This window comes from Budvicia aquatica DSM 5075 = ATCC 35567 (assembly GCF_000427805.1).
GTDB classification, from domain to species: Bacteria; Pseudomonadota; Gammaproteobacteria; order Enterobacterales; family Enterobacteriaceae; genus Budvicia; species Budvicia aquatica.
The window spans coordinates 230,687-346,029 of record NZ_ATYS01000001.1 but is presented as its reverse complement, the minus strand read 5'-3'; the positions used below and the strand labels follow the sequence as shown (position 1 = coordinate 346,029).

The window sequence follows — 115,343 nt, the reverse complement described above, 5'->3', positions numbered from 1 at the left end:
TTCTACCAGCCATGCGCAAATTGACGCCAGCGTCAGCACAAATGTCGTTGCAAATCCCATTCCTATTGCAGTTTCAAGCTTTTTGGATACGCCCATAAACGGGCATAGGCCTAAAAACTTAACTAATACGAAGTTGTTAACAAAAACGGTGCCGACAAAAAGTAGCAAATAATCGCTCATCTTGATGCCTAAAAGAAAAGAAGCCGCCATATTATCAATAATTGGCGGCTGAACCACAACACTACAAGTGTAAGGTTATTGCGTTTTATCGCTGTTTTACCTACATAGAGGTAGTGAAATCACTGAAAAAATCGATTAACTCAGGCCAACGATCTCACCTTGATCATCAATATCAATGTTTCTGTAGGCTGGCAAAGTGCCCAGACCTGGCATTGTCATGATGTTTCCTGCATAAGCGCGAATAAAACCCGCCCCGGCAGAAACCTTAAAAGACGAAATAGTGACGTCAAAATTCTCAGGGACATTTTTCAGCGTCGGATCGGCACTAATCGATAGCGGTGTTTTAGCAATGCATAACGGCAAATGCCCGAACCCAAGCTTTTCCAGCTGCGTTAGCTGAGAAACGGCTTCCGGTGTGAATAGGGTGTTATTGGCACCATAAGTGTTAACGATAGCCTTTATTTTATCAGTCAGTGACATTTCATCAGGATATAACAAAGTTACCTGATGTTGTTTTTGACAGGCCTGCGTCACTACTTTAGCCAATTTAGCGGTACCTTCACCTCCGGCAGCAAAGGCATCGCTAATCTCTACACCGTCTGCGCCACAGGATAGGGCGAAGCTACGCAGATAATCCAGCTCTTCATCTGAATCTGTCGGGAAGCGATTAATCGCAATTACAACCGGTAAACCGTAGCGTTTAGCATTGTTAATATGCCAGCCCAAATTTTTACAGCCGTGAGCAAGTAACTCAACGTTGCTGTTAGCAATTTCGGCCGGTAAAGGCTGACCGGGTTTAATATCAAACTTGCCGCTATTTGCCTTAAGGCTACGCAGGGTTGCCACCAACACTACGCAAGAGGGCGCAATGCCTGACTGGCGATATTTGATGTTGAAGAATTTCTCCATACCCATATCTGAACCAAATCCGGCTTCGGTGACAACATAGTCAGCCTGTTGAAGCGCTATTCGGTCGGCAATAACCGACGAGTTTCCATGAGCTATATTAGCGAAAGGGCCTGCATGAATCAGTACCGGCGTGTTTTCGCTGGTTTGCATTAACGTTGGCTGAATAGCATCTTTCATTAATACCGTCATGGCACCCGCGACTTCTAACTGCTCTGTGGTAATTGGCTTGCCGTGAATATCATGGGCTAAAATAATCTGGCCAATACGCTGGCGCATATCCTTCAGGCTTTCCGATAGGGCCAGTATAGCCATTAATTCAGAAGCCGCCGTGATGTCATAGCCATCTGAACGCTCGACACCATTGACACCACCATTGACACCAACGGTGATATGACGCAGCGCACGATCGTTATGGTCAACTACGCGCTTCCATAAGATCTGGTTTACATCGATATTTAAACGAGGTAGCCCGGTTTGTTCGGTGAATTGCCGATCTAAACGCTGTTCGTGATATAGCCGCGCATCCAGAGCGGCGGCGGCTAAGTTATGGGCTGCCGTAATAGCATGAATATCACCGGTCAGGTGGAGATTGAGTTTCTCCATGGGTAACACTTGCGCTTTACCACCACCGGCTGCTCCGCCTTTTACGCCAAACACCGGCCCGAGGCTTGGTTGACGAATACAGGCAATACACGACTCACCAATAAAGTTTAACGCCTGACTCAGCCCGATAGTCGTTACCGTTTTTCCTTCGCCCAGCGGCGTCGGGGTAATACTGGAAACCAGAATCAATTTACCCTTTGGGGCCTGAGGCTTTATGAGTGATAGGTCGATTTTAGCGATGCTGGGACCGTAAGGAATGAGAAATTCTTGTGCTATGCCGTAACGTTGTGCAACTTCATTAATCGGTTTTAAATGAATAGAGGCCATCTCTTTACACGATCCTATGGATTAATATCAACATACGCGCTGGGCGTGGTGTAAGCAGGGGCAAATTATGTCATAAACTGATATGAAAAAGGGGGGTGACAATCACTTTATTTCGTCTTTATTAAGATAAATCAACCACTCAATATATGGGCCGGGTGTTTTTACTGAGTGTAATATGTCCCGTGCCGGTAATGAAATGGTCAAGAACCGCTGAACACCGTTACCCTACGGTTAATTTTAGCGGCTATCGAGCCGCGATTTTCAGCACTGAGTTGAGGTAAACATGGTGCTGTTGAGTTGTTTAAACAATGGGCCTCATTTGTCGTAAAATGAGCAAAATAAAGCACTTTTTGATTACCTAAATATGAAATATTCAAATTGATAAGAACTTGCTTATTTATTTAATGTCGTAGAATATGCGCGATGTTGCATCAGTTGGCTTGAATAAATTAGCCATTAGTCTATCTATTTCTCCGATTGATCAATGATATATGAAATTTGTTAATGCTGTAATTGCAGCTAGAGAATCACTACGCGAATGTCAAAATTTCAACCACCTAAGTTTAGTTACTCATTCTTTTTGCCTAAATATTGGCTTACATGGTTTGGGTTAGGCTCACTCTATTTATTGGTTCAGTTACCTTATCCGGTGATTTATTTTATCGGAACCAGGCTGGGCCGATTATCAATGCATTTTTTAAAGCGCCGTTTGCACATTGCCCGACGAAATTTAGAGCTTTGCTTTCCTGATATGCCTGAACAGGAGCGAGAAGCGTTGATCGTGAAAAATTTTGAATCCGTCGGGATGGGGTTATTTGAAACCGGAATGGCGTGGTTCTGGTCAGACAAACGGATTAAAAAATGGTGTAAGGTCGACGATCTGGAAATAATGTCGCGCATCAGGGCTGACGGGCGAGGCGTATTACTGGTTGGAATCCATTTTCTCACCTTAGAATTGGGTGGGCGTATTTATGGTATGTATAACCCCGGCGTTGGTGTGTATCGGGCCCACAATAATAAGCTGATGGATTGGGTTCAGGTTTGGGGGCGAAGTCGTTCAAATAAATACTTTATCGATCGCCACGATATGAAAGGGATGATCCGTGAGTTACGTAAAGGTGAAATCCTTTGGTATGCGCCGGATCATGACTACGGCCCGCGTAACAGCGTATTTGCGCCATTCTTTGCCGTTCCAGAGGCGGCAACAACCATCGGCACCAGCATCTTAATGCGTATGGCCGATCCGGTTATTTTCCCCTTTACGCCGAAGCGTAATCTAGACGGTAGCGGGTATACGGTACTGACGACCGAACCACCAACCGGATTTCCGACTGATGATCCTATCAAGGCGGCTATTTTTATGAATAAAGTGGTTGAGGCAGAAATCCTCAAAGCGCCGGAACTTTATATGTGGCTTCACCGTCGCTTTAAAACCCGGCCGAATGGTGAGAGATCTCTTTATTAATCAAATTATAAGCAGTTGAGTGGTACAACGTATTTTGTTTACCCAAAAGAGTGATAAAACACTTGCGTTATATGTCCCATTATGAGTAAATGTGAACCGGCCTGTGCTACAGACCTATTTATGTACGACATTAGAGTAAAGCAGTTCCTTCTTAAAAGCCGTTATCTTTTGATTTCGCTTATTAGACGAACATCTTCTTAGTGCCTCCATAAGTAATGACTCTGAAAATCTGGCCATAATGCCTATACCCTATGATGTATGGCAGGTTAACTAATTTAAAGGTAAGTAAAGATGTCCAAGAAAACTGGCAAAGTTAAATGGTTCAATGAAAGCAAAGGTTTTGGTTTTATTGAGCAAGATGATGGTGGCAAAGACGTATTCGTACATTTCTCTGCTATCGCTAGCGAAGGTTTCAAAACCTTAGCCGAAGGCCAAAAGGTAGAATATACCATCCAAGACAGCCCACGCGGTCCAGCAGCTGCAAACGTTGTTGCTATCTAATTTAGCATTAACGTTTATAGAGACCAGCAAAATGTAATCTTAGATTATATCTTGCCCTCTAGTGACAAGGACCCGCATCGCTGATGCGGGTTTTTTTGTGGTGCTGAAAGACAAACTTGCTATACCTGACAGATAAACAACACTTGGCACATTGCGTGCTGATGTCCTTAAAACTCATAGTAAAAAAAGGATAAATTTAATAATTAAATTACGAGGTAATCAACATGACCCTAAGAATGGGACAAGTAAAATGGTTTGATCAAGGCCAAGGCTTTGGTTGGATTTCACCAATTGATGGCAGCTCCGATGTATTCGTTAATCGCAGTTCCATTGCAACATCAACTAAATCATTGACCGAAGGGCAGAACGTAGAATTTTCTACATTTAAAAGCTCACGTGGTCTATCTGCAACAGACGTAATTGCATTTTAGTTTTTTATATCAACAACCAGTGGAGGAAAGGAAGTAGTTAAGGTTTCTGCATAAAATCACGTGTTATATTCACAACTAACACGCCTCACAATTAATTGCTGCTTTAATGTTATACTTTCCTTCATCAAAACTTCTTAGCTGACTTATCGATACGCTGTCGTATCGAATGCGCTCATCAGGGTTCTCTCATGCAATATCAATGTCCACTTTGTCATCAGTCTTTACAACTGGACAATCAGACATGGCGGTGCGCTAACAATCATCAGTTTGATCGGGCAAAAGAAGGTTATGTAAATCTGATGCCGGTTCAGCACAAAAAATCTAAAAATCCCGGCGATAACCAAATGATGATGCAAGCCCGGCGTCAATTTCTCGATGCCGGTTACTACCAGCCGCTGCGTGACGCCATTGCTGTCTTATTCGATAAACAGTTGTCTGAACATCAAACTGGCCTGTCAGTGTTGGATATTGGCTGTGGTGAGGGCTATTACACCGGATTTCTGGCCGAGTCATTATATGCCAGACATAAGCTCAGTGTTTATGGGTTAGATATTGCCAAAGGGGCGGTTCGTTCGGCGGCAAAACGTTACCCGGCAGCCCACTTTTGTGTGGCTTCCAGCTACCGATTGCCATTTGATGACCAATCTATTCACGCCGTATTGCGCATCTACGCCCCCTGTGAGGCTTCAGAACTTAAACGAGTCATTAGTGCTGATGGGATTATTATTACCGTCACACCGGCTCCGGCGCATTTATTTCAGTTAAAAGAGCTTATCTACCAAACGCCTCAGCTTCATGCAGAAATTGCTGAAAATATTGATGGATTTTCACTGATTGAAGAGCAGCGACTGAGCTATCCGATGGTTTTATCCGGCCAACAGGCGGTAAATTTGTTACAGATGACCCCCTTTGCCTGGAAGGCTAACGAAAAGCTGATCGCTGAATTATCTGAGGTAGAAGCATTTCATTGTAATACCGACTTTTTTATTCGGATATACAAGAAAATACACTAATGCCTTGTTATACAGAAACGCCGGGATATTCCCGGCGTTTTGCTGTCAGTAATTTACAGAGTATTAGTGGACTTGTTCACTGATGCTATTGACCATTGCTCTCATATCACTGCCGGTCGGAGTTTGATGTAACCGTAGTCCGAAGAGCGGAATTATTGAGAAGATATGATCGAAAATATCTGACTGAATACCTTCATACTCAACCCAGACCACGGTATTGGTAAATGCGTAGATCTCTAACGGGATGCCATCAGAACCAGATTCCATTTGTCTGACCATCATCGTCATCTTCTTATGAATGCCCGGATGAACCTTTAAATATTCACAAATATAAGCCCGTAATGTGCCTAAATTAGTTAAACGCCGCCCATTGAGTAATACGGATAAATCAACGTGATGCTGTCGGTTATACTTGTCGAGCTCTTCAACTTTACTGTCAATATAGGGTTTTAATAACTGGCTGCTGTGCAGTTGCCGTTGCTGCTGTTCAGAGAGAAAATTTACGCTGGTAGCATCAATCTTAATACTGCGCTTAATACGCCGGCCTCCCGACTCTGACATTGAACGCCAGTTTTTAAATGAATCAGAAATTAACGCATAAGTAGGAATGGTGGTGACCGTATTGTCCCAGTTTCTGACTTTTACCGTGGTGAGCCCGATATCTAAAACTGCACCATCAGCGCCATATTTAGGCATTTCTAACCAGTCGCCAATCATAAGCATATTATTGGCTGAAAGTTGAATACCGGCAACAAGCCCGAGAATGGGATCTTTAAATACCAGCATAAGTACGGCAGTCATTGCGCCTAATCCACTCAGGAGCAACGTCGGTGATTTACCTATCAGGATTGAAATAATCAGAATGCCAATAAATACAGAGGCAATAAGCTTAATGCTTTGGAAAATGCCCCGCAGCGGTAAATGGCTGGCGACATTCGTTAACTGAGACAGGCTTAATAGCGTATCTAAGAAAGAGAATAGGGAAAGCAGACCATAGACCAGAATCCAGACATTGGCACCGGTAAGAATAATGTCTAACACTTCGGGTTCAAAAGGTAGCCAAAGTGATGAAATGATATAGACAAGCACCCCTTGGAAGGTAAAAGATAAGCGATCAAACAGGCTATGTTCAATTAAAATCCGGCGCCAAATTTTATGCTTGGCCGGATCGCCTTTTTTTAGATTGCCAAGAATAATGTGATGAAGAAATAGATGAATAAATACTGAAAGCAGAATAATTGCTACCAGAATGATGGATAAGATAATCAATGGGGTGGCATCAATACCTAATTGGCGTAGCAGTTGCTGTAAATATTCCCGCATCGGCGTTTTCTCCAGATAAATAACTAAAATCAGCCGGTGAATTCGAACTGTTTGGCTGAAGCAAGGTAGTTAACCTAATGATTTATTTCAGAGTGTCAATGTGAAATTGGAATTAAATGTTAAGAACAGGGCATTGTTCTTCTTAATGAAGGGATAATTTGATAAAACAGACGATAATAAACTCCCTTGCCAAGGGGCAAGGGAGTTTGGTAACCATCAATCGCAGTGAATGAACTTAATGGCTAATCCACCGCGGGATGTTTCCCGGTATTTAGAGTTCATATCTTTACCGGTTTCAAACATGGTCTCAATGACTTTATCTAGCGATACACGAGGCTCGCTAGTGCGGCGAAGTGCCATACGTGAGGAGTTAATCGCTTTTACAGAAGCAATGGCGTTACGTTCAATACAGGGAACCTGAACCTGTCCGGCCACCGGATCGCAAGTCAGGCCGAGATTATGTTCCATACCGATTTCTGCCGCGTCACACACCTGCTGGGGGCTGCCGCCAAGCAGTTCAGTTAAACCGGCTGCGGCCATTGAACAGGCAACGCCGACTTCGCCCTGACAACCCACTTCAGCACCTGAAATAGACGCGTTCATTTTATATAACGTTCCGATCACGCCGGAGGTCATAAAGTAACGGATATAAGATTCAGGGCTGACCGGCTGAATAAAGTGGTCGTAATAGGCCAGCACCGCAGGAATGATGCCGCAGGCTCCGTTGGTTGGAGCCGTTACTACACGACCACCGGCCGCATTTTCTTCATTGACCGCCAACGCAAACATGTTAACCCAATCGATAATATTCATCGGGTCGTTGGATAGCTTATCGGAAGACACCAACATGCGGCGAAGTGGCGCGGCGCGGCGCGGGACTTGTAGCGGGCCGGGTAAGATCCCTTCGGTATTCATACCTCGATCGATACAGTCACGCATAGTTTGCCAGACGGCCGCAAAATAGCTTTCGATCTCTTTTTTGCTGTGCATCGCCAGTTCGTTCTGCATCACCAGACCGGATAAAGAAAGGCCGTTATTTTTACAATGTTCCAACAAATCAGCAGCGGATTTATAAGGGAAAGGCACGGTAATTTCGTTAACGGATTCTTTACCAAAATTCTCTTCATCAACGATGAAACCACCGCCGATCGAGTAGTAGGTTTTGGTATAGACAATGTTATCGCCGGCAAATGCGGTAATCTTCATACCATTTTCATGTAGCGGAAGATTGTCGTTATGGAAGACCATACCACTGTCATGAGGAAAATCGACCTCATGGGTACCGTTTGCCAAAGGCAGACGCTGTTTCTCTTCAACGCTACGAATAAATCCGGGGATTGAGTCAATATCAACGGTTGCAGGCAGATTGCCGGCCAGACCCATAATGATCGCGATATCGGTGTGGTGGCCTTTGCCCGTTAAAGACAGAGAACCATACACGTCTACGGCAACCCGTGTTACAGATGGCAGTAACTCTTTATGACTGAGATCATCGACAAACTCTTTACCCGCTTTCATTGGGCCGACGGTATGTGAACTTGATGGGCCTATGCCAATCTTGAACATGTCGAAAACGCTAATCACATAAAACTCCTCAGTATGCTTGAACTTGCTTCATTTATTGACGGTAGCGCCGTTTTGTTGTGCACAACCGTCAAAAATAGGGTTCATAAATTGAAGTCATCCGCTATACGCTATAACCGTCCATAGAGAACTGACTTAATATTGCTTGCTAAGATGATTTACTCTTGAATAAAAGTTCATTTCTTAATCAGTCAATTGAACCATCCTAATTCCATTGACTGAAACTTCATCTTGCAACATAAGCTAATTATAGTCTTTTTCTATCTCATTCAGCTAACAATATAGTGTATTAGCGCGGTTATAATGCGAATAAAGATCGCTTTCTTGATACTCAAGGGGCGGGCAGCGTGAAAAGTGTGAAGATTATCACCCTAAGGGCTTAGGGTTTGTCCGGATATAGCATGCCGTTAACCTGAGTGGTTAACCGGTATAAAATAGACGCGGTTAAGCCCCAGATCAGATGACCGGCATAGAACATAAAATAAATACGACGCGGATACCCATGACGAATCATTTCCATACTATGGTAGTTTTTACTATTCAGGGCATAGCTTAATGGTATTTCAAACAGCGTATCGACCTCATCCAGATTTGCCTGAAATGTTAACTCGCAGGGTAATAAGCCAATCACAGGCGTTACCTGAAAGCCGCTAATGCTGTCCAGCGCAGGTAATTGACCAATAATAGAGACCGCAGCAGGGTTTATATTTACCTCTTCCTTGGCTTCTCTTAGCGCAGTTTCTGCCAGAGAGCTATCGACAATATCAGCGGCACCGCCCGGAAAGGCTATCTGCCCGGGATGCTTTCGTAAGTGCGATGAACGGCGGGTTAACAGCAGGGTTGGTTCTTGATGGCAAATAATAGGAATTAAAACCGCGGCTTTGCGGCTTTGCTTTAATACCGGAGCGCAGGGTGGCAACTGTAGCTGAAAACGTTGGATAAACTGATTGATTGAATCGCTCATGGTAAACCGTTAAAAGAAGTTGTAGTCAGTGAACCGTCGATAAAGTGTCACCGATGAGTTAATACACCAGCATGGCTATTAGGTTATACTATGAAAGAGAAATAAAGGATCTATTATTAGCGTTAAGTCGCACAGGACGCGCTAGATTGTTGCAACCCTATTGTTAACAGCAGGTTTATATGACTATCGGCACACCAGCACTTCGCCACGAAGAACAGCAAGAAGCTGTAGAACGCATCCATAAACTGATGTCTGAAGGGATGAGCAGCGGGGAAGCTATTGCTCTAGTGGCACAAGAAATTCGGGCTAATCATACCGGAGAACGTGTTGTCGTGAAGTTTGATGACGACAATGAAGAATAGCCGGCTATTGTTCTAATCATACGATTATCAATAAAGGGAACCAAATTTATCCAGATAGGTAAGATACAATCGGGTATCAAATTCTAGCTGATGATAGTTTGGTTCCATATGGCAACATAGATTGTAGAATGTCTTATTGTGATTTTTCTCTTTTAAATGTGCCAACTCATGTACAACAATCATGCGTAATAATGGTTCAGCCGACAGTTTGAATACGTTTGCTATTCTAATTTCTGCTTTGGCCTTTAATTTGCCACCCTGAATTCTTGAGATGGCGGTATGCATTCCTAATGCATGTTTTATGACATGAATCTTATTATCGTAGCAGACTTTACTGACCTGCTGAGCATTCTTCATATATTCGTTTTTTAATTCACTGGTGAATTGATATAACATTTTGTCGGTTGTATAACCGTGAGGTGTTGGATAGCGAGATAATAATATTGATCCTAGCTTTTGTTGCTTGATGAGCTCTGAGACCTGTTGGCGTAGGTTTTCCGGATAACCGGTAAGATAGTTTAGTGAGTCCACGGTGATAACTTAACCTGAAAGAGAATTACTTATAATGAAGCCTTAGGTTATTTTACCATCTAATAAGAAGTATTGCATTTCCCATCAGTTTGATAAGGATAATTAATGGAATTGTCGTCTCATTTAGGGGTGGTAATAATATAAAACGGTGAAGAATTAGAATATTTATTCTGCTAAACCGTTTCTATTAAAAATAAAAAATTTAAATATGTGCACCCGATCTAACTTTTTATTTCCTTAAAGAAAACACCTTGCCATAACTTATCGAATATGCGGTAATGATTTTGGCCTGTTAAACACAGCTACTTTAAGTCAGTCATTTTGAATAACATAGTTCCACGGTTAGGCGTTTTCGTTTGATAACATCTTCTCGGATCTTTTCTTAGTGCCTACATAAGTAATAACTGAAGTACAACCGGCCTTTCGTGCCTTATGGCAGGTTAAACATCCAATAGGAATTCTTGTAATGTCTAAGAAAACTGGTCACGTTAAGTGGTTCAACGAAAGTAAAGGTTTTGGTTTCATCACTCCAACCGACGGCAGCAAAGATGTATTCGTACATTTCTCTGCAATCGCAAGTAATGGTTTCAAAACTTTGGCTGAAGGCCAACATGTTGAATTCTCAATTCAAGATAGCCCACGTGGCCCATCTGCAGCGGAAGTTGTTGCTCTGTAATTGATAACAAATTACATGTAACTTATTTTTGTTGTCAAAAACCCGCCTTAGCGGGTTTTTTTTACGCTTGAATATCGATAAATCCATACTCAGCAGGTAATAAAAGGGCACTAAGGCTGACTTATTCGACGCCCGGCCTCTATTTTTTCGTTTGCCACTTTCTTGGTGACTTTAATTACTTGTTCTTTGGTTGCGGTAATAACACTAAAAATGAGCCAATTAGCTGTTTTATCAATCTGTAAACCTAAGGTCTGATTATTTATTTTCTTTCTTTGTTAATTCTTTTACCGCTTTTTTGAGCACTTTCTTTATTCTTGTCACGTCTTTAACCGGGAGTTCGATGCTGTCTGATTGTATCGGCTTAGCCGTCAGCGGAGGCAGGTTAAAGCTCTCTTCCAGACGCTTGATAATTTCTGCATTCATTGAGTGATCATTTTTTTCTGCCTGAGCTTTCAGTTTGGCTTTAATCTCAGCAGGGATTCTTACGCTTAGAGAAGTAATAGTCATAGATAAATTTCCTGTATGCCAATATCAATAATGAAACCCAATTGTTGTTATAACCTCTTTAGCCACTGGGATAAAGAATAATAAATTGTGTGCAGAGGTAATATAGGCGTGAAAAGTGCGTTCAGAACCTGACGGAAACAGAACGCACTATTGATTATAGACTAAGAAAGAGACGGGGCCGGGCGGGCAATAATACTGCGAGTTTCCATACGAACCTCGGCAATAGTGACATCGAGAACGTCACCCTGGCGATAAGCCACTTCACCATTAATTAAAATGCTGCCGGTATCTGCGCTGCAGACTAACTCATCACGAACGGGGTGAATAAATGGCGCAGGAATAAAAGCAATTGCGCCGTTATCCAGCAGCTTAATACGCATTCCGCCACGAGAGACATCCATAATTTCAGCGTGATAGCGAGTATCGGTCCCGGCGTTATGTTCTAAAAAGCGAGCATATAGCCAATCACCGACATCACGTTCAGCCATGCGGTTAAAACGACGGCGATCGGCCAGCGGCTGTAGAATGGCATCGTCAGGGGCTGATGATGGCTGGCCGTGAATCAGGGCTTTTAACAGCCGATGGTTAACCATATCACCGTACTTACGGATAGGTGATGTCCAGGTCGCATAAGCTTTCAAACCCAAACCAAAATGAGGTGCCGGCTTAGCGCTGACTTCTGCATAGGTCTGATGTTTGCGAACTCGGCTGTCTAAATAAGAGGTTGGCTGTGCATCAAGGAAGCGGCGCAGTTCACAAAAGCCTTCCAGCGTCAGAAGTTTTTCGGCATCGAATTCAGCATGGTTACTTTGCAATACGGCAATAGCTTGTTCAACCAGCGTCGGGTCAAAACCGGCATGAACGTTAAATATTCCATAACCTAAGCGTTCAGTTAACACCGTAGCTGCACAAATATTAGCGGTAATCATCGATTCTTCTACAATTCGATTGGCTATCCGGCGATGCTCGGTCACGATATCCAGAACTTCGCCTTTCTCACCTAAAACAAAACGATAATCCGGGCGGTCTTTAAACACCAGCGCGTGTTGGGTTCGCCATTCAATCCGACGCAGCGCAACCTGATGCAATAGCTTAATCTGTTGGGCGATAGCCTCATTTTCCGGCTGCCAGCTTTGGCTATTGCCTTCCAGCCAATCAGAGAGTTTTTCATAGTCCAGCTTGGCTTTAGACATGACCCAAGCGCTAAAAAATTCAATGTCTGCAGCTAATGAACCATCTGGCGCGATAATTACCTGACAAACCAGTGCAGGACGGCGCTCATTAGGACGTAAAGAGCAGAGGTTATCTGACAGTTCACGTGGCAACATTGGAATGTTAAAGCCCGGCAAGTAATTGGTAAATGCGCGCTTTAACGCGATTTGGTCAAGCTCACTATCGGCAGTGACGTAGGCGGTAGGATCGGCGATAGCAATAGTCAGTTTCAGCCCATCATTGTCCTGTTGTTCAACATACAGGGCATCATCCATATCTTCGGTAGATTCACTATCAATAGTGACAAAGTTTAGCGAAGTCAGATCCAGACGGGTTATTCCCTCATCTTGAATCTCAGTCGGTACCCATTCAGGGGCTTCTCGCTCCAGTTGGTGACGTGACAACGTCACCCACCAGGGGGCTAAATGGTCATCGCCATAAGTGATAAATTGGGTGATTTTTGCATGAAATCCTTTATCACCGTTGAGCGGATGGCCGTTCATTTCGGCCACCACCCAGTCACCCTGAGCAAATTGATGAGTTAGTGATGCATCAGGTTTGCAGGGATAGGCGTCTTTAAGTAAAGGATGGTCGGGCGTAATAAATAAACGTTCGCCTTTCTTCTGTATTCGCCCGATAAAGCGGGTAAGAAAGGGCTCAATCAGCGTTTCAGGCTCAACTAATTCGCGATCTTTCTCGGTGTGAACGCTGGCGGTAATTTTGTCACCGTGCATCACTTTTTTCATGCCCGGAGGCGGAATAAAGTAACTTTTTTGACTATCGACCTCTAAGAAACCAAAGCCTTTTTCAGTTCCTTTAACTACGCCCTCAACTCGGGGAGTTGTAGCATGGAGTTGCTGTTTTAGCTGAGCGAGCAGCGGATTGTCTTGAAACATAAATTCCGGAGAGTCATGAATGAGTGAGTGGTTTTGTGAGGGAATGTTTTACACAAAACCGCCTGCGGGGGCAAGCCTGTCGTGCATTTTGGTATAAGAAATATCGCAGTAGTGGTTAACAAAAATACAATAGAGACAGAATATTAAGCTCTGGCTCACATACTGACGTTTTATGCGTGACATTAATCGGCTGATATTCCTAATATATCCCCTAAATAATTCGAGTTGCATCGCGCTGGCAAGAGAGCGCAGCCAACAAAGATGCAGCTTGAAGTATGACGGGTAGACTAATTCTGTTTTTATCACTCATATCAGGTGCCAAACTATGCTCAATGTAAATGAATACTTTGCAGGAAAAGTAAAATCGATTGGTTTTGAAAACGGAAGTATTGGCCGTTCAAGCGTGGGTGTGATGGAGGCGGGAGAGTACAACTTTAGTACTGCACAACCGGAAGAAATGAAGGTCATCAGTGGGGCACTGAAAGTATTATTACCAGGCTCAACCGAGTGGACGGTGTTTGGTGTTGGGGAGACGTTCCAGATACCGGGAAAAAGTGAGTTTAGCGTACAGGTTTGTGAGTGCACGGCTTATTTGTGCCGCTATTTATAATCTAAAGTATCACTGCTCGAAATAACATGAGTTAAAAATTTAGGCTTACGCAGATTAACTGTCGTAAGCCTAATGTCATTCAGACTTAATCCAAACTTAGTCTTTCAGTTCTAGCTCGTTCATTGCCGCGATGCTGAATCCGCCATCAACGTGTACGATTTCACCGCTGATACCTGCAGAAAGATCTGAACACAGGAAGGCTGCTGAGTTACCAACATCTTCGATAGTCACGGTACGGCGAATAGGGGTAACGGCTTCGCAGTGAGCAAGCATCTTTTTAAAGTCTTTGATGCCGGAAGCCGCGAGCGTACGGATTGGGCCAGCAGAGATTGCATTCACACGGACGCCTTCAGGGCCCATCGCATTCGCCATATAACGAACGTTAGCTTCTAAAGAGGCTTTTGCCAGACCCATAACGTTATAGTTAGGGATAGCACGCTCTGCACCTAAATAAGATAGGGTTAACAGCGCTGAGTTAGGGTTTAACATGCTACGGCAAGCTTTTGCCATCGCAACAAAGCTATAAGAGCTGATGTCATGAGCAATGTTAAAGCCTTCACGGGTAACGGCATTCACATAGTCGCCATCTAACTGGTCGCCCGGGGCAAAACCAATTGAATGAACAAATCCGTCAAACTTAGGCCATACTTTTGCTAACTCAGTAAACAGGTCTGTAATGCTTGCGTCTTCGGCAACATCACAAGGAAGTACGATTGTTGAACCTAATTCTGCAGCGAAACCTTCTACGCGAGATTTCAGTCTTTCATTCTGATACGTTAAAGCCAGCTCGGCTCCTTCGCGTTTCATCGCCTGAGCGATGCCGAAGGCAATAGAACGATTGCTGGCTACGCCAGTAACCAGAATACGCTTACCGGTTAGAAAACCCATAGCTATAATCCTTGTAGTAAATAGAGCGACCGTCGGAATAATTCCGGAATAGCCGCTGTTAAAAAAACGGAGCGATTCTATCATGCATCAGCAAAATATGGTGAACCTTGTCGTGCTGCTCCGATCAGTGAGTATCCGTAAGTGATAAACAGCACATTCACTTACGTTTTATTGGCCTGATAGTGCGCCATTAAATATCGGTAATATCTTTTCGCCAGTGATCGGCAGTAAGTGCCTCGGTAAAGTGGCTGGCAATCATTCTACGGGTAATATCATGTAGCGGAGAGGCTATCACCTCAGCGGTATTACCACGCTCAACCACTTCGCCATTATGCATAACTAACATTTGATCGCTGATGTGCTTAATCATCCCTAAATGCTGGCTTACATAGATGTAAGAGATGCCGTGTTTTTCTTGTAATTCCATCATTAAGTTCACCAGCTGTGAACGCATGGACATATCCAGCGAGGCTAAGGCCTCATCAGCAACAATTATTTTCGGCTGCAATATTAATGCTCGCGCCAGCGCTACCCGCTGCTTCTGGCCTGAAGCCAGCATCTGAGGATAATAATAGGCATGGTCGGGCAATAATCCAACCTGACGTAGCGTCAGATTTATCTGTTTTTCCCTTTCAGACGCTTCCAAATCGGTATTGAGCTTTAATGGAATATCCAACAGTTGCCCGATACGTTGACGAGGGTTAAACGAAGTATTCGGATCCTGAAATATCATCCGAATATGCTGACTACGATATCCGTAATCGCCGAACTCCAGCTTATGGTCATCAATGGTGATATCGCCGGAGGTTGGCTTAATCATACCGGAGATCATTTTCGCCAGCGTAGACTTACCTGAGCCATTTTCACCAATAATGGCTAACGTCTGGCGTTCACGCAGCATAAAGCTAACCGGTTTTACCGCTTCTAACTCATGAGGGCGAAACAACCCCGTCCGGTAGCGGAAGGTTTTAGATAAGTTACGCACTTCAAGCAGGGTTGTGCCCATCAGGATGGATCCTCCATATTAAGAGGAAAGTGGCAGGCAAACTTATGGCCTTTAATGTCCCGCAGGCGCGGCGTTTCAATACATTTCTTTTGCGCATAGGGGCAGCGCGGGCCTAAACGACAGCCAATAGGTAAATGTTCTAAAGAGGGAATAACACCTGACAGCGTATTCAGCCTGCTTTTGTGTGGCAGCGTCAGTCCGAAGTCGGGCATGGCACGGATCAGCGCCTGTGTATAGGGGTGGTTGGGAGCATTAAGCAAGTCATCACATTCGGCGCTTTCTACCGTCTGCCCGCAATACATCACATTAATTCGGTTAGCCCAACGGCTCATCATCTGAAGGTCATGACTGATCAGCAAGATAGTGGTGTTATTATTTTGATTCATTCTGGCCAACAGGCGAAATATCTGGGCCTGAGTGGTAGGTTCCATCGCATTAGTAGGTTCATCAGCAATTAATAAACGGGGTTGATTGGCCAGCGCAATGGCGATCATGACTTTTTGACATTCCCCTTCGGTAATCTCGTAGGGGTAACTGCCCATAATGTCTTTATGATCTTTAATACCGACCCGGTGTAGCAGCTCAATGGCTCGGTGTTTACGCCAATTAAAACGTTGCCACCATCGGCCTTTATAGGTCCATGCCGGAATAGCCTGAACGATCTGACGACCTATCTTTTCTGACGGATCCAGACAAGACTGCGGCTCCTGAAATATCATCGAAACGTTATGACCAACCAATTTACGCCGCTGGCGGGGAGTCAGCTTTAGCACATCAATGTCATTGAAGCGAAAACGGTCAGCGGTAATCCGCCAGTTATCTTTGCTGATGCCACAAATGGCTTTCGCAATCAGACTTTTACCTGAGCCCGATTCACCAACCAGCCCGCGAATTTCACCTTCATTTAATGTCAAACTGACCCGGTCAACGGCTTTCACCGGCCCGTCAGAGGTCATAAATTCAATGGTCAGATTACGAATATCGAGTAGCGGCATTTATTCATCACCTGTAGATATGGCCCGGTAAAGCCCGTCGCCAAGAAGGTTAACCACCAAAACGCTAATCAGAATGGCGCCGCCCGGCAGCATAACGCTCCAAGGTGCAACATAAACCAACTCGAGCGAGTCTCCCATCATTGCTCCCCATTCCGGCGAGGGTAGCTGAGCGCCAAGATTGAGGAAGCCAAGCGCAGCAATATCCATAATAGCCATCGATAATGAGCGGGTAAATTCACTGACCAGAACAGGGGCAATATTGGGCAATAAACCGCCCCACAGAATATATCCGGTTGTTGCTCCATCCAGACGGGCGGCAATGACGTACTCTTTCTCAAGTTCATCGTGGACTGTCCGATAGATGGTATGAACCATTCGCGGTAACAGAGCCAACCAAACGGCTAACATGGCGTGTTCTAAGCGCGGCCCCATAAACGCCACTACAATAATCGCTATCAGTAATGACGGGATTGCCAGCAGCGTATCCAGTATATGGTTAAGTATGGCTGAGCGTAATCCGCGAGTCACTCCGGCAATTACACCAAGAATGGTGCCACACAGCGCGGCAGCCAGCGTGACTAATAACGCTGCACCAAACGTAGGAGCGGCACCATTGAGTACCCGGCTTAGAATATCGCGGCCTAAGTCATCGGTACCAAGAAAGAATGAAACATCACCATGGCGTGACCAGGATGGTGGTAAGAGCTGATAGCCCATAAACTGTTGATCGAGCTGATAGGGCGCAATGGTACTACCAAGAAAGGCCAGAGCGATCAGTGCCAGAAAGCCATAAAGCCCGACCATGGCCAAGATATCTCTATGGATACGCAGCCAGATATAGCTTAATGCGCTGGGCATTTTCTTCTCGCGGTATACGTTATCGGAAAGCATACCATTCCTTATTTTTTAATGGATTAGTCATCGCGCTGAAGATATCAACCACCAGATTAACCACAATAGCCAGACTACCCATAACCATAATACCGGCTGAAATAACGGCAAAATCCTGCTGACGAATGGCGACGATTAACCAACGCCCTAATCCGGGCCAGTTAAAGACTGATTCGGTAATCATGGCTAGCGCCAGCATGGTTGAGAATTGCAGGCTAAGTTTAGGCAGCATTACCGGTAAGGCATTATGTAATATATGGCGGCGAATGATCGTTATGCGCGACAGACCTCGGGTTGCCGCCGCTTTAATATAGTTTTGCCCGATAATTTGAATCACACTTTGGCGCATTAAACGAATTACTTCGGTCATTGGCGCAACGGCTAGAGTAATTACCGGTAATATCAGGTGAAGCAATACGCTGGTAATGATCTCATCCCGATAGGGGGATTCAGAGAGCCATGCGTCTACCAGCGCAAATCCGGTTACCGGATTAATCTGATAAAGTAAGTCATATCGTCCTGAAACCGGCAATAAACCTAGGTTCAGAGAAAAGAACATCATCAATAATAGTGCCAGCCAGAAGATAGGAATTGAAAAACCAAACAGGGCCACGGAAGTAATAAGATGATCTGGCCACTTATGTTTATTTACCCCGGCAATGAGTCCCAAAGGCACACCTAAGCCTAAGGCGATGATAAATGCAAAGATGCACAACTCAATGGTGGCCGGAAATACGATTCTTAACTGCGAACCAATAGACTGACCGTTAATAACCGAGGTACCGAATTCGCCCTCTAGCAGGCTTCTTAAGTAAAAAGAGTAAGCATCAAACAGATGAGCGCCGCCTAGCGGTGCATTGGGCGTGTAATAAGAAACGCTAAAGCTGACCAGCGTTAAAATTCCGAGCGTTGCCAGCGCCAGCAACAAACGACGCAGAAGATAGATAATCATTTAGGCTCTGCCTCTGGATTTTCACGATAAACGCCGGCGAAAGAGACGTTGCCCAACGGACTCAGGACAAGACCTTTAATATCATGGCGGTATGCCTGAATACGTAAGGATGAAGCCAAAGGCAGCACCGGAAGCTCCCGTTCAAGGATCTTTTGTGCCTGTTGATAGGTTTCCATTCGGGCTGACAGGTCTTGAGACATCACACCTTGAGAGAGCAACCGATCAAATTCATCATTACACCAGCGGGCATAGTTAGTTTGGGAGTTAATTGCCGCACAGCTGAGTAACGGACGCAGGAAACTATCCGGATCGTTACTGTCAGTTGTCCAGCCGGCCAAGGTCAAGTCATGGTCCTCATCACTGAGCCTGGCCTCCTGAAAACGCCCTTCAACGGGAACAATAGTGACTTTAATACCAATTCTTGCCAGATCGGCCTGTATGAGCTCTGCCATTTTGAGCGGGCTTGGATTATAGGCCTGCGATGCAGTGGGCACCCAAAGATGTAAGCGTAAGTCTTTAATACCGGCTTCTTGTAACAGCAGGCGGGCCTTATCGATATTATATTCCGTAATCTGGGAGTCATTATCATAGGCCCAGGAGGTTCTCGGCAATATCGAGGCAGCGGTCTCCGCGGTACCATAGTAGATCGATTGCATCAATCGAGGATTGTTGATCGATAGGGCGATTGCCTGACGCACACGAAGATCGTTAAGCGGTGGCTTTCCGGTATTAAACGCAAGATAGGCTACGTTCATACCGGTACGCAGAGAAATTCTTAACCGAGGATCGTCACGCAAGATCGAAAGCTGGCTGGCGGCCGGATAAGCCAGTACATCACACTCACCGGTTAACAGTTTGGATAAACGACCGGTACCACCCGCACCTAAATCGATAACCACCTGCTGCATTTTCGGCACGCCACGCCAGTAAAGCTGGTGGCGATTTAAGCGCAGAAATTGTCCGGGGCGATATTCATTTAATAGGAAAGGGCCGGTCCCTACTGGTTGACGGTCGATAAGTTCCTGCATACCTATTTGAGTGAGGTTTTTTGCATATTCAGCGGATAACACAGGCGCATAATGGGTGGCTAAGTGCCATAAGAATGATGCATCCGGCTTAGTCAGTTGAATTTCTACCGTATAGTTATCCAACTTTTTAATGCTTTTGACCGTATCTGAAAATTGCATACTGTCAAAGTAAGGATAGTGGCCACCGTTAACCTCATGGTACGGAGCTTCCTGATTAAAGATTCGGCTAAAGCTAAAAACAACATCGTCAGCATTCATGGTACGGGTAGGCGTGAACCATTCGGTTGTTTGGAAAGGCACGTTTTTGCGCAGATGAAAGCGGTAGGTTGATCCATCATTAAGAATTTCCCAGCGCTCGGCTAATTCAGGAATTAAGCGATAGGTATAAGGATCTACATCTAACAGGCGGTCATAAAGCTGAGCGGCAATAGTATCGACCAATACGCCGCCGCTGGCTATTTGCGGGTTAAAACTGTCAATAACCCCGTTAACACAATAGACAAAACCATTATGTCGAATATTAGGTAACGGTGATTTTATTGGCGCGGCAGGTGACGATGCCTCCGGCGGAGACATTGTCGGAGATGCATTGTTCTCCGGAGAGGGTGATGCCCATGCCGAAGTCATCAATCCGGCACACACTAACGCCCATATTTTTAAGCCACGCATCATATAAAGGGTTCTTAGCTATCGAAATAGAACAAGACAATGATTATACAGGAGTATAGCTAGCATCCCAATCCTTAGCATGGCTTAAGCGAGTATTCCTGAATAAGTTGCCAAACTTTCATCCACATTGAGTAAAACTCAGTCACTATTTTGATTTTTGAATGCCTCAGACTTGCGAAGTATTCCCCGTAGCTGGTGATAACTTAATCCTAATAGCTTTGCCGCCTGACGCTGATTGTACTGCGATTGTTCTAACGCCTTAGCAACCAGGTCATTCTCCCGATCTGAGAGCCACTGTTTTAGATTGACGGGTAAATCCGGTAATACGGATGCCGGGTTGCTCGAGGCGATGGCAGTTAAGTCAGGGGAGGCGCTTAAGCCGGTGCCGGAGAATGGATCAATAATAATATTCTCCAGTAATTCACCGTTATTTCCGTTCCGGTAAACTGAGCGTTCTACCACATTCTTTAATTCACGAATATTACCGGGCCAACTGTAGTTGATTAATGTTTCAACGGCATCCTGAGTAAATCCCTGAAAAACTGAAATCTCAAGCTCTCTGCACATCTGAATAGCAAAATGATTAGCCAATAACATAATATCCTGGCGGCGCTGGCGCAGAGGTGGCAGGTTTATTACGTCGAAGGCCAGGCGGTCTAACAGGTCGGCTCTGAATTTACCGGCCTTTGCCATGGCAGGGAGATCTTCATTAGTCGCGCAAACCAAACGCACATCGACCTGCAATGGTTGAGTTCCGCCTACGCGTTCTAACTGACCATACTCAATGACCCGTAGAAGCTTTTCCTGTACCAGCATCGGGGCATTGGCTAATTCATCTAAAAATAACGTTCCGCCATCAGCCCGTTCAAACCGGCCTAAGTGTCTTTTTTGTGCTCCGGTAAAGGCTCCGGCTTCGTGACCAAATAATTCAGAGTCCAGTAGCGTTTCGCTCAGTGCTGCGCAGTTTAGGGAAATAAAAGGGCCTTGCCAGCGTTTAGATAGGTAGTGAAGGCGATGGGCTATCAGCTCTTTACCGGTTCCCCGTTCACCAATAACCAGAACCGGTTTATTTAGCGGAGCAACCTGCGAGGCCTGTTCAAGGACTTCGATAAAGCTATTGGCTTCACCAAGAAGGTTATCATTGGTATTAGACATGGTAAATTTCGCCACTAGTTGGTTTTTTTAATCACATCATTTTTCATGGGTAAATAGCAAGAAAAATAAAAATTAAATAAAATCAGCATATTATACAATTTTAAAAGTTGGCACGCTTCTTGATATATCTATGGTATCTAACCAAGATGGTACAACAGTCCATCTAACTGATTAATAACTAAAGAGGATATAACCATGGGTATTTTTTCACGCTTTGCCGATATCGTGAATGCCAACATCAGCACTTTATTAGAGAAAGCTGAAGATCCACAAAAAATGGTTCGCCTGATGATTCAGGAAATGGAAGATACATTAGTTGAGATTCGTTCAACATCCGCCCGAGCCTTAGCAGAAAAGAAACAGCTGACCCGTCGTATTGAGCAAGGCGAAGCTCAGCAAATCGACTGGCAGGAAAAAGCGGAACTGGCTTTACGTAAAGATAAAGAAGACCTTGCTCGTGCCGCGCTGATGGAAAAACAAAAAGTAGCTGATTTAGTCACTATCCTAAGCGCTGAGCTGGTGACAATTAATGAAACGCTGGATCGTATGCGTAGCGAAATTGCCGAACTGGAAGCTAAACTGAGTGAAACCCGGGCTCGTCAACAGGCTTTAACTTTACGTCATGAAGCAGCAAGTACCTCTCGTGACGTTCGCCGCCAGCTAGACAGTGGTAAGCTTGATGTAGCAATGGCGCGTTTTGAGCAGTTTGAGCGCCGGATTGACCATATGGAAGCCGAAGGCCAAAGCATTGGTTTAGGCAAAGAGAAAAGCCTGAATCAGCAATTTACTGAGTTAAAAGTTAACGAGCAAATTGATAGTGAGCTGGCTGCACTTAAAGCAAAGATGAACAAAGAAGCCTGATAAGTAATAATAGGCAGATGAAGCCGCTTATTCGCCAGTAACGGATAAGCGGCAGTGAATAAAGATATGAAGAAGGAATATCAATGAGCTGGCTAATGGGGTTACTTGCCATACCGTTAACGTTGTTTGTTGTGTTTATCATCCCTATTTGGTTGTGGATGCACTACCGTAATAAGCAACAAGGTAACGGCGGGCAATTAAATCAGCAGGATATTCAACGCTTAGCAACACTGACTGATGAAGCGCAGCGAATGAAAGCGCGAATTCAGGTACTGGAAGCTATTTTAGATGAAGAGCATCCAAACTGGAGACAACGCTAATGAACAACAAACTGTACCGTATTCCAGAAGAAGGCATGATTAGTGGTGTCTGTGCCGGAATCGCACGTTATTTAGGTCTTCCGGTACTTTTAGTTAGAATCATGGCCGTACTGGCACTATTTTTCGGTTTCTTTTTTATTACCGTGATCGTCTATTTTGTTATGGCATTCGTATTAGATAGTGCTCCGGGAGAAGAAGCGTCATTACACAGCCGGGTCTCCGTTCGGCAAAAAATCAAACAGGCTGAGCTTGATTTAGCTACCAGCGAACAACGCCTTCGCGAATTAGAGCGTTATCTGACCTCAGAAACGTTCCAGGTTGAAAGTCGTTTTCGCCGCCTATAGTTTTAGTTTCAGCTGTACGATCATCAATATCTGATGCAGGGTTCCTTCTTAATGAAGGAACTTGCTTTTGTGTCGGGCAGCGCTCTTTTTAAGAGCTCTCCAAACAGGAGTAATAGAGACCATGAGAAATAAACTACCGGCGTTGATTAGCCCGCTTATAACACTACTATTATTTCTTGGTAAATCTTATGCTCCTGTCTTAGTGTTATCATTCTTACTTAAAAGCACTTTATGGCGACCGGTTCGTTTTCTACTGGTCATCTTTGGTGAACCATTACTCAAAAAGTTATTTGGTTCCATTGCCTATCGCTTAACTAAGGATCCGAATGAAACGATTACAAAATGAAATAGGTTCACTGGTTAACCGCGGTATGGATCGCCATCTGCGCCTCGCGGTTACCGGTTTAAGCCGTAGTGGTAAAACGGCATTTATTACCGCTTTTGTTAATCAGTTACTTAATATCAATAACGGCGCACGGCTACCGTTATTTTCAGCAGTACGGGAAGAACGCCTGCTTGGTGTAAAACGCATTCCTCAAAAAGACTTTGGCATTCCGCGTTTTACTTATGATGAAGGGCTCGCCTCTTTATACGGTACTCCGCCAAGCTGGCCAACGCCAACCCGAGGCGTGAGTGAAATCCAGTTAGCCTTACGTTTTCGTTCTAACGATTCGCTGCTGCGCCACTTCACCAATCACTCCACGCTCTATCTGGAGATTGTTGATTATCCTGGCGAGTGGCTGCTTGATTTACCCATGCTGGAACAAAGCTACCTGGACTGGTCACATCAAATGAACAGCGTCAGGCAAGGTGAAAGGGCCGAATGGGCCAAGCCTTGGCTTGAACTTTGTAAAAAATGTGACCCGTTAGGCCCGATCGATGAAAATATGTTGGCGGCCATTGCTGAGGAGTACAGCAACTATTTAATACGCTGTAAGCAGGAAGGCTTACACTTTATTCAGCCCGGCCGTTTTGTGTTACCCGGAGAGCTCGCCGGTGCGCCGGTATTACAGTTTTTTCCTTGGCCAGAAATTGATGCCAAAAATCAGGCAAAGCTGGCCCAGGCCGACAAAAAAACTAATTTTGGCATGCTGCGCGCCCGCTATAACTATTATTGCCAGCATATTGTAAAGGGATTCTATAAAGATCACTTTATGAAGTTTGATCGGCAAATCGTACTGGTCGACTGTTTACAGCCGCTCAATAATGGCCCTCAGGCCTTCAACGATATGCGTTTAGCCTTAACTCAGTTGATGCAGAGTTTCCATTATGGGCAAAGAACGGTGCTTAGGCGCCTGTTCTCCCCGTGCATTGACAAACTAATGTTTGCCGCCAGTAAAGCTGACCATATTACGCCGGATCAGCACGCTAATCTGGTCTCGTTGTTGCAGCAACTGGTGCACGAAGCCTGGCAAAATGCAGCGTTTGAAGGTATCAGCATGGATTGCGTTGGATTAGCATCCGTTCAGGCGACTGACAGCGGAATTGTTGAGACGCCTAATGGTAAAGTCCCGGCGCTAAAAGGCAGTCGATTGGAAGACGGGGAGCCTTTAACTGTCTACCCCGGAGAGGTGCCGGCGAAACTACTTGAACCGAAATTTTGGCAGCAGCAAGGATTTCATTTCGATGAATTCCGGCCAAAGCCGATGAGCGTTGACTCCCCATTACCTCACATTCGTTTAGACGCGGTAATGGAGTTTTTATTAGGAGATAAACTGCGATGAATCAGCCATTAAAAGGGCGAGTAACATTTGATGAACCATTGATGGAAGAAAAAGACCCGGTATTGCGCAGTAATCAGGTGTTTGATTCGCAACTGGCAGAACAGTTTTACCCTTCAGCACCGGAACTGGAAGAAGAACAGGAAGAGGGGCAAGTTGAAGGAATCATTAACAATGCCCTGCGCCCCAAACGCAGCCTGTGGCGAAAAATGGTGACTTTGGGGTTAGGGCTGTTTGGTCTTAGCGTAGTCGCCCAAGGAATCTATCAGATATCCGCGGCTATTCAGCAGCAGGAATGGATTACATTGGGTGCATACACCGCGGGGGGCATTATTGTGGTTGCCGGTATTGGCTCTGTGGTCAGTGAATGGCGTCGGTTATATCGCCTGCGTGAACGGGCTGAAGAGCGGGATATTGCCCGTGAGTTGCTACAAAGCCACGGATTAGGTAAAGGCCGTGAGTTTTGTGAAAAATTGGCGGTTCAGGCGGGAATAGATCAAAGCCACCCGGCCTTACAGCGCTGGCATGCATCGCTACATGAAACCCAGAATGACCGCGAAGTGGTTGCCCTGTATGCCAAACTGGTACAGCCGGTATTAGACCAACAGGCAAGGCGTGAAATTAGCGGTTCTGCCGCCGAGTCTGCTCTGATGATAGCCGTCAGCCCGCTGGCGATTGTCGACATGGCTTTTATTGCATGGCGAAATATACGCCTGATTAATAGAATTGCCGCAATATATGGTATTCAACTGGGCTACTTTAGCCGCATCCGGCTGTTTAAACTGGTGATGCTGAATATCGCCTTTGCCGGCGCAACCGAGCTGATTCGTGAAGTGGGTATGGACTGGATATCCCAAGATATTACCGCAAGGTTATCGACCCGAGCAGCGCAGGGGATTGGCGCCGGTTTATTAACCGCTCGCTTAGGCATTAAAGCGATGGAGCTATGTCGCCCGCTGCCGTGGATGGAGGGGGATAAACCAAGATTAGGGGATTTCCGCACTCAACTGATTAGTCAGTTGAAGAGTAAATTACCGAAAGGTGAAGCCAGCAAGTAGCTCTTGATATTGAACAGAATGATATTAAACAGAATGATATCAAACAAAAACGTGGCGAGGGAACGCCTCGCCACGGATTAACTCAGGTGGTTATTCAGGCATTCAGTGCCTGCTCTAAATCTTCCAGAATATCTTCAATCGCCTCAATACCGACAGACAACCGGATCATTTCAGGTTTAACACCGGCTACCGCCTGTTCTTCTTCAGACATCTGGCGATGGGTGGTTGATGCCGGATGACAGGCAAGAGATTTAGCATCACCAATGTTGACCAGGCGCTTAAAGATCTTCAGGGCATCATAGAACTTAACGCCGGCCTGATACCCGTCTTTCAGACCAAATGAAAGTAATCCTGACGGCGTTCCTGACATATACTTTTGAGCCAGTTTAAAGTGAGGATGATCGGGTAAACCGGCATAGCTAACCCACGCGACTTTATCGTTCTTCTCCAGATACTCGGCCACTTTCATCGCATTTTCCACATGACGTTCCATGCGCAATGACAGCGTTTCCAGCCCTTGTAATAATAAGAAAGCATTCATTGGCGATAGGGCTGCGCCGCAGTTACGCAGCGGAACCGTGCGGGCTCTGGCAATAAATGCCGCCGGACCGAAGGCTTCGTTATATACCACGCCGTGATAAGCCGGTTCAGGAGTACTAAACATCGGGAAACGGTCTTTATGTTCAGCCCAAGGGAACTTACCTGAATCAACGATGACGCCACCCAGAGAGTTACCGTGTCCGCCAACATATTTAGTAATAGAGTGAACCACAATATCGGCACCAAACTGAATCGGCTTACACAGCACCGGTGATGCAACAGTATTATCAACAATCAGCGGAATACCTCTGGCATGGGCTACGTCAGCCAGAGCCTGCAGGTCTGCAATATTTCCGGCCGGATTCCCAATGCTTTCGCAATAAACCGCTTTAGTATTCTCATCGATCAGTTCTGCGATAGCTTCCGGTGAATCATCCCGGGCAAATTTTACGTTGATGCCTGAACTCGGCAACATATGAGCAAATAGAGTATAGGTTCCGCCATACAGCTGAGGCGTAGTGACGATATTGTCACCGACCTGAGCAATAGTCTGAATTGCATAGGTAATCGCAGCACTTCCTGCTGACACCACCAGCCCGGCAATACCGTCTTCCAAAGCCGCCAGGCGTTTCTCTAAAATGTCATTTGTCGGATTCATTATCCGAGTATAGATATTCCCCGGCACGGCTAAATTAAATAAATCAGCGCCGTGTTGGGCATTGTCAAACTCGTAGGCGACGGTCTGATAAATCGGAACGGCGACAGATTTAGTGGTCGGATCGCATTGAAATCCGTGATGTAGGGCAAGCGTTGCGTCTTTCATTCCATATTCTCTGTTATTTTACTGTTAACGGAACAACCAATATAAGCAATCTTTATTAAGAAAGGGAATAAGCTTGAGCGGATATTTTAAGAACGATATTGAATAAGTTAGATAATTCATGTGTTCAAAGCGTTTTCGTTAAATCTGTCAACTTTTTGTGACAGTGCTCTTCATCTGTTATTCGCTAACGGGTATCATACCGCTAACTATTACCTACCGTACTCATAGAGTAAGGCTATAAACGATGCGTCTTGAAGTTCTGTGCGAAGACCGGTTGGGGCTGACCCGTGAGTTACTCGATTTACTTGTTGCGCGCAATATCGATCTGCGCGGCATTGAAATCGATCTCGCCGGTAAGATTTATCTCAATTTTTCCGCCATTGATTTTGATGCTTTTAGCGCATTAATGGTGAGTATTCGCCGCATTACCGGCGTTACAGACGTTCGTACCGTATCCTATATGCCCTCAGAGCAGCGACTTAGAGCATTACGAGCTTTACTTGAGTCATTGCCGGAACCGGTTATTTCTATCGATTTAAAAGGGCGCATAGAGCTGGCAAACCATGCTGCACTGATGTTATTCGGCATGACAGAAGAAAAAATCCTGACTCAATCGGCATCGACCTTAGTGAGTGGCTATAACTTCCTGCGCCATCTGGAGGGGGATGATATTGTTCCGCACTCTGAGCGGGCGATTGTTCGCGGGCAGGATTACCTGATTGATATTATGCCTATCTATCAGAGTGATGAAAGCAGCGAGCAGCGTGATGTTACCGGTGCGGTTATCGTGCTGAAATCGGCGGCCAGAATAGGGCGCCAGCTGCAAAATAAAAATATGGCGGACAACAACGCGTTTGGCCATATCGTTGCGGTCAGCAGTAAAATGCGTCAGCTCATTGAACAGGCCAATAAGTTGGCCATGCTTGATGCACCGTTATTGATTATCGGCGATACCGGGACCGGTAAAGATGTCCTGGCTCAGGCTAGCCATTTACGCAGTGCCCGTCGTGATAAGCCGTTCTTGGCTATCAGCTGTGCCTCTTTGCCTGATGACGTGGTGGAAAGTGAACTCTATGGTCAGGCTGCCAGCGCTTATCCTAACGTTGTCGAAGCTAAAAAAGGATTTTTTGAACAGGCTAATGGCGGAACGGTCCTGTTGGATAGCATTAGTGAAATGTCACCGACCATGCAATCTAAACTTTTACGCTTTATCAATGACGGTACATTCCGTCGGGTAGGCGAAGATAAAGAAGTGCACGTTGACGTTCGGGTTATTTGCGCCACACAAAAAAGCCTGGTGAACTTAGTTAGCCAGGGACTATTTCGAGAAGATCTCTATTACCGTCTGAATGTGCTGACGTTAAATATTCCACCGCTCAGAGAGCGGGTTCAGGACATCATGCCATTAACCGAGCAATTTATTACGCTGTTTGCCGATCAGTTGGGGGTGCCCAGACCTAAGCTGGCTCCAGAGCTGACCGCATTATTAACCCAGTACGGCTGGCCGGGTAACGTTCGTCAACTAAAGAATGTTCTCTATCGTGGTTTTACTCAGATGGAAGGGAGTGAGCTTCAGGCAAAAGATATTATGCTGCCGGAAATAACCTCAGAAATGATGTTGGGCAACGATATTATGGAAGGCAGCTTGGATGAGATCTGCAAACGCTTTGAAAGCTCCGTTCTGACACAGCTGTACAGTAGCTATCCAAGTACCCGAAAGTTGGCCAAGAGGCTGGGCGTTTCTCATACCGCGATCGCGAATAAACTAAGAGAATATGGGCTAAGCAATGCGCCGAAAAATAGTGAAACGTCAGATAATGAAGTCTAACTAATCCAATTAAGAAGCCGCCGGTGTTTAAAACAAACGTCCGGCGGCTTTTTTATTTTAGCGGCTGGCTATTACTTTAGCGATGCCAGCGCTGCATCATAGTCAGGCTCAGTCGTAATTTCTTTAACTAATTCGCTGTAGATAACCTTATCTTGTTCATCCAACACCACAACCGCACGCGCGGTCAGGCCTTTTAATGGACCGTCTAGCATTTCTACGCCGTAGTCTTTCTTGAAGTCAGTGCCGCGAAAAGTCGACAGAGTGACTACGTTTTCTAAACCCTCTGCGCCACAAAAACGTGCTTGAGCAAAAGGCAGATCGGCAGAGATACAAAGCACAACGGTGTTTTGTATATCACCGGCTAATTGATTAAAGGTTCTTACTGAGGTTGCACATACGCCAGTATCAATACTTGGGAAGATGTTGAGTACTTTGCGTTTTCCTGCATAGTTGCTTAATGAAACATCAGAGAGATCTTTCGCTAACAGCGTGAAAGGTTTGGCGCTTTCACCTGCTTTAGGTAATTGGCCGACGACGGATAATGGATTGCCTTTGAGTTGTACTGTTTGTGTCATGATAAGCTCCGGTAATGTTACTTTTATTTAACAATTGAGTTATCTTAGCTCAACAAGCCAAATTTGGGTATGACAATTATGGTGGTTAACAAAATAAATAAGTCATTATGCGTTATAACAACGCTATTGATTTATAAATCTATTTAGACAAACAGGCTCTGAATAGCACGTAAAAATAGCAATTTGATTATTTTTTATCTGGCAAAGAGTGGTATCTCTGTGTGAAAATTTTGTTTTGTTACAGGATATTGATATTGTAACGGCTAATTACGGGCTCATCTGCTGACAGATAGCCTATAAATTAACTAAAGTTGATGTTATTTAGGAACTCAGCATGAATCGTATGTTTGTACTTTGTAAGGCGATGTTAGCCGTACTATGTCTTGGCAATATGTCTGCCGCACTTGCGACAGAATACCCGTTGCCGCCGTCAAATAGCCGGTTAATTGGCGAAAACAGGGTGCTGATTGTCCCTACTGATGGTCGTTCATTAGAAAAAATTTCTTCCGATTATATGATCGGTCTGATTGGAATGTTACAGGCTAATCCGCAGGTTGACCCGCTGCTACCTAAGCCTGGCTCAGAACTGGTTATTCCGTTGCAAATGATCCTGCCAGATACTCCGCGGGAAGGTATTGTGATTAACCTTTCTGAACTGCGCCTTTACTATTACCCGAAAGGTCAGAATAAAGTGGTGGTCTATCCTATTGGTATCGGCCAGTTAGGGCGTGATACTCCCATTATGGTCACCAGCATTACAGAACGTAAGGCAAATCCAACCTGGACCCCAACCGCCAATATTCGCAAAAATTATTTAGCTGAAGGCATTACGTTGCCGGCAGTGATTCCTGCCGGGCCAGAAAACCCTATGGGACTGTTTGCATTACGTTTAGCCGCAGCGGGCGGCACTTATCTGATTCATGGTACCAATGCTGATTTTGGTATTGGTTTACGCGTGAGCTCTGGCTGTATCCGCTTACGCCCTGATGATATTGAAGCCTTATTTAATACTGTTCCTGTGGGTACCAGAGTGCAGGTGATCAATGAACCGGTTAAAGTAACGGTTGAACCGGATGGTCGACGTTACGTTGAAGTTCACCAACCACTGTCTAAATCAGAGAATGACGATCCGCAAACAAAATCAATTTCTATCAGTAGCTATGTTGATAGTTTTATGAATGAGTCGGTAACTGATGCTGCTAAGGTAAGAGAAGAGATTGCCCGTCGCTCTGGTTTACCGGTGAACGTGAATAAATAAGTAATAGCGTCGTTCTAAAGCACAGTAGAGCCACTCTGCTGTGCTATTTTTTTAAATACCCCATTACCTCTTCTGATTAGCTCACCCAGTCTTTTTTACTTATTTAAATACGCTGTAGCCATTTTATTCCTGCTGGTGGTTAACAAGGGCAAAAATAAGCAGCCAGAACCAAGCCAGTTCATTTCAAATGTGTTGTCCGTAAATATCCAGCTCTATTAATTAGCGCCTTGCTAAGGGCTGTTATACGCTGTTTTATTTCACAAGCGTAAAGACGATATTAATTGCCCGGCTAAGAAAGTTATTTAAGCAGAAGAAAAGAGGGGGTGGTCGAGTGAGTGAGAAGCAGGGAAGGATAATTATCACTGAATGACGATGGGCTAACCGATGTTTAAGGGTAAAAAAAATGGCGCACAGAGTGCGCCATTTTCACTTACCAGAAGAATTACTTCTTGTAAGAACGAGTCATGTTGTCTAAACGCTGGTTTGCACGAGCAGCTTCATCTTTAGCAACTTGTACATCAGAACGTAAAGCAGCAACATCGCTGATCAGTTGAGTCAGCTTGCTGTTAGTAGTTGTATCAGTTTTAGCACAACCTGCTAACAGAGTAGCGCCTAAAATTACTGCACCCAGTACCAGTTTAGTACGGTTCATATTTACACCCTCAATTTGAATTAACTTTTTTGCATGTAGCCAGATAAGTATTACACAAAGTATTTTGGAATGAGAATAATTTTTTAACTTCTTGCCAACTATTTTGCTTATTTGGTTAAAGAATAGTCAAAATGATTTTTTATTTGAAAAAAAAAGGATCTTACGCTAGTTAAAAAGTTCATCAGAAGTGATTTATCGAATATTTGTGATAATCCCCTGAAAATAAAACTGTATTTTTATCCACCATAATAAAAGTTTTTTAGATATAAAAATGGTCAATATATCGAGACGAGCGTTTTTAATATAAAAAAGATAAAAAAAAACGCCGTATAAACGGCGCTTTAACAACCAGTATTATTTTAAACGATATGTACCGATGCGGTATTTGTTGTACCACTGGCGACTAATGCGCCGGTGACCATCACAATCATTTGACCTTTCTGCGCTAAACCGCTGGCTAATGCTGCTTCTTTACCGATGCGATAGAAGTCATCAGTAGAGGCAATTTCTTTAACCAGTTCAGCGGTAACACCTTTGGTTAACACTAACTGACGAGCCGTTGTTTCATTGGTGGTCAGTGCAAGAATGGGGGCAGTAGGGAAGTATTTACGAACGGCTTTAGCCGATTTACCACCTTGGGTCGCTACAACGATCAGAACGGCATCAAGTTTCTCGGCAGTTTCAACCGCGCCACGACAAATTGCTTCGGTGATACGTAATTTACCCGAAGTCGCCAGCGTATCAACACGGCATGGCATCACGCGGTCAGTACGTTCACAGATGGTTGCCATGATGGTTACAGCTTCTAATGGGTATTTACCCTTAGCGCTTTCACCCGATAGCATAACGGCATCCGTTCCGTCCAGAATGGCGTTAGCAACGTCGCCGGCTTCTGCACGGGTAGGGCGTGGGTTTTTAATCATTGAGTCCAGCATTTGAGTTGCTGTGATAACCACTTTACGTGCGCGGTTACATTTCTCAATCATCATCTTCTGAGCAAAGATAACTTCTTCAACCGGGATCTCAACGCCTAAGTCACCACGAGCAACCATGATGCCGTCAGAAGCTTCAAGAATTTCATCAAAGTTATTCAAACCTTCCTGATTTTCAATTTTGGAAATAATTTGAATGTGCTCACCGCCGTGGGCCTTCAGATGTTCACGAATATCTAACACGTCAGAACGCTTACGAATAAATGATGCTGCAACGAAATCGACGTTTTGCTCACAACCAAACACTAAGTCGTTTTTATCTTTTTCAGACAGGGCAGGCAGTTGGATTGAAACGTTTGGCAGGTTGATGCCTTTATTCTCACCCAGGTCACCGCTGTTCAGTACGCGGCAAACAACTTCATTGGCTTTAACCTCGATAACTTGCATACCGATCAAGCCATCATCAACCAGTACAGTATTGCCGACCTGCAGATCGCTGGCGAAGCCGGTGTAAGTTACAGCCACGCGCTCGCTGTTGCCAATAACGCTTTGGTCGGTTGTGAAGGTGAAAGTCTGGCCAACAACTAAAGAGGCATCATTGCCGCCTTCTAGTTTCATGGTACGAATTTCAGGGCCTTTAGTATCCAGCAGGATAGCGGCTTTCTGACCAGTCTTAGCCATAACAGCGCGAAGGTTTTTGATACGCTGACCATGCTCATTGTAATCACCATGAGAAAAGTTCAAACGCATTACGTTCATACCTGCATCAAGCAGTTTACCCAGAACTTCTTCAGATTCAGTTTTTGGACCGATGGTACATACAATTTTGGTTTTTTTCATGATGATAAATTCTACCGATAGTATTGTGTTAGAAGAAAATGATGGCCTGCTGTATCAAGGCTTCAGGCGAGAAAGTATCCGTTTTTTTGTTTCTTTTATTATTGCGAAACATAAACAATCCCGCCAGTTTATAGGCAAGAAACGTCATAACTAATCGAGAACATGAATGCAAAACGGTACAAACATACCTGATTAAACTGACGGACAACTGACTTACTTAACGTGCTGAAACCTTTCACCTGCTATATTTTGCCTATTATAGAGACGAATAGCTATAGAAGAAAATGGATAAATGTTGAAATAATAAGGTAAATAATAGCTGATTTTAGTGAAAACGTACAAAGAGGGCGATTTTAAAAGGAAATTATAAAGAAAATAAAACCAGAAAAGAAGAATGGTGCGCCCTAGTGAACTCGAATCACCGACCTCCACCATGTCAAGGTGGCGCTCTAACCAACTGAGCTAAGGGCGCATACTGTAATCAAACAACAAGAGATTGTTATTTGGTGCGTCCGAGTGGACTCGAACCACCGACCCCCACCATGTCAAGGTGGTGCTCTAACCAACTGAGCTACGGACGCACATACTAACTCGTTACTACCTGACAGCATTAACGATGCGGACGAATATTAACGATGAAGTGCCTAACTGGCAAGGAGAAAAAGAGAATTTCTTGTTACATTAGGTTTAATTGGTGAGGAACTGCACAGCCAGGCTCTTTTTTATTCATATTTTCAGCATCTGGATAAAAATAACCCGGAAACTTGAGGCTTCCGGGCGCGTGTTTTAACGGGATACGCGTTGTAAGATAAGGGCGATAGGTTGTTTTTGTAGCCAGCGCATTCTTGCGATCATCATTGCTGCAGAAGCGGTAAGCCCGATAATAAATCCAATCCAGAAACCGGCGGGGCCCATACGAGGAACGACGATATCCGTCAGGCCAAGCACATAACCGATGGGTAAGCCGATAAGCCAATATGCGGTAAAGGTAATAAAGAATATTGAACGCGTATCTTTATAACCGCGCAAAATGCCACTGCCAATCACCTGAATAGAATCTGAACATTGATAAATAGCGGCAAGCAACATCAGGTGCGTTGCCATCATCACCACCGCCGGACTATCGTTATACATCAGCGCGATTTGGTGGCGAAAGACCACGGTAAATATCGCTGTCATTGATGCCATTGATAGACCAAGAATCAGGCTGGTATAAGACGCCACTCGGGCTTCATCTACTTTATTCTGGCCTAGCTTGAAGCCAACGCGAATAGAAGCCGCGACGCCCAGCGCCAGCGGCAAAACGAAGACCAGACTACTGAAGCTCAGGGCTATCTGATGGCCGGCGACGGACACCACGCCTAGCGGTGACACTAACAGCGCCACCACGGCAAACAGCGTGACTTCAAAAAACAGGGCCAATGCGACCGGAAGGCCCAGGCCGGTTAAGCGTTTTAAGGTTGGCCAATATGGCATTTCAAATTTCTTATGGGCGTTAATATCTTTTTGCGATGCCGCAGAACCCACATAGATTTTGATACAGCAAAACATAAGCCAATACACTAAGGCCGCAGCAACGCCGCAGCCTACGCCACCCATGGCCGGAAATCCGAGCTTGCCGTGGATTAAAACATAGTTAATAGGAATATTGACTAACAGCGCAATAAACCCAATGACCATGCTGGGTTTCGTCTTTGATAAACCATCGCACTGGCTTCTAAAAACCTGAAAAAACAGATAGCCGGGCGCGCCCCACATAATGGCCTGTAAATAACGAATAGTAATATCGGCCAGCTTAGGGTCGATACCCTGCATATGTTCAATAATTAAATGACTGTTGTATAACACCGTCATCACCAACAGTGAGATCGCCGATGCCAGCCAAAAAGACTGACGTACCTGATGGGCAATATTACTGCGATGGCCGGAACCATTTAATTGAGCAACAATGGGCGTTAATGCCATAAGCAGCCCCTGACCGAATAAAATGGTTGGCAGCCAAATAGAGGTGCCGACTGCGACTGCGGCCATATCGGTCGGGCTAACGCCGCCGGCCATAATGGTGTCGACAACGCCGATAGCGGTCTGGGAAAACTGAGCAATAATAACCGGAATAGCTAAAGCTAACAGGCTACGCGCTTCATTAATATACTTCTGCACGCAATACCTTCTGTATGATTTTGAAAATGAAAAATTCCTCTCGGAACAAAAGCAAGAGTCAATAAAAAGAGTTGGTGATTTGGATTGTACCGATTCACCCTGTGTAATCCAACCTATACAATAAATGAAATTATTCTTGTCATTCATTTTCGGAAAGTAGCAAGATAGAATTATTGCTAACCGGAGAAAAACTGGATTTGGTTTTTAGCGCGAATTGCGTCACACTTCCGGCTATTACAGGTTTTATTCAATTAGTTACTGAGGTTAATCGAATGTTTACCGGAATCGTTCAGGGTACTGTCGCTGTTGTTGCCATTGATGAAAAATCAAACTTTCGTACCCATAAAGTGAAATTCCCATCAGAGTTATTGCCTGACTTAGAGCTTGGTGCTTCAGTTGCCCACAACGGTTGTTGCCTGACAGTGACGAAAGTTGAAGGTGATATCGTCAGCTTTGACCTGATGAAAGAGACGCTCAGAATTACCAATCTTGGCAACGTTAAAGTTGGCGACCAGGTTAACATCGAACGAGCGGCTAAATTTAACGATGAAATTGGCGGGCACCTGATGTCGGGCCATATTATCTGTATGGCTGAAATCGTAAAAATACTGACCTCAGAAAACAATCGCCAGATCTGGTTTAAAATGCCTGATGATCTGATGAAATACGTTTTACATAAGGGTTTTATCGGTATTGATGGTATCAGTTTAACCATCGGCGAGGTCACCAAAGGGCGTTTTTGCGTGCACCTGATACCAGAAACCCTAGAAAGAACCACTCTGGGTACTAAACGTTTAGGGGATAAAGTTAATATCGAAATTGATCCTCAGACTCAGGCTATTGTTGATACCGTTGAGCGGGTTTTGGCGAGCCGGTCGATTATTTGATACCAAGGTTAGTTTGGTCTGCGAGATAAATGTCGAAATATTACTTTTTCTAGTCACTGAAGAGTGATGGTTGTGAATTAAAAGGGCTTATATTAACTATAAGCCCTCAGACTGCTGACAAACCCCAATGATTAAAATATATGTCTTAAAAGTGAACAATCAGAGGGAGAGAATTCGTTCCCTACGTTTTTGTCCGTTGGGGTCGTAGCTGCATGAGCAGCCGGAGCGCCCCTTGTACTCAAAATATCGCCCCTTGGCCGCTGGGAAAAATGTATATTCCGATGCCGATTATGCGGACGAAATCTACGCTGAGATCAAATTAAGCTACTTTGTCAGCACGCTAAGGGCTTATATATTGACTAATAAGCCCTTGTCGTTTCTACCAATTACAATAAACGCTTATGACACTTGCTCTAACGGTGGTTGGCTGCTGTCCATATCTGTCAGATATTGTACGATGCTGTTAGCGGCTTTACGTCCATCCGCGATAGCGGTAACCACTAAGTCAGCTCCGCGAACCACATCACCACCGGCGAAAATTTTCGGATTGCTGGTCTGGCATGCGTAATGCTTCATATGAGGCGCTACAATCACGCCGTAGTTATCCAGTTCAACGCCGACGTTAGCGAGCCATGGCATAGCATGCGGGCGGAATCCAAAAGCCATGACCACGGCGTCTGCCGCTAATACAAACTCTGAGCCTTTGATAATCTCTGCCCGACGCCGACCGGCCGCATCCGCTTCACCCATTTCTGTTCTGACTAGCTTGATGCCGCTTACGTGACCAGAATCATTAAGTTCTAAGCAAATTGGCTGAACGTTAAACATAAATTCAACGCCTTCTTCTCGCGCATTATTGACTTCTTTTTTGGAGCCCGGCATGTTGGCTTCATCACGCCGATAGGCGCAGGTAACCTCTGTTGCGCCTTGGCGAATAGAGGTGCGTAAGCAGTCCATTGCGGTATCTCCGCCGCCTAAGACCACCACGCGTTTACCCGACATATCAATATAAGGCTCTTCTTTTAACTCCGGCAGATGCATTACTTTCTTGGTGTTGGCAATCAGGAATGGAAGGGCGTCGTATACGCCCGGCGCATCTTCGTTATCTAAGCCGGCGCGCATAGATTGATAGGTGCCAACGCCAATAAATACCGCATCGAATTCTGCTAATACCGATTCAAAAGCGATGTCTTTGCCAATTTCGGTGTTTAAACGAAACTCAATGCCCATGTCGGTAAACACTTCACGACGATGAACCATGACCTCTTTTTCTAACTTAAAGGATGGAATACCGAAGGTCAGCATCCCGCCAATTTCCGGATGACGATCAAATACCACCGCGCTGATGCCCCGGCGGGCAAGAATATCAGCACAGGCCAGTCCGGCAGGCCCGGCCCCCACAATGGCGACGCGTTTACCTAAGGACTCCACATGAGAAATATTCGGGCGCCAGCCCATTTCAAACGCGGTGTCGGTAATGTAGCGCTCAATGTTTCCGACGGTCACTCCGCCTAGTTTACCCAGCGTACAGCTGCCTTCACATAAGCGATCCTGAGGGCAAACCCGGCCACAGATTTCAGGCAGGCTACTGGTCTGATGGGATAATTCAGCCGCTTCAATAATTTTTCCCTGCTTAGCCAACGCTATCCAGTGAGGGATTCGGTTATGTAGCGGGCAAGTCCACTCGCAGAAAGCATGATCTCCGCAAGAGATACAGCGATCGCCTTGGTTCTCTACTTGCTGAGGGGTGAAACGCTTATATATTTCAACAAACTCAGTTTTGCGCACGGGAAGGGCTTTCTTGGTTGCATCACCGCGGGGAACGATAACCTTACCGGCCAGTGAGTTGGTCATCGGCTTTGGCGCAATTTCTTCTGGATGAGCGCTACTTTGTGGATCTTCTCTCAGGGCCGCATTTAAGCGCTTTTGCTGCTGACGCTCTTGTAAATATTCCTGACTAACCAGCTTAAGTGCCTTAGTCGGGCAAGCTGATACACAGGCCGGACTTTTGGCATCACTGGCACACAGGTCACATTTATGTGCCGTGGTGCGGGTCTGGGCGCTACCTGCAAAAGTAATGGCTTCTTCAACCATACTGATTGCGCCAAAAGGACAGGCGAGTACGCAAGTTTTACAACCAATACATTTTTCTTTAGTTAACTTGATACTGTCATTTTCATGAGTTAAGGCGTTACTCGGGCATACTTGAACGCAGGGGGCATCTTCACAATGGCGGCAGGTTACTGCGGTTCTGACACTTGCCGTTTTTATTACTTTTATTCTTGGCATGTACAGTTCTGGCAGTTCCGGGTGCTTTCCATGATTGTGCGTCATTGCACATACCACTTCACAAACTCGACAGCCGATACAATCTTTGGCATCAGCAATTACAAACCGGTTCATAAAATACTTCCTGTGATATATCCGCCGCTGACGGATTAGGTAATTTATAAGGGATAGTCATTACTTTTATTATGGTTATGCTGTTTATCACAGTTAGCGTCACAAGGACAATAGTGAAAATGCTTGAAATTATTAAGCAAAAACCACAAAAATATTATGGTTAATTTGGTAATCGGAGAGGGTATTGAATTGATTAACTAGGAGAAAATAATTAAAACCATTAAAAATATAGCTTTGCTGATACGTTTCCGCTCGAGGTGAATTATTTCGAACGGAAACGTTTTAATATCGCTGATAGATTATTATCTGAGCGATTTACTCGCCGGACATTCCCGTTTCTAAAATATTCAGGAACTGAGCAAACGGCATTTTTTGCCCGTTAAGATCGATAATTCCGTCGGCATAATTGAAAGTACCGACCAAATTATCATCCTGTACAGTCAGCGTTTGCATCGAGGTACCTATCATCATCAGCTCTTGTACCATGCTTTCAGCGGCAGCCTGAGCCTGTTCAGCATCCATACCGTCAAAAACTTGGTTATTAATTTGTGCTTGTTCAATAAGCATCGGCATCGACAGGCGAGTGCTACTGCTAAACTGTTTGATCAACTGCGCAGCCAATTCACCCGGCTCTTCAAATTCCAGTGAGTCAGGGCGCTTTAAGGTCAATGACATATCTAACTGACTTTCACCTTTAGCATTTTTCCAAGTAAACGGAGAAATACTGACAGTCGGATTAGCATCAAGGAATGTCATTAAATGGGTCATCAGTTGCTCGTTACCCATAGCCATTTCAGGGGAGCCACCGATAGCTGAGCCAAGCAATAGCGTCGATATTTGCTCGGAGTTATTGTTAATGTAACGTAGGGTATTACCGTCGAACTGGTTAAGTTTCAACATCAGCCGGCCAGAACCCATCTCTTTATTCGCCATGGTAATGTTACCCACGGTGGTATCGAGAGTCTGATTGATATTTTTATCATCTTCCTCAACGTTACTCACCATCGTTACATCACCGATAGATAGCTGAGTTTGACCGTTAACTTCCTGAGTAAAGCTTTTTAGCTTTATACCACCTAAGCCGACATTCATATCAAACTTGCCGGTTTTAACATTACCGGTTAACTCGATATCTTTTGCGGTATAACGCTCTTTAACGCTCTCTTCATTGGTGGTGTTGACGATAAACTCACCGAAAACCGCTTTTGAATTCATGATGTTGGTGACGTTATCAAGGCTGCCATCAAAGTCAAATTTGTTGATATTTAATGATGTGCCTGATTCCGTTAACTCAAACGGCGTCATTGTAAAACTAAAGGTGTTTTTATCCTTTGCAACCACGGCAGTACCGTTAAAGGTAATTCCACTGAATTTTAATGCATTAACCGCGTCAGCTTCACTCTTATCTTCCATTGGCGCTATCGCTAAGGTAATGGCAGAAGAACCGTCATAAGAAGAGAGAACGTCAAGGGTTAGCGGTGACTTGTCTGCGCTTAACTTAAATAAGTCTTTTGTTGATTCCGTATTGACCAACGCCACCTGCGAGTAAGCTAATTTTGGTGCGAGGCTAAATTTTGCCAATGGGAATGGGCCATGGCTAATATTTTGATTAACGGTTACCTGTTCTTTAACTGACGGGGAGAGAACGATATCAACAGCGTAAGTCACTTGCGATGAAAAAACGCCACGCTGATATTGAGCGATCGTCAGGCTGGTATCAGCTTTGGGGAAATGCTTTTTAATCTGTGCCTGAGCATCAGCAAGGCGCTCAGTCAATTGAGTTTCAACTAACTTGCCTGTATACCATGATGCACCAACCCAGGCTCCGCCCAGTACAGCCAGCACGCTAACAGCGACGATCGTTTTTTTCATAGCCATGTTCAATCCTATTTTCTATAACACGCAGTTCATGATAACAAAGGGTTTACTTCAATTTGTCCGCAGCGTAACACAGTTAACCATTAGCTTAAATAAAGGCATTTTGTCATACATTATAACCATATCCGACATCGAACCCATTTGATGGTAATCTTAATGAGTCTTATCTGCAGTAACATCGCGGTAAATACTGTTCTATCACAAAATGATTATGTTCATTATGACAAAATATTAAGACTGTATTTAATTAGTTAAGTTGTATTCCGAATATCTTTATTTATCAGATTCAGGAGAAAGTGATGGTTAGCATGCGTATAGAGAAAGATTCAATGGGCCCGATCGAAGTGCCTGAAAACAGCCTGTGGGGTGCTCAGACTCAACGTTCCCTTGAACATTTTCGTATTTCTGAAGAAAAAATGCCAAAGGCATTAATTCACGCGTTAGCTCAGGTTAAACGCGCAGCGGCAACGGTCAATATGCAACTGGGGTTACTGGATTCGACTAAAGGTAATGCCATCATTAGTGCGGCGGACGAAGTGTTGTCTGATAAGCATAGTAATGAATTTCCACTCTCTATTTGGCAAACCGGTTCCGGTACTCAGACCAATATGAATATCAATGAGGTGCTGGCTAACAGGGCCAGTGAAATCCTTGGTGGAAAACGCGGTAATGAGCGGCTGGTTCATCCGAATGATGACGTCAATAAAAGCCAAAGTTCTAACGATGTTTTCCCTACCGGAATGCACGTTGCTGCGGTAACGGCGATTTATATCCATCTGTTACCTGAATTGAAGGCATTACATAAAACGTTAGCCGATAAGGCCGAAGCTTATCGTGATATCGTTAAAATCGGCCGCACGCATTTACAAGATGCAACGCCGCTAACGCTGGGGCAGGAGATTTCGGGGTGGGCAGCAATGCTGGCTTATAACATCAAACATATTGAAGATGTTATCCCGCACCTTAGTGAACTGGCATTGGGTGGAACGGCGGTAGGAACCGGGCTCAACACCCACCCTGAATATGCAGTACGAGTCGCTAAAGAGTTGGCGTCACTGACCGGGTTGCCTTTTGTAACATCCCCCAACAAATTTGAAGCACTGGCGACCTGCGACGCCTTAGTTCATGCCCATGGCGCCCTCAAAGGCTTAGCCGCATCGCTGATGAAAATTGCTAATGACGTCCGCTGGCTTTCTTCCGGTCCGCGCTGTGGCATCGGTGAAATATCGATTCCTGAAAATGAGCCGGGAAGTTCAATTATGCCGGGCAAAGTTAACCCGACCCAGTGCGAAGCCGTAACCATGCTGTGCGCACAGGTGATGGGTAATGATGTTGCGGTCAATATCGGCGGCGCATCGGGCAATTTTGAGCTTAACGTTTATCGGCCAATGATTATTGATAACTTCTTACAGTCAGTTCGTTTGTTAGCGGATGGCATGAACAGTTTTAATAAACATTGTGCCGTCGGCATTGAGCCTAATCGCGATCGTATCAGCCAGTTATTAAATGAATCGCTGATGTTAGTCACGGCGCTAAATACTCATATTGGCTATGACAAGTCGGCGGAGATTGCTAAAAAAGCCCACAAAGAAGGGCTGACCTTAAAAGCATCAGCGCTCAAGCTAGGGCATCTGACAGAGGCTGAGTTTGATGAATGGGTCAGGCCGGAAGAGATGGTCGGCAGTATGAAGAAGTAATTATATTGATTGATAGTCAAAGGCGCCTAACTGGGCGCCTTTTTTACGGGGTAGATCAATAATACCAAATATAAAAAATATCCAGCGCCAGAACGATTAGCCATATCACAATATAAATCATCAAGTGCTGACGAACGTTATGTACCACCATGTCAAACACGCGGGCAAACGGATTCTTCTTATTCACGTCAATAGATCCTTTCATAATGGCCGGATGGATAGTTATATGATTCTGGTTCAGGCCTTAATACCGGAGGCTTCCGGTAAGCGAGCCAAATAACGGCCAATAAACAGGGCACAGATTAACATAGCCGCAAGGAACACCGCTAAACCATTCCAACCATAGTTATGCCAAAAGAATCCGCCTAAGGTGCCTGCAATGCTGGACCCGACATAATAGAAGAACAGATAGAGCGCAGAAGCCTGGCCTTTTGCCCGTTTTGCCCGTTTGCCTATCCAACTGCTGGCTACCGAATGAGCAGCAAAGAACCCGGTGGTAAACAGCATCATACCGACAAAAACCAGCCAAATTGAAGAAAATACGCTGATAAGCACGCCTGTCAGCATCAGTCCGATAGACCATAATAGAACCGGGCCACGACCAAATTTTTGGGTCATTATGCCTGCTTTCGGTGAACTATAGGTTCCGGTCAGATAAACCAGTGACAATATGCCAACCAATGCTTGGCTAAGGAAATAGGGGGTTTCCATTAAACGGTAACCAATATAGTTAAATAAGGTTACAAAACTTCCCATCAGTAAAAAGCCCATGGCAAACAATAGCGGTAAGCCGCGATCGTGCCAGTGTAGATGGAAGTTAATCAGCAATGTTCTTGGCCTGAGAGATGATGGCCGAAAGTGGTTTGAATCGGGCAGTATTCGCCAGAATATAATGGCTGCGATCAGTGAGATAACACCAATACCACCGAGGGTAACGCGCCATGAAAAGAAATCAGTGATAACACCGCTGAGTAACCGACCGCTCATTCCGCCGATAGAATTACCACTGATATAAAGGCCCATGGCAAAGGCGACGTACATTGGGTCAATTTCTTCACTAAGATAAGTCATGGCGACGGCGGCAACGCCACTAAGCGCTAAGCCAACCAGCGCCCTCATGATTAAAATTCCTTGCCAACTGGTGGTCAACGAGCTGGCAATGGTCAGGGTAGCGGCTAATATCAAGGCGATAACCATCACCGGCTTGCGCCCGACCGCATCAGATATTGGTCCGGTAAATAACAAACCCACTGCCAGCATCGCCGTCGCGACCGAGAGTGATAAGCTGCTGCTTGCCGGAGATATATTAAAATCCTGAGACAAAACCGGAAGTATCGGTTGAACGCAATACAATAGCGCAAAGGTCGCCAGACCGGCAGAGAACAGGGCTAATGTCACTCGGGTAAACTCGGCAGTACCCCGAACAATAAACGGTGAGCGCACCTTACCCGGCTTAACCGTCTGAGGGGGATCCGAGATCGGATCTGCTTCAGGTGGTATTGGGTCTGATGAGTTCAAACTGTCGGGCTTAGGCGGTATCACTAGATATCCTTAGTCAGGAAAGATAATATTATACAATTAGCCCCACGCATTGGCGACAAGCTATTGTTGCTAAACGATAATCCAAAACGATGAACTGCGTTAAGTACAACGTGCCTATTTTGGGTATCGGATCGATTAAGCACGGGAATTTATTGGCAAACGGATCAAACAGTTGACGTAGAGAAATAAAACCGACACCCTATGCGTCAACTCTCTGTTATCTGTACTAATATTGGTTTATTTATACGCTATCTTGTGGTGTATAAATTCCGGTAACATGGTTGTTTATAAGTTTATTTCATCCAGATGTAAACAGGAGCTAAGTGTGAACAGAGAAGGGCAACCGGGGCATATTGACCATATCAAGCAGACCAATACGGGTGCTGTATATCGGTTAATCGACCTATATGGTCCTATTTCTCGTATCGAACTCTCCAAAGTATCTAATTTAGCGCCGGCCAGCATCACTAAAATTGTGCGCGAACTGTATGATGCTCATCTGGTAAAAGAGACTGAGTTTAATGACGTTGCCAGCCGAGGGCGACCTGCGGTTGGCGTTGAGCTGGATACGCATGCCTGGCATTATCTGACAGCCCGTATTCATAATGGCTATCTTACTCTGGCCTTAAGAGATCTGAGCAATCTGATCATCGTTGAAGAACAAATTGATCTTCCCATTGATCATAGTTCCCCTTGGCTGGATCGCATTATTTATCAGATTGAATCCTTCTTTACTCGCCACCAAAACCGGCTCGAAAGATTAACGGCTATCGCGATAACCTTGCCCGGAATTATTGATGCGACCAAAGGCATTGTGCATAAAATGCCTTTCTATAATGAAGAAAACGTTCCTCTTGGCCCAAGGCTTCGCCAACGCACCGGGTTACCGGTGTTTGTTCAGCAAGATGTATGCGCATGGACGATGAGTGAAGCGCTCTATGGTGCCTCTCAGGGCTGCCAGAATGTCATTCAGATTGTTATTGATGACGTTGTCGGTGCTTCCGTTATTAGTGCCGGTAGGGTGCTGCATATTGACTCCAGCAGCCGGATCGAAATTGGCCATACTCAAGTCGATCCTCAAGGGAAGCCATGCTACTGCGGCAATCATGGCTGTCTTGAAACCATTGCCAGTACCGGCAGTATTCTTGAACGGGTTAGCCAGCAATTGAGTTTATACCCTGAGTCACTGATGAATTATCGTCCGGTAACCATTGAAAACCTATGTGATGCCGCGAATAAGGGTGACGTACTGGCTCGAAAAATCATTGATCATGTAGGGACTAACGTGGGCAAAATAGTGGCCGTTATGGTCAATATATTTAATCCGGAAAAAATCCTGATTGGCTCCCCGTTAAATGCGGCTGCTAGTATTCTCTACCCAACGATTGAAAAATGTATCCACCAACAATCCCTTCCTCAATACAGCAGTCATATCCATATAGTTCCGACTAAGTTCATGAATAAAGGAACGATTCCCGGTGCTGCGCTGGTGAAAATGGCCCTCTATAACGGCTCACTTTTAGTTAAATTACTTCAGGGATAGTCCGTTTTATCCCTTCTTTGCGCATAAATACCCAGTAAGTAGTATAACGCTTTGTTTTTAAGAATTTTATTTAGCTGTTTTAGTAAAAATTGAGCTAACGCAATCTATTGGATCGAGGCATAGCCTAGACTTTTGTCATTAGGACAAAGACGCTGTCTTTTCGTCCATTCACCAGCGAAACGTTGATAAAGCATTTATATGTCTGCCATCAATCATTTCGATTAGAGGTTCCGGAGCAATTCCTTATATGCAGAATCGATTTTTTGTTACCGGTACGTGTACTGAAGTCGGTAAAACGGTAGTGTCCAGGGCCCTGTTACAGTCGTTGATTAAGCAGGGTAAGCGGGCCATTGGCTATAAGCCCATTGCTATTGCATCGCACCATACCGACGAGGGTGTGCGCAATCATGATGCTTTAATTCTTCAGACATCGTCGTCTGTTGCGGTGCCTTATGACGACATTAATCCGGTGATTATTGAAGATCACGCCGCGCTGACTTATAGCGAGCATCCGTTAGATTACGCACGTTTGTCTGCGGGATTACATAAGCTACAGTCGCAGTCAGACTGCGTCGTTGTTGAAGGCATCGGCGGTTGGCGTTTCTTGCTCAATGGTATGCGACCAATTTCTGAATGGGTTATCGAAGAAAAAATACCGGTTATTTTAGTGGTAGGTATTCAGTTAGGCTGTATTAACCATGCAATGCTAACGGCTGAAGCCATTGCTCACGACGGACTAACCATAGCGGGCTGGGTTGCCAACAGGATTAATCCGGGATTAGCCTATTACGCAGAAACCATTGATGCATTAAAACAAAACATCTCGGCTCCGCTGCTGGGCGAGCTTCCGTATCTTGCTCGCCCTGAAGAACGCGATCTCAGCGGTTTTATTCAACTGGATTTGATTGGTCAGTAATCGGCTGTTGTTTTGTGTATCCAGCTTAAATCGAGCAGGCGGGCGGAGTAATATCAACCCTAAACGGCCTGTTTTCGTTCTTCTTATCAACAGGTATTTTTATTTAGCCATTCTTTTAAGGACTGGCTATAGTGGCTTTGTCTTTAAAAATGAAACACATTTAAAATATAACCAAGGGGAAACGGTATGATTGTTTTTGTTACTGGTGCTTCAGCCGGATTTGGTACTGCCATCGTTAGAAAATTTATTGCTCAGGGTCATCATGTTATCGGTGCCGCCCGTCGCTTAGATCGCCTGCAGCAGTTGAAGACCGAATTAGGCGACCGTTTTTTGCCCGTTGAACTGGATGTTAGCGATCGGGAAACGCTACTGGCGGTGTTAAATAACCTGCCGGCAGAATTCAAACAAATTGATTTACTGGTCAATAATGCCGGGTTGGCCTTAGGTCTGGAACCTGCCGATAAGGTTGATTTTAACGACTGGATGACCATGATAAACACCAACGTCATTGGCCTTGCGTCTGTTACCCATGCCATTCTGCCTATCATGACCGCTCAAAATCGTGGCCATGTGATTAATATTGGTTCGGTTGCCGGGACTTATCCGTACCCTGGCGGTAACGTGTACGGTGCGACGAAAGCCTTCGTAAAACAATTCAGCCTTAATTTACGTGCCGATCTTGCCGGTACGGCTATTCGCGTTACGGACGTTGAGCCGGGTTTATGCGGTACCACTGAGTTTTCTAACGTGCGTTTTAAAGGGGATGATGATAAAGCGGCCAAGCTTTATCAAGATGTCCAGCCGTTAACGGCGGATGATATCGCCGAAACGGTATTTTGGATCGCCACTCAGCCGGCTCATGTGAATATTAACCGTATTGAAATGATGCCTGTAGCGCAAAGCTTTAACCCGCTGAACGTTGTCAGAGGCAAGTAGCCTTTAATAGTCGCTTTTAATAGTAACCTTTAATGATGGTAAAAACGGCGCCGAGACTATTACCGGCGCCGTTTTTTTGTCATCAGATTGGTTATATCAACTGGGTTCTGTTGTCAGTTTCATCAGCATAGTCAGCGGAATATTTGTATTTCCTCGCGGCCGAAGGGCGACGTTTTTAAGCTCCAAATCTGAGTGTTTTGGGTTGTTATCAAGATTAACCTTTAGGCATTATCAAAAATGCTGACCCAGTCGTCATAGTAGCTACCGGCATATTTTTTCACTAACGGAAATAGCCAAGAGGCTGGCCGTGGTGCCAGATTAAACCCGCTTTGATCATCAATAATTGAATCTTCAATATCAAAGCCAACCAGGGCATGGTGCAGGGCGCTTTGTAACAAAATAAACTGAGATAAAGAGTCTGCAATAGGTGAAAAATCCCACTCACCGCAACCGTGGCCGGCTTTAAATACCGCACACTGCCCATTCTCTGAGACTGCGGATAAATCAATAATAATAGGGTCGGCGCCTTCATCGCCGATGAGGATCCAGTTATCATTCCAACCGGCAATATTCTGATTAGTTACCGGATTAAAGTTATATCCGAGCGCTAGTTTTTGAATGTTTGGTGGGGAGTACAGGCTGGTTGAGTTTCCAACGTTGGCAAAATAAAAAGCAGGGTTTGGCGCGTAGCTAAGAAGGTAAGTATTCAGCTCCGTCGGAAGCGTGGTATTCCATTCTGTTGCAATTCGTTTGGCTTCGGAAATATCATGCCCCACAAAGGGAAATGTGGGCTCCTGCCAAAACGACTTTATAACCAAGATAGCCTCATCGAATGTCACAGATAGCTCCATATTTGAACGAGGGTAAAACAGAATAAAGCCGACAAAACTATCATATTCATGCTCTCCGTTTTGTCGGCGTTGTTAAGTTATCGACTATAACTTATGGTGATATCTGTTTAACGCTTATTTTTGGTTATCCAGCGCGGTTAATATTTGATAAGCCGCAGTCACCCGCTGGTCGATGGAATAATTTTTATTTGCCAGTATCACAATACCTACTTTCTTAGCCGGAATAAATGCCGTGTATGCTGCGAAACCATTGGTTGAACCGGTTTTATTAATCAATACGTCTGAGGCCGGTTGAAGAACCGGGCTAAGCTGTGACGTTTTGGTATCCATTGTGGCTGCTGAATTACCCGCCAATAGTTTTTCTAACGTCACAGGATAAGCGTATTGCTCCCACATCAGGTCCTGAGTCATATCTCCTGATTTAAAATACCCTGCGTGGGTATTAGTAATAGCCAACTGTAGTTTTTCATCGATATTGGTGCCGACTTGCATATTGGCTTTAAGAAAGCGCAGCAGGTCAGTGGCGTTGGTTTTTACGCCATAGGCTTCGGCCCAGAGTAAGTCTTTGTTTAGTCGGACGGGGGCATCCTGTTTGCTATAGCCTTGAGCATAGTTCTTCATTTGGCTTTGCGGAACATTAAGATAGCTGTGCGTCATACCAAGCATAGGAAATATTTTTTTCTCAACTATCTCTTCGTAAGATTGGCCCATCGTATTGGCTGCAATCATGCCCAGCGTTCCAATTCCCATATTAGAATAAACCCGCTGAGAACCGGTATCATGAGCCGGTTTCCACTGTTTGAGGTAGTTCATCAACTGAGGCGTAGTTTTGATATCATCGGCAATAAATAGCGGCAGGCCTGATGTATGTGTGGCTAAATTAAGCAGGCTGATATCGTCAAAATGACTGCCTTTCAACGCCGGTAAATACTGGCTGGTATTATCAGTGAACGCCAGTTTGCCATTTACCTGAGCATAAGAAGCCAGGGTTGCAGCTACCGTTTTACTTATTGAGCCGACTTCGAACAAGGTACTTTGATTCACCGGCTGTTGGGTCTCTTTTGATGCCAATCCATAGTGGTAGACATAGTCTTTACCATCAATCGTGATGCCGACCGTCATACCCGGAATATTATTTTTTTGCATAACCGGCAGGATAACGTTATCAACAGTCTGTTTTAGCGCTGGTCGTTCGATATTGTCAGCAGCATAAGCGATAGGGGTAAAAAGCAGGGCTAAGGCTGGCAGTAATTTTAGTTTACTGATGGTATGACGGCGCATGGTTAAGGTCCTCTTCATTTAATGTAAAACGGCTAAAGTTAGTGATGATGTCACTTTTTGTCTGGGTGACGCCTAACGAATAATGTGGAACAGTCGACAAGACAAAAGAAATAGTTATGACAATCTAGTGTCAATACCCACGCATTCGAATCACGCTTGTTTAAGGTTATGCATTGTTGCCCTGTCTGACTGAGGAGCAGAAATATCCCTTTTCTGCCGATAATTGACAAGCGAGAATAATTTCCCTTAAGGTAAAGAAAATCTTTTGGGTAAACTATTATGCGATCTTACCTTCCTTTGAATGCGCTACGGGCTTTCGAATCATCAGCGCGACATTTGAGCTTTACTAAAGCCGCTCTTGAACTCAATGTGACGCAGGCGGCCGTCAGCCAACAGGTCCGAACGCTTGAAGAGCGGTTGGGTATCGTGTTGTTTAAGCGACTACCCAGAGGGTTAGGAATGACCGACGAAGCCAGAGTCTTACTCCCGGTATTGACAGATAGCTTTGGTCGAATTGAAACGGTGCTTAAGCAGTTTGAGGGCGGACAATACCGACAGGTACTCACCGTTGGTGTTGTGGGGACGTTTGCCGTTGGTTGGTTAATGTCGCGGATAAAATCATTTCATCAGGCCCATCCTCTCGTTGAACTCAGATTACTCACGAATAATAATTTAGTGGATTTAAACGCCGAGGGGCTGGATTTTGCCATTCGATTTGGTGAAGGCGTTTGGCCGGTAACCCATAATGATTTATTGCTCGATGCCCCTTTTACCGTTCTGTGCACGCCGGATACCGCGTTGAGGTTAAATCAGCCACAAGATTTGGAAAATGAAGTGTTACTGCGTTCATACCGTGATGATGAATGGACTCGATGGTTTATTGAGGCTGGCCTTGAACCCTGGATGGTTAATGGTCCTATTTTTGACTCATCGCGCCTGATGGTTGAGGCCGCAGTGCAGGGGGCGGGAATTGCTTTAGCTCCGGCGGCAATGTTTACTCGTGAGCTAGCGTCAGGGCTATTAGTTTGCCCGTTTAATCAACGGGTGAGTATGGGCAGCTATTGGTTAACCAGGCTGAAATCGAAACCGATAACGCCGGCGATGCAGATATTTTATGATTGGATTTTAACAGCAGCTCAGCCCACGGAATAAATCCGCGGGCTGAACGTTTGATACCATTATATTGCTAGTTTTCGACGAGTACGGCCCGAGCTCAGGTAGCTGGCGATATAGTCCTGCGATATTTCACCGCTATATCGACCGTCTTCATCCACGATCGGCATCCATACCATATTGTGCTCATACAGTTTGGATAACACCACGCGCAAATTATCTTCTGCTCTGGCGGTGATGGTGATCGGGTGAGTTAATTCACCACACACGCCGTCAGCACCGCGGGCTTCACGACGTTTGACAAATCCTAATGGCTTATCGTCGTCATTTACCACAATAATGGACTTCATATCATTGTCATCCATAATGCCAAAGGCTTCGCTTAACGGCGTTGAGCGACGAACCGTCAGGGTCTGTTGTTCATCAGTCACATCACCGGCTTGAACCAACAGTAAACGCTTCAGCGTTCGGTCTTTACCGACAAATGAGCCAACAAACTCATCGGCCGGCTTAGCCAGCAGTTCATCAGGGGTAGCGCACTGAACAATCTTACCCTGACGGAAGACCGCAATCCGGTCGCCGAGTTTTAGGGCTTCATCAATATCATGGCTGACAAGGATGACGGTCTTATTCAGCTTACGCTGCATTTCCTGAAACTCATTCTGGATCGATTCCCGGTTAATCGGGTCAACGGCACCAAAAGGCTCATCCATCAGTAGAACCGGAGGATCTGCAGCCAGTGCCCGAATCACGCCGATACGCTGCTGCTGACCACCGGATATCTCTTTCGGATAGCGTTTTAGAAAGCGTTTAGGGTCCAGTGCGACCATCTCCATCAGTTCAACGGCTCGCTCTTTGCAGGCTTTTTTATCCCAGCCAAGCATACGCGGAACAATGGTAATGTTTTCTTCAATGGTCATATTAGGGAATAAACCGATCTGTTGAATAACATAGCCAATCTTACGACGCAGCGTGACCGTATCCAGCCCCGAGGTATCTTCACCGTTAATCAGAATTTTACCGCTGGTGGGGGTAATAAGGCGGTTGATCATTTTTAAGGTTGTGGTTTTACCGCAGCCGGAAGGCCCAAGTAGTACGCACATTTCACCGGCAGGCACGCATAAACTCACATCATCAACCGCGTTAAATCCCTTACCATTTTTTTGTTTAAACTGTTTAGTCAGATTTTCTAATTTAATCATTATCGAATTCCTTTAGGCGTCAGGGCAACTTGTAAACGATGGAGTAACCAGTCCATAACAATAGCCAGCAGGCTGATCATTACAGCGCCGGCAATGAGCAGGCGAGGGTCACTGCGGCTGATACCATGCAGTAACAGTAAACCCAAGCCACCGGCTCCAATAACGGCTGCAATAGCCATTACGCCAATGTTCATCACAACGGCTGTACGCACACCGCCAAAAATAACCGGCAGGGCCATTGGGATCTCAACCCAACGTAAGCGTTGCCAAAACGTCATACCAATTCCGCGACCTGCCTCACGTAGGCCGGGCGGAAGGCTGTCTAGTGCAATATGCGTATTTCGTACAATCGGCAGCAGGGAGTATAAAAATACGGCGGTGACCGCCGGGACCAAACCGATACCCTGACCAATAAGGGAAAACACCGGAATCATCAGGCCAAACAGGGCAATAGACGGGATGGTTAATACGATGGTGGTTAAGCTCAGTACCGGCGTGGCTAACCATTTATGTTTTACGATCAGAATTCCCAACGGAACACCGATAATGATGGCCATGCCAACGGCAATCGTAACCAGTAAAATATGTTGTAAGGTCAGGCCGGCAATATAACCCGCGTTCTGCCACATATATAAAAGCGTTTCCATTATCATGCCTCCTAGAGCAAACCGTGGTCTTTCAGAAACTGATTAGCCACTTGCTCTGCTGACTGATGTTCAATATCAACTTTGGCATTGAGCGTTGAGATGGCATCGTTGTCTAACAGGCGGGAAAGGGTATTTAATGCATCGGCCAATCCGGGCGTACTATCAAGAACTTCTGTGCGCACGATTGGAGTGACAGCGTAACTTGGAAAAAAACCTTTATCATCTTCTAAGACTTCAAGGTCAAATCCTTTGATTCGCCCGTCGGTGGCGTAAACCAGCCCTACATCCACAAAGCCGTCACGAATAGCGTTATAAACTAAACCCGGGTCCATTTGGCGGATTTGCGGGCGCTCTAAATGGATTTTATACACTCCTTGCATGGGCTTTAATCCATCAGAGCGGTTAACAAACTCAGGATCAAAACCAATCATCCAATTATGTTTAGCATCGGTTTGTTGAATTTCAGTAATCCGCGCCACTAACTGACTCAGGGTATGTATATTTTCTTTTTCAGCTCGCTGGCGCTGCATAGCGAAGGCATAGGTGTTATTCATTTTTGCTGGTTCAAGCCACACAATACCTTGTTTTGCGTCTAACTCTTTTACTTTGGCATAGGTGGCATCAACCGACATGGGTTCAGTAATCCGGTTATATACAATCAGTGATGTACCGGTATATTCCCATGCCAGATCGACCTGCTTATTCAGCATGGCATTACGCATAATGGTTGATGCGAGGTCTGTTTTTGGGGTTACGGCGATGCCTTTTTCGTTTAGATATTGGACGGTCATCGCGGATAAAATATGTTGCTCAGTAAAGTTTTTACTGGCGAGAACAAGCGGGGCAGATTGAACGATAAAACTGGTGAGAAGCAGAATAAATGCGGTACTCAAGCTAATCGTTCGCGCCACCGTAAAGGTTTGTTTAAATATAGTCATAGGTATCCATAGTTGATTGAGGTCGCCGATCTATATCGCCGTTTGCGGGCTCAATAATCGACCCAGGCCGGCTAATGCCATATCTAATGCCAACGCAATAATGGCTGTAGCAGCAGCACCTAAAATTAATAATGGAAAATCGTTCAGGTAGATTCCGGGAAAAATCAGTTCACCAAAGTTACTTGCTCCAATCAAAAAGGTCAGTGGTACCGTACCTACGTTGATGGCGGCTGAAACTCTGACACCTGACATAATCACGGGCAGAGCATTTGGCAATTCCACTTGCATTAGTCGCTGCATGGGCGTCATTCCTATGCTGTTGGCGGCTTCAATCAATGACGGTGGAATGGATTTCAGACCTGAATACGTGTTGCGGACGATCGGTAATAGAGAGGCCAGAAATAGGGCGAAAATTGCCGGCTTATCGCCGATGCCTACCACGATCATTGCCAGCGCTAATACGGCCAATGGTGGCAAGGTATTGCCGATATTAAATATCTGCATTGCAGGTTCAGCCCAGCGTTTAGCAAACTTACGGCTGAGTAATATGCCGCTGGGAAGTCCTATAAAGAGGGCAAGAAACATTGAGCAACCCACTAAAAACATGTGCTGCTTAGCGAGATAAACTAAATCTTCATAGTGAAGCACCAGAGAATCTCTACCGACTCCGTATATAAGAAGGGCAAGCACGCAGATAAGCAGCAAAATCCCGAATAGAGAGCGCTTAAGTAACGCTGATTTATGCATGTGTATCCCTCATGGAAAAGTGAATGGCATTACCGATAATTATCCAAATCATGGAAAATCATCACTAACGGTTAATAGCTAAACGAATTAGTATAAACATTGAAAAAATGCAGGGGTGTTCAGCAAAAAATAGCGGTAAGTTGATTACAGAAAGCATTTCCGTACTTAACCGACGTTTTAAGGTATAACACCATGTTTATGGAAATGCCAAACTATGCAATTAATTAGCAAAGAAATGTAAAGCCGCTTTTTGTTGTTTATCCCTTATGCTACCTGCGTTTATCTGCTATTAACTTTTTTTAAACATAATTTGTGACAATGTCACATGTGGCGATTTTTAAGCAGATAGTGCTAGTTCATCAGCTAATCGGATATTTAGAAACGTGAGTGGTGGAGCAGACAACGCGACGGCCAGTGTTATGCTAAAGTCAGTTGAATAAAATATTTATGGCCGGATATCATTGTGAGGTAGGACTATGAATGATTGTGTTCGCGTGGGGCTGATTGGCTATGGGTATGCCAGTAAGGTTTTCCATGCGCCGTTAATTTCAGGAACATCAGGAATGGATCTTGTATCGGTATCCAGCAGTGATGCTGCAAAGGTTCATGCTGACTGGCCGGATGCCATCGTTGTTTCAGACCCTCAGCTTATTTTTAATGACCCTACCATCGATCTTGTCGTGATTCCTACCCCCAATGACTCGCACTTTCCCTTGGCGCTGGCCGCACTGGAAGCAGGTAAGCATGTAGTGGTAGATAAGCCATTCACTGTTACGTTGTCACATGCACAGGAGCTTGATAAACAGGCAAAAGCACGCGGGCTATTGCTCTCCGTATTTCATAATCGCCGCTGGGATAGCGACTTTATGACGTTTAAGGCGTTACTGGCGCAAGGTTTACTCGGTGAGGTAAGCTATTTTGAATCACACTTTGACCGTTATCGTCCACAGGTACAAAACCGCTGGCGTGAACAGGCCGGCGCCGGAAGCGGTATCTGGTACGATCTTGGCCCCCATCTCATTGATCAAGCGCTTGCTCTTTTTGGTTTACCTCACAGTATCAGCGTTGATTTGGCTCAGCTTCGGCCTGGAGCATCGACAACAGACTATTTTCATGCCGTTCTGGCATATCCGCAGCGTCGAGTGATTTTACACGGCACTTTACTGGCAGCCGCAGAACCGGCTCGCTATACCGTTCACGGGACGCAGGGCAGTTATATTAAATATGGTCTCGACCCACAGGAAGATTGCTTAAAAGCCGGGGAGCGCCCGCCGCAGGATAGCTGGGGACAGGATTGCCGAAATGGCGTACTGACGCTGATGCAGAATGGTGCAATAGCACAACAGGTATGGCCGACGGTACCGGGTGACTATCCGGCTTATTATGCTGCTATTCGTGATGCATTATCGGGCAAGGGTGAAAATCCGGTGCCGCCGGATCAGGCCATTAAAGTCATGGAGTTAATTGAATTGGGTATTGAGTCTGCTAAATGCCAGATCGCCATTAATATTTAATCAACGCTAAACAAAAATGGACATTGGCACTTTACTTGTACCATGTCCATTTTTGTTACTTCTTGAGTTTAAAGCATGCTAATGCAAAGTCGCCATAAAACCCAAAGTCCCTTAAAAAGGGACTTTGGGTTATTCATCGATGTGCTTTACTGTACCGGCTGAGGCTGTAGCTCTGGATGTTCAGTATCTTCAACCTTTGGTGTTTCAGATGCCTGATGGGTTGCGGTACCGGCGCTATCAACGTTCGCGTGTCGAACATAAATAACGCGTTGAGTACCGTTGTCACAACTACCAACTATTTTACCTTCAGCTTGCTCTGCCTGAGCTTCGGGAATCAGGCTCAGTTCAAATCCTGACTCTGGTACACCGTTATTGATAATCTTCTGCGCAATGTCAGCTTTAACCGCATCACAGGTAGATTCAAGTGCATAAGTGGCAAATGAGGCAGAGGCAAAAAAAGCGGCGATAGATAATGCTAAGATTTTCTTCATTTCTATTCTCCTCAAAATAATAAGTTAGAACTATTTCCTGATTGATGTACTCAGGGAATAGTTTATCAACGAAATAATCCTATCAGAATTTAACTTTAAGCGTATGTATACTTTTTTGGGCAACTGTTACCAGAAATAAGAAATGCAGCCCGAAGGCTGCACTTTCTTTACATAAATAACGTTATTTATCGATAAATAACATTATCTATGGGCCAGTTCACCATCATCTTCTGATTCGAAAACTTGCTTATCGGTCTGTTTTAGAATCTGACTGGTAATGGTACCGGCAGTCATTGCACCGTTAACGTTCAGCGCTGTACGGCCCATATCAATTAATGGCTCAACTGAAATCAGCAGGGCAACTAACGTCACGGGCAAACCCATCGCGGGTAATACAATCAGCGCAGCAAACGTTGCACCGCCGCCAACACCGGCAACGCCGGCAGAACTTACGGTAACGATAGCAACCAGTGTTGCAATCCACAGCGGGTCAAACGGGTTAATTCCTACGGTTGGTGCAACCATCACGGCTAACATTGCCGGGTAGATACCGGCACAACCATTCTGGCCAATAGTGGCACCGAAAGAGGCGGAGAATCCGGCAATCGTTTCAGGAACGCCTAAGCGACGCGTTTGGGCTTCCACGTTTAACGGGATACTTGCCGCACTTGAACGGCTGGTAAAGGCAAAGGTTAATACCGGTAATACTTTCTTGAAAAACTTAATCGGGTTAATACCGCTGAAAGTAAGCAGCATGCCGTGAACAACAAACATCAAGCCTAGAGCAATATATGAGGCGACAATAAAGCTACCCAGCTTAATCAGGTCTTGAATATTGGAACTGGCAACCACTTTGGTCATTAATGCAAGAACACCGTATGGCGTCAGCTTGATCACTAAACGAACCAGCTTCATCACCCATGATTGCAGAGTATCTATCGCGGTCAGAACGCGTTGGCCTTTTGCTTCGTCATCTTTTAACAGGTGTAAAGATGCGACACCCAAGAAGGCGGCAAAAATAACTACGCTGACGATAGAGGTCGGGTTAGCACCGGTTAAGTCGGCGAACGGGTTTTTAGGAATAAAGGAAAGAATCAGCTGAGGCGTGGTTAAATCGGCAACTTTGCCGGCATAGTTAGATTCAATTGCACCTAAACGGGCCGTTTCTTGTGCGCCTTGAACCAAACCTTCTGCAGTCAGGCCAAAAGCAAGGGTAATCAAAATACCGATAATGGCAGCTATCATGGTGGTAAACAGCAGAATTCCGATAGTCAGAAAGCTGATTTTCCCTAATGATGATGCGTTATGCAGTTTTGCTACGGCACTAAGAATAGAAACGAATACCAGCGGCATAACAATCATCTGTAATAGCTGAACATAGCCATTACCAACGATATTAAACCAAGAGATAGATTCTTTCAGGATAGGGCTACTTGCACCATAGATAAACTGCAGACCTAATCCAAATAGCACACCAATAACCAGACCTACCAGAACCTTTTTGGCCAGGCTCCATTGGGTATGCCGTGTTTGTGCTAATAAAAATAACAGTGCGATAAAGACCAGCACGTTAATGATAAGTGGTAGATTCATTGCCTAGACCTCAGTAATAGTTTTTTATTCTGTATATATATCGAGCAATAACAATTGCATTCCCATATTGTAACAGTGATGCAATATATCCCTTATAACAAAGTTATATTGTTTATACCGTTTAATTGTAGACATAAATGGAAATAAATTTTGACTTTATAACCTGATTAATTTTTTGCACGAAAAGTAAGCATTCTTTATAAATCAGATTGATAGATTAGGCTAAATGGGACTCAATTAACCTGTTTAGCGTAGATCAGCTTTATCCGTTCTGGCATAGGCAATAATCCAGAATTTTGATGATTTAGCATCAAACTCGCCGACAACCTTAGCCCCTAATCCTTTGGTGTGTGCATCCAAAGAATGTTTGTTATTTTGATCGACAAAGGCATATCCGGTTCTATATTGGTCTTTAGGCAAAAAATTCCACATTGCCTGATATAAACCTTTAAATACGCCCATGCCTTTAGCCGCGGTAGCGACGCATACAGGGCCAAAAATAAAAGGATTGGATTCAGAGACGGGGCGGTGTTGATATTCAGCGTTCTCCAATGAATTTAACATTGCGCCTACCACCGGAGACGGTGAAGCGGCAGAAAAGGGCGCCAGCCCCAGAAAGCCAATGATTCCATTGTGTTTGTTTTTAGCCACGAGCAGGCCCATTCGATGGTTAATCGTCGTCAACATATCGGTCGTAAAGCGACTATTTAGAAATCCATTTGAGTGATTAGCACCGACTGAGTCGGGATAAAAGGGCTCAGCCATTTGTAATATACCCGGGTAATCATGGTTAATCGCCCTAGAATAAGTGACATTGTCACTATAAAACAACCCATTATCTGATGACATAAAGACCCCTTGGTTAATCTATACGACGGCTTGCTTATGCGGGATACGGCGCCAGATAAAGCCGATTAACACGACAATCACCGTAGCAAACATCACGGTTACCGTTGTTTTTAGCGCTGAAACCAGAAAAATAGACACCATCATACTGGCGATAAAACAAAAGCTTAATTGGATCGTATTCTGCAATGCTGCAGCCTTGCCTGAGTCATCGGAAAAGGGGGTTAACGCACTGGCAACGACAATAGGGTAAATCGCCCCGTTCACTAATGCGGTTGTGCAAAAAGGGATAAACAGCATCAGTAATGTCGGTTCACCAAAGAATGACATCATCACCATTGCTGCCATGCATATTGCATATATCACTAACAGCCAAGGCAAGAGTATCTGGCCTAAGGCTTGCCCGGCAAAGATACGATAGCCATACCCACCGATGAGAAAAGCCAGGGTTTGAGGAATATAACTCAGACCGATATCAGTCGAAGAATAGCCCATTTTAGACAAAATAAACGGTGAACCGGTTAGCCAGGCAAAGAATGAGGCCGAACAGGCTGCGTAAATTAATACGTTACCAATGAAGATATTGGAAGATAACAGCGTCCAGTAGTTATTTTTCTTCTTATTCAGGACGTTACTACTTGATGAAACGCGTATCTTTTTGACTTCATGAATAAATAGCGTTGCGACAATTAAAATCAGGCCACAAATACTGAGAATAACAAAAATAGATCTCCATCCGGTATGCATCAACAACCAGGCACCCAATGTCGGGGCCAGCGCAGGCGACAAGGCAACTAGCGGCATGATGGTGGCTAAAACCCGATTTGTAACATGAACCGGATAACGGTCGATAACTAAAGCCTGCCAGCAAACGGCCGCCGCACAAACCCCGATAGCTTGTATTAGTCGTAGTACTAATAAGCCGGCAACCGAGTCAATCCAAATCATGGCTAAGCAACTTAGCGAGAACATGCTTAGACCGACTAATAAAATGGGTTTACGGCCATACTTATCAGAGAGCTGTCCCCAAATCAGTTGAGCAATGGCATAACCGGCTAGAAAAATACTTAAGCTCAGGCTGATCTGGCCGGATGAGGCATTCAGCTGCTGTTGCATAACAGAAAACGCCGGCAGGTACATATCAATGGCAAGCAGGCCTAAAACGCTCAGCCCGGCCAGATAAAACATAAATAAAGGGGAAACCTTCATAACCAAAAACCTTAGCAGTAAACGATAACAACCGATAAACGCAGTTGTAAATTGAATGGTAGTAACGATAAGCGGTGTGCGTTAGGCAACGGTGCAAATTATAGGGATTGTTATGTATAAAGGAAAGGAACGACAGGCCGGTGATTTAGATTGGATGGCTGGCGATCGTCAGTTCAACGAAATCCAACACAAAGCATCTACAGGCTTTGATCCTACCGTTTATTTGCCTTGTGCTACGCTCTGTCTATGCGTTGTAACAACGAGGTGATACATGGCACATATTACAAGCAGCCTGAGTTTACCCATCGAGGCAGAGCTGATACGGAGATGGGAAGGGGCGTTTTATGATTAAAACTATAGTCTCTAAAATTCCGGCGGTAAATGATGGTCTGATTTTATCAACCTGTGTTGTATTAAGTTCAATCGCGACTTATTTTATTATGGGTATTGAGGCTACGCTATGGAGTACGCTTTCAGTGCTGCATGCTTACAATATTTTCAGTAAGCCAAAGGATTATAAAAGCTATCTGTACTCTTTTATCTGCTCGATGAGCATTTTGGTTGGAATTTATCTTGGCTATTTTTTAAAGCTAGGTTACCTCTTTTATTTCGCGTTGATTATTCTCTCATTTTTTTATTATCAGCTGTACGACATTGATCCCGCACTCGATCTTTCAATGAAGTACATTATTATTTTTTCTACCATTGGCACCACATTCACCGAAGATATCATTAAAGGATTGGTGGTTGGGTTGCTGATTGGTACGGTACTCACTTTGCTAGTTTGCTACAGTTTAAGCCACAAAGAACATCTTAAAACCCACATCAGCACCTTGCAGATTAGAGAGCGGGTGTTGAAATTCAAACTGGCGACGGTATTACGATCTTTAGTTTATTCGGCGGGGCTTATAGCCTGCCTGTTTTTCTCTATTCATTTGAATATTGGTCATTTTTTCTGGGCGTTATTGACCTTTGTTTTTGTTTTACACCCTAAATCACAAAGCATTGTTAAACTCACAATACAAAGGATTGCCGGAACCTTATTGGCTGTTCTATTGCTATATTTTTTATTCAATACGCCTATGATGCCCTACATCGGTTTTGTTTCTATCCTGATTTTAGCGTTTCTTCTGCCAATGAGTAATGAAAGAAATTATGCCTTTGCTTCATTTTGTACCACTGGATTTGTTTTGGCCGTGCTTGAAATGTCGTTGTACTGGCAGACGCCAAACTATCAGTTATTGTCTGAACGTATTTTGGAGACGCTACTCGGCGGTTTTATCGCTTTGATTTGTAGTATTATTCTAAAATATGTGCGTAATAAATAGCAGGTCTTGCATTCAAGGCTACTGGTATTTCACTAATAATTTATAAATTTATAAATTGATCAATAAGTTATCTATTACGGCTTTTTATCATAAGAAATAATACTTGATTGTTTATTAAAAATACTCAATTATGATTATATTGAGATTGGAGTCTTTTTTTGTTGCAATGTTCTGACATAGGGATAACAAAATAGCTGATTAATTTATTCATACCGATTAAAGCTAAAGAGTAGTCTAGGATAACTTTATTTTAGCGATGACATACTGTTGATTCCGATAACGTTGACCATGTTAACATTAGAGGTGGAATTACTGTTGCTATAATTTATTAAGGCTGACGTTATCGCATCTAAAATGCCACTTTAAATTATATGATTAAAATTGATTTTCCATCATTAGAACTTATCCAAGGAATAATTTGGAATATATGATTTGCCTAAATAGTTAGGTTTTTATTTTAATAGATGATGTCAATAGCTGGGTGACTGATTGTCACGTGTCGTTGCATATCTATGAATAATAAATTATTTTTCTTTTTCTGAGTTAAATAGTTAACAATTTTTATCGTTCACCCATTGATATAATTAAGGTATTTTAAATAAAGCCATTGATATCATTTGGTTATGCGGTTTTTATTGCTTAGGTGAACGTAAGGGATAATTGGGTTTTAACGTGCTATAGCATATGGTAAATACAGGTTATCAATTGTCAGCTATCAATAAAACTCATGGTTAATATGAAACGTTAAGAGTGAATTGCATTTATTGTTAAGGTTGCAGTTATATCACCCTATCAATATCTAATAGATAAGATCGTATAGTTGATTTATACCGTATGTAAAGGTTAATAATTTAAAGGGAATGGAATAAAAAACTGTATTGATTAACGCTTAAGTTATTGATGCTGACTTTCTGCAAGAGGTTGTTATCATTTGCAGCCTATTTATCTATAGGTTCTGAAGGTGGCTAATTGTTTCCTGCTAAATTATTTTTAGGGGAATTAAACCGGCACCTAACAAGCGATACTGGACGTGTAGCGGTTGAATAATAATGGAGTATAAAAATGAACAGGATTTTCAGAGTTGTTTGGAACACTGCTTTAGGTCAGTGGGTTGTGACTTCAGAACTGGGGCGGGCTAAAGTAAAGTCGGCAACCTCAAAAACTTTGATGGGATTAGTGTTATCTACATTATCTGCAACCGCCTTATCAGTACCCTGTGATATTTCATCTTTGACCTGCCAATTAGATAGTAACTGGTCAGCAACAGCCAATAATTACCAAACCGGAACCGCCGTCATTTCAGACGGGCTAACCTATACAATTGATGGATTAAAGTCCATTGCTCCTGCAAGTGGCTCAATGATTACTTTCGGGTCAATAAATGCAGCAATTACCGCGGGTTATGCAACTGGAGAACTGGTATCTCTTAGCGATAAAGCACTGGAGCTTAGTGCTAAAAATAAAAATATTGTTGTATTTGATCCGATAACCAACAGTAACCAGGTAGCGGTTGTCTATGATGAGAAGTACTTTATTGAACGTACTACCAATCAGTCAATCAACAGCGTGATGGTTTATGCCTCCGGCACCCCGAATATTTATTACGATACACGGCTTGTCTCCGTTAATCATGGTCAGGCGGATATCTATAATAACAATAATTCAATCAGTGCTTCTTTTCGTAACAGCCAGCTATTTTATGCCGACGGTTCAACCAATCGAGCCGCGATCAATTGGCATGGAGCAAGTAATATTGCCTTTGGTTGGGAAAGCAGTTCAATCGGTAATACATCGGTAACCACTTCGAGCACGGCCTATAAAGGCGATTTTATTGGGTTTAACGGCTTATCGAGAACGGTAACCAATCTGGCTGAATTTAAGGCTTACAATAACTGGTTGGTTTCTAAGGTTGAATCCGGTGATTTAAGCCTGTCTGCTTATGACAGCGAGTTAAGTAAAGCCTATACCACGACAAGAAAAAGCTATGTTGTAAGGATGTTGCCTACCGATCCCGATCCCCTATTATTGGCTCCAGCCGGAACGGTTGTACTGCTGCACGGTAAGGGTAGCAATGCCACCATTACGCTGGAATCTGATGGCAGATTATTTTCCAGTAGTCTGCGCGGATTGGATAATGGCGGCGTTAATACCAGTCTCTTCCGATTAGAGAATGGGGCGAAAGGAATCAATAACGGTGAAATAGTGAGCGGTTTTCGTACCGCCGTGGTGTATACCGGCTCACAGTTTATTAATAACAGCCGCATTACAACGGGGAGCGCGACCGGCGGTGGTGAAGGTTATGGTATTACCATCACCGGGGCTAACAGTGAATTTATCAATAACGGTACTTTTAGCGTCATTCCTCGATTTTGGTCAACGTTAGCCTCTCAAAATCAGAGCAGCAACATGATGGCTATTATTAACGGTAACGGTAAAGCGACCAATCACGGCATAGTGAATATTGGCTCAACCGAAGGTACCCGTGGAACTGACTATCTGGGGCCTGCATACGGCGCATCGGTAAGTACGGATGGCTCTTTCCTTAATGCCAGCGACGGTAATATGTATGTCGGCCGGTCTGAAAATGGCAGCGACCTGTTTGCGGCAAAAGGGTCGGCAGGAATTAGCGTAGGGGCGCTAAGAAGCGGTACCGTTAATAATCAGGGCACCATTACGTTGGGTACAAAGACCAACGGAGCCTATGGTATCGGCGTTAGTTCTTCGACTACCGGCAAGATCGTTAACAGCGGTCTGATTACACTTTTAGGTAACGGTGGTAATGGCAGTTTTATTCCTTTCCAGAATATGGGTATTTATGCCTATAGCAATGCTAAAGGCGTATCTAACACCGGTGAAATTCGGGTTGGCGGAATCAATAACGTTGGGCTGAAGACGGCCGGTGGCGGGAATATTACCTCGTCCGGTGAGGTAAATATTTTAGGCGCCAGCGACCCGGCAACCGGTTTTCGTAACTACGGTGCCTGGTCTGAAGGCACAAATTCGCTGATTGATATTGCCGGTACCATTAATTTGACCGGTGACGGCGCTATCGGTGCTCATGCGCGTAATAACGGGACTATACGCCTGTCCGGCGCCGGACAGGTTCGTTTTTATGATGGTGAAAATCAAATCGGTTATTACGTCTACGGCAGCGGTTCAAACATTAATAATACCAGTAGCGGAACTCAGAACGTTACTACTAAGAACTCCACGCTAATGCGCCTTGACGGTGGTGCATCGTTTACCGGCTCACCTGCCGCAACCTCAATCATGTCGGCATCGGGCGATCATTCTACCGTGATCGTGGCGACCGGCAGCGGAACTACCGTCAATTCCGGTGGGATGACGGTTAACGTTAACGGTCATCAGGCTACCGGCTTTTTAGTTGAGGGCGGAGCTACCGGTACCATTAGTAATACCACCACGATTAATCTTTCCGGCGAAGGGGCGATTGCCGGCATTGCTGACGGTCAAGGTTATGAATTGACCGGCGCTCAAACGGTTATGACCAATGAGCAGAAGAAAGAAACCATTCTGACTGCGGGAGCCGTATTAAATTCAGCGCTGGACGGAGTTGTTGGCTATCTGGCAAAAAATATGGCGACCATCAATAACTCTGGCGATATTACCTTCACCGGTAAAAACGCCACCGGCGTTGGCGTTCAGGAAGGTGCAGAGGGTATCAATAGCGGTAATATCACGCTAGGTGATAACGGTATAGGGCTGTTAGCCAGCGCTGATACTCACGATACTCGCTTGATTAACACCGGTAGTTTGACGCTCAACGGCAGCCATTCTATTGGTATTTCTGCTTCGGGTATTAAAGTTACTGTCGATATGAAAACTGATGGCACCAGTTCTCCGACCATCAAAATGAACGGTGATGGGGCGGTCGGTGTTAAGGCGGCTAATGGTAGCTCGGTCAATTTAGACGGCAATGTTGCGACTGAGTTTTCCGCGACTGCGCCCGATCAGATCGCTTTCTGGCTCAACGGTCAATCAAACGATGGCGTTTCGTCATCGGTCAACGTGGCGGCCAGTGCGACGCCCTATAATGTTTCCGGAGAACGTTCTACGCTGTTCTATGTGGATAACAAAGCCAGCTTAGACGGGGATCTGACGGTTAACGTTTCCGGCAAACATGCCAGCGGAGTTAAAGTTAGCGACGACGGCTCACTAGCTACCGTTGGTGCGGGCAGTCATATTCTGGTTAACGGTGACGGAGCCAGCGGCGTGTTGGTTCAGTTAGCCGGCAACGTGAATATTGCCAGCGGCGCGGCTTTTACCCTTAACGGCAGCGGTGCTACGGTTGGTATTGTCGAAGACTCTAATTCTCAAATAATCAACGGTGCAACGGTCACGTCGGCCGCGGGTTCTCAAGATTCAACCGCGTTTATTGCACGTAATAACGGTGAATTAAATAACACCGGTAATATTGATCTGTCTGCCGGTAGCAAGCACGTGGCTATCGATGTGTTTAATGGCATCGTAACTAATACCGGTAGCATTAAGGCCAGCGGAACGGCCATTCATATTCGCGGCGAAAATTCGGTGATCAATAACTCCGGAACCATTGAAGCCAGTGACGGAAAGGCGGCAATTGAACTGGGCGTAGATGGCAGTTTGAATTTGGCGGCGCTATCGGGTAACGGAACCATTACGGCTAAAGGCTCAGCGGACGGTATTTTATTATCCGCAGGCGCCAAAGGGCTTAACGTCTCGGGAACCACCATTGATATGAGTGACAGCACCAGTACAGGTGTGGGTATTCATAATCAGGCCGGTATCAGCGGAATACGTTTAGATAACACCACCATAAATATTAACGATGGAATCGGTATTTATACCGGCGCAACGCTGGATAAAACCAACAGCGGTAATATTAACGTCTCCGGTGGTATTGGACTGTTATTACAAAATACCGACGGTACGGCTACGGCGAACAATTTAGATTTATCCGGTTCTGACGGCCTGTTTATTGATATTAGCGGATCCGGTGGCCGAGGTATTGTCGCCAATCTGGCAGGTTCCGATCGGATAGTGGATAGCGCGGTTAATATTAATGTGAACCACAGTGCAGGTGGTTCGGCATTAGATATTACTGGCGCAACCCGTCTGAACCAAATGGGGCAATTAATTTCAATGGCCGGTGATGTGATTAAAGCCGGATCGACAGGTTCAATCACCAACAGCGGCAAAATTGAAGCCGGCGATCGTTTATTAAGTGCCATTGTAATGGATGGCAGCATTGATAAAACACTGATTAACAGCGGCAGCATCAAGGGTAAGTTGGACTTAATCGGCGGAGAGAACAGGGTAACGTTAACTGACGGCAGTACCATCGACGGCGATATTGCATTGGGCAGCGGTAATAATAACCAGATTGCGTTAACCGGTACTCATAATAGCCTGACGGGAAATGTGACTGCCGCAGGCGAAAGCTCGATAGTTACCCTGAGCGATAACGCCGCTATTACTGGCAGCATCGTTCTGGGCAATGGTAACAATCAGGTTATTCTATCTGATAATAGCCTTTTGAGTGGCAGATTAAGCGTAGGTAGCAGCAATAACCTACTGACTTTACAAGATAATGCATCTATCGGACATTTTTCCGCCGCTAATCATAGCCATAACCAGGTGTTGGTTAAAGACAGCGCGACCTTTGCAACGCTTGATGCCGGTATCGGTGGTAGTAACAGTGCACTTACCTTTGACGGTGCCGACTACAGGCTGATTAATACTTCAGATATTCAGCATTTCAATCAGCTAAACCTGATTAATGGTGCTGATTTTACCACCGGCGTTCACATTCAGATGGGCGATACGGTAACAACCAGCGGTGTGATTAATATTGACGACCGATCATCGCTAACGCTGAACCCTACGGCAGACTATAGCTTAAGCCATCTATTACAGGGGACTGGACTGATTAATGTGGTCTCTGGCTCTTCGTTTAATTTTGGTCCTGAATCGGGCCAAGGGTTTAACGGATTGGTTCAGATGAACAGTCAGTATTTCACGCTGTCTGGGTTTAATACCTCGGCGCTGACCAATGCAACTTTGGCGGTGATGGAGAATAACACCACGAGCGTGGGTCAAGGGAGCCAAAATCTTAGCGGGTTAGTGTTGAATGGCGGTACGCTTGATTTTGGTATTCATCTGCCAAATGAGTCTGTAACTAAATCATTTATCAACGTCACCGATACGCTTGACGTTACGGCTAACGGTAACATCAAGATTCATCAAGGCGGATTTGAAAATAGTACTCCGCCGATGGTGAATCAGACTCTTAGCCTGCTCGATCAACAAAACGAAACCTTAATTCAGCTAGCCTCTGCCGTTAATGTTAACGGCGGAGCCGGCAATCTGACGCTGGTTGATCAAAATAATTTAGCCATTACCGATATCAGCTCTGCCGCTATCACTCAGAACGGGGCCCTGGCGGCTAATGCATTTTATGACTATCGCCTGACGACCGATGGAGAAAATGGTAAAGGGTTGTACGTTGCTTATGGCCTAACTCAGCTGGATTTAATCGGATCCGGCACCGATAAATTGGTGATTAATACCGCCGATAGCCGTGACAAAATGCTATCAGCTCAGGTGACCGGTAGCGGTTCTCTCGGCGTACTTGCCGGTAACGGTGTTGATGCATTAATACTGAGTAATCTGAATAATAGTTATACCGGCATAACTGATTTACAAACCGGGACGTTAATTTTAGGGACTGACTGGGCTTTAGGACAAACCGCCGCATTGAATCTGGCCTTAGCAACAACCCTAAACCTTAACGGAACCAAGCAAACGGTCGGTGAGATCAACGGCCAGAATGGTTCGACCCTTAACGTTAACGGTGGGGATTTAACCCTGCTCCATGGCGGGTCGTCATCCGGGAGCTTAACCGGCAGCGGTAACTTCAGCGTGACGGACGGAACGCTGACCATCAACAATGCTAATCATTCTCTGAGTGCCACTGTTACGCTAGATGCCGCTGCTACAGCGTTACTTTATGATATTAATGCACTTGGTACCGGTAGCGTGGCTAATAATGGCAACCTTACGTTTGATGCCGTAAGCGGGAGTTTTGCTAATCATGTTTCCGGTAGCGGGCAACTAAACAGTAGTAATAGCAGTAACGTTCACCTGACCGGTGATAACTCAAGCTTTACCGGTGCGATCAATATTGATTCTACCTCTGCTTTAACCGTGAGTGAGACTCAGCATGTTGGTGATGCCATCGAAATTCGTAATGCCAATTTGCTTAGGGTCGATAACTCCACGGATATGTCACTGAGTGCGGCAATTAGCGGTACTGGCAACTTGATCAAAACCAGCGGCGGTACGCTGTCGTTATCGGGTACCAATAGTTATATTGGCGATACCTTACTCAACGCGGGCGTAGTGGCTATTTCTAGCGATCAAAATCTGGGCCATACGGGGAATCAAACCATTCTGGACGGCGGTGAGCTGCGTATTACCGCCGATTTGACCTCTGCTCGCAACCTGACCCTTCACCAAAATGGCAGTGTAATTGTTGATAGCGGCGTAATAGCGCAGATGAGTGGCTGGAGTGACAATGGCAATGTCGCTAACGGATTCAGCAAAAAAGGGGACGGCACTTTAGTCTGGAACGGAAATAACTCAGCCAATACCGCGGATATTAATGTAAACGGCGGTACGCTTGAGGTCGCAAATCTGATGAATCTGGCCAGCGCTACCGGCGTAGTTAACCTGGGCATAAACGGGCGATTATCGGTGCGTAAAGAGAGCTCAGTTGCCAGCGATATGGACTTCACCCGCCGGATAAGCGGGCAAGGGGAGTTACTGATTAATCTGGGGGATCGCACTAAGAATTTCACCGTTAATACCAGTGCGCTTGGTGGCAGTTATACCGGCCTGCTGACTATGGCAAACGGCCACTTATCCCTTGATGCCAATGCTGACAACCTGATGCAACATGCTACGCTCAAACTGAACGGTAACGGTAGCAATATCGGTAGCACTAAGCTGAATGGTAGCCATACCATGCAAGGACTGATGCTTAATGGTGGTCAATTGGAAGTTGATTACGCCAGTATAGATAATCGACCTTTAGGGCATTTAACCGTAGATATGCTGGATGTCAGCGGTGGTGGCAGTTTGGCGGTCAGTACGCCGGCTAATTTACCCAATCCGATCCCGGCCTCCGGCACGTCACTATTTGATCAGGATGATAACGTTCACGATCAAATTGTAGCTGCTAACAGGGTGAATCAAGCCGGGACTCAAATTGCGGTCACTCAAGTTGACGGTACTCCGATTGCACCGGACACCCTAATCGGGTTGATTCAAAATAGTATTCAGGCCGGTAATGCTCACTATAACTATATGTCCGCAGTGAAAAACGACGGTTTATATCTGGGGTATGGACTGACTCAGTTGGATTCCGTTATCGGGCAATCAGTTATTCTTGAAAACGGCAATGCCGTTGATAATTCACTCGGCGCCAGATTGACCGGCGAAGGGGGCTTTACTATCGATGTCGGCGGCACGGTACGTATCGGTAATGTGGCCAGTAATTACACCGGAGCGACAGAATTAAACCGCGGCACCGTAGTATTGATTACTGATAATGCCTTCGGCCAGACCTCGGAATTAAATATGCTGTCGGGCACCGGGATTAATCTTAATGGTAATAGCCAAACTATCGGACATCTTACTAGCGCTACTAACAGTCTGCTTGACCTGAATCTGGGGCAGTTAACCTTGGTCAACGGAGGGATTGTTAATGGTAACTTAAGCGGAAAGGGTTCACTGGTTCTGGCCGGAAATACCACCGTTTTCAATAGCAACAGCAGTGGGTTTGTTGGTGAGACAACCATTAATTCTAATGCAACGGCCAGGTTGACTGCGCCACAGGGATTAGGGCAAGGGGTTATTGATAATCAAGGCCTTCTGCATATTGATGGTGCTAGAGGTTCATTATTTAATAGCCTGAAAGGCAGTGATGGTGAAGTACTGTTAAGCAACGGTGCGGATATCACGCTGGCCGGTAATAATAGTGGCTATGCCGGTAAATTTACCATTGAGTCTGATAACAGCCTGACGGCAGGAAAAACCAGCCATTTGGGACAGTCATCAATCGATAATAGCGGCATACTGATATTGGATACTGAAGCATTATTCACCGTTACAAACCAGATTTCAGGTAACGGAAAATTGATTAAGCGTGGTTCCGGTACCGTACAGCTAGACGGTAATTCTGTCTCTGCGACTTTAACTGAAATTGATAATGGCCTGTTACTGGTTGGCGGAATGCCGACCGCTAGCCTATCACGTACAGTCAGTGCAAATTTAACCAGCGATGTAACTATTCATCGTGACGGTGCCTTGGGCGGATACGGCAGCGTAAACGGTAATGTATCCAATGCCGGTCATTTATTGATGGGTAATGCGCTGACCGGCGCAGGATCCGGCCAGTTTACAATTAACGGTAACTATATTGGCAATGGCGGTACGGTAATCTTCAATACCGAGTTAGCAAATGACGGGGCTGATACCGATAAACTGATCGTTACCGGAACCACCAGTGGTGAAAGTCATGTAGCAGTAATCAGTGCCAGAGGTAACGGAGCCCAGACGTCGAACGGTATCAAGTTGATTGATGTGGCCGGCATATCTGCGGGTACCTTTAAATTGCAGGGGCGCGCGGTAGGCGGTGCCTATGAATATTTCCTGTATCAGGGCGGCGTTGATACGCCGGACGATGGTGATTGGTATTTACGTTCAGTGATGAATTCACCATCGCCAACGCCAGATTCTATATACCGTCCTGAATCGGGTGCCTATATGGCGAATATCGCCGCGGCAAGAAATCTGTTCAGCTTGCGTCTGGAAGATCGTGAAGGCAGGGCGGAAAACTCCAGCATGTGGTTACGCCAGACCGGTTCCCGTACCCAGTTCCGCGACGGTAGCGGGCAATTAAAAACGGCAACCAACAGCTATGTTATTCAGGGCGGCGGTGAAGTTTTCAGTACACAGTTCTCTGATACAGACCGTTTGGGCTTAGGCCTGATGATGGGCTATGGTAATGCTGACAGTCACGTTCATTCAGACCGCAGTAGCTACAATGCCAAAGGTAAGGTTGATGGCTATAGTGCGGGGCTTTATGCCACCTGGTACCAAAATGCCAACAGCTTGAGCGGAGCGTATGTTGATAGTTGGTTACAATACAGTTGGTTAGATGCCACAGTCAACGGCGAACAGCTTTCAGGTGAAACTTACGATATTGACGGCTTCAGTGCTTCAGTTGAAACCGGTTATCGTTTGCCGGTGTATCAAAGTGACAACGGTGAAGTGTTTATTACCCCACAGGCTCAATTGGCATGGAATGGTATCAAGGCCGACGACAATACCGAAACCGGTGGTACCAGAGTGCAGTCCGGCGGTAATGATAATATCCAAACGCGTTTGGGGATTAAGATTTCACGTGACGGCGTCACTGATGTGGACAAGAGTAAAGATAGATTATTTACCGTTTATGCTGAAGGCAACTGGATTTATAACTCACAGCTGGCCAGTGCAACTTTAGACGGCACCACGTTGCAGCAGTCAGGTAGCCGTAATATTGGTGAATTAAAACTGGGCACCGAGGGGCAATTAAATAGCGGCTTGAATCTATGGGCTAACGTTGCTCAACAATTAGGTGATGATGGCTATAGTGATACGTCGGCTATGGTAGGAATTAAGTATCGTTTCTGACTGTGACTGAATTAACCGGGCGGATATCAGTTTGCCCGGTTGCTTAAATTTTGCTGTACAACCAAATGAATTACAGGAAGTATTGAACTAACAGAAACTAGCTATGGGCGTTTTAATCGGTAAGGAAAAGAGCGTATGCAGATACCCACGCTAAAAACAGAGCGTTTGCTGTTAAAACCATTAGTTTCCAAAGATGCACTACAGATTCAGAAGCTCTTTCCACGCTGGGAGATTGTGCGTTATATGGTGTCATCAATTCCTTGGCCTTATCCTGACAATGCTGCATCACATTACGTTAATAACGTCGCACTGCCTGCTATGGCAAAAGGACTCGCCTGGATTTGGACTATACGGCACCAGGACAATCCAGACAATTTGATAGGGGTTATCAGCCTAGATGAAGCGGAAAATAATAATCGTGGTTTCTGGTTGGTACCTGAGTATCAAGGACGGGGATTAATGCGGGAAGCCAGTATCGCAGCGACAAATTACTGGTTTAACACTTTGAACAAGCCTGTTTTGCGAGCGCCAAAAGCGGCGGAAAATATACGTTCTCAGCACATTTCAGCCAGTAGCGGTATGCGACTAATCAAAACGGAAAAGACACAGTTTGTCTGCGGGCTTTTGGACTCAGAATTGTGGGAGATTACTCGTGATGAGTGGAATGCCCATAACTCAAGTTAACACCGACGCCTTTGTGGTTTTGTCGAAAACCAATCTGGGTAAGTACAATAAATTTTTCTTTTATATTTGTTGATGCCAAGTTTTAGCAAAATGCAGATAGAGCTCGATGTCTGCACGAATAACTTGAATTTGATAGTAAGCTTGAGGTTCTTCCAGTCGTTCACAAACTTTAGCCGGTTGAGATTTACACTTGAGTAGCGCAACTAAAAATTCATTGATGTTGTTCAGTACAGCCAGTTTTTCATCGGTGGCTATAATGGATAGTCGTCATCATGATAATCAATGGCAGTATTCAGTAAGTACCAAGGTCATAATCAGGCAAGCCTTAGAACATCGAACAGCATAAGATTAGCCATAGAATGCCAGATTCCTTCAAATAACACCTAGGTGCGTATAATGTATATTATGTTAAATAGAGTATAAGCTGTCATGATAAACAACTTCATATCCCAGCTCCACCCCTTGGTAAATTAATGTATTAGTAATTTCTGACATTCCTCCCGTTTATTGCATTAGGTGCATGCATAGTACACTTACTTTATATCCATATAGGTGCTGCAAGCTTAATAACTTCATTCGCTGCAATTTTTACTGTTAGTTCCGCTTCTTCATTCTTAATCTGGCTTTTTAGGGAGAACTTTTATGGAAGCCAATCTGTCCATTTGCTCATGAACTTCACTTCCAAAGCTATTAGCCTGTCTGGCAAATTGACGAGTTGCATCAATTGTGGTGTGGCTTGAATCTCACGCTTATTTGATAGATATGAAAACTTCTTTATCACTGTTTCTACCATTCAAAACACATTTGAAAAATCGAATTCGATTATTGACAGCAATAAAAAACGTCGTATGATTACGGTAACTAAATAAAAGGTATTTGTGATGAGCCCGTTAACACCGTTACAACTCTTTAAATGTCTCTCTGATGAGACCCGCCTGACCATTGTTCTGCTTCTCAAACAAGCGACAGAACTCTGTGTTTGTGAGCTGTGTGAAACACTGGACTTACCCCAGCCCAAGATATCACGCCATCTGGCCATGCTAAGGGAGAACGGCATTCTTCTCGATCGACGTGCGGGTAAATGGATCCACTATCGCCTGTCGCATAATATGCCTATGTGGGCGGGTGCGATTATTGAGCAAGCCTATCAAAGCCAAGAACTCAGTATAAAAACACTCTCTAAACGTTTAAAAAATGTGTCGGGTTCAACAACGAATAGAGTGGCTTGCCTGTAAAAAAATTTACCTTTATATATTTGAATTTTCATATATGAAAAAGGCGTTGTACGATGAATATTCTATTTTTATGTACCGGTAACTCATGTCGCTCCATTATCGCCGAGGCAATCTTTAATGCGTTAGCCGCTCCAGAATACCACGCCATCAGCGCGGGGAGTCAGCCCACAGCCCAAAGGTTTGATACACCCTCGTTCGTTAGCCTTGCTATCACGCAAAGGAATTTCAACCGAAGGATATGCCAGTAAGTCATGGGACTCTCTTCCTTACATACCCGATATTGTTATTACGGTATGCGGCAACGCCGCTGGCGAAGTGTGCCCTGCTTATCTGGCTCCAGCCATTCGCGCTCATTGGGAGGTTGACGATCCAGATAAAGCGACGGGCAGTGATGCGGAAATCGATCGGGCCTTTGAGACAGCCTACAAAATTTTGAAAATCAGGATACAGGCCCTGCTTGCTCTCCCTTTGGCTGAATTAAAAGGTGATCCAATACAACTACAGGTTGAATTAGATCATATCGGAACACTGACTATTTAATCATTTAATCTATAAGGAATTTATTATGAAAACGATTACCGTTTACGATCCGGCGCTGTGTTGCAGTACCGGCGTATGTGGAACCGACGTCGACCAATCATTAGTCAATTTTTCTGCCGATGCCGATTGGGTTAAACAGCAAGGCGTCACGTTAACGCGTTTCAACCTTGCTCAACAACCGATGGCGTTTGTTGAAAATGAACTGGTTAAAAACTTTCTTCAGAACTCCGGGGCGGAAGGCCTCCCCCTTATTCTGGTCGATGGCGCTTTTGTTATGGCAGGCCGTTATCCGACCCGAGAAGATATGGCCCGTTGGTGTGATTTATCTTTAGCACCAAAAATTAAGTCTATTCAGGCCTGCTGCAACGGAAATGATTCCTGCTGTTAAAAACATAAGGAGTACAACCATGAAGTTTTTACAAAATGTACCTCCTTTCCTGTTTTTTACTGGTAAAGGCGGCGTAGGAAAAACATCCATATCCTGTTCAACGGCAATTTCCTTAGCCGATGAAGGCAAACGCGTTCTGTTAGTCAGCACCGACCCGGCTTCCAACGTCGGCCAAGTCTTCAATCAAACGATTGGTAATCATATTACCAAGATAGAATCAGTATCAGGTCTGTCAGCCTTAGAAATCGACCCACAGGCCGCCGCACAGGTCTATCGTGAACGTATTGTTGATCCCGTTAGGGGCATTTTACCGGATGACGTTGTCCGTGGGATTGAAGAACAGCTATCGGGAGCCTGTACGACTGAAATTGCGGCATTTGATGAGTTTACCGACTTACTCACGGATGCCAGTTTATTAGCGGATTTCGATCATATTATTTTTGATACTGCTCCCACCGGCCACACGATCCGGCTGTTGCAGTTACCCGGTGCCTGGAGCAGTTTTATTGAGGAAAATCCTGAAGGTTCATCCTGTCTAGGCCCCCTATCAGGATTAGCGAAACAGCGTGAACGCTACGCCCAAGCGGTTGCTGAGTTAGGTAATGCCAATAAAACCCGATTGATATTAGTTGCCCGTGCGCAAAAATCGACGCTAACAGAAGTAGCCAGAACCTATGGTGAACTCTCTCAACTGGGTATCAAAAATCAATATTTAGTGATTAATGGTATTTTGCCTGAAGCCGCTATACATAATGATAAACTGGCTCAGGCCGTTTACCAGCGCGAGCAGTTGGCCCTGGCAAATATCCCTTCCGCTGTGGCCTCTCTCCCTCAGGATCGCATTATTCTTCAACCGGTTAATCTGGTAGGTGTTGATGCGCTACGTAATTTATTTAAAGCCGATGTGCCACTCGGCAATGCAGAACATTACGACCTGACAATACCGCCAATCGACCCACTATCAATACTGGTTGAACAAATCGCAAAAGATCAGCATGGCTTAGTGATGTTGATGGGGAAAGGTGGCGTCGGCAAAACCACATTAGCAGCAGCAGTGGCGGTAAAATTAGCTGAAAAAGGACTGGATGTTCATTTAACCACCTCCGATCCGGCTGCACATTTGGAAAATACTCTGCACGGTAAATTACCTCATCTTGAAGTCAGTCGTATCGATCCCGAAGCGGAAACCGAACGTTATCGTCAAAGCGTTTTGGAAAGCAAAGGGAAAGATTTGGATGCTCAAGGTCGAGCACTGCTAGAAGAAGATCTTCGCTCGCCCTGTACTGAAGAAATTGCCGTATTTCAGGCATTTTCCCGTGTTATTCGCGATGCCGGTAAACGCTTTGTCATTATGGATACGGCCCCAACCGGCCATACGTTACTGCTGTTAGACGCTACGGGCGCTTACCACCGTGAAATCGCCCAAAAAATGGGCAGCAATGGCCACTATATTACCCCCATGATGCAGCTGCAAGATCCTCAGCGAACCAAGATACTGCTCGTGACGCTGCCGGAAACTACTCCTGTATTAGAGGCCGGTAATTTGCAGGAGGATTTGCGTCGTGCTGGCATTGAACCTTGGGCATGGTTGATTAATAACAGTCTTGCCGCTACCGGCACAACTTCGCCTCTATTACGTCACCGCGCAGTGCAAGAAATCAAGCAGATCAATCTGGTTAAAGAAAAGTACGCCACCCGGCTAGCATTAATTCCCTTGCAGGAAGAAGAGCCTGTCGGGATTGAACGCTTAAACAAACTGGCAGAGTAAATTTAATAACAATAATTGGCAGACGTTATATACCCAAAATAATTCAAGGTGCAGGAAGGCGGCAACTGAACGAATCCCGATGAGCTTACTCAGGTAAGTGATTCGGGTGAGTGAAGACAGACAACACACCTGTAACTTGAAGAATGAAAGGAATAGCATCTGCCTAAACGGAGGTTTCTATGTGGTTGGCCGGTGCTATTTTTGTTCTGACCATTATTTTGGTTATCTGGCAACCTAAAGGGCTAGGCATTGGCTGGAGTGCATGCTTTGGTGCCGTTTTAGCTCTGCTGTTTGGTGTTGTTCATCTTGGTGATATTCCGGTTGTCTGGCAGATAGTCTGGAATGCTACTGCGGCCTTTGTCGCGGTAATTATTATCAGTCTGTTATTGGATGAATCAGGCTTCTTTGAATGGGCTGCGCTACACGTTGCTCGTTGGGGAGGGGGAAACGGGCGTAAGTTGTTTACTTACATCATCCTGCTCGGTGCCGCCGTAGCCGCCCTATTTGCCAATGATGGTGCTGCGCTCATTTTGACGCCGATAGTTATGGCTATGTTACTCGCGTTAGGCTTCAGTCGAGGCGCAACGCTGGCATTCGTTATGGCCGCCGGATTTATTGCGGATACGGCAAGTTTGCCATTGGTTGTCTCTAACCTGGTCAATATCGTTTCAGCTGATTTCTTCAACATCAGCTTTACCGATTATGCTGCCATTATGATCCCGGTCGATATTGCCGCTATTTGTGCAACGCTGGTCATGCTTCATCTGTTCTTTCGCAAAGACATCCCGCAAACCTACGATATCGGATTGTTGAAGTCGCCAAAAGAGGCTATCCGTGACTTATCAACCTTCAAAGCCGGTTGGATTGTTCTGATACTCCTTCTGGTTGGCTTTTTTGGGCTTAATCATCTTGGCGTTCCCGTGAGTTTGGTTGCCGCCGTAGGTGCCATTATTCTGTATATCGTGGCCAAGAGAGGCAGCGTTATCGATACCAAGAAAGTCATTCGTGGTGCACCATGGCAAATCGTGATTTTTTCACTCGGCATGTATTTAGTCGTTTATGGTTTACGCAATGCAGGATTAACTCACTACATTTCTCAAATTCTGAATTATCTGGCTGAACAAGGGTTATGGGCAGCCACACTTGGCACAGGCTTCTTAACCGCGATTCTGTCATCTATCATGAATAATATGCCGACGGTGCTTGTTGGCGCGTTATCTATTGAGGGAAGTGATGCGACAGGGCTGATTAAAGAAGCGATGGTTTACGCCAATGTGATTGGTAGCGATCTTGGCCCTAAAATCACGCCAATCGGCAGTCTCGCCACTTTGTTATGGTTACATGTACTGTCACAGAAAAATTTGACCATTACCTGGGGCTATTACTTCAAGGTCGGGATAGTGATGACGCTCCCGGTATTGTTTGTCACGCTAGTGGCACTGGCCTTACGTTTATCATTAACCGTATAGACATCAGTTAAATTACGCGACAGAGATAACGCTGTCGCTTTTTTACTATTATTAATAAATAAGAGGTAAACATGCATTCCGTAACTATTTATCATAATCCTGCTTGTGGCACGTCCCGCAATACGCTTGAACTAATCCGCAACAGCGGTATTGAGCCTACGGTGATTCATTATTTAGAGACCCCGCCAAGCCGTGCGGAGTTAATAAAACTGATTGGTGATATGGGTATTACTGCACGCGCATTACTTCGAAAGAATGTTGAACCCTATGAAACACTCAAGCTGGATGAAACCCAATGGAGTAACGATCGGTTAATCGATTTTATGTTGGAATATCCTATTCTGATTAACCGGCCGATTGTGGTGACAGAATTAGGCACAAAGCTTTGTCGGCCTTCTGAAGTTGTTTTAGATATCTTACCCACGACTCAGAAAGGCGCATTTACTAAAGAGGATGGAGAACAGGTGATTGATACCGACGGTAAGCGGATCGTTAAATAGCAGGTCTATTCAATTATAAAATGGTAAAAGGGGCCGTTCATCAACCCCTTTTACCTGAATCTCTATATTATGACTTGTTTATTCTGGAATTAGAGATTATTGACCAGTTTACTCAGTTGCTCTACGCCTACAGGCTCTATTGCCTGCTGAGAAATAACCGCAACTTGATTGGCATAACGTGTTACCACATCCCTAATCAGTGGTAACTCACGGTTCGCCCGGGTAATAAGAAAAGGTGAACTTGGAGCAGCGGCAGCCAAGCTGCCATTTATCACCCATGCCCAAGGTTCAATATTTGCCCGGCGCAAATCCTCTTGTAGATTAGCGGCTTCCAATACCGGTGTTGTTTCAGCCAACGTGACTATCATAACCTTCGTTTTTTGAGGGTCCTGTAACTGTCTCATTGGCGTTAAAACATCTTTGCCTCCCTGCCCCATCTGGCGCACCATTTCTCTATGGTAAGCACCCGTAGCATCTAGCAGCAATAAGGTATGACCGGTTGGAGCCGTATCCATAACAACAAATTGATGGTCAGCTTGTTTAATAATTCGCGAAAACGCCTGGAATACCGCAATCTCTTCGGTACAAGGTGAACGTAAGTCTTCCTCCAATACTGCCAGTCCCTCAGCATCAAGTCCTTTGCCTTGATTATCCAAGACAAACTGACGGTATCTCTCTGTCTCGGCTTTGGGATCGATGCGGCTGACCGTCAGGTTATTCAAAGAGCCATCCAGCGTATAAGAAAGATGAGCAGCAGGATCGGAGGTGGTTAAATGAACCTTATGGCCACGTCCTGCCAGTGCAACGGCAACGGATGCAGCGACGGTGGTCTTACCTACCCCGCCTTTTCCCATCATCATCACTAATCCATGACCTTGTTTACTCAGATCAGAGACCAATGTTTCAAGAGGTGGAAAAGCAATATCCTCAAAGGTTGCCCGGTTAGTTTCAAGGGAGTTCTCAGCGATCGGTGAAAACAGTGCACGCAAAGATTCAACGCCCATTAAGTTAAACGGTTTTAAAGCCAGCTGAGTTAGGGGTAAATTAGCCAAATTCTCAGGCATTTCATTTAATGCTTGAGCCTCTCGCTCAACAATACTTTGAGCCAACGCGTCATTCTCTGCCGCTTCAGGTGGAAGAACGCCATTAATCGCTAAATGCTGCTGTTGAATACCAATATGATAAAGCTCCTCATAGGTATGAGAGACCTCTTTTAAGGTAGAAGATTGGGCTCTGGCTACCAATACCAAGCGAGTTTGATCAGGATTGGACAATGCCGCGACGGCGTCTGAATATTGAGTTTGATTCTTCTCAAGCCCAATTAAAGGCCCTAAATTGGCTGCGGCATCTGGATTCGCATCCAGATAACCTGACCATGCACCCGGTAACTCCAACATCCGAATAGTATGCCCGGTCGGTGCCGTATCAAAAACAATGTGATCAAAACGCTCGCGTAAATCAGTATTCGTCAGTAAATCAGTAAACTCATCAAATGCGGCAATTTCAGTCGTACATGAACCCGATAATTGTTCTTCGATACTACTGAGCACATCAGCAGGCATCACATCCCGTACGGGATCTAACACTCGGTTGCGATAGGCTTGCGCAGCGACCATTGGGTCAACTTCCATTGCGGATAGATTATTGACCTTTTCAATCTCAACAATCTGATGGCCTATCGTTTGATCAAATACCTGCCCGACGTTTGATGCCGGATCGGTACTGACTAACAAAATACGTTTCCCTCTATCCGCTAATGCTACGGCTGTCGCACAAGCTAGAGAGGTTTTACCTACGCCACCTTTACCGGTGAAAAAAATAAATGGCGGTATGTTTTGCAAAAATAGTGGTGTCATATTCTTTACCTATCAATTCTTATCTATTAATTAACGTTAATCCTGGTCAATTACGGCATCCGTGGAACGTTGCAGCATGAAGGCGGAAAATCCTCATCCGACTTAGCGACATCAACGCCAGACCAGCGCTTCAATTCATCGTGTACCGGCAGTCGCCCCGCGAGTACGATTTGTCCATTGACCAGTACCAATGGCAAAGATTGCTGGCCGGATGTAGTAAGAAAGTCCTTAACCACGGTATTTGAGACAAAGGCCGCAGGCTGTTTCAGCAGATTAAAGCGTTCGACACGAATCCCCCGCGCTTTGCACCAGTCCATATCCGCATTAAAAGCTAATGATTTCTCATCAACCGCAACGCTACTGGTTGCACAACATCCGGCAGGTTCATAAATAGAAATGGTATTCATCGGTGTTTCTCCTCAGTGAATTAAATGGTTTTTGATAAGCTTCACTGAGGTAAACGGATAAGGTGGGAAAAGGATGCAAAAATTGTTTTTAAAATCGAAAATTTATTGATCATCGTGTTTATGACAACAAATAGAAGTGTCATCGGCAAACTCAATCTGACACTCTGACAGCATGATCTCTTTTAACTTAAGCCGGGCTCGAAGCAAACGTGACTTAAAGGCAGGCAGGGTTAGCCCCATCTGCTCAGCAATCATTAACTGGGGAAATCCCTCAATATCACATGCCTGTATAATGTATTGGTCTTGCTCCGATAACTTCTGCAAGGTTTGAGGTAGGCAGGTAGTGAGTTTCTCAATTGGCTGCGTATCACTGTCTAATACGGGTAGTTCTTCAGATAATTCCGTGAACTTCCTATTTTTACGCCAGTTATCAATCAACATGTTCCTTGCTGCTTTAAACAACCAGGCGCGAGGATTGTCCATCGAACAAAAACTGTCGGCAATGATTCGCGCCTTTAAAAACAGGTCTTGCAAGTAATCTTTTGCCTGCTCGCTGTCGCTTAAACGGCCAAGAAAAAACAGGTAAAGTTCCTGCTCATGCTGACGCCAGAAGGTTGTCATACAGCGATTGAACTGCTCAATGTTGGTCAGCGTATCAAAATTACTTTTCATCGATGCAGCACTCATCTGTCAGGAACATCATAAGCTCATTGAGCCGCTCATATTCAGGAATGCAATACAACATGCGGCTGATGCGGTTCTGACGAATCAAACCCACCGAGATCAGCGCTGATAGGTGATGGCTGAGGGTTGAATTTGGTACCCCGAGCTTTTCCTGTAATTCACCAACCGGTACACCTTTTTTACCCACCTTAACCAACTGTTTATATACCTGTAAACGGGTTGGGTAACCTAGATCTTTCAGGATTTTAGCCGCATCATCGATGTTCATTGTTTCCTCCAAATACTACATTTCTATTATTCTAGAAATATAGAAATTTGTCGGCGACTTTATCGATGAACTATCCCTAAAAACGAACGAACCCTAATTACAGGCGGTGCTGATGGGAAGTGTGGCCATAAAGTAAAACCCGTCAAGCCTTGTTGAATAGATTAATAAATTAAATATAAAACAATGGATTAGATTTTTTTCTACTTATGAACTAGATTTCTATACAACATAAGTTAAATTGCATGGAATGAATAATAACGTCATGAAGACCCTTTTTCGCATTAGTTAGGCTCACGCTTCCTCCTTGACATATTAGTGAACTGAGAATATCAATAGTTTCATGTTGATTCATCATGGAGGTCGATCGCGTAATGTCCTACTCACTCAGACATCTTTGATAAGGATCGAACGAAAATCACTTCTCAAATTGATGGAAGATTTTGGAAATTACAGCCCAGCGTTTATCAAGTTTAATAAACGAGAGATAGTCATTACAATCAGACCCGACAGCATCTTTTTCCATAACGATTCGAACTACTGCTGTGGTTGGCGTAATGTCAAGAATGTCAATATGAAAAATAATTTCAGGAGATTTACCATAGTTCTGAATGAAATCAGCCGTAGGATTACTTGCTCCTCCCATAAGCTCACCATTAACAGTGCCGTATGTCACACAATCTTTATGGAAAACATCAGACAACATATCAACGTTACCTGTGCGTAAAGCCTCGACATATTTTGTAGCTGCTTCAGTGACATTTTTGTATTCATTAGCTGATACTGTTCTTTGATTCACATTCATCTCCTCATAACTTATTTTGTAATTACAAAATAAAAAATTAAATATCAAGTACCCACTTGATGATATCAATCATCAATCTACTTGGATAGATAACCTTATGTCAGATAAGATATAGTTGAGGAAAAAAGTGTCAGCTTAAGCCTGAGCTATTATAATTTCATTCTTCCCCGATATTTTATTTTTAATAGCCAATACTCAAAATGATCAGAATGAAGAAACTGTTAGGCAAAAAAAATGTACACTTTGCCTTTAAAATCAGTCTTATTCTTAAAGGTATTCTTGCTCTGGTAGAAATCGCTGCCGGCATTACCTCGTATTTTATTAGCCAACAATTTGTGCTTCACTTAGTAAAAACTGTCACTCGAACTGAATTAGCAGAAGATCCAAGCGATTTTCTTGCAAACTTTCTGCTCCATTCAGCACAAGGCATATCGGTTAGCGGCCAACATTTCGCCGCGTTCTATTTGCTTTGCCATGGCATCATCAAGATCTGGCTTATCATCGGCCTTTGGCGTGAGAAGCTCGCCTACTACCCGGCATCCATCGCGATATTCAGCTTGTTCATTATCTATCAGGTTTATAGATATAGTTTTACGCATTCTCTGTTGCTTTTGTTCATTACGGTACTGGATGGTATCGTTATCTGGTTAACCTTGCGGGAATATCAACATTTACGCTCTAGTCGTAAGTAGCCTGCGTTCAATTTGGGGCTTAGCAGTAGGCGGATTTGCGACAATTACCCAGACGGCATTATCTCGATTGGCCGATGATTCTATCGATGTCGCTCAATCGATGTACACCACCACCTGGAATACGGCGGTGGCCGGTGGAGGTATTGCCGGAGGAATACTGCTTAACCAAGCACGAACATCGTCATTTCCATGGGTAATCATCGGCATTTTGACCGCTTCGCTAGCTGGCGTTATCTTCACAATGAACAAGGCATGGTCCGGGGCGCGCAAGGTTTAACGTTATCTCTAGTCTTTACTGGACACTGAGGAAACAGTCACCATATATAAAATAGGCGTCGTAGATTGATTATTGTGGCTGTTCATCAACGGCCTCAATAATCACTTGAATTGGGCCCGAGATATCAAGTATATCCATACCGTAATCAATGCTTCCTAATTTAACCAAACCTCTTGAATATTCGAAGTTTTGACGATAAATAACCATATTTCCCCAAGGTGCATAGTAAGCAATATCTTTCACTGACGGCGTGTATCCGTCCGGCGAACCTGCTGTTGATAGCTGTTGGGGAAGCCCCGCGACTTTCTCATTATGACCATAATCTTTCAGCGTGAGGGTTATTGGCAGCATGGCTAAAAAATCCATCGCGGCCTGACTATTATTGAGCGTGGCGCTAATCATGGATTGATCGCCGTTTATCACGCGAATCTGTATAGGATGATATTCGCCCTTCCCACCGGGTTGGGCATAAACCGGTGATAAATACATCAACCCGAACCCGAGCAAGAAAGTGATAAGGTATTTTTTCATCATAGTTATTTTTCCTTTAGATGAATCAATATTTATCTGGCCAAATATTGATTAAAAAATAGGATGCTTTCTTTAAAATATCTTTTTGTTTCTGGTGCATCGACGGCCATCAAATATTGGGCATGAGAAAGCCCCTCAAAAACAATCAAGTCGGCAATATTACCCGCCTCTCTTAGTTTGAGGTGCATCCGCACGGTGTTACTGAGAAAAAGGTCTCGCGTCCCTGTGACTAATAGCGTTGGCGGAAACGCTTGTACATCACCATATATAGGAGAAAGAAGTGGATCTTTCAGGTCATGTCCATTGGCATAAAGGTTAGCCGCATCCCCCAGCCAGCCATCGTAGCTGACAAGAACATTATCAATGCCTTCATGAGTAAAATAGGAATCACCCGTTTTAGTCATGTCAGTCCATGGCGTGCCTACAGTAATGGCTGCGGGTAATGGTAGCCCTTGAGCCTTAGCCTTTAACATTAGGGCTAATGTTATTCCTCCTCCTGTTGATGTTCCAAACACCCCTATTCTTTCTGCCGGATAAGTTCTGAGTATTTCTCGATAGGCAGTTATTGCGTCATCAATCGCCGCAGGGAACGGAAAATCTGGTGGCATACGATAATCAATGGAAATAACTTTAATCTGCCCGTAACCTGCCATCATTATCGCTTCATCGGTACCCGCTTCCCCCGGATTAAGTACATAACCGCCACCATGAAAATGGATCAGCACGCGGTTACGATTTTCCGGCAGAACCTGCTTTGGCGTAATAATAAAGCCGGGTACGCCTGAAAATTGAGTCGATTCCACAGAAACCTGCATTTTCTCTCTTAAATCAGGAAGTTGTTTAATAGTCCCTTGAGCTATTTGAGATACCCATAGATTCCATTCATCCCGGGTTTGAGGATGGTCATTCCAGAACGGTGTCGGTTGGCCCGAAACTAAAGGCCCGATTTCAGCGCTGGCCGTATTCGGTACGGGAAAATTGCGGATAGTAATATTCTGAGCATGGCCCGTGTTTACCCATAAAACCATTATTAGTAATAGTAAGTGTTTTATCATTGATTAATCCCTATTAATAATGCTCTCATTTATCTGAATAAATGGATGTCTAATAATTAATTTGTGGTCATCGGATAATGCTGCTGGTTAATTAAATAAAGAGCAATCTCTATTTATATTGCTCTTTATTGTTGATGTTTTTGCGTATTAGTTTAATTATTTCAAATTAGATGAAAAAAAGGCAAATAGCTTATCAAAAGGAATTAAGTCAACCCGGTCATAAAGATCAACATGCCCTGCATTAGCAATCACATACAGCTCCTTCGGTTCTGCAGCACGCTGATAGGCATCTTCACTAAATTCTTTTGAATGGGCATTTTCACCGGTGATAAACAACATCGGACGAGGAGAGATCGTTTCTATATCATTGAACGGATAGAAGTTCATAAACTTAATGTTACTCGTGAGAGTAGGATGTGTAGTCAACTGTGCTGATTGCCCTTTTGGCGTGAATTCTCCCCGAGGTGTGCGATAGAAGTCGTAAAACTCCCGCTCAATTGCCGTAGAGTTTTTATTTAATTCATGCACAGTTCCACTGGTGTATTTAATCTCACCGCCGGTAAACTCCACATAACGCTGCTGTGCTGCATCGGCAATAATCTGCTTTCTTTGAGCAAGCGTGAGTGAATGGTTAAGCGCATTACGGTTAGCTGAGCCCATATCATACATGCTGACTGTTGCGATAGCCTTTAAGCGTGGATCTATCTTGGCAGCACTAATCGCAAAGCTTCCGCTACCGCAAATGCCGATTACGCCAATATTGTTTCTATCGACAAAAGGGCGAGTTCCTAAATAATCGACTGCGGCGCTGAAATCCTCTGCATATATATCAGGGGAAACGCTGTTACGTGGCATTCCTTCGCTTCCACCCCAAAAAGATAAATCAATGGATAATGTAACAAAGCCTCTCTCAGCCATTTTAGTGGCATATAGGTTTGCGCTCTGTTCTTTGACCGCGCCCATAGGATGCCCCACAATGATGGCCGGCGTTTTGATATTTTTATCCAAATTTTTAGGTAGAAAAAGATCTCCTTCCACTGTCATATTATATTGATTCTTGAACGCTACTTTCTGTATGACCACACGATCACTTTTATAAAAGTTATCTGCTCCGTTAGACATATCGGCTCCTCTAGCGAATTGTGTTGAAAATATTATAAAAACTCCGACCAATGCAGCGATAACTGACTGGATATGAGGATGTTTAATGATTTTTTTCATATTACCCCTTACATAAAAATTAAGTATCAGATGTATTCTGCGTTAGCAAAAATAGGTGATTGAATACTGGAGAATATATCTTTAAACGTAATTAACGCTTTTATATCAGGCTAATCTCCCTGTTACTTTAGTGAATAAAGAAAAACTGATAATGGTGAGCGCCATTGCTAATATAAAAGCAACGACCGCGGTGATAAAAATGCCGTCAATATTCAGGTTATCGAAAATAAATCCACCAACGGCCGCAGCCAAACCAATAGAAAATTGTATAGCGCCTACGGTCAAACCGCCGATAAGTTCCGCTTTATCAGCAAGTGTACGCGCGATCCAGGTTGACCATCCGACAGTAATAAACCCAAACATGAACCCCCATAAAATAATAAGCAAAGTATCTTGAGTGACGTTTCTATTACTGATAAATAAAGCGCTCGCAAGTAACACAAAAAACAGCAGTGTTATATACATGGTTTTTCTGAAAGATTGCCCCAAAAACCATCCGGCCAAAACCGTACCAGCACAGCTGGCAAGCCCAAAGAATAATAATACGGTGGATAATGAATACGCCGACAGAGCAAGATCGTATTCCAGAAAAGGCCGAAGATATGTAAAAAACAGATGATATCCACCGTAGCTAAAAATAATTGCCCCGATGCCTGCCAGTATCCAACGCACCTTTAATAGTGCCATCATATTTTTAAAGTTATTGCCGGCCTGTGCCGGTAATGAAGGTAATGATAGAAACTGCCAAATCAAAGCAACAATGCTTAATAATGCGGAAAAGAAGAAGACGTTGCGCCAGCCAAACACCCCTTCCAGATAGCTTGCCAGTGGTAATGAGATAATCGTAGCAACCGAGACGCCGGCATAAATAATACTGAATGCTCGTGATATATCTTTGGATGGAACAAGCTGTAGCGTCACTGCCGGTGCCATTGACCAGAAACCACCAACGCATAGCCCCAAAAGACAACGGCCAACAAGCAGGCTGATATAGTTTGGTGCAAGAGCGACTAAAATATTCGATAGCACTAATAACGAGGATAGGATTAGCAGAATGAGCCGCCTATTCATATTCTTGGCTAATGGAGCAAGCGTCAGGCTGGCAATAACGGCAAAAAAACCGACGACGGTTACCGACTGTCCAGCCGCCCCTTCGGTAATATTTAACTCCTGAGAGATTGGCGTGAGTAGGCTGACAGGAATAAACTCCGCAGCAATTAACCCCGTCACGCCCATAAATAGAGAGAAAACCGCCGGCCAATAGGTTCTTTCAGGAGATAACTGTAATCGATGCGATTTCATTAATGCTGTTACCTTATTTTGAGTAGTTCTGTTTACCTGAGAGCTTTGCGCTTTAATTTTTTGCAGTATAAATATGCCTATAACACATGTAAAATACTCATATATTATGGTTATTCATGCCTTAAAGGCATGGTGTGGAATAGTTTGCAAATAGCAGGTAATTAACTTGGATATAAAGGTATTACGTTATTTTCTGGCGCTGGCCAAAGAAGAAAGTATCACCGCCGCGGCTGAATATTTGCATCTTACTCAGCCGACGCTTTCAAGACAGCTAATTGAATTAGAAGAAAAACTTGGCGTAAAGCTATTTATCCGGGGAAGTCGAAGAATCACCTTGACCGATGAAGGGATGCGATTACGCAAACGCGCCGAGGAAATACTGGAACTGGTTCAGAAGACCGAGGCTGAGTTTCAAGCACCGGCAGACACGATCCGCGGGGATATTTATATTGGTGGCGGTGAAACTTACGCCATGGGGAGCATCGCTGAAATAATAAAAGATTTACAGGATCATTATCCACAAATACGCTTTCATATATATAGCGGTAATGCCGATGACGTTACGGAAAGGATTGATAAAGGATTATTAGATTTCGGTATCCTGATTGGAACAGTCAACGTTAGCAAATATGAGTCTCTGCTCCTGCCAGTAAAGGATAAATGGGGCGTCTTAATGCGAAAAAATAGCCCGTTGGCTGAACGGTCATCTATCCGCCCTGAAGATTTATGGCACCTTCCACTTATCAGCTCAAAGCAGAAACATGTCGATAATGATATCTCTAAATGGATAAAAAGAGACTATGAAAAGCTGAATGTGGTGGCAACCTATAATCTGATTTTTAATGCAGCGTTGATGGTTGAAAAAGGCATTGGCTATGCGCTGTGCCTTGACCGGCTGGTTAATACCATGGGTGACAGCGATCTTTGTTTTATTCCTCTTGAGCCTGCATTAGAGGTTGAAATTGCCATTGTCTGGAAGAGATACAGTTTTTTTTCGAAAGCAGCAGAGCTGTTCTTGCAACGGTTAAAAATAGCGTTCGAGCGTTAATCGCTATTTGTGAGGCTAAGCTATCAATTTGGAATATTCTTTAAAAGCTAAGTTTTATGAAACAACGCCATAAGACGCTTTAGAGTAGGTTTCCGTCAAATAGTGGTTTTTTACTACACTCATCAGCCTTTAAATCCAACCTCATAAGAAGCTCATCATAAAATACGCCATCCACATATAACGCGGCGACATCTATGGCCCACTCTCTGAACCCAAATGAACGATAAAGCGCTTGTGCAGGATAATTAGTGGTAGCGACAGAAAGTTTTACCGTTGAGACCGAATTCGCGGCTTCTAATGCTGCTTTCATCAGTAATTTAGCAAGGCCGGTACCTCGCATTTCTGCTCGAACGTACATTCCCCATATAGTGGCTACATGGCGCAACTTTGGCGTAGTACTGCAACTAATTCCAATTATGCCCTGTAATTTATTCTCACTGTCGAATCCGCCAAAAACATTATCAGTATCAATACGCTCAGCAAAAAACTCTGTCGGTTTCTGACACCAATCTTCATACGATGCGCCAAACGCATTCGGATGAAGCCTGAGAGCTTCAAGCCTAACGCTTCTGAATTCGTCAAGTTCGCAGCGGCTAATTCGGCGCACTGAAAATGTATTCATTTTAGGTACCTTCTATCAAAATTATTAAAGCAAAATCATTATGAATCACGCAAATTCAATAGAAGTTAAATAACCATGTATCATGGTCGACTTGATTGTACGCGTAGGTGAAAAACAAACTTTTAGTCGTTCGGGGTGAAGCGCATGAGTAACGGCTCTAGTCATCTTGGCACCCCCATGAGTTTGCTTGCAGCAATAGGTGCCCTTGAATACCAAATCGAAACTCGTGATCTGGTTCGTCTTTTCCCCGCATAGCAATTAATTAAGCGCCGTCTGCACGTTCATTTCGCGCATTATCTTATTCCAGCCTATAGTTAATCATCTGCCTGACAAATATACCATTCCCATTTCATTTTTATGACCTGTAGCAAAAAAGTATGATGTTTTACTGTTTTTTGCATACTTATGGTTGAGATAAGCTTTACATCTCAGTAACATTCTTCTAAACCGATTTGCCACTCTGATAAAGACTCTGCTAGCGGCTAAATAAAAGCGCGTAAACTTAACTGGCCTTAAATCTTTCAATAAATCAGGACGCACTGTGACGCAATTATTCGATCAAAACCCAACAGAAAAAATTCTGCAAGATGTGAAGCAATACTGGGATAAACGAGCCGATGGCTACAACCAAGTCAATGTTGAAGAATTACAGAGTATTAAACGTACGCTTTGGCAAACAACAATTTTAAAAAATGCGCCCGAAAAGGCCTGTTTAAAAATTTTAGACGTTGGTACAGGTCCGGGATTTTTTGCTGTTACCTTAGCCATGGCGGGCCATGAAGTGACTGCTGTAGATGTCACACCCGCCATGTTGGAACAGGCAAAAAACAATGCCCGACAGCACGATGTCGATATTAATTTTGTTCAATCCGATGTACATACCCTTCCTTTTGACGAGCAGACATTCGATCTGATCGTGACCCGCAATGTTACCTGGAACTTAAAACACCCCTTTCAGGCTTACCAGGAATGGTTTCGCGTGCTAAAAACAGGCGGTCGCCTGATTAATTTTGATGCAAATTGGTATTTGCATTTGTTTAATGAGCACTATCGTCAGGGTTATCTTCAAGACCGTCGTAACGCCCAGAGTTCGAACATTGATGACCATTATGTCAATACAGATACCGTTGCAATGGAAAACATTGCTCGGGAATTGCCATTAAGCAAAGAAATGCGCCCTGCATGGGACTCGAATGCATTATTAATCTGTGGATTTACCAAACTTTTTCTTGATACCCGGGCCGCAGAAAACCTTTGGAATAGAGAAGAGAAAATCAATTATGCGTCTACTCCTATGTTTATGATTGTCGCAGAAAAATAGCCCCAGACTATTTTCTATATCACTTAACACAATATATCAGGCTATAAAAATGAAAAAATGCTCGAATATATTTATCTCTGTTCTGCTATTGATTTTTACTTCATTCAATCTTCAAGCGAAGCCGCCACAAGACAGCCAATTAGTTTATGCCAGCACTAAAGATATCCGTGATATCAATCCACATCTTTATTCCGGAGAAATGGCCGCTCAAAATATGGTTTTTGAGTCTTTAGTCATTAATACCCACGACGGCGTAAAACCTTTTTTAGCTGAAAGCTGGGAAATCTCTGGTGATGGTAAAAGCTATATTTTTAATCTGCGTAAAGACGTTACTTTCACTGATGGTGAAGCGTTTAACGCCGAGGCTGTAAAGCTAAATATGGATGCAGTACTGAGTAATTATCAACGCCATGCATGGTTGGAGTTAGTTCAACAAATTGAAATTGTCAATGTATTAGATACCTATCGCGTTGAAATAAAGCTTAAAAACTCCTACTACCCGACATTAACTGAATTAGGGCTGACTCGACCATTCCGCTTTATCTCTCCTAAGGCTTTTATTGACGGAAAAACTCAAAATGGCGTTAGTAGCTATACTGGAACGGGGCCATGGGTATTGAAAGAACATAAAAAAAATCAGTTTGCACAATTTATTACCAATCCGCACTACTGGGGAACTCCCCCAAAAATACATCAAGTGCTATGGCGTGTAATCCCTGAACGCCAGGCAATGTTAATGGCTTTACAAAAAGGTGATATTCACCTGATCTTTGGCGCTGATGGCGACATGGTAGATATGGATAGTTTTGAAGCGTTACAGGCATCGGGTAAATATAAAACGTTTATGAGTGACCCTATTGCTTCACGAGCATTAGTATTGAACAGCAGTCGCCCAATTACCGGAGATAAAGCGGTTCGCCAAGCCTTGCAATATGCCGTTGATAAACAAGGTATTGCTGAAGGCATTATGGATAACACAGAAAGCGTTGCCGATACCTTAATGGCTCGCAGTGTTCCCTACAGTAATATCGATCTGCCTATATATTCGTTTAACCCAGAAAAGGCCAGACAGTCACTAGATGCGGCAGGTTGGGTATTACCTGAAGGAAAAACGATACGAGAAAAGCAAGGTAAACCGCTGGAGCTGATGCTGTCTTATAACATGAATAATGCCGCTGAAAGAGAGATCGCAGAGCTAATTCAGGATGACTTTAAAAAGATAGGGGTCAATCTGAAAATCCTTGGGGAAGAAAAACAGGCTTTTTTAGATCGCCAAAAATCCGGAGATTTTGACCTACAGTACTCGCTATCGTGGGGAACACCTTATGACCCCGCTTCTTTTGTTTCCTCTTTCCGCATTCCCGCTCATGCGGATTATCAGGGACAAAAGGGATTAAAGAATAAGACACAAATCGATCAGATGATTGGTGAACTGTTGATTACGCCAGATGAGGGAAAACGTCAGGCGTTGTATACCCGCTTGTTTACTACACTGGCAGATGAAGCAGTTTATATTCCGCTAACTTACTCCAAAACGAAGGCGATTTTCTCACCGGCACTGCAAGGCGTTACCTTTAATCCCTCGCAGTATGAAATACCCTTTGAAAAAATGTATTTCTGAGCGTCTAACAATGGTGTTCAGATTTATCTTATGAGCAGAAAGGGTCAGGGAAAACAATAAACATGCGCTCTTATCTGCTTAAACGGCTAATCATGATGGTTCCCTTAACCATCATGATCTCATTTCTGGCGTTTGTTTTACTTAGTCTGGCACCTTCCGATCCGGCTGAGGTGGCGTTAAGAGTTAATGAAATCGTCCCGACTGACCTAGCTATTCAAAGCATGCGGCATGAACTGGGTTTAGACCGCCCTTTCTTGATTCGATACATTGATTGGCTATGGCGTTGTTTGCACCTTGATTTTGGCTCGTCCTTTGTGATGAAAACCTCGGTGCTGCATGAGTTTATGCTAGCTATCCCCGCCACGCTTTATTTAGCTGCAGTTTCTCTGTTTATTATCGTCACTTTATCTTTACTGCTGGGCATTAGCTGTGCCATGAGTGAAGGCTCTGTGCTTGATAAAATGGTGCGCGGCTTCATTTTCCTGATAACGGCAATTCCCAACTATTGGATTGGCTTGTTGTTGATTTGGCTTTTGGCCGTGAAGATGGATTGGCTTCCCGTTGGCGGTATGCTGGAAGTCAAAAGCGTTATTTTACCGGCAGTTACGCTCTCACTGGGATATATCGGCACTTATATTCGGTTGATCCGCGGCAGCATGCTGGGACAGCTACACCAGAATTATGTGCTGTATGCCAGAGCTCGCGGCCTGCCTGAGCCATTCATCATTGGCAAACATGTTTTAGTCAATTCGCTACAATCGTCATTAGTAGCAATTGGTATGAGTATTCCGAAACTGATTGCAGGCACGGTGGTCATTGAGAATATTTTTGCCTGGCCGGGTATTGGTCGATTATGTGTTGGCGCGATCTTCAGTCGAGACTATCCGATAATACAAGCCTATATATTACTGATGGCGGTACTCTTTCTGTTATTTAACTTCTTTATCGATTTGCTGCAGGTAAAGATTGATCCTCGTTATAGAGGGAAACAATAACTATGATTTCTCTCTTCTGGCTTAAATTGAAAAACGATCGTATTGCTATTTTTTGCCTGCTGCTATTGGGAATAGTGGTCATATGTGGCATTTTCGCCCCTTATATTGCTCCGCATGACCCCACATTAACCGCGGTCAGAAATAAATTTCAGGGCATCAGCCTACTCTATCCGCTGGGAACTGATAACCTTGGTCGCTGCATTTTTTCCCGATTGTTATTCGGCATACGGACAACCGTTTTCTATGGCATGTTAGCCATGAGTATTACCGTGCTAATTGGCGGCGTGATCGGCGTGATCGCGGGTTATTTTAGGGGAACCATTGATGATATTCTGATGAGAATCTGCGATGTTGCCCTCTCTTTTCCCGGCGAGGTAATGATTTTTGCATTAGTGGGTGTTATGGGCCCCGGTATCGGTAATATTTTGCTGGCTATTATTCTCGTGAAATGGACATGGTATGCGCGAATGATCCGAGGAGTTGTAATGCAGTACAGCAATAAAGATTATGTCAATTATTCCCGTATTATAGCCGCTCCCCCCGCACATATTATGAGAAAACATCTATTACCGGTTACTGCGGCAGAAGTCATTATTTTAGCGTCAACCGACATTGGTAGCGTCATACTGATGATTTCAGCCCTTTCATTTTTAGGCCTTGGAGTACAACCACCTTCACCGGAATGGGGAAGTATGCTAAGCGAAGCCAAAAACGTTATGTTATTACACCCAGAGCAGATGCTACCTGCAGGTGTTGCAATTGTCGTAGTGGTTGCCTCGTTCAACTTTATCGGTGACTTTCTACGTGACGTTTTTGACCCTGCTTATCACATCCGAAATAAAGAGTAACGGTAAGATGATGAGAGAAGATACTTTACTACAAGTAAAAGGATTATCGGTTTATGACAGTCGCTACCAGCGTACTTTAGTCAACGATATTCACTTTTCGCTTAAAAGGCACGACTGCATTGCTATTGTCGGCGAAAGCGGTAGTGGCAAGAGCCTGTTGTGCAAAAGTATTATCGGTCTACAATCCCGTTGGCTCAATATCAGTGGCGAAGTGCAATTTCAGAGAGTTAATTTGCTCACACTGTCGGCTAATCAGTGGACCGCTATTCGCGGAAAACAGATTGGGTTTGTCATGCAAGATGCCATGAGCGCTTTCGATCCGTTGTATAGCATTGGCAATCAGATTACGGAAACGCTGAGTCATCATTTTACACTAAGCCCAAATGAATTAATGGATCGTGCAAGAACCCTCTTAAGCAATATGCAGCTTCATAATATTGATGAATTGTGGAAAAAATATCCGCATCAGCTTTCGGGTGGCATGTTACAGAGGGTTATGATTGCACTTACGCTGGCATCTGAACCGGTACTGATCGTTGCCGATGAACCGACAACCTCGCTCGATTGTATTACTCAATACGAAATCATCCGTCAATTTGCTCAGTGGCGAATTGAAAAGAGCACCTCGATGATCTTTGTTACTCATGATTTAGCTTTGGTCCGAGAATTAGCTCAGTATGTTGTGGTGATGAAAGATGGCCATATTGTTGAACAGGGTATAACAGATAAGATTTTTGATGCCCCTGCTCATAATTACACTCGCCATCTTATTGATACTCGAAGGCGTCTGAGCCAGAAATTTAACCGACTTATTCAAGGAATGCCTCATGTTACTTGAAGTCTGTAACGTGGAAAAATCTTACCCGTTAGCCGGAAGTGGATTATTTTCTAATAAAAAACGCCAAATTATAAATGACGTGAGTTTTTCACTAGAACAAGGCGATTGCATTGGGGTCATTGGAGAAAGTGGCAGCGGTAAAAGCACACTGGCGCGCCTAATCTGCGGTTTAGAAATGCCAAACCGTGGACATATCAGGCTTAACGGAAAAAATGTCGTCATCGCCGATACTCGAAAAAATCATATTAGCGTGGTCTTTCAGGATTATGCATCTTCCGTTAATCCGTTGATGACCGTGTTTCAAATGCTGTCAGAACCATTATTACTCAATCAGAAACTGAATCGTCAACAGTTAGATGCGCGCATATCAGAACTTTTATTACTGGCAGGATTACCTGACGATTTGAAACCACGCCATGCTCATGAGCTTTCTGGCGGTCAAATTCAACGCATAGCAATATGTCGAGCCATCGCGACTAATCCTGAGTTGATTATTTTGGATGAAGCGATTAGTTCTTTAGATGTATCATCACAGGTTCAAATTCTGGATTTACTGGCAAGATTAAAGTCACAACTTAACTTATCCTACCTGTTTATTACTCATGATATTCAAGCTGTTGCTTACCTATGTAATAAGGTGCTGTTTTTTTATCAAGGTCGCATTATTGAGCGATGCAATATTGATGATCTGGTATCAGTAAAGCATCAGTATGCTCAGCGATTGCTTAAATCAGTGGTTTCTTTTGATTAGTTTCATATGTGATAAAACGGTAAAACTACTTATTATCACTGTCATTGGTTCTAGGGTTCCTTCATAAAAAATTGCATTTATCTTAGCCCGGTTCAAGGTACCATCCAAATTGCCGCCAATCTTCACTGGCATTTATGGCCTTTGTTGACGCAATACGAGAAAAGAGCGGCTAACTAAACTCAATAAAGTCGATAAGTGCCTATAAATTTAGCGCCCTTTCTTTTTACGCCCGGGCTGGGTAAAGCGCTTACGAGAAGCCGTGTTATCGCCATTTTTTTCGGCGTTTTTCGGCCCTTTAATACTCGGCTTTTTGGCTACAGCGGATTTAGGTTGCACTTTTTTCGCCGATTTCTCTTCGGATGACGATCCTTCAATCAGTTTAAATAACGCAATCAGTTCATCATCGGTTAAGTCTCGCCACTCGCCTAATGGCAATCCTTTTAAACTAATGTTCATGATGCGCGTACGTTCAAGCTTGGTGACTTCATAGCCAAAGTGCTTACACATACGGCGAATCTGGCGGTTAAGCCCTTGTACTAGCGTAATGCGCAACACAAAGGGGGCTTCTTTCTTGACTTTGCATTTTTTGGTCATCGTTCCCAAGATGGGTACACCGGCACCCATACCTTGAATAAACTCATCGGTCACCGGTTTATCTACGGTCACCAGATACTCTTTCTCGTGATTATTTCCGGCACGAAGGATCTTATTGACCAGGTCACCGTGATTAGTCAGAAAAATCAGCCCCTGAGAATCCTTATCTAAACGCCCGATCGGAAAGACGCGCTTGCTGTGGTTAACGAAATCGCTAATGTTATCCCGCTCACCTTCTTCCATGGTGGTGATGATCCCAACGGGTTTATTGAGTGCGATAAACACCAGATCTTCTGCATCACGCGGTTCGATAATCTGACCGTTAACCTTAACTACATCTCCGGCAAAAACCTGAGCGCCAACGGAGGCACGTTTACCGTTAATAAAAACATTACCCTGTTCAATGTAACGATCGCCGTCGCGACGAGAACAAATTCCGCTTTCGCTGATGTATTTGTTAAGACGAATAGATGAGTTGGTTAGCATGTTTCCTCCATAAAAAGAGGACTATACCTTAATTGAAGAGGAATGATAAATTTGTCCTGACTGATGCTAAAAATTAAATGCCATGCTCACTTAATAGGGGCATTTTTGTGATCTTGCCCCCCTTTTATCAGGATGATATCTCACTTCATAAACGAGTGAATAAGCTCATAATGACAGATATCGTTTTAGCCAACTTGCCTTACTCACTAACCCTGCATCTCCGGTAATATATGCCAAAAACGTGCCGGCATATGTTGTCTTTGCTGGCGCAGATTCTTCCTCTCTTTAATGCTGATGGCTTTGAAGTAGCCTTTCCAGAGCGCCTGAAATAATGCTTCGTCTTGGGCAAGCAATTCCGGGTTAAGTTTGCCATCCGTCAGGCTGCTTTCATCAGGTAAAGTTATCTGTTCTACCTTATGCAGATCATAATAAAAGCCGTAGCCGCGCCGGGTGTCATACAGCGCCCACTGTTGGTCAGCAAAACGTTGGGTGAAATGGCGTATAGTAAATGGTAAGACGTTGTAATCCGGCGTTACCACGGAAAAGAAAATGTTCTCTTTGGTCTTTTGAAAGCGGACAAACTGAATCAGATACATCTGATCTTTACTGACCTTTTTGGCCAGCTTTAACATCTCAAATACGTCTTCATCGCTGAAGTGGGTTTCAATGGATTGAGGTGAATCGATAACTTTGCAGATATATCGAAAAAGCAGTACGTCAGCGCCCTGCTGCTCAGATTGCCAGACGTACATCATATGATTTAGTGCTTGCTTGGAGAGTTTTTTCTGCAATGCCTTCCATACGCGGTCTGATTTATGCGCATCGGTCACAGAGGTATGGACTCGCTGCATAAACATCGGCTCAATATCACCCTCGGTCAGTAGCAGTTCAGGAAATATTTTAAGCTTATAGGCATCAAAAACTACGCTGAGCAAGCCATCAAAGGTATTGTCGTAATAAAAGATCGACATAAGGTCAGAAACCTAATGAAAGCTGCTGTGCTGCATAGGGTTGAGAACTTGGCTCGCGTAATACCTGTTTAACATACTCTGGGGTTGCCTCATGGATGGTGTGTAACGGCAGTTCATTGTTAGTGATAAAATACTGTGCCCGCTTCAATACCACACCGATCTTTTTAAGCCCGTTGAGGTTAAGCCTGCCGTGCTTTCGTGCAGAAACAATCAGCTTAGCTGATTTAATACCAATGCCAGGGACCCTTAATATCGTGGCGTAGCTGGCCGTATTAACGTCTATCGGAAACCGTTCCGGGTGCCGGATAGCCCAAGCCAGCTTTGGGTCCATGTCCAGATCGAGATATGGCGATTGGTCATCGAGAATTTCATTGGCGCTGAATTGATAAAAACGCATTAGCCAGTCAGCCTGATATAGCCGGTTCTCACGCTTTAATGGCGTATCAACCGTAGCCGGGAGCCGCTTATCGTTGGTATTAACCGGAATATAGCCGGAATAATAAACTCTCTTCATGCTCTGGCGCTGGTACAGCGCGGATGAAAGCATCAGTATGTCTTTATCATTATCTCGTGCAGCACCGACAATCAGCTGTGTGCTTTGACCGGCGGGAGCAAAACGCGGTGCCGAGCGATATTTTCGTCGCTCCTCCAGGCTTTGTACCATGCCCTGTTGGATAAAGTTCATTGGCTTGTACACGCTTTGGTGATCTTTCTCCGGCGCTAACAGCTTGAGATCTTCCTCAATCGGGACTTCGAGATTAACGCTCAGGCGATCGGCATATAGCCCGGCCTGATGAATCAGCTCAGGACTGGCTCCGGGAATGGCCTTCATATGAATATAACCATTGAAGTGATGAACGGTGCGCAGGTCTTTAACCACCCGCAGCATTTTTTCCATGGTATGGTCAGGACTTTTAATCACGCCGGAACTGAGAAATAACCCTTCAATGTAATTACGTCGGTAGAATTCAATGGTCAGCTCGGCTAGCTCTTTTGGGGTAAAAGCCACCCGTTCAATGTCGTTACTACGGCGGTTAACGCAGTATGCACAGTCATACAAACAAAAATTGGTCAGTAAAATTTTCAGCAAAGAGACGCAGCGGCCATCTTCAGTAAAACTATGGCAAATACCCCACCCGCTGGTACTGCCAACGCTACCCGGCTTATTACCACGCGTAGTCCCGCTGGACGAACAAGACACATCATATTTTGCCGATTCGGCCAGAATAGTCAGCTTATGCAGTACGCTCTCTTTCATTTTACTCCCCCGAATAGCCTTTTTTCACACTTCACCATAATACTGTTTATTTATACAGTATTGCAATAGTGATGCAGAAACACGCTGTGATCTGCAGCAACAATAGTGCAAGGAACCGGTGGCGTTAAGGGGATAAATATTGAATTAAGAGAAGCCAAACACGCAGATTTAGCCGTTATTTAATTTTATTGCATAGTCTTGCCATGGAAACGAGCGGGTATGCGGCGCAAAAAAAACAGCGGTACTGATGCCAATTGCCGCTAATCCAAGGCAAAGCGCACTCTCTGCTGAATCATGTTCAGAATCGAAATCAGGATTGGTATTAAATACGGACTCGTGCCGAGGTGAGTAAGCTAAAACACTTTCGTAATCGATTGATCCCCCCCACATTGCACCAGAATAGTAGACGACGGTTGTATTTAACTTTTGGGCCAGCGCAAATAAGTACCGGCGGAATGTCTGTGGCGGTAAGCTATCGGGGTTATGGATCTTTTCTACATCAGAATTCAGCAATGCGCTATCAGCCTGTAGGTTAGTCAGAGCAGACCACTCAATAAATGGCTCGCCATACCATGTTGCCGCATGATCGCCCGCCGATTTCACCGGCCTGATCACTACCAGTCCTTTAGCCGGTAAATTATGCTGATGGCCAGGACTATACCAAGGGTAGTCATTCAGATCGGGAATAACATAGGTAAATGGCGATAGTTGAGGATCGGCTGCAATATATTGAATGACTTCATCTGAAGCGGGAATCAGTATTTCATCGGCATACCATGTCATTTTAGTCATATCCTTATTTGAGTTATGGGCTTATATCTAAGCAAAACTATACCATTGGATAATAATTATTAATCTAATACAACCGGTACGCTGAATCGCCTTTTTACCAGACGATATAACGTTAGAATCGGTACTTAATCCCTACGGAAGCGGATAGCGGGTCGGCGTTGTTCCCGTATGCTGACGAAAAAAAGCGATAAATGCACTATCGCTGACAAACTCCATTTGCTGCGCGACCTGATTTATGTGCAGCCCATCCGCCAGCATTTCCATTGCCTTTAGCAGCCTCCATTGTTGTCGCCAGCTCTGATAATTCATGCCGGTATCTCTGATGAAAATACGGCTGATGGTACGCTCACACGCGCCAATCTGTTGCGCCAACTGGCTCAATCGGGGAGGTAATTCGCCCATACGCACCCTGTCCAGCCATAAGTTCAGGCGCGTATCTGAGGGAAACGCTAATCGCCAGTTTTCACTGCGTGCGGTTTGAATTTCTTCACAAAAAACGGCAATAAGGCTGAGCTGTTGCTCCGCTGGCATTCCCCATGGCCAGAATGCCATCCGTTCAATGACTTCGAAAAAAAGAGGATTAACCTCGACGATCTGTAATGGCAGTTCAGATAATGGCAATGAGCTTGAAAAGTACAGCGAACGATACGCCATAACGCCACGCATTATGGCACGATGAACCGTACCCGCCGGGATCCAAGCAGCGCGACGAGGTGGAAGTAGACACAGGGTTTTCTCCAACTCAATAGTGATGCTACCCACTGCTGAAAAGAGTAATTGGTGACGCTGATGACTGTGTCGACCGGAATCGTGTACCCCAAGATCGGCTGCAATCCCAACCACTGGATCATCAAAACGATCGGGATCAAAAATCTCGTCCTGTGCAATTTTCACTTTTATGTCCAATATTTTATATATTTAGTCCTGATAATTGTAATCAGACATAATCATTTCAGCAATAATAGCCTTCATTCCTGAATTGTTAAGACGCTGCCATGCATACTATCAATCGACCACCACTATGGCTGTTAACGCTGCTGATCATGTTTCCACAACTGGTGGAAACCATATACAGTCCGGCGTTGCCGGATATCGCCCACTCATTTATGGTGAGCAGTGAGCGGGCCGCTCAGACTCTGTCAGTTTACTTTATTGCTTTTGCCGTAGGGGTAGCATTATGGGGCTACCTGAGTGACCTTATTGGTCGACGCCCTGCCATGATGTCCGGACTTGTTTGTTATGCTGCGGGCTCCCTGATGGCAACAATAACGACAGATTTCCATATATTGTTATTGGCCCGGATGGTTTCGGCTCTGGGCGCGGCGGCAGGATCTGTCGTGGTACAAACCATGCTCCGGGATAGCTATGAATCAATAAAACTGGCTCGTGTATTTTCAGTCATGGGAGCCGCGCTGGCTCTGAGCCCGGTATTCGGTCTTCTGAGCGGAGGCTGGATTGTTAGCCTCTGGGGCCATATGGGGGTGTTTATTGCACTGTCGTTGTTGGCAGTCATGTTGCTGGCACTTAGTGCTATTATTTTGCCGGAAACGCGGCCAGCTCAGATAATTAGCCCTCGAATAGGGCATTTGGCTGCACGCATGCTTTGCGACGGTTCGCTCTGGCGAAATGCAATGCTGGTCTCACTGCTTAATGCGATGATCTTCAGTTACTACAGTTTAGCGCCATTTCTTTTTGAACAGTTGGCGTGGGATTCCAGAGCGTTTGGATGGACCGGATTATTACTGGCTCTCGCCTCGCTGACTGGCAGCATGCTAAACCGAAGATTACTGGCCGCAGGCAATGGACCGCAACAGCTGGTGCGACATGCCTGTAGTCTGGCGTTGTTTTCAAGCCTTATCGCCTGGACTTTACAAACTTCGGCATGGGTTTTAGTACCTGTGGCGGGTGTTGTCATCGCTTATGGTATAGCGATCCCTAATGTTCTAAGCCAGGCGCTGCAGCATTACCGTGAGCAGGCTGGATCGGCCGGGGCATTGTTCGGGCTGACCTACTATTTACTGTTGGGTTTCATGCTGGGAGCCGCAGCTCTGGTGCAACAGCTGGGACTTGTGTTGGCAGTTTGTGCACTGGCCGCTTGGTTATGCAGACCCTGCTCGGACCGGTACTGACATAAATAACGGACGCTTTACTGAATAGTCTACGCCCTATTACTTTATAGCTTCCGCATGTTGCCTGAAGGCTTTCAATGTCTCAAACGGACCATCGACAACAAACTTATTGGCTAACCAGGCCGGAACGCTTCCACCCGGTTCAGCGGCAACCTGATAAATAACCTGGGTTGTTTGTGAATCTATAGGGATGAATTTCCAGAAACCGTCAAGTTTGGTTATACGAATATGGTCTTTGGCCGCGGGCACATTTTCGGGTAATGCCGATACTTTAACCACAATCGTGCCGTCTTCCTCCAGCTCTGCGTGGCTGTAAATAGAGAGGTCACGGTCAGACACTGGCCAAGCAGCTTTAATTTGTGAGTAAGCCCAGTAATCGTAACCCTGCTGTTTAATTAATCTGGCCTGTTTGCAGCCGTACATTAATTGGCAGGACAGAGACATATCAGCCAATATGCTGGCAATTGCACCGGGTGGGGCTTTGATGATTGTTTCGGCTCGATAGGCTTTAAATGAAGAGTCCTGTGGAGTAGATAAAAAGACGCGAATGCCCTCTTTATCCATTTCAAGCTCCCAATTTTCTGCATGGCTGGATAAGCTGATAAACAGCAGGATGACTGTCAGAATTCGGTATGCCATGATTAATCCTTTAGTGATGATTCCCTTATTTCCTACCGGTATAATAGCCCTATTTGATATCAATCATCTAGGGCTCTTTACATTACCAGCTAATCCGCCACCCGATGTTTCCAGCTATTTAAAAAAGGAACGCCTTATTATCTTGCCCCTATCGATGTCGAGAATAATATTTGGCCATCTGTATGTTGTAAATTCATAAGATCTATGTTTTTTCATCGCGCAGTTTAAAAACACATTCCGTGTGAATTTTTAATAGATTTAAAAATTCAATGGGGTTTTGGGTATTAGTTTGTTTGCTACCAGTCAAATCATCATTGAATTGGTACCGATCAGCGTGACGACCAGGTTATAAATCATATGAAAAGTATATTTTCAGAGGTGTGATTTTGATGAATATCTCTTGAGTTATTAAAAAAACAGTTAATTCTTATATTAAAAAATATTAATTAACTGATTAATCTGTCATGTTAATTAACTGTAACAATCGTTTTTCATCACCTTACCAGTCGCGATTCCGCTTCGAAAAGTATCATTTAAGTTAATAATTTATGTTTTATAACAATGTCTTGCATGGTTTCTTTTGACTTGTCATAATTGTACATACAACTCCTGTATATTTAATAACTTATTAATCAAAGAAGTTTTTAATATAATTAGCTTTTAATAACTGTTTAATAACTATTTTAATTGAATCTTTGTGTTTTAATTATCTCACTTATGATTCGTCACATGATTATGACAAACGGTTTGTGGTCGTTTTAAGTGTTGTAATGAAGATTACTTATTTAAAGCCCCGGCAAACAGTTTAAAGGATGTTCTTAAATACGGAGATGAATTGTATCACCTGAGTCTATATAGATAAATAGCTCAGGTAGTGAATCATAATTTCAACAATATAAACTCAATAATTTAGGATTATCCTTATGAAAAAGTTAGTGGCCTTATCAGTATTATCTTTAATTTCATTACCAGCTTTAGCTTCAGATCTTAATACCGTTCTGGGTGTGGAAGCGGGTCATAAACATACTCAGTTAAGTGCTGAAATTCTGCCAAGCGAAAATGGTTTCTTCTATAACTCTGCGTGGACTAAAAATTTCAGAGATGGCGTAAACGTTGCGTCTGCCGGTGTTGGCTATCAGCATTCAGTTGGTCTGGTTGACGGCTATGTAGGAATTAAAGCGGCTTATATTGCACCTAAAAAAGGTGATAATGGATTTGCAGCCCCATTTGGCGGCGGCGTTAGAATTCATATGACTAACGATATTTATGCATACGGTGAAGGCTATGTTGCTACACGCGGCATGAATAATGCGGTTCAGAAATATGTTGAAGTAGATTCAGGCGTTGCTTATACCCCGAAAGAGAACGTTGTTCTTAACGTCGGTTACCGTTATATGGGCGTTGATGGCAAATCTGAAACACCAAACCATGCCCTAATTGACGGCGCTTATGTTGGTGCTGGCTATAAGTTCTAACAACATAGAATAGCAATCTACGGATTTGGTTGATGTGATCAACCAAATCCGTGTTTTTTCTTCCTATCCAATCTCCCCATCCATGCCCTTTTAGATTAACGATTTTCTTAGTGTTTATTCGGAAAATGATTACTCGACTATGGCTACCCGACTTCAAATTCACCGTTTTTATTATTCTGTGTATCAACAGATAACGCTGATTTTTAGTGTGAAAAACTTAAATCATATAAAGATATTTGCCAGTAAAAAGCCGACCGGAACGGCACAGACGATCCCCAGTAACCCGGGTAAAAAGAACGGGTGGTTAACAATAAAGCAGCCATTCCACTTTTTACTTAAGAATGAACCGGTATCATCGGTCGCAACTGCAAAGGCAGTGGTTGGATAGATATTGGTAATGTATAAAGCGCTGACGGCAACAAAACTGGCAAGAATGGTACCCGCATCTACATTTAATGATGCTGCAATAGGGATTAATAGTGCACTGGTCGCCCCCTGACTGAACAACAAAGCACTTGTAAAGAAGAACACGACGGCCAGAAGTGCCGGATAATCGCGTAGCCACGCCCCTGCTGCCTCCTTAATTTCCGGTACGTGAACACCAATAATTGTTGCACTTAGCCAAACAATACCCAGTACAACAACCAGTGATTCAGCTCCGTCTTGAAATATTGGTGCTTTTTTTATCGATACTAAGGGAACCTTGCAGGCAAGCACCATGATGAATGAGGTGAGCAGCATGGTAATAACGATAATATCTTGCGAGCCTAACTTATGCCCTATCAGCGGTTTAAACAACAGCATCATCACAATAAATGATACGCCGGCCAGAAATATCCATACTGAACGTTTAGCTTCAGGCGTAGATTCGGTTAACTTTACGTCTGCGGGGATAAAGTTCACTAATCCCTTATCTATCCGGTCACGATAGATTGGATCATCCTTTAACTCGATACCCTGTTTACTAGCAACAAATGCCGCTACCGCTGAACCAAAGATTGCCGCTGGTATAATGACGCACAATGCCGAGCCAAAACTAACACCCATCTTTTCGACCACCACATACATTGCGGCCGTTGCTGCGGATATTGGTGATGCGGTAATCGCTATTTGCGAGGCTACGACGGCAGAGCTTAACGGTTGACTTGGCCGAACGCCATTCTCTTTAGCGACCTGTTGAATGACATTAAGAACAGACATTGCGGTATAACCTGTTCCTGCCAACGCGGTGAGTACGAACGTTGTTGCCGGTGCCAATATATTGATATATTTGGGATGGTTTCTTAACAACTTTTCCGCGCACTTTACCAGATATCCCATACCACCGGCTTGTTGCATCACAGAAAGTGCCAAAATTACCGATAGGATTATTAACATCACCGCGATGGGAATATCACCGGGGGGTAATCCAAGTAAAAAAACGACAATGGCTAGCCCTAATCCTCCAGCTAATCCAACCCCGATCCCACCCAGACGAGCGGCTAATATAATTGTGCCAATTAATATAACTATTTCTAATATTAACATACGATTATCCTAATTATTATTATAGTGGACGATGTTATAAATACGGGCCAATTCAAGCCCGCATACAGCAGCTATTTGCTCTCTCGGTGATAACGATTGATTGCTGCAGAACTCGCTGCAGGATCGGTCATAGTCAATGGATCGAGTAAATAATCTGCCTGCTGTTCCGTCAGGATTTTTTCGGCGATCGCAACTTCTTTAACGCTTAAGTTCTGTTCAAAAGCCTGAATGGCAACCTGACTGCCAATCTTGTATCCAAACAGGGTTGAAATAACGGTTGCTAGAGCGGTGCTTTGTTCTGCATAACGGCGGCAGACTTCCACATTAGGTGCTAGGTCAATAAGACACTTATCGATAAGAATAGGTATTGCCTTAGTTAACAGGCCGCAGGACTCAAATAGTGCTTTAATAATCACAGGTTCCCATACGTTAAGATCTAATTCCCCCCCTTCTACGGCCATGGTTATGCTGAGGTCGTTGCCAATAACCTGATAAGCAATCTGATTAATAAGCTCGGGAATCACAGGATTAATCTTTCCCGGCATAATTGATGAGCCAGGTTGCACTGCCGGGATATAAAGTTCATTTAAGCCGGCTCTGGGTCCTGATCCTTGCAGGCGAAAATCCGTTGCCATTTTTGACAGAAATACCGCTAATTTTTTAATTTGTGCGGCAACTTCAAGGTAAGCATCGCCATTTTGTAATCCATCAAAAAAATTTTCTTCTGCAACAAATGGCTCTTCGGTTATTTGTTGTAATAAAGGATATACATGCTCAAGATATCCCTCATGGGTGGCTAATCCAGTCCCTACAGCTGTTGCACCTAATGGCAGTGAAAATGTTTGTTGCCGAGCATCAATTAGAGATTGGTGCAATCGTTTGACCTGATGAAAATAGCCGCTGAACTGCTGGCCTAAGGTGATTGGAACTGCGTCTTGTAGACAGGTACGGGCGAGTTTAACCACGTGACTAAAGTCATTTGTTTTCTGTTCCAATACATTTTTTAACCGCTCTACAACGCAAATCAAGTCAGCCAGGTTTATGCAGCAGGTAATTTTCATGGCTGCCGGAATAACATCATTGGTTGACTGGCACATATTGACGTGAGTATTAGGATGAACAACGTTGTAGCCTTTGCTGCCAGTTAGAATTTCGTTGGCCCTATTAGCAATGACTTCATTCATATTCATATTGGTCGAGGTTCCGCCCCCTCCCTGAAAGACATCAATTGGGAACTGGTTATCAAATTTATGCTCCATGACTTCAGTCGCAGCCTGACTAATCGCTTTTGCTATGTCAGGAGCCAGTGCACCAATTTGACAATTTGCCTCTGCCGCCGCGCGCTTAATTGCTGCAATCGCCCAAAGATAATTCGGTATATCAACGGCCGTTCTCCCTGATACGGCAAAATTCAATCTGGCTCTTTCAGTCTGGATGCCATAATAAGCATCATCCGCAATCATCATATTTCCTAATAGATCGGAATCTACTCTCATATCAAAAATCCTCTGGTTGAATTAATTCAATTCACTCTATGACAGGGTTTTTATTTAAAATGAGAAGTGGATCGGCTACGGAAGTGTATTTAGAAATATAATGATGAGTATTAGTAATATTTATAATGTGGCCAAAATGGAAAAGATTCTGTTTGATCTTCATCAGCTTAGAGCATTTATTACCGTGATTGATGCGGGATCTTTTAGTGCTGCGGCTCGGCAGTTAAATCAAACTCAATCAGCGATTTCTCAGCTAATTTTGCAACTGGAAAAGTCACTAAACTGCCAGTTAATCGATCGCCGTACTCGCCCGGTTAGAGCAACGCTATTAGGCCATGAATGCTATAAATTCAGCATTAAAATTCTGGCAGAATGCAAACAAATGCAAAACTGGTTACACGTTATAGAGAGTGGAAAGTTACCGCTTTTGCGCTTAGGTTTAGTTGATTCCGTCGTGGCTGTCGCAGGGCTGCAAATTTTAAAATACTTGCAACCTAAAGTAGATAAGATTCACCAAATTACAGGTACAGCACCCGAACTATTGACGGCACTTCAGGCAGGTAAACTGGATATTATTATTACCATGATTAATGGAGATGTCCCTGATTCATTATCCCTTTATCCATTGATCACTGAAAAGTTCTTTGCCGTTACGCCAAATGACTGGCCAGAACAAACAATCGAACAATTGTGTAAACATCATAATTACATTGCATACTCTCACCAAACGCCAACCGGAACTCAAACCCAGAATTGGCTAAAATGGCGTAATTTAAGGCCTAATATTCAGTTTGAGTTAGCCAGAGCCGACCATATTCTATCGATGATTGCTTCAGGTCACGGCTGGACGCTGGCAACACCGATGTTTCTGGCTAACGATTTTAGCCTATTATCGAAACTCAACTGTAGTCAGGCCCTTTATCCAGGGTTAACCCGGAAAGTAGCTATCCTATGCCGCCATGGGGTATTAGAAAACTTTATCCCTGCATTACTGACTGATGTTAAAGAAATTCTGGACGCTACTATATATCAACGTATGGCTGAACGCTGGCCATGGATGTATCAGGAGCCGATTTAAGGATGGGCCTTTTTATCCATTTTACTGATACTGAGTGGCCCCACGTCATCGGCAATAATCTACGGATTTTATTGGTAGATTATTGAGTGTTCTTTGCATAAGTATCCCATATAGATTCGAAATCCAGCCCTTAGTAGGGAGTATATATTCGTGCCCTATCCACATTAAATGTGACATTGTCACTTGTAGCTGCGAGTGAAATAATTGAAAATATTAATAAATAACTTTAGATTTCATATGAATGCGCTAAAGTTATCCGTTGTTAATGCCAGCTATATCAATATCAATATAAATATCAGTTAAGGAGAGGTTTAATGAATAAATCTTTAAAGCCGGGTGAAAACACCTCGCTTTCTCAAGCCACAGGACAGGTACGAATTTCCCATTCCGTTGGTGCCAATCTTGATATAAATCTGACCGCTTTCTTAGTTACCGATCTCGGAAAAGTCATTGATGACAACGGTATGGTTTTCTTTAATGCGCCGCGTCATGCTTCCGGCGCCGCTTCATTTATCGCGCCGGTTACGCAGGGTTCGACCTTAACGCATTGTATTGATTTTGATCTCTCTCGCCTTCCGGCAAATATCACAAAAATTGCCATTACGCTTACCCAGGACGGTAGTGCCAGCGGATTTTCTTCAGTCAATAATCTCACTGCGCAAGTGATTGCGAGCAGCAGTATTTTGGAGTTAACGCCCGGAATATTCTCGCAGGAAACCGGGATTATCGTGCTGGAGCTGTATGTTAGAAATGGCCAGAACAAGGCGCGCGCAGTGTGGCAAGGATTTGCATCAGGGTTAGAGGGGTTATGTCATTATTATGGTGTTGAAGTTGAACAACCTAAAGCTGCAGCAGTACCTGCCCCCACGCCTGCTCCGGTAAATATAAAGAAAACGTTAGTGACTCTCACTAAGCCCGATAGCAGCCATAAAATATCGTTGATTAAAGGAGCCTTAGCGCCGAAAAGTATACTGGTGAGCGCAACTTGGATCGATAATGGCGATGGCAGAGACAACGACGATTTGGATCTCAGAGTGGGTATTCTTCGCCCCGACGGGCAGATGTCTATCATTCAGGCCCCCGATAGAGCCGGTGCTTTTAATGCCGATCCTTTTGTGTTTCATACCGGTGACGTCATTAGCGCCAGTATTTCAGATCCGGGCCGAGAAACCGTTGAAATTAATCCGGCCATATCTCGTTTAATGGGGGGGAAAGTTGCTCTGGTTTGCAGCGTATATTCTGCCCTTAGCAATGGCATGGTCGCCGTTGCTTCGCTTAAACCTACCATGCGTATGGAATATGGCGATCAAATCGTTGACTGTGCTTTTGAGTTTAAGAAAGGTTTTTTCAGCAATATGATCTATACCTATGTGATTGGTATTATTGAAATTGATCAAGATAATATTACGCTAAGACCTTCAGGTATAACGTCTAAAACCGGCAGCGAAGCCACACCATGGCTTACCCGAACCGGTAACGAAATTACGTTAACCATGGATGGGCCGCACGTGTTTAAAGGCAAGAAACCTTCAAGCCGTGGCAATAAACGTTACGTATAAAAGTGAAATATGACTGATTTTTAGACGAGCCAAAATGCAGTAATAAATTGATTTATTTTTATAATATATGGAGATTACATTATGCGCGTTTTAACGATCGGTCTATTTACGCTTATATTGAGCGGCTTTTCTATGCAGAGTATATCTATTGCTAAACCCCTTCCCAACCTATCTTCCCAGATGCAATCAGATCCGACGGTAATACCAATTTATACTAATGCTCAAGATGTTGTGGGTAAACCGTTTCGCGATTTGGGTGAAGTTAGCGGTGAATCTTGTCAGGAAAGCAAACGTGATAAGGCTCCGAATATATCGGTTGCCCGTAAAAATATGCAGGTCAGTGCGTTAGCAAAAAATGCCGATGCAATCATGCTGTATAGTTGTGAATCCCTACAAAATGAATCAGGCTGTTACCGTCAGGTCATGTGCACAGGCTCTGCATTAGAATTTCGATAGGATGCCGGGATACCGATATTTAATTAATCAATAGTCTATGGATTTTATTCGTAGACTATTGATTGTTCTTTGCACAAATCATCCCACATAGATTCGAAATCCATCCCCTGCACGATCTCTCTATATTCTGATGATTGGTCATACCATGACCATGTAAGATCGCCTGCACTTTTATTATTTAACCAAACGACAGCAATGTATTTTTTATATTCGCTATGATTTTTTACATCATTGAATTCACCACATACATATCCCTGTATTTGCTTGCCATGAATGACACTGGTATAAAAATGGTCATTTCTAAACTTGACCTGGTCAGCTGAGCCGAAATCTTGAATGATATACTCTTTTGCCACCTCGATTGCCCGATCGGCATGGCGGTCGCATCCGGCTAATATAAAAAAAGCCGAACCGACCAAAACTGAGATTATGTTTTTTCGCATGTGCATGTGACTTATCGCAATTCCATTTGTTAGTGATGATAATCATATAATATACAGCGATATTCGTGATTATGCCGAAAAATACCTGTCAGTGGTTTTATCAATGCGAACAGTGTTAAAGATTGTTGGGATCAAAGCGCGGAGACTACGGTGGATATTGTGCTTATGGTTATATACAGGCGCCTGATAGAGCCGGTGCTTTTAATGCCAATCCCTATGTGATTGGTATTATTGAAATTGATCAAGATAATATTACGCTAAGACCTTCAGGTATAACATCTAAAACCGGCTGCGAAGCCACACCATGGCTTACCCGAACCGGTAACGAAATTACGTTAACCATGGATGGCCCGCACGTGTTTAAAGGCAAGAAACCTTCAAGCCGTGGTAATAAGCGTTATATATAGGGCCGATAATAAGATTGATTGTTAGTCGAATGACTTGAATTGAATGCCCATAACTCAACGAATCCAGAGTGGCGCCTAACCGGTTATGTATATAGCCGGTTAGGCGTCAATATAATACGCGGCAGTTAGTATCACTTAATTTTCACGTCAAACTGATGGCAGTTATTACAGTAAAGCTGCTGCGGCTTTTGCTGGTGTGAGGTATGACATACTGTGCATCGGATTTCACCGCCATGAGAGTCATGAAATGAAGCGGTACGTATCCGGCCAGACTCTGAATACTCTTTTAATACTGAATAGCCTGCCGCATCTTTCATTCCATGATAGTAACGTTCCCCTGGCGCATGACAATTCACACAGGTTGGTGTCATGTTTTTGGATTTTTGATCGCCAAGTTCAGAGTTATGACAGTTAATACACTCTAATCCAACGGTTTCATGCATCTTCATCCCAATAATATCTTGAGCATTTACCGACAAGATGCCGACACAACACAGTACCCCTGCAGCTATCAGTATGGCGAGGTTATTGAGTAACTTATTCATCATTATTCAGTCCTCCTGAATTCTGCAATCTGGTGCTAATAATGTGTTTAACGGCCATACGCCCAGACGTTAATGCAAAACCGGAAGCAGAGCCTTCTAGTAATAAATCATAGGTACTATCATATAATCCCCCCATATCTTGCCCGACGACATATAGACCAGGGATGACTTGATCATGAGTGTCGTAAACTTGAAGATTACTATTCATTTTCAAGCCACCTAATGTAAGAAAATAGGCGCGGATACCCTTGACCGCGTAGTAAGGTCCTTTATCCTGAAATTTAAACAGATGTTCCTTTTTGCGTCCCCAGTCAGGATCGAATCCTTGGTCGGCATACTGATTCACTTTAGCGATAGTTGCTTTTAGCGCCTCAGCCGGCACAACAATCTGTTTAGCTAAATCATCCAAGGTATCTCCCTTGGCCATCCAACCCTCTTTCATCCCAATCTCAATGGCCTGATCTAACGCTTTCATCGGCTGTCCGGGGATAACAATTGCATTAAATGGTGTAACCGGTCCCTCTTTAATCATCTTTTGGCGCATGGCATCATCCCAAATAGAATACATAACCCCGCCATTCATGGTCATCGCGTTGTATACCGTAGTAAAACTGGAGCCGAGAGATTCATTAAAGAAGCGTTCGCCATGTCTGTTAATCCACAGGAATGGCTGACTTAATGAGGTTCGTGCCTGTTTTTGATAATCAGCCCCATTAAACTGTCTGATCGGAGGGTCTTGATCGACATAGGGGCTATTTCCTGCGATTGTTTGCATACCCGCGATATCAGCGCCTATGGCTAAAGCCATATTGATTCCGTCACCTTCCCGCCCGTCAATAAGCGGACCACGAAGCTTAACGGGAATCATATTTCGCTGGTTTACATCGGTGACATACTTTTCAATCATATCGCGGTTATTGGCAAATCCGCCGGTAGCAACAATCACGCCTTTACCATAAGCCACGATCTTTTCACCGGTGACACTGTTAACGGCTTCTACGCCAACCACCTCACCACTTTGGGCGTCACGTATAATCTTCTTTACCGGCGTTTCTAAATAGATTTCCCCCCCACTAGCTAAAATCTTTTTATAGAAGTTTTTTGTTACAGAGGCACCGTTATGCTTGTAGATATGCCACGTCCACAGTGACTGCTCTGGAGGATAAACGGTTTTTAAGCCGGAAAACTCTACGCCGTTATCAGCAACCCAGTTAATTGTCTCTCCCGAGTTTTTCATTAACTCATGTAAAGCGCCGGCATTCACTCTCCAGTGATGAAAATCAATCGCTTTACTAAAAGCGTCATTAAGCGTTGCTCCTTTGCCTTCCTTTTTTTGCAATTTAGTTCCAACGCCCAAACTTCCTTCCGGATAAACGCCTGCCCCGCCAAGGCTGGGTAGCTTTTCAAATATAACAACCTTTGCGCCTTGTTCTGCCGCGGTTAAGCCGGCTGACATACCCGAAAGGCCGCCGCCGATAACAATAATATCGGTTTGTATAATCTCTTCGGTAACGGGTTCAATCGTCGGGTTAGACAGATTTATGGATGGCTTTTTATTCATATTTATATCAGCGAATACGCTGGTAGAGAATGCCGCGAATACCCCCATCAGTAAGAGACCTTTTCTTATTTTTTTCATAACGCTATCCTCTTTTATCAACGATGACTCACAAAAATTGAGAGAAAAAACTTATGGGAAAATGAATTTGGATCTAGGGTGTTTTACCTATAACACCGGTTTTTTGTCGGATGGCTGTCGTATCATCTCTTAATCGATGGGCGATACCTTTATGGCAATCAATACATGTTTGCCCTTGTTTCAGCGATTCCTGATGAAAAATTGATACGTACCGTTTTGTTAGCGTAGAAACATCATGACAATTTCTGCATTCTTGAGAGTCACTGGCCTTCATCCTTGCCTGTTCGGTCTTCGCCATTTCAGCGCGACGTTCAGTAAATTTCTCAGGGGTACCGATCACACCGGTTATGTGCCCCCAGAGTTCTTTTGCAGAGCGTAATTTTCTTACTGTTTTTGGCATAAACTCCTTAGGGATATGGCAGCTTGAACAAGCAACCTTAATGCCCGCATGATTAGTGAAGTGCTTCGAACTTTTGTATTCATCAATAAAAATGTTATCGCGCATTTCGTGACAGCTAATGCAGAAATCATCCGTGCTGGTATAGTGAGTCACAACGTTTAAACTGGTTAAGATCCCAATCCCAAATAAAATACCCATTAACAGCGTGCCGCCAAGAGCCATTTTGTTTGATCGGCTAAGGCGATAAATAAATCCCTTTAACCTACTGGTTTTCTGTTCTCCCATATGCTGCTCCTGTAATAAAATTGTATTTATATCACCTGTTCTTGTTATAGTTTTTCAAAATAAAACTTTAGCTATTTTTACCAATAATATATGGGTTAACTTTGTTATCGCGATTGTGAAAATTATCAATAAAATGTAAGGGTGGAACTGCCTTTTCTTGGTGATAATCACGCAATTAAAGTAATTAAAGTTTCTAGTGCCGATCATCAAAAATTAGCAGGGATTAACAATGGAACTATGTTGGCTCAATAGAGTATTGAGTGTTTTATTTTATTGTCACTAAGGATACCTCTTTGGTGTTATTGTGCCATTTGGTTTTTTATTATTTTATATTACTGATAATAAATAATATTTTTAAAAACAACATAAGAGATAGAAAATAAGCACACCATTTAAATAAGAGCGACCATTGTTGCTTTAAATACTGAGTTTAATAATGGAAATATAGGTTGACATGGTAAATTAGATAATTAACCCGATATGATTGATTGATATTTATTCAAGAAAAATATCATGGAAATACTAACGTTAACTAAAAATATTACCGATATGCGTTAGTTTAAGTGGTTAGTTAATTATTGAAAAAGGACCTATAATCATGCTTTAAATTTACGGATAATAAAGCGCCGTCAATCTTAATTATTTAGGTACATTTTATGAGCTTTCACCCAATACGACTGATTATCCAAGCGTGCGATCGCGCTATTTCCGACAGAGATTTTGACTCACTGATGATGCATTATGCTGATGATGCTGCGTTGGTCATTAAGCCGGGAATGGTTATCAATGGTAAGGAAAATATACGCAAAGCTTTTATTGCAATTTCAGACCATTTTCAGAACCAGTTGGTAGTTAAACAAGGGAAAATGCAGGTCATTGAGGGCGCTGGCGATGCATTAGTTCTTATGGAGACACTATTGAGTTTTCCTGACGGGCAAGGCGAAATACAGAATATTACCCGGCGAGCAACTTATGTTTTTCGTAATGAGTCTGATGGTCGCTGGCTGTGTACTATTGATAACTCTTATGGAACAACCCTACTGGAAGATGAGAGTGACTAACTATAAGCCATTGCTCTGGCTAATAACGTGTTGGCTTGAGCAATGGTCACACGGGTTAAATAGCGTGTTTATTCCAATGTTAAAAATGCCCGATTGGAGAAAACTTACGCTCTAATCAACCATTATTTTTGATGCCAATAGGCTACAGCACGGACGTAAGTAGGATCACATCCTTTGCGCTGGGTAAAGTAATCACTCAGCATTTTCACGCTTTGGCCCTCACCGGTCAGCCAGATAAAGTAATCTTGTGTTGGAATAGAGATGTTATCCAATAATGCAATCAACTGACCTAGATTCGCCGTAGACATATTCCCCGAGCCTAGCCAATTTACCGTTATACCATCAAGATCTTCCAGATAATCATGACCTGTTGCCTGTTCAGTAAATGCAAACAGATGGCACTCTTCTGCCTGAAGGCTGGCTTTTCGGCGCTTAAAGGCGGGCAGACCGGTTTCATCGGTAACGTAGAGTTGAAAACCGTAGTCATC

Annotated in this window: 104 protein-coding genes, 2 tRNA genes and 1 pseudogene (2 of these 107 running past the window's edge); 48 read left to right on the top strand and 59 right to left on the bottom strand. The window is 44.2% G+C overall.

The features are described 5' to 3' along the window. Together rsxA and YWE_RS0101570 are read right to left on the bottom strand one after the other, a co-directional pair. On the bottom strand, positions 1-180 hold the beginning of the coding sequence (gene rsxA / locus YWE_RS0101575; RefSeq protein ID WP_029092931.1) for an electron transport complex subunit RsxA. The gene continues 402 nt to the left of window position 1, outside the view; only the first 180 of its 582 coding nucleotides appear in the window; its start codon is at positions 178-180; its stop codon lies beyond the left edge, outside the window. Positions 181-315: 135 nt separating this feature from the next. Further along, entirely contained in the window at positions 316-2,019 is a 1,704-nt protein-coding gene (locus tag YWE_RS0101570; RefSeq protein ID WP_036014652.1) for a formate--tetrahydrofolate ligase, read from the bottom strand. Between the two features lie 538 nt (positions 2,020-2,557). Between YWE_RS0101570 and YWE_RS0101565 the strand changes: the two genes are divergently transcribed. The 4 genes from YWE_RS0101565 to rlmA all read left to right on the top strand — a co-directional run bounded on the left by YWE_RS0101565 (position 2,558) and on the right by rlmA (position 5,429). Next, positions 2,558-3,484 carry a Kdo(2)-lipid IV(A) acyltransferase gene (locus YWE_RS0101565; protein ID WP_036014650.1) on the top strand — a complete coding sequence of 309 codons (927 nt, stop codon included), beginning with the start codon at positions 2,558-2,560 and terminating at the stop codon, positions 3,482-3,484. A gap of 291 nt (positions 3,485-3,775) precedes the next feature. Next, positions 3,776-3,985 (top strand): transcription antiterminator/RNA stability regulator CspE, encoded by a 210-nt coding sequence (gene cspE, locus YWE_RS0101560; protein ID WP_029092928.1) that lies wholly within the window; start codon positions 3,776-3,778, stop codon positions 3,983-3,985. A gap of 224 nt (positions 3,986-4,209) precedes the next feature. After that, positions 4,210-4,416, top strand: coding sequence for a cold-shock protein (locus YWE_RS0101555; RefSeq protein WP_029092927.1), 207 nt, complete (start codon positions 4,210-4,212; stop codon positions 4,414-4,416). Positions 4,417-4,604: 188 nt separating this feature from the next. Beyond that, positions 4,605-5,429, top strand: a complete 825-nt coding sequence (gene rlmA, locus YWE_RS0101550; RefSeq protein ID WP_029092926.1) for a 23S rRNA (guanine(745)-N(1))-methyltransferase — start codon at positions 4,605-4,607, stop codon at positions 5,427-5,429. Between the two features lie 63 nt (positions 5,430-5,492). Here rlmA and YWE_RS0101545 read toward each other — a convergent pair whose 3' ends face one another. From YWE_RS0101545 to YWE_RS0101535, 3 genes are all read right to left on the bottom strand, one after another. After that, a complete protein-coding gene (locus tag YWE_RS0101545) occupies positions 5,493-6,752 on the bottom strand; it encodes a mechanosensitive ion channel family protein (protein ID WP_029092925.1) in 1,260 nt (419 codons plus the stop codon). 216 nt (positions 6,753-6,968) lie between these two features. Continuing rightward, positions 6,969-8,336, bottom strand: coding sequence for an L-serine ammonia-lyase (locus tag YWE_RS0101540; RefSeq protein WP_029092924.1), 1,368 nt, complete (start codon positions 8,334-8,336; stop codon positions 6,969-6,971). Between the two features lie 379 nt (positions 8,337-8,715). After that, positions 8,716-9,300, bottom strand: coding sequence for a CoA pyrophosphatase (locus tag YWE_RS0101535; RefSeq protein WP_029092923.1), 585 nt, complete (start codon positions 9,298-9,300; stop codon positions 8,716-8,718). Positions 9,301-9,479: 179 nt separating this feature from the next. On the opposite strand from YWE_RS0101535, the gene YWE_RS0101530 reads away from it, so the two are divergent. Further along, complete coding sequence (locus tag YWE_RS0101530; RefSeq protein ID WP_029092922.1) at positions 9,480-9,662, top strand: YoaH family protein; 183 nt, start codon at positions 9,480-9,482, stop codon at positions 9,660-9,662. A 27-nt stretch (positions 9,663-9,689) separates the two neighbouring features. Here YWE_RS0101530 and YWE_RS0101525 read toward each other — a convergent pair whose 3' ends face one another. Further along, entirely contained in the window at positions 9,690-10,193 is a 504-nt protein-coding gene (locus tag YWE_RS0101525; RefSeq protein ID WP_036014644.1) for a M48 metallopeptidase family protein, read from the bottom strand. 466 nt (positions 10,194-10,659) lie between these two features. Between YWE_RS0101525 and cspE (YWE_RS0101520) the strand changes: the two genes are divergently transcribed. After that, the gene (gene cspE, locus YWE_RS0101520) at positions 10,660-10,869 is read left to right on the top strand and encodes a transcription antiterminator/RNA stability regulator CspE (protein WP_029092920.1); all 210 of its coding nucleotides are present in this window, start codon (positions 10,660-10,662) and stop codon (positions 10,867-10,869) included. 255 nt (positions 10,870-11,124) lie between these two features. Here cspE (YWE_RS0101520) and YWE_RS26295 read toward each other — a convergent pair whose 3' ends face one another. After that, the gene (locus tag YWE_RS26295; RefSeq protein ID WP_036014641.1) at positions 11,125-11,376 is read right to left on the bottom strand and encodes an Arc family DNA-binding protein; all 252 of its coding nucleotides are present in this window, start codon (positions 11,374-11,376) and stop codon (positions 11,125-11,127) included. A 161-nt stretch (positions 11,377-11,537) separates the two neighbouring features. Beyond that, positions 11,538-13,484, bottom strand: coding sequence for an exoribonuclease II (locus tag YWE_RS0101510; protein ID WP_029092919.1), 1,947 nt, complete (start codon positions 13,482-13,484; stop codon positions 11,538-11,540). A gap of 325 nt (positions 13,485-13,809) precedes the next feature. Between YWE_RS0101510 and ppnP the strand changes: the two genes are divergently transcribed. Then, a complete protein-coding gene (ppnP, locus tag YWE_RS0101505) occupies positions 13,810-14,094 on the top strand; it encodes a pyrimidine/purine nucleoside phosphorylase (RefSeq protein ID WP_029092918.1) in 285 nt (94 codons plus the stop codon). Positions 14,095-14,190: 96 nt separating this feature from the next. Here ppnP and fabI read toward each other — a convergent pair whose 3' ends face one another. The 7 genes from fabI to pspF all read right to left on the bottom strand — a co-directional run bounded on the left by fabI (position 14,191) and on the right by pspF (position 21,678). Next, positions 14,191-14,982 (bottom strand): enoyl-ACP reductase FabI, encoded by a 792-nt coding sequence (gene fabI / locus YWE_RS0101500; protein WP_029092917.1) that lies wholly within the window; start codon positions 14,980-14,982, stop codon positions 14,191-14,193. Positions 14,983-15,172: 190 nt separating this feature from the next. Next, positions 15,173-15,988 (bottom strand): putrescine export ABC transporter ATP-binding protein SapF, encoded by an 816-nt coding sequence (sapF, locus tag YWE_RS0101495; protein ID WP_029092916.1) that lies wholly within the window; start codon positions 15,986-15,988, stop codon positions 15,173-15,175. Further along, positions 15,988-16,983, bottom strand: a complete 996-nt coding sequence (sapD, locus tag YWE_RS0101490; protein ID WP_029092915.1) for a putrescine export ABC transporter ATP-binding protein SapD — start codon at positions 16,981-16,983, stop codon at positions 15,988-15,990. Before sapD ends, sapF begins: the two co-directional genes overlap by 1 nt. Then, entirely contained in the window at positions 16,984-17,874 is an 891-nt protein-coding gene (gene sapC, locus YWE_RS0101485; RefSeq protein ID WP_029092914.1) for a putrescine export ABC transporter permease SapC, read from the bottom strand. After that, positions 17,861-18,826: a putrescine export ABC transporter permease SapB gene (gene sapB / locus YWE_RS0101480; protein WP_029092913.1), complete on the bottom strand. Its 966-nt coding sequence runs from the start codon at positions 18,824-18,826 to the stop codon at positions 17,861-17,863. Before sapB ends, sapC begins: the two co-directional genes overlap by 14 nt. Beyond that, on the bottom strand, positions 18,823-20,523 hold the full coding sequence (sapA, locus tag YWE_RS0101475) for an ABC transporter substrate-binding protein SapA (RefSeq protein WP_029092912.1): 1,701 nt from the start codon (positions 20,521-20,523) through the stop codon (positions 18,823-18,825). Before sapA ends, sapB begins: the two co-directional genes overlap by 4 nt. A gap of 138 nt (positions 20,524-20,661) precedes the next feature. Further along, complete coding sequence (gene pspF / locus YWE_RS0101470; RefSeq protein ID WP_029092911.1) at positions 20,662-21,678, bottom strand: phage shock protein operon transcriptional activator; 1,017 nt, start codon at positions 21,676-21,678, stop codon at positions 20,662-20,664. 195 nt (positions 21,679-21,873) lie between these two features. On the opposite strand from pspF, the gene pspA reads away from it, so the two are divergent. The 6 genes from pspA to YWE_RS0101440 all read left to right on the top strand — a co-directional run bounded on the left by pspA (position 21,874) and on the right by YWE_RS0101440 (position 25,982). Beyond that, a complete protein-coding gene (pspA, locus tag YWE_RS0101465; protein ID WP_029092910.1) occupies positions 21,874-22,539 on the top strand; it encodes a phage shock protein PspA in 666 nt (221 codons plus the stop codon). An 83-nt stretch (positions 22,540-22,622) separates the two neighbouring features. After that, positions 22,623-22,859, top strand: coding sequence for an envelope stress response membrane protein PspB (pspB, locus tag YWE_RS0101460; RefSeq protein WP_029092909.1), 237 nt, complete (start codon positions 22,623-22,625; stop codon positions 22,857-22,859). Next, a complete protein-coding gene (gene pspC, locus YWE_RS0101455) occupies positions 22,859-23,203 on the top strand; it encodes an envelope stress response membrane protein PspC (RefSeq protein ID WP_036014637.1) in 345 nt (114 codons plus the stop codon). Before pspB ends, pspC begins: the two co-directional genes overlap by 1 nt. A 121-nt stretch (positions 23,204-23,324) precedes the next feature. Then, complete coding sequence (locus tag YWE_RS0101450) at positions 23,325-23,549, top strand: hypothetical protein (protein WP_029092907.1); 225 nt, start codon at positions 23,325-23,327, stop codon at positions 23,547-23,549. Continuing rightward, complete coding sequence (locus YWE_RS0101445; RefSeq protein ID WP_029092906.1) at positions 23,530-24,927, top strand: YcjX family GTP-binding protein; 1,398 nt, start codon at positions 23,530-23,532, stop codon at positions 24,925-24,927. Before YWE_RS0101450 ends, YWE_RS0101445 begins: the two co-directional genes overlap by 20 nt. Next, positions 24,924-25,982: a YcjF family protein gene (locus tag YWE_RS0101440; RefSeq protein WP_029092905.1), complete on the top strand. Its 1,059-nt coding sequence runs from the start codon at positions 24,924-24,926 to the stop codon at positions 25,980-25,982. The genes YWE_RS0101445 and YWE_RS0101440 overlap by 4 nt, the downstream gene beginning before the upstream one ends. 94 nt (positions 25,983-26,076) lie before the next feature. Here YWE_RS0101440 and YWE_RS0101435 read toward each other — a convergent pair whose 3' ends face one another. Next, positions 26,077-27,345 carry an O-acetylhomoserine aminocarboxypropyltransferase/cysteine synthase family protein gene (locus YWE_RS0101435; protein ID WP_029092904.1) on the bottom strand — a complete coding sequence of 423 codons (1,269 nt, stop codon included), beginning with the start codon at positions 27,343-27,345 and terminating at the stop codon, positions 26,077-26,079. 244 nt (positions 27,346-27,589) lie between these two features. On the opposite strand from YWE_RS0101435, the gene tyrR reads away from it, so the two are divergent. Further along, the gene (gene tyrR, locus YWE_RS0101430; RefSeq protein ID WP_029092903.1) at positions 27,590-29,173 is read left to right on the top strand and encodes a transcriptional regulator TyrR; all 1,584 of its coding nucleotides are present in this window, start codon (positions 27,590-27,592) and stop codon (positions 29,171-29,173) included. A gap of 71 nt (positions 29,174-29,244) precedes the next feature. On the opposite strand, the gene tpx is transcribed toward tyrR, so the two are convergent. Further along, positions 29,245-29,748, bottom strand: coding sequence for a thiol peroxidase (gene tpx, locus YWE_RS0101425; RefSeq protein ID WP_029092902.1), 504 nt, complete (start codon positions 29,746-29,748; stop codon positions 29,245-29,247). Between the two features lie 334 nt (positions 29,749-30,082). Between tpx and YWE_RS26290 the strand changes: the two are divergent. Next, positions 30,083-30,997 (top strand): annotated as a pseudogene (locus tag YWE_RS26290) (L,D-transpeptidase family protein); the annotation flags it as partial. A gap of 451 nt (positions 30,998-31,448) precedes the next feature. On the opposite strand, the gene YWE_RS0101415 reads toward YWE_RS26290, so the two are convergent. The 5 genes from YWE_RS0101415 to YWE_RS0101390 all read right to left on the bottom strand — a co-directional run bounded on the left by YWE_RS0101415 (position 31,449) and on the right by YWE_RS0101390 (position 35,590). After that, a complete protein-coding gene (locus YWE_RS0101415) occupies positions 31,449-31,658 on the bottom strand; it encodes an LPP leucine zipper domain-containing protein (RefSeq protein WP_029092901.1) in 210 nt (69 codons plus the stop codon). A gap of 359 nt (positions 31,659-32,017) precedes the next feature. Continuing rightward, positions 32,018-33,430, bottom strand: coding sequence for a pyruvate kinase PykF (gene pykF / locus YWE_RS0101410; protein WP_029092900.1), 1,413 nt, complete (start codon positions 33,428-33,430; stop codon positions 32,018-32,020). 395 nt (positions 33,431-33,825) lie between these two features. Further along, positions 33,826-33,902 (bottom strand) — tRNA-Val (locus YWE_RS0101400). A 32-nt stretch (positions 33,903-33,934) separates the two neighbouring features. Further along, a tRNA-Val gene (locus tag YWE_RS0101395) sits at positions 33,935-34,011 on the bottom strand. A gap of 205 nt (positions 34,012-34,216) precedes the next feature. After that, complete coding sequence (locus YWE_RS0101390; protein WP_029092899.1) at positions 34,217-35,590, bottom strand: MATE family efflux transporter; 1,374 nt, start codon at positions 35,588-35,590, stop codon at positions 34,217-34,219. Positions 35,591-35,862: 272 nt separating this feature from the next. Between YWE_RS0101390 and YWE_RS0101385 the strand changes: the two genes are divergently transcribed. Further along, complete coding sequence (locus tag YWE_RS0101385; RefSeq protein WP_029092898.1) at positions 35,863-36,477, top strand: riboflavin synthase; 615 nt, start codon at positions 35,863-35,865, stop codon at positions 36,475-36,477. A gap of 399 nt (positions 36,478-36,876) precedes the next feature. On the opposite strand, the gene aegA is transcribed toward YWE_RS0101385, so the two are convergent. Then, entirely contained in the window at positions 36,877-38,880 is a 2,004-nt protein-coding gene (aegA, locus tag YWE_RS0101380) for a formate-dependent uric acid utilization protein AegA (RefSeq protein WP_029092897.1), read from the bottom strand. Between the two features lie 315 nt (positions 38,881-39,195). Continuing rightward, entirely contained in the window at positions 39,196-40,758 is a 1,563-nt protein-coding gene (locus YWE_RS0101375; protein WP_029092896.1) for a YdgA family protein, read from the bottom strand. A 299-nt stretch (positions 40,759-41,057) separates the two neighbouring features. Between YWE_RS0101375 and fumC the strand changes: the two genes are divergently transcribed. After that, the gene (gene fumC / locus YWE_RS0101370) at positions 41,058-42,455 is read left to right on the top strand and encodes a class II fumarate hydratase (RefSeq protein WP_029092895.1); all 1,398 of its coding nucleotides are present in this window, start codon (positions 41,058-41,060) and stop codon (positions 42,453-42,455) included. Between the two features lie 55 nt (positions 42,456-42,510). On the opposite strand, the gene YWE_RS30260 is transcribed toward fumC, so the two are convergent. Together YWE_RS30260 and YWE_RS0101360 are read right to left on the bottom strand one after the other, a co-directional pair. Further along, the gene (locus YWE_RS30260; RefSeq protein WP_036014632.1) at positions 42,511-42,642 is read right to left on the bottom strand and encodes a DUF2770 family protein; all 132 of its coding nucleotides are present in this window, start codon (positions 42,640-42,642) and stop codon (positions 42,511-42,513) included. Between the two features lie 50 nt (positions 42,643-42,692). Beyond that, positions 42,693-43,934, bottom strand: a complete 1,242-nt coding sequence (locus YWE_RS0101360; protein ID WP_099044346.1) for an MFS transporter — start codon at positions 43,932-43,934, stop codon at positions 42,693-42,695. A gap of 388 nt (positions 43,935-44,322) precedes the next feature. Between YWE_RS0101360 and mlc the strand changes: the two genes are divergently transcribed. The 3 genes from mlc to YWE_RS0101345 all read left to right on the top strand — a co-directional run bounded on the left by mlc (position 44,323) and on the right by YWE_RS0101345 (position 47,392). After that, positions 44,323-45,540, top strand: coding sequence for a sugar metabolism global transcriptional regulator Mlc (gene mlc, locus YWE_RS0101355; RefSeq protein ID WP_029092893.1), 1,218 nt, complete (start codon positions 44,323-44,325; stop codon positions 45,538-45,540). Positions 45,541-45,787: 247 nt separating this feature from the next. Then, positions 45,788-46,456, top strand: coding sequence for a dethiobiotin synthase (gene bioD / locus YWE_RS0101350; RefSeq protein ID WP_029092892.1), 669 nt, complete (start codon positions 45,788-45,790; stop codon positions 46,454-46,456). Positions 46,457-46,642: 186 nt separating this feature from the next. Further along, the gene (locus YWE_RS0101345; RefSeq protein ID WP_029092891.1) at positions 46,643-47,392 is read left to right on the top strand and encodes an SDR family oxidoreductase; all 750 of its coding nucleotides are present in this window, start codon (positions 46,643-46,645) and stop codon (positions 47,390-47,392) included. A 221-nt stretch (positions 47,393-47,613) separates the two neighbouring features. On the opposite strand, the gene YWE_RS0101340 is transcribed toward YWE_RS0101345, so the two are convergent. Beyond that, on the bottom strand, positions 47,614-48,231 hold the full coding sequence (locus YWE_RS0101340) for an SMI1/KNR4 family protein (RefSeq protein WP_029092890.1): 618 nt from the start codon (positions 48,229-48,231) through the stop codon (positions 47,614-47,616). 126 nt (positions 48,232-48,357) lie between these two features. Continuing rightward, positions 48,358-49,524: a class C beta-lactamase gene (ampC, locus tag YWE_RS0101335; RefSeq protein WP_051323124.1), complete on the bottom strand. Its 1,167-nt coding sequence runs from the start codon at positions 49,522-49,524 to the stop codon at positions 48,358-48,360. Between the two features lie 279 nt (positions 49,525-49,803). Here ampC and YWE_RS0101330 point away from each other — a divergent pair, with 279 nt between their 5' ends. Further along, positions 49,804-50,676 (top strand): LysR family transcriptional regulator, encoded by an 873-nt coding sequence (locus YWE_RS0101330; RefSeq protein WP_029092888.1) that lies wholly within the window; start codon positions 49,804-49,806, stop codon positions 50,674-50,676. 26 nt (positions 50,677-50,702) lie between these two features. Here the strand turns inward: YWE_RS0101330 and osmV are convergent, their stop codons facing one another. Genes osmV through YWE_RS0101310 form a run of 4 tightly spaced genes read right to left on the bottom strand, consistent with a single transcriptional unit; the run spans position 50,703 to position 54,171 of the window. Further along, entirely contained in the window at positions 50,703-51,839 is a 1,137-nt protein-coding gene (osmV, locus tag YWE_RS0101325; protein ID WP_029092887.1) for an osmoprotectant ABC transporter ATP-binding protein OsmV, read from the bottom strand. Beyond that, positions 51,839-52,486 (bottom strand): osmoprotectant ABC transporter permease OsmW, encoded by a 648-nt coding sequence (osmW, locus tag YWE_RS0101320; protein ID WP_029092886.1) that lies wholly within the window; start codon positions 52,484-52,486, stop codon positions 51,839-51,841. Before osmW ends, osmV begins: the two co-directional genes overlap by 1 nt. A gap of 11 nt (positions 52,487-52,497) precedes the next feature. After that, complete coding sequence (locus YWE_RS0101315) at positions 52,498-53,424, bottom strand: glycine betaine ABC transporter substrate-binding protein (RefSeq protein WP_084166928.1); 927 nt, start codon at positions 53,422-53,424, stop codon at positions 52,498-52,500. Positions 53,425-53,454: 30 nt separating this feature from the next. Then, the gene (locus YWE_RS0101310) at positions 53,455-54,171 is read right to left on the bottom strand and encodes an ABC transporter permease (RefSeq protein ID WP_029092884.1); all 717 of its coding nucleotides are present in this window, start codon (positions 54,169-54,171) and stop codon (positions 53,455-53,457) included. 476 nt (positions 54,172-54,647) lie between these two features. Between YWE_RS0101310 and YWE_RS0101305 the strand changes: the two genes are divergently transcribed. Next, positions 54,648-55,685 carry an oxidoreductase gene (locus tag YWE_RS0101305; RefSeq protein ID WP_029092883.1) on the top strand — a complete coding sequence of 346 codons (1,038 nt, stop codon included), beginning with the start codon at positions 54,648-54,650 and terminating at the stop codon, positions 55,683-55,685. Positions 55,686-55,831: 146 nt separating this feature from the next. Here the strand turns inward: YWE_RS0101305 and YWE_RS0101300 are convergent, their stop codons facing one another. From YWE_RS0101300 to punC, 4 genes are all read right to left on the bottom strand, one after another. Next, positions 55,832-56,176, bottom strand: coding sequence for a DUF1161 domain-containing protein (locus YWE_RS0101300; RefSeq protein ID WP_029092882.1), 345 nt, complete (start codon positions 56,174-56,176; stop codon positions 55,832-55,834). A 201-nt stretch (positions 56,177-56,377) separates the two neighbouring features. Continuing rightward, positions 56,378-57,769, bottom strand: coding sequence for an L-cystine transporter (locus YWE_RS0101295; RefSeq protein WP_029092881.1), 1,392 nt, complete (start codon positions 57,767-57,769; stop codon positions 56,378-56,380). 246 nt (positions 57,770-58,015) lie between these two features. Then, on the bottom strand, positions 58,016-58,618 hold the full coding sequence (locus YWE_RS26280) for a GNAT family N-acetyltransferase (protein WP_051323123.1): 603 nt from the start codon (positions 58,616-58,618) through the stop codon (positions 58,016-58,018). An 18-nt stretch (positions 58,619-58,636) separates the two neighbouring features. Next, the gene (gene punC / locus YWE_RS0101285) at positions 58,637-59,824 is read right to left on the bottom strand and encodes a purine nucleoside transporter PunC (protein WP_029092880.1); all 1,188 of its coding nucleotides are present in this window, start codon (positions 59,822-59,824) and stop codon (positions 58,637-58,639) included. Positions 59,825-59,936: 112 nt separating this feature from the next. On the opposite strand from punC, the gene YWE_RS30255 reads away from it, so the two are divergent. The 11 genes from YWE_RS30255 to arsC all read left to right on the top strand — a co-directional run bounded on the left by YWE_RS30255 (position 59,937) and on the right by arsC (position 78,476). Next, the gene (locus YWE_RS30255) at positions 59,937-60,092 is read left to right on the top strand and encodes a hypothetical protein (protein ID WP_154661398.1); all 156 of its coding nucleotides are present in this window, start codon (positions 59,937-59,939) and stop codon (positions 60,090-60,092) included. 76 nt (positions 60,093-60,168) lie between these two features. After that, positions 60,169-61,152 (top strand): FUSC family protein, encoded by a 984-nt coding sequence (locus YWE_RS0101280; RefSeq protein ID WP_029092879.1) that lies wholly within the window; start codon positions 60,169-60,171, stop codon positions 61,150-61,152. Between the two features lie 1,062 nt (positions 61,153-62,214). Beyond that, positions 62,215-71,892, top strand: a complete 9,678-nt coding sequence (locus YWE_RS0101275; RefSeq protein ID WP_029092878.1) for an autotransporter outer membrane beta-barrel domain-containing protein — start codon at positions 62,215-62,217, stop codon at positions 71,890-71,892. Positions 71,893-72,027: 135 nt separating this feature from the next. Next, entirely contained in the window at positions 72,028-72,576 is a 549-nt protein-coding gene (locus YWE_RS0101270; RefSeq protein WP_029092877.1) for a GNAT family N-acetyltransferase, read from the top strand. An 881-nt stretch (positions 72,577-73,457) separates the two neighbouring features. Next, positions 73,458-73,811, top strand: a complete 354-nt coding sequence (locus YWE_RS0101260) for a metalloregulator ArsR/SmtB family transcription factor (protein ID WP_029092876.1) — start codon at positions 73,458-73,460, stop codon at positions 73,809-73,811. Between the two features lie 53 nt (positions 73,812-73,864). Continuing rightward, positions 73,865-74,059, top strand: coding sequence for an arsenate reductase/protein-tyrosine-phosphatase family protein (locus YWE_RS31315; protein ID WP_248595836.1), 195 nt, complete (start codon positions 73,865-73,867; stop codon positions 74,057-74,059). Further along, positions 73,992-74,351 carry an arsenate reductase/protein-tyrosine-phosphatase family protein gene (locus tag YWE_RS26275; protein WP_248595835.1) on the top strand — a complete coding sequence of 120 codons (360 nt, stop codon included), beginning with the start codon at positions 73,992-73,994 and terminating at the stop codon, positions 74,349-74,351. The genes YWE_RS31315 and YWE_RS26275 overlap by 68 nt, the downstream gene beginning before the upstream one ends. Before the next feature lie 25 nt (positions 74,352-74,376). Continuing rightward, positions 74,377-74,739 carry an arsenite efflux transporter metallochaperone ArsD gene (gene arsD, locus YWE_RS0101250; protein ID WP_029092875.1) on the top strand — a complete coding sequence of 121 codons (363 nt, stop codon included), beginning with the start codon at positions 74,377-74,379 and terminating at the stop codon, positions 74,737-74,739. A gap of 19 nt (positions 74,740-74,758) precedes the next feature. Continuing rightward, positions 74,759-76,507, top strand: a complete 1,749-nt coding sequence (gene arsA, locus YWE_RS0101245; RefSeq protein WP_029092874.1) for an arsenical pump-driving ATPase — start codon at positions 74,759-74,761, stop codon at positions 76,505-76,507. Between the two features lie 179 nt (positions 76,508-76,686). Then, on the top strand, positions 76,687-77,976 hold the full coding sequence (locus YWE_RS0101240) for an arsenic transporter (RefSeq protein ID WP_029092873.1): 1,290 nt from the start codon (positions 76,687-76,689) through the stop codon (positions 77,974-77,976). A 71-nt stretch (positions 77,977-78,047) separates the two neighbouring features. Next, the gene (gene arsC / locus YWE_RS0101235) at positions 78,048-78,476 is read left to right on the top strand and encodes a glutaredoxin-dependent arsenate reductase (RefSeq protein ID WP_029092872.1); all 429 of its coding nucleotides are present in this window, start codon (positions 78,048-78,050) and stop codon (positions 78,474-78,476) included. 89 nt (positions 78,477-78,565) lie between these two features. On the opposite strand, the gene arsA (YWE_RS0101230) is transcribed toward arsC, so the two are convergent. From arsA (YWE_RS0101230) to YWE_RS0101210, 5 genes are all read right to left on the bottom strand, one after another. Then, entirely contained in the window at positions 78,566-80,332 is a 1,767-nt protein-coding gene (arsA, locus tag YWE_RS0101230) for an arsenical pump-driving ATPase (protein WP_029092871.1), read from the bottom strand. 50 nt (positions 80,333-80,382) lie between these two features. Continuing rightward, on the bottom strand, positions 80,383-80,739 hold the full coding sequence (locus YWE_RS0101225; RefSeq protein ID WP_029092870.1) for an arsenic metallochaperone ArsD family protein: 357 nt from the start codon (positions 80,737-80,739) through the stop codon (positions 80,383-80,385). 102 nt (positions 80,740-80,841) lie between these two features. Continuing rightward, positions 80,842-81,411 carry a sigma-70 family RNA polymerase sigma factor gene (locus YWE_RS0101220; protein ID WP_227659950.1) on the bottom strand — a complete coding sequence of 190 codons (570 nt, stop codon included), beginning with the start codon at positions 81,409-81,411 and terminating at the stop codon, positions 80,842-80,844. Then, positions 81,401-81,691, bottom strand: a complete 291-nt coding sequence (locus tag YWE_RS0101215) for an ArsR/SmtB family transcription factor (protein ID WP_029092868.1) — start codon at positions 81,689-81,691, stop codon at positions 81,401-81,403. The genes YWE_RS0101220 and YWE_RS0101215 overlap by 11 nt, the downstream gene beginning before the upstream one ends. Positions 81,692-82,106: 415 nt before the next feature. Further along, positions 82,107-82,487, bottom strand: a complete 381-nt coding sequence (locus YWE_RS0101210; RefSeq protein ID WP_211230983.1) for a nuclear transport factor 2 family protein — start codon at positions 82,485-82,487, stop codon at positions 82,107-82,109. 206 nt (positions 82,488-82,693) lie between these two features. Between YWE_RS0101210 and YWE_RS0101205 the strand changes: the two genes are divergently transcribed. Continuing rightward, complete coding sequence (locus YWE_RS0101205; RefSeq protein WP_029092866.1) at positions 82,694-83,185, top strand: DUF2127 domain-containing protein; 492 nt, start codon at positions 82,694-82,696, stop codon at positions 83,183-83,185. A gap of 346 nt (positions 83,186-83,531) precedes the next feature. Here the strand turns inward: YWE_RS0101205 and YWE_RS0101195 are convergent, their stop codons facing one another. From YWE_RS0101195 to YWE_RS0101180, 4 genes are all read right to left on the bottom strand, one after another. Beyond that, positions 83,532-83,996, bottom strand: a complete 465-nt coding sequence (locus tag YWE_RS0101195; protein ID WP_211230982.1) for a cyclophilin-like fold protein — start codon at positions 83,994-83,996, stop codon at positions 83,532-83,534. Between the two features lie 29 nt (positions 83,997-84,025). Next, entirely contained in the window at positions 84,026-85,048 is a 1,023-nt protein-coding gene (locus YWE_RS26270) for an alpha/beta hydrolase fold domain-containing protein (protein WP_051323122.1), read from the bottom strand. Positions 85,049-85,204: 156 nt separating this feature from the next. After that, complete coding sequence (locus YWE_RS0101185; RefSeq protein WP_227660002.1) at positions 85,205-86,170, bottom strand: alpha/beta hydrolase; 966 nt, start codon at positions 86,168-86,170, stop codon at positions 85,205-85,207. A 204-nt stretch (positions 86,171-86,374) separates the two neighbouring features. After that, positions 86,375-87,571, bottom strand: coding sequence for an MFS transporter (locus YWE_RS0101180; RefSeq protein ID WP_029092862.1), 1,197 nt, complete (start codon positions 87,569-87,571; stop codon positions 86,375-86,377). A 166-nt stretch (positions 87,572-87,737) separates the two neighbouring features. Between YWE_RS0101180 and YWE_RS0101175 the strand changes: the two genes are divergently transcribed. Then, on the top strand, positions 87,738-88,619 hold the full coding sequence (locus YWE_RS0101175) for a LysR family transcriptional regulator (RefSeq protein ID WP_029092861.1): 882 nt from the start codon (positions 87,738-87,740) through the stop codon (positions 88,617-88,619). Positions 88,620-88,698: 79 nt separating this feature from the next. Here YWE_RS0101175 and YWE_RS26265 read toward each other — a convergent pair whose 3' ends face one another. Next, a complete protein-coding gene (locus YWE_RS26265) occupies positions 88,699-89,241 on the bottom strand; it encodes a GNAT family N-acetyltransferase (RefSeq protein WP_051323120.1) in 543 nt (180 codons plus the stop codon). 541 nt (positions 89,242-89,782) lie between these two features. Between YWE_RS26265 and YWE_RS0101165 the strand changes: the two genes are divergently transcribed. The 6 genes from YWE_RS0101165 to YWE_RS0101140 all read left to right on the top strand — a co-directional run bounded on the left by YWE_RS0101165 (position 89,783) and on the right by YWE_RS0101140 (position 95,615). Next, the gene (locus tag YWE_RS0101165; protein ID WP_029092860.1) at positions 89,783-90,562 is read left to right on the top strand and encodes a class I SAM-dependent methyltransferase; all 780 of its coding nucleotides are present in this window, start codon (positions 89,783-89,785) and stop codon (positions 90,560-90,562) included. 49 nt (positions 90,563-90,611) lie between these two features. Then, on the top strand, positions 90,612-92,183 hold the full coding sequence (gene nikA / locus YWE_RS0101160; RefSeq protein ID WP_029092859.1) for a nickel ABC transporter substrate-binding protein: 1,572 nt from the start codon (positions 90,612-90,614) through the stop codon (positions 92,181-92,183). Between the two features lie 62 nt (positions 92,184-92,245). After that, the gene (gene opp1B, locus YWE_RS0101155; protein WP_029092858.1) at positions 92,246-93,178 is read left to right on the top strand and encodes a nickel/cobalt ABC transporter permease; all 933 of its coding nucleotides are present in this window, start codon (positions 92,246-92,248) and stop codon (positions 93,176-93,178) included. Positions 93,179-93,180: 2 nt separating this feature from the next. Beyond that, positions 93,181-94,026, top strand: a complete 846-nt coding sequence (opp1C, locus tag YWE_RS0101150) for a nickel/cobalt ABC transporter permease (RefSeq protein ID WP_029092857.1) — start codon at positions 93,181-93,183, stop codon at positions 94,024-94,026. 10 nt (positions 94,027-94,036) lie between these two features. After that, positions 94,037-94,864, top strand: coding sequence for an ABC transporter ATP-binding protein (locus YWE_RS0101145; RefSeq protein WP_029092856.1), 828 nt, complete (start codon positions 94,037-94,039; stop codon positions 94,862-94,864). Next, positions 94,854-95,615 (top strand): ABC transporter ATP-binding protein, encoded by a 762-nt coding sequence (locus tag YWE_RS0101140; RefSeq protein WP_029092855.1) that lies wholly within the window; start codon positions 94,854-94,856, stop codon positions 95,613-95,615. Before YWE_RS0101145 ends, YWE_RS0101140 begins: the two co-directional genes overlap by 11 nt. A 207-nt stretch (positions 95,616-95,822) precedes the next feature. Here the strand turns inward: YWE_RS0101140 and rluF are convergent, their stop codons facing one another. From rluF to YWE_RS0101115, 5 genes are all read right to left on the bottom strand, one after another. Then, positions 95,823-96,695: a 23S rRNA pseudouridine(2604) synthase RluF gene (rluF, locus tag YWE_RS0101135; RefSeq protein ID WP_029092854.1), complete on the bottom strand. Its 873-nt coding sequence runs from the start codon at positions 96,693-96,695 to the stop codon at positions 95,823-95,825. 206 nt (positions 96,696-96,901) lie between these two features. Next, positions 96,902-97,666 (bottom strand): TIGR03915 family putative DNA repair protein, encoded by a 765-nt coding sequence (locus YWE_RS0101130; protein ID WP_029092853.1) that lies wholly within the window; start codon positions 97,664-97,666, stop codon positions 96,902-96,904. Positions 97,667-97,670: 4 nt separating this feature from the next. Beyond that, positions 97,671-98,924, bottom strand: a complete 1,254-nt coding sequence (locus tag YWE_RS0101125; protein WP_029092852.1) for a putative DNA modification/repair radical SAM protein — start codon at positions 98,922-98,924, stop codon at positions 97,671-97,673. Positions 98,925-99,092: 168 nt separating this feature from the next. After that, positions 99,093-99,707, bottom strand: coding sequence for a hypothetical protein (locus tag YWE_RS0101120; RefSeq protein ID WP_029092851.1), 615 nt, complete (start codon positions 99,705-99,707; stop codon positions 99,093-99,095). 141 nt (positions 99,708-99,848) lie between these two features. Then, complete coding sequence (locus tag YWE_RS0101115; protein ID WP_029092850.1) at positions 99,849-100,610, bottom strand: AraC family transcriptional regulator; 762 nt, start codon at positions 100,608-100,610, stop codon at positions 99,849-99,851. 101 nt (positions 100,611-100,711) lie between these two features. Here YWE_RS0101115 and YWE_RS0101110 point away from each other — a divergent pair, with 101 nt between their 5' ends. Continuing rightward, on the top strand, positions 100,712-101,845 hold the full coding sequence (locus tag YWE_RS0101110; RefSeq protein WP_029092849.1) for a multidrug effflux MFS transporter: 1,134 nt from the start codon (positions 100,712-100,714) through the stop codon (positions 101,843-101,845). Positions 101,846-101,884: 39 nt separating this feature from the next. Here YWE_RS0101110 and YWE_RS0101105 read toward each other — a convergent pair whose 3' ends face one another. Continuing rightward, positions 101,885-102,484 (bottom strand): START domain-containing protein, encoded by a 600-nt coding sequence (locus YWE_RS0101105; protein ID WP_051323119.1) that lies wholly within the window; start codon positions 102,482-102,484, stop codon positions 101,885-101,887. 923 nt (positions 102,485-103,407) lie between these two features. Between YWE_RS0101105 and YWE_RS0101100 the strand changes: the two genes are divergently transcribed. After that, positions 103,408-103,959 carry a YfaZ family outer membrane protein gene (locus YWE_RS0101100; protein WP_029092847.1) on the top strand — a complete coding sequence of 184 codons (552 nt, stop codon included), beginning with the start codon at positions 103,408-103,410 and terminating at the stop codon, positions 103,957-103,959. Positions 103,960-104,181: 222 nt separating this feature from the next. Here the strand turns inward: YWE_RS0101100 and YWE_RS0101095 are convergent, their stop codons facing one another. Both YWE_RS0101095 and YWE_RS26260 read right to left on the bottom strand, forming a co-directional pair. Continuing rightward, positions 104,182-105,486, bottom strand: a complete 1,305-nt coding sequence (locus YWE_RS0101095; RefSeq protein ID WP_029092846.1) for an anaerobic C4-dicarboxylate transporter — start codon at positions 105,484-105,486, stop codon at positions 104,182-104,184. Between the two features lie 71 nt (positions 105,487-105,557). Then, complete coding sequence (locus YWE_RS26260; protein ID WP_036014625.1) at positions 105,558-106,982, bottom strand: aspartate ammonia-lyase; 1,425 nt, start codon at positions 106,980-106,982, stop codon at positions 105,558-105,560. A 136-nt stretch (positions 106,983-107,118) separates the two neighbouring features. Here YWE_RS26260 and YWE_RS0101085 point away from each other — a divergent pair, with 136 nt between their 5' ends. The 3 genes from YWE_RS0101085 (at position 107,119) to rcsF (ending at position 110,075) form a co-directional block, all read left to right on the top strand. Continuing rightward, positions 107,119-108,060, top strand: a complete 942-nt coding sequence (locus tag YWE_RS0101085; RefSeq protein WP_029092845.1) for a LysR family transcriptional regulator — start codon at positions 107,119-107,121, stop codon at positions 108,058-108,060. A 314-nt stretch (positions 108,061-108,374) separates the two neighbouring features. Next, entirely contained in the window at positions 108,375-109,619 is a 1,245-nt protein-coding gene (locus YWE_RS0101080) for a TerD family protein (RefSeq protein ID WP_029092844.1), read from the top strand. A gap of 81 nt (positions 109,620-109,700) precedes the next feature. Then, positions 109,701-110,075: an Rcs stress response system protein RcsF gene (gene rcsF / locus YWE_RS0101075; RefSeq protein ID WP_029092843.1), complete on the top strand. Its 375-nt coding sequence runs from the start codon at positions 109,701-109,703 to the stop codon at positions 110,073-110,075. 44 nt (positions 110,076-110,119) lie between these two features. Here the strand turns inward: rcsF and YWE_RS0101070 are convergent, their stop codons facing one another. After that, positions 110,120-110,524: a hypothetical protein gene (locus tag YWE_RS0101070; protein ID WP_029092842.1), complete on the bottom strand. Its 405-nt coding sequence runs from the start codon at positions 110,522-110,524 to the stop codon at positions 110,120-110,122. A gap of 116 nt (positions 110,525-110,640) precedes the next feature. Between YWE_RS0101070 and YWE_RS0101065 the strand changes: the two genes are divergently transcribed. Further along, positions 110,641-110,925 (top strand): hypothetical protein, encoded by a 285-nt coding sequence (locus YWE_RS0101065; protein ID WP_029092841.1) that lies wholly within the window; start codon positions 110,641-110,643, stop codon positions 110,923-110,925. 131 nt (positions 110,926-111,056) lie between these two features. Here YWE_RS0101065 and YWE_RS0101060 read toward each other — a convergent pair whose 3' ends face one another. From YWE_RS0101060 to YWE_RS0101050, 3 genes are all read right to left on the bottom strand, one after another. Then, positions 111,057-111,473, bottom strand: coding sequence for a cytochrome c3 family protein (locus YWE_RS0101060; RefSeq protein WP_227659947.1), 417 nt, complete (start codon positions 111,471-111,473; stop codon positions 111,057-111,059). Further along, the gene (locus YWE_RS0101055) at positions 111,463-113,109 is read right to left on the bottom strand and encodes an FAD-dependent oxidoreductase (RefSeq protein WP_227659946.1); all 1,647 of its coding nucleotides are present in this window, start codon (positions 113,107-113,109) and stop codon (positions 111,463-111,465) included. Before YWE_RS0101055 ends, YWE_RS0101060 begins: the two co-directional genes overlap by 11 nt. Positions 113,110-113,182: 73 nt before the next feature. After that, positions 113,183-113,794 carry a NapC/NirT family cytochrome c gene (locus YWE_RS0101050; protein ID WP_029092838.1) on the bottom strand — a complete coding sequence of 204 codons (612 nt, stop codon included), beginning with the start codon at positions 113,792-113,794 and terminating at the stop codon, positions 113,183-113,185. Between the two features lie 656 nt (positions 113,795-114,450). Between YWE_RS0101050 and YWE_RS0101045 the strand changes: the two genes are divergently transcribed. Next, the gene (locus tag YWE_RS0101045) at positions 114,451-114,855 is read left to right on the top strand and encodes a YybH family protein (protein WP_029092837.1); all 405 of its coding nucleotides are present in this window, start codon (positions 114,451-114,453) and stop codon (positions 114,853-114,855) included. Between the two features lie 122 nt (positions 114,856-114,977). On the opposite strand, the gene YWE_RS0101040 is transcribed toward YWE_RS0101045, so the two are convergent. Then, on the bottom strand, positions 114,978-115,343 hold the end of the coding sequence (locus tag YWE_RS0101040; protein WP_029092836.1) for a siderophore-interacting protein. The gene runs 432 nt beyond the window's last position; 366 of the gene's 798 nt are visible here — the last part of the coding sequence; its start codon lies off the right edge, out of view; it ends in the stop codon at positions 114,978-114,980.

What these genes read in the sequence shown, in the direction of transcription:
- nikA (WP_029092859.1), top strand. Translation starts at nt 90,612, where the DNA reads ATGAAAAAATGCTCGAATATATTTATCTCTGTTCTGCTATTGATTTTT.
- arsC (WP_029092872.1), top strand. Translation starts at nt 78,048, where the DNA reads ATGCATTCCGTAACTATTTATCATAATCCTGCTTGTGGCACGTCCCGC.
- YWE_RS0101215 (WP_029092868.1), bottom strand. Translation starts at nt 81,691, where the DNA reads ATGAACATCGATGATGCGGCTAAAATCCTGAAAGATCTAGGTTACCCA.
- tyrR (WP_029092903.1), top strand. Translation starts at nt 27,590, where the DNA reads ATGCGTCTTGAAGTTCTGTGCGAAGACCGGTTGGGGCTGACCCGTGAG.
- pspB (WP_029092909.1), top strand. Translation starts at nt 22,623, where the DNA reads ATGAGCTGGCTAATGGGGTTACTTGCCATACCGTTAACGTTGTTTGTT.
- YWE_RS0101530 (WP_029092922.1), top strand. Translation starts at nt 9,480, where the DNA reads ATGACTATCGGCACACCAGCACTTCGCCACGAAGAACAGCAAGAAGCT.
- YWE_RS0101435 (WP_029092904.1), bottom strand. Translation starts at nt 27,345, where the DNA reads ATGAAAGACGCAACGCTTGCCCTACATCACGGATTTCAATGCGATCCG.
- arsA (WP_029092874.1), top strand. Translation starts at nt 74,759, where the DNA reads ATGAAGTTTTTACAAAATGTACCTCCTTTCCTGTTTTTTACTGGTAAA.
- YWE_RS0101310 (WP_029092884.1), bottom strand. Translation starts at nt 54,171, where the DNA reads ATGCATAAATCAGCGTTACTTAAGCGCTCTCTATTCGGGATTTTGCTG.
- YWE_RS0101300 (WP_029092882.1), bottom strand. Translation starts at nt 56,176, where the DNA reads ATGAAGAAAATCTTAGCATTATCTATCGCCGCTTTTTTTGCCTCTGCC.
- YWE_RS26265 (WP_051323120.1), bottom strand. Translation starts at nt 89,241, where the DNA reads ATGAATACATTTTCAGTGCGCCGAATTAGCCGCTGCGAACTTGACGAA.
- pspF (WP_029092911.1), bottom strand. Translation starts at nt 21,678, where the DNA reads ATGTCTAATACCAATGATAACCTTCTTGGTGAAGCCAATAGCTTTATC.
- YWE_RS0101240 (WP_029092873.1), top strand. Translation starts at nt 76,687, where the DNA reads ATGTGGTTGGCCGGTGCTATTTTTGTTCTGACCATTATTTTGGTTATC.
- pspA (WP_029092910.1), top strand. Translation starts at nt 21,874, where the DNA reads ATGGGTATTTTTTCACGCTTTGCCGATATCGTGAATGCCAACATCAGC.
- aegA (WP_029092897.1), bottom strand. Translation starts at nt 38,880, where the DNA reads ATGAACCGGTTTGTAATTGCTGATGCCAAAGATTGTATCGGCTGTCGA.
- pspC (WP_036014637.1), top strand. Translation starts at nt 22,859, where the DNA reads ATGAACAACAAACTGTACCGTATTCCAGAAGAAGGCATGATTAGTGGT.
- YWE_RS0101545 (WP_029092925.1), bottom strand. Translation starts at nt 6,752, where the DNA reads ATGCGGGAATATTTACAGCAACTGCTACGCCAATTAGGTATTGATGCC.
- arsD (WP_029092875.1), top strand. Translation starts at nt 74,377, where the DNA reads ATGAAAACGATTACCGTTTACGATCCGGCGCTGTGTTGCAGTACCGGC.
- YWE_RS0101080 (WP_029092844.1), top strand. Translation starts at nt 108,375, where the DNA reads ATGAATAAATCTTTAAAGCCGGGTGAAAACACCTCGCTTTCTCAAGCC.
- YWE_RS26270 (WP_051323122.1), bottom strand. Translation starts at nt 85,048, where the DNA reads ATGATAAAACACTTACTATTACTAATAATGGTTTTATGGGTAAACACG.
- YWE_RS0101060 (WP_227659947.1), bottom strand. Translation starts at nt 111,473, where the DNA reads ATGATGAATAAGTTACTCAATAACCTCGCCATACTGATAGCTGCAGGG.
- fabI (WP_029092917.1), bottom strand. Translation starts at nt 14,982, where the DNA reads ATGGGTTTTCTAACCGGTAAGCGTATTCTGGTTACTGGCGTAGCCAGC.
- YWE_RS0101440 (WP_029092905.1), top strand. Translation starts at nt 24,924, where the DNA reads ATGAATCAGCCATTAAAAGGGCGAGTAACATTTGATGAACCATTGATG.
- YWE_RS0101100 (WP_029092847.1), top strand. Translation starts at nt 103,408, where the DNA reads ATGAAAAAGTTAGTGGCCTTATCAGTATTATCTTTAATTTCATTACCA.
- rlmA (WP_029092926.1), top strand. Translation starts at nt 4,605, where the DNA reads ATGCAATATCAATGTCCACTTTGTCATCAGTCTTTACAACTGGACAAT.
- cspE (WP_029092920.1), top strand. Translation starts at nt 10,660, where the DNA reads ATGTCTAAGAAAACTGGTCACGTTAAGTGGTTCAACGAAAGTAAAGGT.
- YWE_RS0101220 (WP_227659950.1), bottom strand. Translation starts at nt 81,411, where the DNA reads ATGAAAAGTAATTTTGATACGCTGACCAACATTGAGCAGTTCAATCGC.
- YWE_RS30255 (WP_154661398.1), top strand. Translation starts at nt 59,937, where the DNA reads ATGTATAAAGGAAAGGAACGACAGGCCGGTGATTTAGATTGGATGGCT.
- YWE_RS0101105 (WP_051323119.1), bottom strand. Translation starts at nt 102,484, where the DNA reads ATGGCATACCGAATTCTGACAGTCATCCTGCTGTTTATCAGCTTATCC.
- YWE_RS0101140 (WP_029092855.1), top strand. Translation starts at nt 94,854, where the DNA reads ATGTTACTTGAAGTCTGTAACGTGGAAAAATCTTACCCGTTAGCCGGA.
- YWE_RS0101270 (WP_029092877.1), top strand. Translation starts at nt 72,028, where the DNA reads ATGCAGATACCCACGCTAAAAACAGAGCGTTTGCTGTTAAAACCATTA.
- YWE_RS0101085 (WP_029092845.1), top strand. Translation starts at nt 107,119, where the DNA reads ATGGAAAAGATTCTGTTTGATCTTCATCAGCTTAGAGCATTTATTACC.
- ampC (WP_051323124.1), bottom strand. Translation starts at nt 49,524, where the DNA reads ATGCGCCGTCATACCATCAGTAAACTAAAATTACTGCCAGCCTTAGCC.
- opp1B (WP_029092858.1), top strand. Translation starts at nt 92,246, where the DNA reads ATGCGCTCTTATCTGCTTAAACGGCTAATCATGATGGTTCCCTTAACC.
- YWE_RS0101570 (WP_036014652.1), bottom strand. Translation starts at nt 2,019, where the DNA reads ATGGCCTCTATTCATTTAAAACCGATTAATGAAGTTGCACAACGTTAC.
- ppnP (WP_029092918.1), top strand. Translation starts at nt 13,810, where the DNA reads ATGCTCAATGTAAATGAATACTTTGCAGGAAAAGTAAAATCGATTGGT.
- osmV (WP_029092887.1), bottom strand. Translation starts at nt 51,839, where the DNA reads ATGATTAAATTAGAAAATCTGACTAAACAGTTTAAACAAAAAAATGGT.
- YWE_RS0101070 (WP_029092842.1), bottom strand. Translation starts at nt 110,524, where the DNA reads ATGCACATGCGAAAAAACATAATCTCAGTTTTGGTCGGTTCGGCTTTT.
- YWE_RS0101145 (WP_029092856.1), top strand. Translation starts at nt 94,037, where the DNA reads ATGAGAGAAGATACTTTACTACAAGTAAAAGGATTATCGGTTTATGAC.
- rcsF (WP_029092843.1), top strand. Translation starts at nt 109,701, where the DNA reads ATGCGCGTTTTAACGATCGGTCTATTTACGCTTATATTGAGCGGCTTT.
- cspE (WP_029092928.1), top strand. Translation starts at nt 3,776, where the DNA reads ATGTCCAAGAAAACTGGCAAAGTTAAATGGTTCAATGAAAGCAAAGGT.
- bioD (WP_029092892.1), top strand. Translation starts at nt 45,788, where the DNA reads ATGCAGAATCGATTTTTTGTTACCGGTACGTGTACTGAAGTCGGTAAA.
- YWE_RS0101375 (WP_029092896.1), bottom strand. Translation starts at nt 40,758, where the DNA reads ATGGCTATGAAAAAAACGATCGTCGCTGTTAGCGTGCTGGCTGTACTG.
- YWE_RS0101055 (WP_227659946.1), bottom strand. Translation starts at nt 113,109, where the DNA reads ATGAAAAAAATAAGAAAAGGTCTCTTACTGATGGGGGTATTCGCGGCA.
- YWE_RS31315 (WP_248595836.1), top strand. Translation starts at nt 73,865, where the DNA reads ATGAATATTCTATTTTTATGTACCGGTAACTCATGTCGCTCCATTATC.
- opp1C (WP_029092857.1), top strand. Translation starts at nt 93,181, where the DNA reads ATGATTTCTCTCTTCTGGCTTAAATTGAAAAACGATCGTATTGCTATT.
- YWE_RS0101260 (WP_029092876.1), top strand. Translation starts at nt 73,458, where the DNA reads ATGAGCCCGTTAACACCGTTACAACTCTTTAAATGTCTCTCTGATGAG.
- YWE_RS0101225 (WP_029092870.1), bottom strand. Translation starts at nt 80,739, where the DNA reads ATGAATACCATTTCTATTTATGAACCTGCCGGATGTTGTGCAACCAGT.
- YWE_RS0101315 (WP_084166928.1), bottom strand. Translation starts at nt 53,424, where the DNA reads ATGACTATATTTAAACAAACCTTTACGGTGGCGCGAACGATTAGCTTG.
- YWE_RS0101385 (WP_029092898.1), top strand. Translation starts at nt 35,863, where the DNA reads ATGTTTACCGGAATCGTTCAGGGTACTGTCGCTGTTGTTGCCATTGAT.
- YWE_RS0101120 (WP_029092851.1), bottom strand. Translation starts at nt 99,707, where the DNA reads ATGACATGGTATGCCGATGAAATACTGATTCCCGCTTCAGATGAAGTC.
- YWE_RS0101280 (WP_029092879.1), top strand. Translation starts at nt 60,169, where the DNA reads ATGATTAAAACTATAGTCTCTAAAATTCCGGCGGTAAATGATGGTCTG.
- osmW (WP_029092886.1), bottom strand. Translation starts at nt 52,486, where the DNA reads ATGGAAACGCTTTTATATATGTGGCAGAACGCGGGTTATATTGCCGGC.
- tpx (WP_029092902.1), bottom strand. Translation starts at nt 29,748, where the DNA reads ATGACACAAACAGTACAACTCAAAGGCAATCCATTATCCGTCGTCGGC.
- YWE_RS0101535 (WP_029092923.1), bottom strand. Translation starts at nt 9,300, where the DNA reads ATGAGCGATTCAATCAATCAGTTTATCCAACGTTTTCAGCTACAGTTG.
- sapC (WP_029092914.1), bottom strand. Translation starts at nt 17,874, where the DNA reads ATGCTTTCCGATAACGTATACCGCGAGAAGAAAATGCCCAGCGCATTA.
- sapD (WP_029092915.1), bottom strand. Translation starts at nt 16,983, where the DNA reads ATGCCGCTACTCGATATTCGTAATCTGACCATTGAATTTATGACCTCT.
- YWE_RS0101345 (WP_029092891.1), top strand. Translation starts at nt 46,643, where the DNA reads ATGATTGTTTTTGTTACTGGTGCTTCAGCCGGATTTGGTACTGCCATC.
- YWE_RS0101510 (WP_029092919.1), bottom strand. Translation starts at nt 13,484, where the DNA reads ATGTTTCAAGACAATCCGCTGCTCGCTCAGCTAAAACAGCAACTCCAT.
- rluF (WP_029092854.1), bottom strand. Translation starts at nt 96,695, where the DNA reads ATGCTAACCAACTCATCTATTCGTCTTAACAAATACATCAGCGAAAGC.
- YWE_RS0101180 (WP_029092862.1), bottom strand. Translation starts at nt 87,571, where the DNA reads ATGAAATCGCATCGATTACAGTTATCTCCTGAAAGAACCTATTGGCCG.
- sapB (WP_029092913.1), bottom strand. Translation starts at nt 18,826, where the DNA reads ATGATTATCTATCTTCTGCGTCGTTTGTTGCTGGCGCTGGCAACGCTC.
- YWE_RS0101330 (WP_029092888.1), top strand. Translation starts at nt 49,804, where the DNA reads ATGCGATCTTACCTTCCTTTGAATGCGCTACGGGCTTTCGAATCATCA.
- arsA (WP_029092871.1), bottom strand. Translation starts at nt 80,332, where the DNA reads ATGACACCACTATTTTTGCAAAACATACCGCCATTTATTTTTTTCACC.
- YWE_RS26280 (WP_051323123.1), bottom strand. Translation starts at nt 58,618, where the DNA reads ATGTCATCAGATAATGGGTTGTTTTATAGTGACAATGTCACTTATTCT.
- YWE_RS0101130 (WP_029092853.1), bottom strand. Translation starts at nt 97,666, where the DNA reads ATGTCGATCTTTTATTACGACAATACCTTTGATGGCTTGCTCAGCGTA.
- YWE_RS26295 (WP_036014641.1), bottom strand. Translation starts at nt 11,376, where the DNA reads ATGACTATTACTTCTCTAAGCGTAAGAATCCCTGCTGAGATTAAAGCC.
- YWE_RS0101415 (WP_029092901.1), bottom strand. Translation starts at nt 31,658, where the DNA reads ATGAACCGTACTAAACTGGTACTGGGTGCAGTAATTTTAGGCGCTACT.
- YWE_RS0101305 (WP_029092883.1), top strand. Translation starts at nt 54,648, where the DNA reads ATGAATGATTGTGTTCGCGTGGGGCTGATTGGCTATGGGTATGCCAGT.
- YWE_RS0101185 (WP_227660002.1), bottom strand. Translation starts at nt 86,170, where the DNA reads ATGTCTAACGGAGCAGATAACTTTTATAAAAGTGATCGTGTGGTCATA.
- YWE_RS0101110 (WP_029092849.1), top strand. Translation starts at nt 100,712, where the DNA reads ATGCATACTATCAATCGACCACCACTATGGCTGTTAACGCTGCTGATC.
- YWE_RS0101195 (WP_211230982.1), bottom strand. Translation starts at nt 83,996, where the DNA reads ATGATGAAAAAATACCTTATCACTTTCTTGCTCGGGTTCGGGTTGATG.
- pykF (WP_029092900.1), bottom strand. Translation starts at nt 33,430, where the DNA reads ATGAAAAAAACCAAAATTGTATGTACCATCGGTCCAAAAACTGAATCT.
- YWE_RS0101125 (WP_029092852.1), bottom strand. Translation starts at nt 98,924, where the DNA reads ATGAAAGAGAGCGTACTGCATAAGCTGACTATTCTGGCCGAATCGGCA.
- YWE_RS0101095 (WP_029092846.1), bottom strand. Translation starts at nt 105,486, where the DNA reads ATGTTAATATTAGAAATAGTTATATTAATTGGCACAATTATATTAGCC.
- YWE_RS0101205 (WP_029092866.1), top strand. Translation starts at nt 82,694, where the DNA reads ATGATCAGAATGAAGAAACTGTTAGGCAAAAAAAATGTACACTTTGCC.
- YWE_RS0101275 (WP_029092878.1), top strand. Translation starts at nt 62,215, where the DNA reads ATGAACAGGATTTTCAGAGTTGTTTGGAACACTGCTTTAGGTCAGTGG.
- sapA (WP_029092912.1), bottom strand. Translation starts at nt 20,523, where the DNA reads ATGCGTGGCTTAAAAATATGGGCGTTAGTGTGTGCCGGATTGATGACT.
- fumC (WP_029092895.1), top strand. Translation starts at nt 41,058, where the DNA reads ATGGTTAGCATGCGTATAGAGAAAGATTCAATGGGCCCGATCGAAGTG.
- YWE_RS0101555 (WP_029092927.1), top strand. Translation starts at nt 4,210, where the DNA reads ATGACCCTAAGAATGGGACAAGTAAAATGGTTTGATCAAGGCCAAGGC.
- YWE_RS0101450 (WP_029092907.1), top strand. Translation starts at nt 23,325, where the DNA reads ATGAGAAATAAACTACCGGCGTTGATTAGCCCGCTTATAACACTACTA.
- YWE_RS0101050 (WP_029092838.1), bottom strand. Translation starts at nt 113,794, where the DNA reads ATGGGAGAACAGAAAACCAGTAGGTTAAAGGGATTTATTTATCGCCTT.
- punC (WP_029092880.1), bottom strand. Translation starts at nt 59,824, where the DNA reads ATGAAGGTTTCCCCTTTATTTATGTTTTATCTGGCCGGGCTGAGCGTT.
- YWE_RS0101045 (WP_029092837.1), top strand. Translation starts at nt 114,451, where the DNA reads ATGAGCTTTCACCCAATACGACTGATTATCCAAGCGTGCGATCGCGCT.
- YWE_RS0101565 (WP_036014650.1), top strand. Translation starts at nt 2,558, where the DNA reads ATGTCAAAATTTCAACCACCTAAGTTTAGTTACTCATTCTTTTTGCCT.
- YWE_RS26260 (WP_036014625.1), bottom strand. Translation starts at nt 106,982, where the DNA reads ATGAGAGTAGATTCCGATCTATTAGGAAATATGATGATTGCGGATGAT.
- sapF (WP_029092916.1), bottom strand. Translation starts at nt 15,988, where the DNA reads ATGGGCACAACCCTGCTTGAAGTGCGTAACTTATCTAAAACCTTCCGC.
- YWE_RS0101295 (WP_029092881.1), bottom strand. Translation starts at nt 57,769, where the DNA reads ATGAATCTACCACTTATCATTAACGTGCTGGTCTTTATCGCACTGTTA.
- YWE_RS0101445 (WP_029092906.1), top strand. Translation starts at nt 23,530, where the DNA reads ATGAAACGATTACAAAATGAAATAGGTTCACTGGTTAACCGCGGTATG.